This is a genomic window from Wenyingzhuangia gracilariae, from assembly GCF_056387575.1.
On the sequence record NZ_CM150748.1, the window covers coordinates 1268772 to 1384114 of the forward strand.

Annotated in this window: 106 protein-coding genes and 1 tRNA gene (2 of these 107 cut by a window edge); 53 read left to right on the top strand and 54 right to left on the bottom strand. The window is 31.4% G+C overall.

What is annotated here, in order from left to right:
* On the top strand, positions 1-575 hold the 3' end of the coding sequence (locus ACY2IJ_RS05475; RefSeq protein WP_476726145.1) for an efflux RND transporter permease subunit. It extends 1753 nt beyond the left edge of the window; only the last 575 of its 2328 coding nucleotides appear in the window; its start codon lies off the left edge, out of view; it ends in the stop codon at positions 573-575.
* Between the two features lie 66 nt (positions 576-641).
* Here the strand turns inward: ACY2IJ_RS05475 and ACY2IJ_RS05480 are convergent, their stop codons facing one another.
* A complete protein-coding gene (locus tag ACY2IJ_RS05480) occupies positions 642-2294 on the bottom strand; it encodes a SulP family inorganic anion transporter (protein WP_476726146.1) in 1653 nt (550 codons plus the stop codon).
* 72 nt (positions 2295-2366) lie between these two features.
* On the bottom strand, positions 2367-3014 hold the full coding sequence (locus ACY2IJ_RS05485) for a rhomboid family intramembrane serine protease (RefSeq protein WP_476726147.1): 648 nt from the start codon (positions 3012-3014) through the stop codon (positions 2367-2369).
* 61 nt (positions 3015-3075) lie between these two features.
* Here ACY2IJ_RS05485 and ACY2IJ_RS05490 point away from each other — a divergent pair, with 61 nt between their 5' ends.
* The 10 genes from ACY2IJ_RS05490 (at position 3076) to ACY2IJ_RS05535 (ending at position 11613) form a co-directional block, all read left to right on the top strand.
* On the top strand, positions 3076-3990 hold the full coding sequence (locus ACY2IJ_RS05490; RefSeq protein ID WP_476726148.1) for a lysophospholipid acyltransferase family protein: 915 nt from the start codon (positions 3076-3078) through the stop codon (positions 3988-3990).
* 3 nt (positions 3991-3993) lie between these two features.
* A complete protein-coding gene (locus ACY2IJ_RS05495) occupies positions 3994-4842 on the top strand; it encodes a LytR/AlgR family response regulator transcription factor (RefSeq protein WP_476726149.1) in 849 nt (282 codons plus the stop codon).
* 143 nt (positions 4843-4985) lie between these two features.
* A complete protein-coding gene (locus ACY2IJ_RS05500; RefSeq protein ID WP_476726150.1) occupies positions 4986-6443 on the top strand; it encodes a phytoene desaturase family protein in 1458 nt (485 codons plus the stop codon).
* 5 nt (positions 6444-6448) lie between these two features.
* Complete coding sequence (locus tag ACY2IJ_RS05505; RefSeq protein ID WP_476726151.1) at positions 6449-7285, top strand: phytoene/squalene synthase family protein; 837 nt, start codon at positions 6449-6451, stop codon at positions 7283-7285.
* Between the two features lies 1 nt (position 7286).
* Positions 7287-7748: a hypothetical protein gene (locus ACY2IJ_RS05510; protein ID WP_476726152.1), complete on the top strand. Its 462-nt coding sequence runs from the start codon at positions 7287-7289 to the stop codon at positions 7746-7748.
* Positions 7741-8199: a sterol desaturase family protein gene (locus ACY2IJ_RS05515; RefSeq protein WP_476726153.1), complete on the top strand. Its 459-nt coding sequence runs from the start codon at positions 7741-7743 to the stop codon at positions 8197-8199. Before ACY2IJ_RS05510 ends, ACY2IJ_RS05515 begins: the two co-directional genes overlap by 8 nt.
* Positions 8199-8900, top strand: coding sequence for a lycopene cyclase domain-containing protein (locus tag ACY2IJ_RS05520; RefSeq protein ID WP_476726154.1), 702 nt, complete (start codon positions 8199-8201; stop codon positions 8898-8900). The genes ACY2IJ_RS05515 and ACY2IJ_RS05520 overlap by 1 nt, the downstream gene beginning before the upstream one ends.
* The gene (locus ACY2IJ_RS05525) at positions 8887-10173 is read left to right on the top strand and encodes a cryptochrome/photolyase family protein (RefSeq protein ID WP_476726155.1); all 1287 of its coding nucleotides are present in this window, start codon (positions 8887-8889) and stop codon (positions 10171-10173) included. Before ACY2IJ_RS05520 ends, ACY2IJ_RS05525 begins: the two co-directional genes overlap by 14 nt.
* Before the next feature lie 45 nt (positions 10174-10218).
* Positions 10219-10602, top strand: a complete 384-nt coding sequence (locus tag ACY2IJ_RS05530) for an alkyl hydroperoxide reductase (protein ID WP_476726156.1) — start codon at positions 10219-10221, stop codon at positions 10600-10602.
* An 84-nt stretch (positions 10603-10686) separates the two neighbouring features.
* The gene (locus ACY2IJ_RS05535; protein ID WP_476726157.1) at positions 10687-11613 is read left to right on the top strand and encodes an SGNH/GDSL hydrolase family protein; all 927 of its coding nucleotides are present in this window, start codon (positions 10687-10689) and stop codon (positions 11611-11613) included.
* Here ACY2IJ_RS05535 and ACY2IJ_RS05540 read toward each other — a convergent pair whose 3' ends face one another.
* A complete protein-coding gene (locus ACY2IJ_RS05540; RefSeq protein WP_476726158.1) occupies positions 11614-12036 on the bottom strand; it encodes a secondary thiamine-phosphate synthase enzyme YjbQ in 423 nt (140 codons plus the stop codon).
* A 201-nt stretch (positions 12037-12237) separates the two neighbouring features.
* Here ACY2IJ_RS05540 and ACY2IJ_RS05545 point away from each other — a divergent pair, with 201 nt between their 5' ends.
* From ACY2IJ_RS05545 to ACY2IJ_RS05555, 3 genes are all read left to right on the top strand, one after another.
* Positions 12238-14208, top strand: coding sequence for a bifunctional metallophosphatase/5'-nucleotidase (locus ACY2IJ_RS05545; protein ID WP_476726159.1), 1971 nt, complete (start codon positions 12238-12240; stop codon positions 14206-14208).
* 196 nt (positions 14209-14404) lie between these two features.
* Positions 14405-14842, top strand: a complete 438-nt coding sequence (locus ACY2IJ_RS05550; protein WP_476726160.1) for an Hsp20/alpha crystallin family protein — start codon at positions 14405-14407, stop codon at positions 14840-14842.
* 42 nt (positions 14843-14884) lie between these two features.
* On the top strand, positions 14885-15085 hold the full coding sequence (locus tag ACY2IJ_RS05555) for a hypothetical protein (RefSeq protein ID WP_476726161.1): 201 nt from the start codon (positions 14885-14887) through the stop codon (positions 15083-15085).
* A gap of 56 nt (positions 15086-15141) precedes the next feature.
* Here ACY2IJ_RS05555 and ACY2IJ_RS05560 read toward each other — a convergent pair whose 3' ends face one another.
* The 11 genes from ACY2IJ_RS05560 to ACY2IJ_RS05610 all read right to left on the bottom strand — a co-directional run bounded on the left by ACY2IJ_RS05560 (position 15142) and on the right by ACY2IJ_RS05610 (position 27477).
* Positions 15142-16071, bottom strand: a complete 930-nt coding sequence (locus ACY2IJ_RS05560; protein WP_476726162.1) for a hypothetical protein — start codon at positions 16069-16071, stop codon at positions 15142-15144.
* A gap of 54 nt (positions 16072-16125) precedes the next feature.
* A complete protein-coding gene (locus ACY2IJ_RS05565) occupies positions 16126-17322 on the bottom strand; it encodes a cadherin repeat domain-containing protein (RefSeq protein ID WP_476726163.1) in 1197 nt (398 codons plus the stop codon).
* A gap of 24 nt (positions 17323-17346) precedes the next feature.
* Positions 17347-18246 carry a hypothetical protein gene (locus tag ACY2IJ_RS05570; protein ID WP_476726164.1) on the bottom strand — a complete coding sequence of 300 codons (900 nt, stop codon included), beginning with the start codon at positions 18244-18246 and terminating at the stop codon, positions 17347-17349.
* 97 nt (positions 18247-18343) lie between these two features.
* Positions 18344-19081, bottom strand: a complete 738-nt coding sequence (locus tag ACY2IJ_RS05575; protein ID WP_476726165.1) for a LytR/AlgR family response regulator transcription factor — start codon at positions 19079-19081, stop codon at positions 18344-18346.
* Positions 19081-20319 (bottom strand): sensor histidine kinase, encoded by a 1239-nt coding sequence (locus ACY2IJ_RS05580; RefSeq protein WP_476726166.1) that lies wholly within the window; start codon positions 20317-20319, stop codon positions 19081-19083. Before ACY2IJ_RS05580 ends, ACY2IJ_RS05575 begins: the two co-directional genes overlap by 1 nt.
* A 4-nt stretch (positions 20320-20323) precedes the next feature.
* Positions 20324-21550, bottom strand: coding sequence for a sensor histidine kinase (locus ACY2IJ_RS05585; protein WP_476726167.1), 1227 nt, complete (start codon positions 21548-21550; stop codon positions 20324-20326).
* A 3-nt stretch (positions 21551-21553) separates the two neighbouring features.
* Positions 21554-22786 (bottom strand): sensor histidine kinase, encoded by a 1233-nt coding sequence (locus ACY2IJ_RS05590; RefSeq protein ID WP_476726168.1) that lies wholly within the window; start codon positions 22784-22786, stop codon positions 21554-21556.
* A 176-nt stretch (positions 22787-22962) separates the two neighbouring features.
* Entirely contained in the window at positions 22963-24867 is a 1905-nt protein-coding gene (dnaK, locus tag ACY2IJ_RS05595; protein ID WP_476726169.1) for a molecular chaperone DnaK, read from the bottom strand.
* A gap of 185 nt (positions 24868-25052) precedes the next feature.
* Entirely contained in the window at positions 25053-25811 is a 759-nt protein-coding gene (yaaA, locus tag ACY2IJ_RS05600) for a peroxide stress protein YaaA (RefSeq protein WP_476726170.1), read from the bottom strand.
* 95 nt (positions 25812-25906) lie between these two features.
* Positions 25907-26923, bottom strand: coding sequence for an RluA family pseudouridine synthase (locus ACY2IJ_RS05605; protein ID WP_476726171.1), 1017 nt, complete (start codon positions 26921-26923; stop codon positions 25907-25909).
* A gap of 2 nt (positions 26924-26925) precedes the next feature.
* A complete protein-coding gene (locus ACY2IJ_RS05610) occupies positions 26926-27477 on the bottom strand; it encodes a PASTA domain-containing protein (RefSeq protein ID WP_476726172.1) in 552 nt (183 codons plus the stop codon).
* A gap of 90 nt (positions 27478-27567) precedes the next feature.
* Between ACY2IJ_RS05610 and ACY2IJ_RS05615 the strand changes: the two genes are divergently transcribed.
* Together ACY2IJ_RS05615 and coaD are read left to right on the top strand one after the other, a co-directional pair.
* Complete coding sequence (locus ACY2IJ_RS05615; RefSeq protein WP_476726173.1) at positions 27568-28545, top strand: D-alanine--D-alanine ligase; 978 nt, start codon at positions 27568-27570, stop codon at positions 28543-28545.
* Positions 28546-28561: 16 nt separating this feature from the next.
* On the top strand, positions 28562-29029 hold the full coding sequence (gene coaD / locus ACY2IJ_RS05620; RefSeq protein WP_476726174.1) for a pantetheine-phosphate adenylyltransferase: 468 nt from the start codon (positions 28562-28564) through the stop codon (positions 29027-29029).
* Between the two features lie 34 nt (positions 29030-29063).
* Here coaD and ACY2IJ_RS05625 read toward each other — a convergent pair whose 3' ends face one another.
* The gene (locus tag ACY2IJ_RS05625; protein WP_476726175.1) at positions 29064-29315 is read right to left on the bottom strand and encodes a hypothetical protein; all 252 of its coding nucleotides are present in this window, start codon (positions 29313-29315) and stop codon (positions 29064-29066) included.
* 349 nt (positions 29316-29664) lie between these two features.
* On the opposite strand from ACY2IJ_RS05625, the gene ACY2IJ_RS05630 reads away from it, so the two are divergent.
* The 17 genes from ACY2IJ_RS05630 (at position 29665) to rlmD (ending at position 44615) form a co-directional block, all read left to right on the top strand.
* The gene (locus ACY2IJ_RS05630; protein ID WP_476726176.1) at positions 29665-30321 is read left to right on the top strand and encodes a TetR family transcriptional regulator C-terminal domain-containing protein; all 657 of its coding nucleotides are present in this window, start codon (positions 29665-29667) and stop codon (positions 30319-30321) included.
* Positions 30322-30328: 7 nt separating this feature from the next.
* Positions 30329-31639: an ABC1 kinase family protein gene (locus ACY2IJ_RS05635; RefSeq protein WP_476726177.1), complete on the top strand. Its 1311-nt coding sequence runs from the start codon at positions 30329-30331 to the stop codon at positions 31637-31639.
* Positions 31639-32256, top strand: a complete 618-nt coding sequence (locus ACY2IJ_RS05640) for a flavin reductase family protein (RefSeq protein WP_476726178.1) — start codon at positions 31639-31641, stop codon at positions 32254-32256. Before ACY2IJ_RS05635 ends, ACY2IJ_RS05640 begins: the two co-directional genes overlap by 1 nt.
* 35 nt (positions 32257-32291) lie before the next feature.
* On the top strand, positions 32292-33713 hold the full coding sequence (locus ACY2IJ_RS05645) for an SDR family oxidoreductase (protein ID WP_476726179.1): 1422 nt from the start codon (positions 32292-32294) through the stop codon (positions 33711-33713).
* A 5-nt stretch (positions 33714-33718) separates the two neighbouring features.
* Positions 33719-35188 (top strand): cryptochrome/deoxyribodipyrimidine photo-lyase family protein, encoded by a 1470-nt coding sequence (locus ACY2IJ_RS05650; RefSeq protein ID WP_476726180.1) that lies wholly within the window; start codon positions 33719-33721, stop codon positions 35186-35188.
* Positions 35185-35463, top strand: coding sequence for a TIGR03643 family protein (locus tag ACY2IJ_RS05655; RefSeq protein WP_476726181.1), 279 nt, complete (start codon positions 35185-35187; stop codon positions 35461-35463). The genes ACY2IJ_RS05650 and ACY2IJ_RS05655 overlap by 4 nt, the downstream gene beginning before the upstream one ends.
* 4 nt (positions 35464-35467) lie before the next feature.
* A complete protein-coding gene (locus tag ACY2IJ_RS05660) occupies positions 35468-36163 on the top strand; it encodes an SDR family NAD(P)-dependent oxidoreductase (protein ID WP_476726182.1) in 696 nt (231 codons plus the stop codon).
* A gap of 7 nt (positions 36164-36170) precedes the next feature.
* On the top strand, positions 36171-36350 hold the full coding sequence (locus ACY2IJ_RS05665; RefSeq protein ID WP_476726184.1) for a Lacal_2735 family protein: 180 nt from the start codon (positions 36171-36173) through the stop codon (positions 36348-36350).
* A 5-nt stretch (positions 36351-36355) separates the two neighbouring features.
* On the top strand, positions 36356-36523 hold the full coding sequence (locus ACY2IJ_RS05670) for a Lacal_2735 family protein (RefSeq protein ID WP_476726185.1): 168 nt from the start codon (positions 36356-36358) through the stop codon (positions 36521-36523).
* A gap of 5 nt (positions 36524-36528) precedes the next feature.
* A complete protein-coding gene (locus ACY2IJ_RS05675) occupies positions 36529-36993 on the top strand; it encodes an SRPBCC family protein (protein ID WP_476726186.1) in 465 nt (154 codons plus the stop codon).
* Positions 36994-37089: 96 nt separating this feature from the next.
* Positions 37090-37431 (top strand): hypothetical protein, encoded by a 342-nt coding sequence (locus ACY2IJ_RS05680; protein ID WP_476726187.1) that lies wholly within the window; start codon positions 37090-37092, stop codon positions 37429-37431.
* A gap of 254 nt (positions 37432-37685) precedes the next feature.
* Positions 37686-39314, top strand: a complete 1629-nt coding sequence (locus tag ACY2IJ_RS05685) for a peptidase domain-containing ABC transporter (RefSeq protein ID WP_476726188.1) — start codon at positions 37686-37688, stop codon at positions 39312-39314.
* Between the two features lie 4 nt (positions 39315-39318).
* Positions 39319-40707 (top strand): HlyD family secretion protein, encoded by a 1389-nt coding sequence (locus ACY2IJ_RS05690; RefSeq protein ID WP_476726189.1) that lies wholly within the window; start codon positions 39319-39321, stop codon positions 40705-40707.
* The gene (locus ACY2IJ_RS05695; RefSeq protein ID WP_476726190.1) at positions 40707-42092 is read left to right on the top strand and encodes a TolC family protein; all 1386 of its coding nucleotides are present in this window, start codon (positions 40707-40709) and stop codon (positions 42090-42092) included. Before ACY2IJ_RS05690 ends, ACY2IJ_RS05695 begins: the two co-directional genes overlap by 1 nt.
* Positions 42085-42666: a YdeI/OmpD-associated family protein gene (locus ACY2IJ_RS05700; RefSeq protein ID WP_476726191.1), complete on the top strand. Its 582-nt coding sequence runs from the start codon at positions 42085-42087 to the stop codon at positions 42664-42666. The genes ACY2IJ_RS05695 and ACY2IJ_RS05700 overlap by 8 nt, the downstream gene beginning before the upstream one ends.
* Positions 42659-43114 carry a TspO/MBR family protein gene (locus ACY2IJ_RS05705; protein ID WP_476726192.1) on the top strand — a complete coding sequence of 152 codons (456 nt, stop codon included), beginning with the start codon at positions 42659-42661 and terminating at the stop codon, positions 43112-43114. The genes ACY2IJ_RS05700 and ACY2IJ_RS05705 overlap by 8 nt, the downstream gene beginning before the upstream one ends.
* A 49-nt stretch (positions 43115-43163) precedes the next feature.
* A complete protein-coding gene (gene rlmD, locus ACY2IJ_RS05710) occupies positions 43164-44615 on the top strand; it encodes a 23S rRNA (uracil(1939)-C(5))-methyltransferase RlmD (RefSeq protein ID WP_476726193.1) in 1452 nt (483 codons plus the stop codon).
* Positions 44616-44698: 83 nt separating this feature from the next.
* Here rlmD and ACY2IJ_RS05715 read toward each other — a convergent pair whose 3' ends face one another.
* The 10 genes from ACY2IJ_RS05715 to ACY2IJ_RS05760 all read right to left on the bottom strand — a co-directional run bounded on the left by ACY2IJ_RS05715 (position 44699) and on the right by ACY2IJ_RS05760 (position 54606).
* Positions 44699-45277 (bottom strand): pseudouridine synthase, encoded by a 579-nt coding sequence (locus ACY2IJ_RS05715; RefSeq protein ID WP_476726195.1) that lies wholly within the window; start codon positions 45275-45277, stop codon positions 44699-44701.
* A gap of 30 nt (positions 45278-45307) precedes the next feature.
* Positions 45308-45649 carry an arsenate reductase (glutaredoxin) gene (gene arsC, locus ACY2IJ_RS05720; protein WP_476726196.1) on the bottom strand — a complete coding sequence of 114 codons (342 nt, stop codon included), beginning with the start codon at positions 45647-45649 and terminating at the stop codon, positions 45308-45310.
* A 12-nt stretch (positions 45650-45661) separates the two neighbouring features.
* The gene (gene prfB / locus ACY2IJ_RS05725) at positions 45662-46768 is read right to left on the bottom strand and encodes a peptide chain release factor 2 (protein WP_476726197.1); all 1107 of its coding nucleotides are present in this window, start codon (positions 46766-46768) and stop codon (positions 45662-45664) included.
* Positions 46769-46850: 82 nt separating this feature from the next.
* A complete protein-coding gene (locus ACY2IJ_RS05730; protein WP_476726198.1) occupies positions 46851-48998 on the bottom strand; it encodes a peptidylprolyl isomerase in 2148 nt (715 codons plus the stop codon).
* Between the two features lie 90 nt (positions 48999-49088).
* Positions 49089-50345 carry a hemolysin family protein gene (locus ACY2IJ_RS05735; RefSeq protein WP_476726199.1) on the bottom strand — a complete coding sequence of 419 codons (1257 nt, stop codon included), beginning with the start codon at positions 50343-50345 and terminating at the stop codon, positions 49089-49091.
* A gap of 5 nt (positions 50346-50350) precedes the next feature.
* Entirely contained in the window at positions 50351-50536 is a 186-nt protein-coding gene (locus tag ACY2IJ_RS05740) for a hypothetical protein (RefSeq protein WP_476726200.1), read from the bottom strand.
* Entirely contained in the window at positions 50529-51119 is a 591-nt protein-coding gene (gene lptC, locus ACY2IJ_RS05745; RefSeq protein WP_476726201.1) for an LPS export ABC transporter periplasmic protein LptC, read from the bottom strand. The genes ACY2IJ_RS05740 and lptC overlap by 8 nt, the downstream gene beginning before the upstream one ends.
* 124 nt (positions 51120-51243) lie before the next feature.
* On the bottom strand, positions 51244-52602 hold the full coding sequence (locus tag ACY2IJ_RS05750) for a hypothetical protein (RefSeq protein WP_476726202.1): 1359 nt from the start codon (positions 52600-52602) through the stop codon (positions 51244-51246).
* A gap of 11 nt (positions 52603-52613) precedes the next feature.
* Positions 52614-53882, bottom strand: coding sequence for a BamG family beta-barrel-assembly machinery protein (gene bamG, locus ACY2IJ_RS05755; RefSeq protein WP_476726203.1), 1269 nt, complete (start codon positions 53880-53882; stop codon positions 52614-52616).
* A complete protein-coding gene (locus ACY2IJ_RS05760) occupies positions 53863-54606 on the bottom strand; it encodes a type III pantothenate kinase (RefSeq protein ID WP_476726204.1) in 744 nt (247 codons plus the stop codon). Before ACY2IJ_RS05760 ends, bamG begins: the two co-directional genes overlap by 20 nt.
* Before the next feature lie 100 nt (positions 54607-54706).
* On the opposite strand from ACY2IJ_RS05760, the gene ACY2IJ_RS05765 reads away from it, so the two are divergent.
* The 5 genes from ACY2IJ_RS05765 to ACY2IJ_RS05785 all read left to right on the top strand — a co-directional run bounded on the left by ACY2IJ_RS05765 (position 54707) and on the right by ACY2IJ_RS05785 (position 59089).
* A tRNA-Phe gene (locus ACY2IJ_RS05765) sits at positions 54707-54779 on the top strand.
* A gap of 63 nt (positions 54780-54842) precedes the next feature.
* Positions 54843-55124: a GIY-YIG nuclease family protein gene (locus ACY2IJ_RS05770; protein ID WP_476726205.1), complete on the top strand. Its 282-nt coding sequence runs from the start codon at positions 54843-54845 to the stop codon at positions 55122-55124.
* A 158-nt stretch (positions 55125-55282) separates the two neighbouring features.
* Positions 55283-56281: an alpha/beta fold hydrolase gene (locus ACY2IJ_RS05775; protein WP_476726206.1), complete on the top strand. Its 999-nt coding sequence runs from the start codon at positions 55283-55285 to the stop codon at positions 56279-56281.
* A 48-nt stretch (positions 56282-56329) separates the two neighbouring features.
* A complete protein-coding gene (locus ACY2IJ_RS05780; protein ID WP_476726207.1) occupies positions 56330-57301 on the top strand; it encodes a type I phosphomannose isomerase catalytic subunit in 972 nt (323 codons plus the stop codon).
* Between the two features lie 213 nt (positions 57302-57514).
* Positions 57515-59089, top strand: a complete 1575-nt coding sequence (locus tag ACY2IJ_RS05785; RefSeq protein ID WP_476726208.1) for a choice-of-anchor I family protein — start codon at positions 57515-57517, stop codon at positions 59087-59089.
* 351 nt (positions 59090-59440) lie between these two features.
* On the opposite strand, the gene ACY2IJ_RS05790 is transcribed toward ACY2IJ_RS05785, so the two are convergent.
* The 14 genes from ACY2IJ_RS05790 to ACY2IJ_RS05855 form a co-directional block, all read right to left on the bottom strand.
* Positions 59441-60550 carry an acyltransferase family protein gene (locus ACY2IJ_RS05790; RefSeq protein ID WP_476726209.1) on the bottom strand — a complete coding sequence of 370 codons (1110 nt, stop codon included), beginning with the start codon at positions 60548-60550 and terminating at the stop codon, positions 59441-59443.
* A gap of 3 nt (positions 60551-60553) precedes the next feature.
* Positions 60554-60934: a hypothetical protein gene (locus ACY2IJ_RS05795; protein WP_476726210.1), complete on the bottom strand. Its 381-nt coding sequence runs from the start codon at positions 60932-60934 to the stop codon at positions 60554-60556.
* Between the two features lie 63 nt (positions 60935-60997).
* Positions 60998-62932 (bottom strand): hypothetical protein, encoded by a 1935-nt coding sequence (locus ACY2IJ_RS05800; RefSeq protein WP_476726211.1) that lies wholly within the window; start codon positions 62930-62932, stop codon positions 60998-61000.
* A 203-nt stretch (positions 62933-63135) separates the two neighbouring features.
* Positions 63136-64299: an aldose epimerase family protein gene (locus tag ACY2IJ_RS05805; RefSeq protein WP_476726212.1), complete on the bottom strand. Its 1164-nt coding sequence runs from the start codon at positions 64297-64299 to the stop codon at positions 63136-63138.
* Positions 64299-66551 (bottom strand): alpha-N-acetylglucosaminidase, encoded by a 2253-nt coding sequence (locus tag ACY2IJ_RS05810; RefSeq protein ID WP_476726213.1) that lies wholly within the window; start codon positions 66549-66551, stop codon positions 64299-64301. Before ACY2IJ_RS05810 ends, ACY2IJ_RS05805 begins: the two co-directional genes overlap by 1 nt.
* Before the next feature lie 229 nt (positions 66552-66780).
* Complete coding sequence (locus ACY2IJ_RS05815) at positions 66781-68334, bottom strand: LamG-like jellyroll fold domain-containing protein (protein ID WP_476726214.1); 1554 nt, start codon at positions 68332-68334, stop codon at positions 66781-66783.
* Between the two features lie 397 nt (positions 68335-68731).
* On the bottom strand, positions 68732-69580 hold the full coding sequence (locus ACY2IJ_RS05820; RefSeq protein WP_476726215.1) for a transketolase: 849 nt from the start codon (positions 69578-69580) through the stop codon (positions 68732-68734).
* Between the two features lie 98 nt (positions 69581-69678).
* On the bottom strand, positions 69679-70881 hold the full coding sequence (locus tag ACY2IJ_RS05825) for an aspartate aminotransferase family protein (RefSeq protein WP_476726216.1): 1203 nt from the start codon (positions 70879-70881) through the stop codon (positions 69679-69681).
* Positions 70874-72376, bottom strand: coding sequence for an OstA-like protein (locus ACY2IJ_RS05830; protein ID WP_476726217.1), 1503 nt, complete (start codon positions 72374-72376; stop codon positions 70874-70876). Before ACY2IJ_RS05830 ends, ACY2IJ_RS05825 begins: the two co-directional genes overlap by 8 nt.
* A 166-nt stretch (positions 72377-72542) precedes the next feature.
* A complete protein-coding gene (locus ACY2IJ_RS05835; RefSeq protein ID WP_476726218.1) occupies positions 72543-73814 on the bottom strand; it encodes an adenylosuccinate synthase in 1272 nt (423 codons plus the stop codon).
* A 23-nt stretch (positions 73815-73837) separates the two neighbouring features.
* Positions 73838-74278 carry a Fur family transcriptional regulator gene (locus ACY2IJ_RS05840; protein WP_476726219.1) on the bottom strand — a complete coding sequence of 147 codons (441 nt, stop codon included), beginning with the start codon at positions 74276-74278 and terminating at the stop codon, positions 73838-73840.
* Between the two features lie 82 nt (positions 74279-74360).
* Complete coding sequence (locus ACY2IJ_RS05845; protein WP_476726220.1) at positions 74361-76562, bottom strand: RelA/SpoT family protein; 2202 nt, start codon at positions 76560-76562, stop codon at positions 74361-74363.
* Positions 76563-76658: 96 nt separating this feature from the next.
* Complete coding sequence (locus ACY2IJ_RS05850) at positions 76659-77903, bottom strand: M48 family metallopeptidase (protein ID WP_476726221.1); 1245 nt, start codon at positions 77901-77903, stop codon at positions 76659-76661.
* Positions 77904-78701: a TrmH family RNA methyltransferase gene (locus tag ACY2IJ_RS05855; protein ID WP_476726222.1), complete on the bottom strand. Its 798-nt coding sequence runs from the start codon at positions 78699-78701 to the stop codon at positions 77904-77906.
* Between the two features lie 103 nt (positions 78702-78804).
* Between ACY2IJ_RS05855 and ACY2IJ_RS05860 the strand changes: the two genes are divergently transcribed.
* The gene (locus ACY2IJ_RS05860; protein WP_476726223.1) at positions 78805-79449 is read left to right on the top strand and encodes a hypothetical protein; all 645 of its coding nucleotides are present in this window, start codon (positions 78805-78807) and stop codon (positions 79447-79449) included.
* On the opposite strand, the gene ACY2IJ_RS05865 is transcribed toward ACY2IJ_RS05860, so the two are convergent.
* Positions 79446-80249: an HAD family hydrolase gene (locus ACY2IJ_RS05865; protein WP_476726224.1), complete on the bottom strand. Its 804-nt coding sequence runs from the start codon at positions 80247-80249 to the stop codon at positions 79446-79448. The genes ACY2IJ_RS05860 and ACY2IJ_RS05865 overlap by 4 nt on opposite strands.
* A gap of 233 nt (positions 80250-80482) precedes the next feature.
* Between ACY2IJ_RS05865 and dnaB the strand changes: the two genes are divergently transcribed.
* From dnaB to ACY2IJ_RS05880, 3 genes are all read left to right on the top strand, one after another.
* A complete protein-coding gene (gene dnaB, locus ACY2IJ_RS05870; protein ID WP_476726225.1) occupies positions 80483-82003 on the top strand; it encodes a replicative DNA helicase in 1521 nt (506 codons plus the stop codon).
* 185 nt (positions 82004-82188) lie between these two features.
* The gene (locus ACY2IJ_RS05875; RefSeq protein WP_476726226.1) at positions 82189-82740 is read left to right on the top strand and encodes a hypothetical protein; all 552 of its coding nucleotides are present in this window, start codon (positions 82189-82191) and stop codon (positions 82738-82740) included.
* 293 nt (positions 82741-83033) lie between these two features.
* Positions 83034-83573 (top strand): pyridoxamine 5'-phosphate oxidase family protein, encoded by a 540-nt coding sequence (locus ACY2IJ_RS05880; RefSeq protein WP_476726227.1) that lies wholly within the window; start codon positions 83034-83036, stop codon positions 83571-83573.
* Positions 83574-83605: 32 nt separating this feature from the next.
* Here ACY2IJ_RS05880 and ACY2IJ_RS05885 read toward each other — a convergent pair whose 3' ends face one another.
* The 5 genes from ACY2IJ_RS05885 to recG form a co-directional block, all read right to left on the bottom strand.
* Entirely contained in the window at positions 83606-84598 is a 993-nt protein-coding gene (locus ACY2IJ_RS05885) for a ThuA domain-containing protein (RefSeq protein ID WP_476726228.1), read from the bottom strand.
* Positions 84599-84690: 92 nt separating this feature from the next.
* On the bottom strand, positions 84691-85635 hold the full coding sequence (locus tag ACY2IJ_RS05890) for a glycosyltransferase family 2 protein (protein WP_476726229.1): 945 nt from the start codon (positions 85633-85635) through the stop codon (positions 84691-84693).
* A 9-nt stretch (positions 85636-85644) separates the two neighbouring features.
* The gene (locus tag ACY2IJ_RS05895; RefSeq protein WP_476726230.1) at positions 85645-86685 is read right to left on the bottom strand and encodes a quinone-dependent dihydroorotate dehydrogenase; all 1041 of its coding nucleotides are present in this window, start codon (positions 86683-86685) and stop codon (positions 85645-85647) included.
* A gap of 107 nt (positions 86686-86792) precedes the next feature.
* Positions 86793-89219 carry a phenylalanine--tRNA ligase subunit beta gene (pheT, locus tag ACY2IJ_RS05900; protein ID WP_476726231.1) on the bottom strand — a complete coding sequence of 809 codons (2427 nt, stop codon included), beginning with the start codon at positions 89217-89219 and terminating at the stop codon, positions 86793-86795.
* A 1576-nt stretch (positions 89220-90795) separates the two neighbouring features.
* Positions 90796-92895, bottom strand: coding sequence for an ATP-dependent DNA helicase RecG (recG, locus tag ACY2IJ_RS05905; protein WP_476726232.1), 2100 nt, complete (start codon positions 92893-92895; stop codon positions 90796-90798).
* A 384-nt stretch (positions 92896-93279) separates the two neighbouring features.
* Here recG and ACY2IJ_RS05910 point away from each other — a divergent pair, with 384 nt between their 5' ends.
* From ACY2IJ_RS05910 to ACY2IJ_RS05930, 5 genes are all read left to right on the top strand, one after another.
* Positions 93280-94110: a COG1470 family protein gene (locus ACY2IJ_RS05910; protein WP_476726233.1), complete on the top strand. Its 831-nt coding sequence runs from the start codon at positions 93280-93282 to the stop codon at positions 94108-94110.
* A gap of 33 nt (positions 94111-94143) precedes the next feature.
* Complete coding sequence (locus ACY2IJ_RS05915) at positions 94144-94956, top strand: hypothetical protein (protein ID WP_476726234.1); 813 nt, start codon at positions 94144-94146, stop codon at positions 94954-94956.
* Positions 94957-95049: 93 nt separating this feature from the next.
* A complete protein-coding gene (locus ACY2IJ_RS05920) occupies positions 95050-95661 on the top strand; it encodes a hypothetical protein (RefSeq protein ID WP_476726235.1) in 612 nt (203 codons plus the stop codon).
* A 52-nt stretch (positions 95662-95713) separates the two neighbouring features.
* Positions 95714-98668 carry a hypothetical protein gene (locus ACY2IJ_RS05925; protein WP_476726236.1) on the top strand — a complete coding sequence of 985 codons (2955 nt, stop codon included), beginning with the start codon at positions 95714-95716 and terminating at the stop codon, positions 98666-98668.
* 63 nt (positions 98669-98731) lie between these two features.
* Positions 98732-99940: an RsmB/NOP family class I SAM-dependent RNA methyltransferase gene (locus tag ACY2IJ_RS05930; RefSeq protein ID WP_476726237.1), complete on the top strand. Its 1209-nt coding sequence runs from the start codon at positions 98732-98734 to the stop codon at positions 99938-99940.
* Between the two features lie 47 nt (positions 99941-99987).
* Here ACY2IJ_RS05930 and ACY2IJ_RS05935 read toward each other — a convergent pair whose 3' ends face one another.
* The 3 genes from ACY2IJ_RS05935 to ppk2 (ACY2IJ_RS05945) are packed head-to-tail and all read right to left on the bottom strand — an operon-like array spanning position 99988 to position 102715.
* On the bottom strand, positions 99988-101064 hold the full coding sequence (locus tag ACY2IJ_RS05935) for a hypothetical protein (protein ID WP_476726238.1): 1077 nt from the start codon (positions 101062-101064) through the stop codon (positions 99988-99990).
* Positions 101065-101071: 7 nt separating this feature from the next.
* Positions 101072-101854: a polyphosphate kinase 2 gene (gene ppk2 / locus ACY2IJ_RS05940; RefSeq protein ID WP_476726239.1), complete on the bottom strand. Its 783-nt coding sequence runs from the start codon at positions 101852-101854 to the stop codon at positions 101072-101074.
* 3 nt (positions 101855-101857) lie between these two features.
* On the bottom strand, positions 101858-102715 hold the full coding sequence (gene ppk2 / locus ACY2IJ_RS05945; protein WP_476726240.1) for a polyphosphate kinase 2: 858 nt from the start codon (positions 102713-102715) through the stop codon (positions 101858-101860).
* A 114-nt stretch (positions 102716-102829) separates the two neighbouring features.
* On the opposite strand from ppk2 (ACY2IJ_RS05945), the gene ACY2IJ_RS05950 reads away from it, so the two are divergent.
* Entirely contained in the window at positions 102830-103780 is a 951-nt protein-coding gene (locus tag ACY2IJ_RS05950) for a lipid A-modifier LpxR family protein (protein ID WP_476726241.1), read from the top strand.
* Here the strand turns inward: ACY2IJ_RS05950 and ACY2IJ_RS05955 are convergent.
* Entirely contained in the window at positions 103777-105042 is a 1266-nt protein-coding gene (locus ACY2IJ_RS05955) for a glycosyltransferase family 4 protein (RefSeq protein ID WP_476726242.1), read from the bottom strand. The two genes, ACY2IJ_RS05950 and ACY2IJ_RS05955, sit on opposite strands and share 4 nt — an antisense overlap.
* A gap of 20 nt (positions 105043-105062) precedes the next feature.
* Between ACY2IJ_RS05955 and ACY2IJ_RS05960 the strand changes: the two genes are divergently transcribed.
* Genes ACY2IJ_RS05960 through ACY2IJ_RS05970 form a run of 3 tightly spaced genes read left to right on the top strand, consistent with a single transcriptional unit; the run spans position 105063 to position 107496 of the window.
* Positions 105063-106163: a DNA alkylation repair protein gene (locus ACY2IJ_RS05960; protein WP_476726243.1), complete on the top strand. Its 1101-nt coding sequence runs from the start codon at positions 105063-105065 to the stop codon at positions 106161-106163.
* Between the two features lie 26 nt (positions 106164-106189).
* Positions 106190-106690 carry a hypothetical protein gene (locus ACY2IJ_RS05965; protein ID WP_476726244.1) on the top strand — a complete coding sequence of 167 codons (501 nt, stop codon included), beginning with the start codon at positions 106190-106192 and terminating at the stop codon, positions 106688-106690.
* Positions 106691-106749: 59 nt separating this feature from the next.
* Positions 106750-107496, top strand: a complete 747-nt coding sequence (locus ACY2IJ_RS05970; RefSeq protein ID WP_476726245.1) for a hypothetical protein — start codon at positions 106750-106752, stop codon at positions 107494-107496.
* A 380-nt stretch (positions 107497-107876) separates the two neighbouring features.
* Here ACY2IJ_RS05970 and ACY2IJ_RS05975 read toward each other — a convergent pair whose 3' ends face one another.
* On the bottom strand, positions 107877-110186 hold the full coding sequence (locus ACY2IJ_RS05975; protein WP_476726246.1) for a type IA DNA topoisomerase: 2310 nt from the start codon (positions 110184-110186) through the stop codon (positions 107877-107879).
* 151 nt (positions 110187-110337) lie between these two features.
* Between ACY2IJ_RS05975 and ACY2IJ_RS05980 the strand changes: the two genes are divergently transcribed.
* Positions 110338-111492 (top strand): MFS transporter, encoded by a 1155-nt coding sequence (locus ACY2IJ_RS05980; RefSeq protein ID WP_476726247.1) that lies wholly within the window; start codon positions 110338-110340, stop codon positions 111490-111492.
* Here the strand turns inward: ACY2IJ_RS05980 and ACY2IJ_RS05985 are convergent.
* Both ACY2IJ_RS05985 and ACY2IJ_RS05990 read right to left on the bottom strand, forming a co-directional pair.
* Complete coding sequence (locus ACY2IJ_RS05985) at positions 111481-112398, bottom strand: leucine-rich repeat domain-containing protein (protein ID WP_476726248.1); 918 nt, start codon at positions 112396-112398, stop codon at positions 111481-111483. The genes ACY2IJ_RS05980 and ACY2IJ_RS05985 overlap by 12 nt on opposite strands.
* On the bottom strand, positions 112399-113337 hold the full coding sequence (locus tag ACY2IJ_RS05990; protein WP_476726249.1) for a hypothetical protein: 939 nt from the start codon (positions 113335-113337) through the stop codon (positions 112399-112401).
* A 130-nt stretch (positions 113338-113467) separates the two neighbouring features.
* Between ACY2IJ_RS05990 and ACY2IJ_RS05995 the strand changes: the two genes are divergently transcribed.
* Positions 113468-113992: a hypothetical protein gene (locus ACY2IJ_RS05995; protein WP_476726250.1), complete on the top strand. Its 525-nt coding sequence runs from the start codon at positions 113468-113470 to the stop codon at positions 113990-113992.
* 68 nt (positions 113993-114060) lie between these two features.
* Here ACY2IJ_RS05995 and ACY2IJ_RS06000 read toward each other — a convergent pair whose 3' ends face one another.
* Both ACY2IJ_RS06000 and carB read right to left on the bottom strand, forming a co-directional pair.
* Positions 114061-114657 (bottom strand): T9SS type A sorting domain-containing protein, encoded by a 597-nt coding sequence (locus ACY2IJ_RS06000; RefSeq protein WP_476726251.1) that lies wholly within the window; start codon positions 114655-114657, stop codon positions 114061-114063.
* A gap of 148 nt (positions 114658-114805) precedes the next feature.
* A protein-coding gene (gene carB, locus ACY2IJ_RS06005; RefSeq protein WP_476726252.1) for a carbamoyl-phosphate synthase large subunit crosses the window boundary here: on the bottom strand, positions 114806-115343 show its final stretch. Its footprint extends 2318 nt past the window's final position; the window shows 538 of its 2856 coding nt (coding positions 2319-2856); its start codon lies off the right edge, out of view; the stop codon is at positions 114806-114808.

A 115343-nucleotide genomic window follows, 5' to 3' on the forward strand; every position in this document is an offset into this window, starting at 1 on the left:
ATTTTCCAAATAAAAAATATACCGTTACCATGACTGGTAAAGCGCTTGTTTTTGTAAAAGGAACAAACTATTTAATTAACAACCTAACCATTTCTTTAGGTTTGGCCATTTTGCTTATATCTTTATTTATAGGTTCTTTATTTAAAAATTATAAAATGGTTTTAATTTCTTTAGTTCCTAACTTATTTCCTTTATTATTAACTGCAGGATTAATGGGGTATTTAGGAATTCCTTTAAAACCATCGACCATTTTGGTGTTTAGTATTGCTTTTGGTATTTCTGTAGATGATACCATTCATTTTTTAGCAAAATATAGACAAGAATTATTAGCTAGTAATGGAAAAATTAGAAAATCTATATACAAAGCACTTAGAGAAACAGGTATAAGTATGTTCTACACTTCTATTGTTTTATTCTTTGGATTTTTAGTTTTTGTAATATCTAGCTTTGGAGGTACAAAAGCTTTAGGAGGTTTGGTTTCTATTACTCTACTATTTGCTATGATTTCTAATTTAATTATACTTCCATCTTTATTACTTACATTTGAAAGAAACATGAGTAAAAAACAAAAATAAACTGTTTGCAAAACATAGTTAAAGCATTAAAAAAAAGACGTTCATATTAGTTATGAACGTCTTTTTTTATGCCTCATTTAATCCTTTTTTAAATGCTTCAGGATCTTCTACCAAATGATAACGAGGGTCTTCTATATTTTCTATAATCATGTCTGCAAATTTAGGATCTGCTTTCTTTAGTAATATTTTACAATCAGTACTTAAGTGCCTTAATTTTACTTCCTTTCCTAACTCATTGTATTTGTTTACAATGTTTTTTATGGCTTCTAACCCAGAATGATCACTTACTCTAGATTCTATAAAATCTATTTCTACATATTTAGGATCATTTTTAGGATCAAACTTTTCATTAAATACGTTTACCGATCCAAAAAACAAAGGTCCCCAAATTTCATAAGTAGGAATTCCGTCTTTAATTCTTTTTCTAGCTCTAATTCTAATGGCATTTTCCCATGCAAATACCAAGGCAGAAATAATAACTCCAGCAAATACTGCAATGGCCAAATCAAACACTACTGTAATGGCAGATACAGCTATTAACACAAAGGCATCTGCTATAGGTATTTTTCTTAAAATACGAATACTAGACCAAGCAAAAGTTTCTATAACCATTACAAACATTACTCCTACCAATGCTGCAATAGGTACTTGTTCAATATACTTATCTGCAAACAAAATAAACGACAATAATGTCAATGCCATCATTACTCCAGACAAACGTCCTCTACCTTTTGCATTAATGTTTATAACCGTTTGACCAATCATACCACAACCACCAGTACCACCAAGCAAACCACTTGTTATGTTTCCTACTCCTTGTGCAATACACTCTCTATTTCCATCTCCTCTAGTATCTGTCAATTCATCAACTAAATTCATGGTCATTAAAGATTCTATCAGCCCAACAGAAGCTGCTAAAAAAGCATAGGGTAGTAAAAATGAAAACGTATCTAAATTAATGGGTAAGTTTTGCCATAATTCCATATTTGGTGTAGGGAACTCTCCTTTTAACCCTTCTCCTCCACCTTCTCTTATATAAGATCCAACGGTAGAAACATCCATTCCTGAAATTACCACAATAAGTGTAACCACTACAATTGCTGTTAAAGATGCAGGAACTTTTTTGGTTAATTTAGGTAACAAAAATATAATTGCCATTGTTAACAACACCAAACCTAACATTGTATACAATTCTGTTCCAGACATAAATGTGGTAATGTACTGTTTCACTCCATCTGTAGAAACTTGTAATGTTTTATGACTAAACATTTTTACTTGTGCCCAAAAAATTACAATTGCCAAACCGTTTACAAATCCTAACATTACAGGGTGCGGAATTAAACGCACAAAACGTCCTAATTTAAAAACTCCTGCAAAAATCTGAATGATTCCCATTAGAATAACAGCTCCTAATAAATAGAAATATCCCATGTTTTCTATAGGCTGGTCAAACAACATTCCTTTTTGATGTCCTTCTTGAATCATGTGAACAAAAATTACAGCTACAGCACCTGCTGCTCCAGATATTAAACCTGGTCTACCTCCAAAAATTGCCGTAATCAAACCAATGATAAACGCTCCTGAAAGTGCAACTAATGGATCTATTTGTGCTACAAAGGCAAAGGCTACAACTTCGGGAATCATTGCCAAAGAAACGGTCATACCTGCTAAAACATCATCTTTTGGGTTAGCGGTAAACCCTTTAAAAAAATTACGCATGTTTTTATGTTTTTTTTAAGTTGCAAAAATAGGTTTTATAAGCGACCTAAACCAACAAATATATATTTGATGTTATTTAGTAAACAATTCTTTTCTTTGAAGAACTACTAGAACAATAATAGGAATAGCTAAAAGTGCGGTTTGCAAAGGGTGTACTTCTAAAACTTTAGGCATTAGTAACAACGTAAGAACATATCCCATTATGGCACCTCCTAAATGTGCAGTGTGTCCTATGTTTCCAATGTGTTTTTTCATTCCATAAATAGAATAAAACAAATATCCTATTCCAAAAACATAGCCTTTAATAGCAATAGGTAAAGGAAAAATATACAAAGACATATCTGGAAACAACACAATACTGGCATACACAATTCCTGTTACAGCTCCCGAAGCTCCTACTGCTGTGTAATATTGATCGGATTTATGAATTAATAGTGATAAATAATTTCCTGCTAAAAGACTTAATCCATAAATAAATAAGTACTGAATAGTGTTAAAATAATTTAACACTGTATCAGAAAATATGTACAATGCATACATATTAAACCCTAAGTGTAAATAATCGGCATGTAAAAAAGCAGAAGAAAACAATCTATACTTTTCTCCTCTTTGTACAGCTAACACGCTGAATTTATACTTATTAAAAAAAACTAGATCTTTAAATCCTTGTAGACTAAACAAGACATTGGCTGCTATTAAAGCGATTAGTACGAATTTCATTTTGTTTGATTTAATTTTGTCCGATATATATCCGATATTTGTCCTTACCTATTTTTATAAAATGAATAAAGACAAAATAACTTTTTGGATTGTATATCCTATTATTTTTCTAATATCAAAATTACCACTTTGGATATTATATGGAGTATCAAATGTCATCTATTATTTAGTTTACTATGTTATTGGGTATAGAAAATCTGTTGTAAAAAAGAATTTAAGGCTTTGTTTTCCTAACAAATCAGAGCAAGAACTTTTAATCATCGAAAAAAAATCTTACAGACATTTTGTTGATATTTTTATAGAAATGTTAAAAGGTTTTGGTATTCCTCAAAAAGAATTAGATCGTAGATACAAATATGTAAATCCTGAAATTTTTAAAGAACTTGAACGTTTAGATAAAAGTGTTATTTTACTAGGAGCTCATCAGGGAAATTGGGAATGGTTATTTAACATTAATCACCACACTAGTTTAAAGTGTTTTGGTGCATATACAGAGGTAGAAAACCCCTATTTTGATAAATATGTAAAAGAAAACAGAGGCCGATTTGGTTCTACTTTTATTCCAACATACCAAACCATTCCTACCATAATATCTAACCATAAAAAAGGAGTTAAAGCTATGTATGGTTTGCTTAGTGACCAATCTCCAAGACCTAGCAAAACCCATTATTGGGGACCTGTTTTTGGAAACATAGTTCCTATTCACACTGGAGCAGAAATGTTAGCTTCTCGTTTTAATTTTGCCGTAATTTACATGCATGTAGAAATGCCTAAAAGAGGTCATTATGAAATTTCTTTTGAATTATTATCTACCAATCCAGAAAGAACAGACACGTATCCGTTAACAGATTTGTATTGGGAAAAACTTGAAAGAGATATTACTGCCAATCCGGAGATTTATTTTTGGACCCACAACAGGTTTAAACACATGAAAAAAGATGGTAGTACCGAAAAAATTTACATCAAAAAGAAATAAACTATGATAGAACAATTCAAATCTTGGTGTAACAAGCCTTACTTTTTAATTGACAGACTTAACATTAAACTATCAATGGTGTTAGGTGTAGGATTGTTTACCTATTTGTTTTTGTTTATTTTTCAACCCTTTGGCATTACTAAAGTAATACAAGCCAACCCTTTATTAATTATGGGATATGGAATTTTAGTAACACTTAGTTTGTTTGTAAGTTATTTTATTTTACCCGAACTTTTTCCTTTTTATTTTAGTGTTAAAAGTTGGACCGTACAAAAAGAAGCTTTGTTTTTACTTACTTCTTTTTTATTAATTAGCACTAGTAATTACTTTTATCACAACGCTTTTGTTGCACATTATTTACCTAATTTTTCTTTTTTAAGATTTGTATCTGTTGTTTTTTCTATAGGTGTTTTTCCTGTTTTTTTCATCATTTTTTTGGTAGAACGCTATTTGTATAGAGCGTACAATTTAGAGCCTACAAAAATTATAGAAACCATTAGAAAAGAAAAAAAGGAAACCATTACCATTCCTTCTGACAACATTAAAGAAGCTCCGCTAACTTTAGACATAGATGCTATTATTTACGCACAATCTAACAACAACTACACAACTATTTTTTATATAGAGCATCAAAAAATTAAAAAAGAATTGATGAGAATTACCCTAAAAAAAGTAGCTACTATTTTAGAAAAATATCCTCAATTTGTAAGATGCCATCGATCTTATTTGGTAAACAAAAACGAAATTTTAAAAGTGGAAGGAAACGCACGTTCTTTACAAGTTTACCTTAAAGCCATGGACCATGTAGTCCCAATATCTAGGTCTTTTCCAAAAGAGCGATTAGAACACTAGTCCATTAACCACAAATACCCTTGGAGAAATGCCCAATTCTCCCATTGGTCACAAATAAAGCCCAAAAACCACATATTTTACAAGCTAATATTTCTAAATTGTATTATTGTACAAGCTTAACTACTAAGCTTTAAATAAAAAAAATGCAAAAAGAAATTGTAATCATAGGTGCAGGCTTTTCATCTTTAGCCGCAAGTTGTTATTTAGCCAAAGCAGGGTACAAAGTTACTGTTTTAGAAAAAAACAATCACTTTGGAGGAAGAGCACAACAACTACACAAAGATGGATTTGTTTTTGATATGGGGCCTACCTTTTATTGGATGCCTGATGTGTTTGAAAAGTTTTTTTCGGACTTTAACAAACTCCCTTCCGATTATTACCAATTGGAAAGATTAGATCCTGGCTATCATATTTATTCCGACGTAAATAAAGTCATTGAAATAGCAGCCAATTTTGACACTATTGTAAACACTTTTGAAAACATAGAAAAAGGAGCAGGAACAGCATTAAAAAAATTTATTGCCAATGCCGAGAACAATTACAATTTGGCTATTAAAGATTTGGTCTATCAGCCTGGTGAAAACTTAATGGAAATTATTACTCCAAAAACAGCATTAAAAATTGGAGCTTTTTTTGGTACCATTAAATCACAAGTAGCCAAATACATAAAAAATAAAGATTTAAAACAAGTCTTAGAATTTCCTGTTTTATTTTTAGGAGCCAAACCCGAAACCACACCGCAGTTCTACAACTTTATGAATTATGCAGATTTAAAACTAGGAACCTGGCATCCTAAAAAAGGAATGCACCAAGTTGCTATGGGAATGGTTGCTTTGGCTAAAGAACTAGGTGTAACTTTAAAAAACAACGAAAATGTAGAGTGTTTTAATTTAGTATCAAACAATATTGCATCGGTTATTACCAACAACCAAAGTTATGCTTGTGATGTTTTGTTAAGCGGTGCCGATTACCATTTTACAGAAACATTACTGCCTAAAGAATACCGTCAATACTCTGAAAGCTATTGGGACAAAAAAACCTTTGCCCCCTCTGCTCTATTATTTTATGTAGCCTTTGATAAAAAACTAGAAAACGTAGCGCATCATACCTTGTTTTTTGACACGGATTTTGACACTCATGCAACATCTATTTACGACACCAAAGAATGGCCAACTGATCCTTTATTTTATGCAAGTTTTCCTAGCATTACAGATGATTATTTTGCTCCTGAAGGAAAAGAAGCAGCTACTTTTTTAATTCCCATTGCACCAGGACTGGTTGATAGTTTAGATATTCGAGAGCATTATTTTAACATTATTATAAACCGATTAGAAAAAATAACAAACCAAAGTATAGCTCCTTTCGTACGTTTTAAAGAGAGTTATTGTGTTAATGATTTTAAAGAACAGTTTAATTCTTACAAAGGAAATGCCTACGGATTGGCCAATACCTTGTTGCAAACCCATATTCTAAGGCCTAAATTAAAAAGTAAAAAAGTAAACAACCTGTATTTTACAGGTCAGCTAACTGTACCAGGACCCGGAGTTCCACCTGCCATTATTTCTGGAGAAATTGTTAGCAAACTCATTTTAAAAAACTAGTAATTATGAAAGCACTTTTTGACAACACAAGTTACCAATGTAGCCAATTGATTACCAAAAGCTATAGCACCTCTTTCTCTATGGGAATTTTGCTATTTAAACCTTCTATTCGCCCTGCTATTTATGCCATTTATGGTTTTGTTCGTTATGCAGATGAAATTGTAGATACTTTTTCAGAGTATCCACAACAAGAATTGTTAGATGAATTTGAAGCTGATTATTACAAAGCATTAGATCGTAAAATAAGTTTAAACCCAATATTAAATGCTTTTCAAGAGGTTGTTCATTGTTATGATTTACAACCTTTTGTTAAAGACTTTTTAAAAAGTATGAGACGAGATTTGTCTCAAACTACTTACATTTCTCAGCAAGACTACGAAGCCTACATTTATGGTTCTGCCGATGTTGTGGGCTTAATGTGTTTACGAGTTTTTGTAAACAACAACGAACAAAAGTTTCAGGAGCTAAAACCTTATGCCATGAGATTAGGATCGGCATTTCAGAAAGTAAATTTTTTACGTGATTTAAAAGATGATTTGGAAAACCTAGATCGTTCTTACTTTCCTAACTTAACCTCATTACCCATGAGCCCTCAAACCAAACAAGAAATTATTAATGATATTGAAGCTGATTTTGAACAAGCACTTATTGGAATTAAAAAGCTTCCTATAGAAAGTAAAATGGGAGTTTACTTAGCTTACAAATACTATTTAAAACTGCTAAAAAAACTAAAAGCTACTACAAGTGAAGAAATTATGAATCAACGTATTCGTGTTTCTAATTCCACTAAAGTTTTTATTTTAATGAGAGCTTACACAAAATATTCATTAAGATTAGTTTAAGATGAGATTGTTATTTATTTTCTTATTAATGTTCTCTAAATTCTATGCACAAAATTGCAACGAACTAAACAACATTAGAGGCATTTTTCAAAAAGGAGTAAACAAACAAGAATTAGAACAAATGATTGCTATTTGTGAAACCTCAACTTGCCAACAAGTAATTCCTTACCACGCTGCAGCACTCATGAAAAAAGCAGAATTTGTTTGGTCTCCTTTTGAGAAGTTAAGTACCTTTAAAAAAGGAAAAAAAAAGCTGGAAAATTTTATAGCTAAAAACCCTAAAAATATTGAAGCCAAGTACATTCGTTGGTTGACACAAAAAATGGCTCCTAAATTTTTAGGATATAGAGATCATTTAGAAAAAGATTATCAATACATACAGAACAACATCAACAAAAGTAACATACCGCACAGCTATCAAAAAGTGATTTTAAATCATCTAAAAAAAATACAACATGAATAACCTAATTTTGTTCTTCTTAACTACCCTGGGTACGTTTTTATTGATGGAGTGTATTACCTGGTGTACACATAAATTTGTAATGCATGGTTTTTTATGGTATTTGCATGAAGATCATCATCAACCCAAATACCAAGGTGTTTTTGAAAAAAATGATGCTTTTTTTGTCATTTTTGCCATTCCTAGTATTGCATTGTTCTATTACGGAATTCGCCCAGAACTCAACTATTTATTTTTTATAGGTTTGGGAATTTTGTTTTATGGTATTGCCTATTTTTTAGTGCACGATATCATCATTCATCAACGATTTCCTTGGTTTAAAAACATTAAAAATCCATACATAAAATCACTTAGAAAAGCACATAAAGTACATCACAAACATTTAGGAAAACAAGACGGAGAATGTTTTGGTATGTTGTACGTTCCTATTAAATACTTTAAACAATATTTTTAATGCAAGCTTACACATATTTGTTTATTGACCTGGCTTGTATTTCCATTCCTTTGTTGGCTAGTTTTTATCGCAAACATGCTTTTTATAAAGAGTGGAAACCTTTTTTTGTTAGCTGTTTATTAGTGGCTACTTTCTTTTTAATATGGGATGAAATTTTTACCAAACTTGGTTTTTGGGGATTCAATCAAGATTATATTACAGGTATTTATTTAGGACATTTGCCTTTAGAAGAAATTTTATTTTTTGTTTGTATTCCCTACGCGTGTTCTTTCACCTTTTTTGCTTTTATTTATTTACTTCCCAACAAAAAACATAGTAATAAGCTTGTTAAACTAAATTACACATTGGCTTTATTTTACATAGGTTTAAGCATTTTAAATTATCAAAAATGGTATTCTTTTTTAACCTTTTTATGTTTAGGAGTTTTTTTATTATTTCTACATAAAAAAAAGGTAAACCTATTTTATTACTATTTAACTTTTGCAACTATTTTACCATTCTTTTTTGTTAGTAACGGAATTTTAACTGGGAGTTTTATTGCTACTCCTATTGTTTGGTACAACAACACACAAAATTTAGGAATTAGACTATTTACCATTCCTATAGAAGATGCTTTTTATGGAATGTTATTAATTTTTGGAAATATTTATTTTCATCAACTTTTAAAAAAAACTAAAGAAAAAAGAAATGCAAAAAGTTAACGTATTCTGGTTTAGAAGAGATTTGCGTTTGTTTGACAACACAGGGTTAAACAAAGCTTTGGAAGGAGATTTACCCGTACTTCCTATTTTTATTTTTGATGAAAATATTTTAGATGAACTTCCTAAAAATGATGCTCGTGTAGAATTTATTCACTCTACACTTGCAAAAATTTATAGCGAATTAAAAAATCATGACACCAGCCTTTTGGTATTACATGGCGACCCAGTACAAATTTGGGAACAACTTTTTAAAAAATATAAAATTCAACACATATACACCAACAAAGATTACGAACCTTATGCTTTACATAGAGACAGAACTATTTACAAACTAGCAAAAGAACACAATGCCGAATTTTATCGTTTTAAAGATCAAGTAATTTTTGAAGAAAACGAAATTGTAAAAGCCGATGGAACTCCATATACTATATATACTCCCTATAAAAAAAAATGGCTTAACAAATTTCAAAAAACAAAATTAACCACAACTATTTGTACGGTTTCTAACTTTTTAAAATTCAACTCTAAATTTCCTAAACTTGCAGACATTGGTTTTGTTCCCTCTACAATTTCTATTCCCGAATTTTCTTCAAAAAACATTACCAATTACGGAGAATATAGAGATTTTCCAGCCAAAGAACATACTACTCGAATAGGAATTCATCTTCGTTTTGGAACCTTAAGTATTCGAAAAATAATTCTAGATTTTGCTGAACAAAATGAAACTTATTTAAGTGAATTAATTTGGAGAGAGTTTTTTATGCAAATTCTATTTCATTTCCCCAACGTACAGCATCAGAGTTTTAGAGCCAAATACGATGCTATTCCTTGGAGAAATAACGAAGACGAATTTAAAAAATGGTGCGAGGGACAAACAGGTTACCCCATAGTAGATGCAGGTATGAGAGAATTAAACACTACCGGACATATGCACAACCGAGTTCGTATGATTGTGGCAAGTTTTTTATGTAAACACCTGCTTATTGATTGGAAGTGGGGAGAAGCTTATTTTGCTCAAAAACTATTAGATTACGAACTGGCTGCCAACAACGGAAATTGGCAATGGGCTGCTGGAACAGGCTGCGATGCAGCTCCTTATTTTAGAGTGTTTAACCCAACTACACAACTAGAAAAATTTGACAAAAAACATGAATACATACAAAAGTGGATTCCAGAACTAACCGAATTTACTTATCCAAAACCTATGGTAGATCATAAAATGGCTAGAGAAAGAGCTATTAATACTTACAAAAAAGCATTGAATAACAGTTAATAGTTGAAAACACAACGAAACAATTACACACATAAATACATAATCATGAAGGTTACATTAAAAATTGCAGCAATATATAATCTTTTATGGGGTGCCTGGGTGGTCTTATTTCCTAATCATTTTTTTGATTTGGTAGGCATGGATCGTTTAAACCTTCATATGATTTGGCAAGGTGTGGGAATGATTGTGGGGGTGTATGGTATTGGCTACTGGTTAGCCTCTTACAATCCTATGAAACATTGGCCCATTGTAGCCGTTGGTTTTTTAGGTAAAATTTTTGGTCCTATTGGCTTTGTTGGCAATTATATAGAAGGAATTGTTCCTTTTCAGTTTTTTTATACACTTATTTTTAACGACTTAATTTGGTGGATTCCTTTTGGATGTATTTTATGGAAAGTACATAAAGAATACAAATGGAAATTGCAATAAGTAAATTTTGAACTTATCATTTTAATGATTCAATTTTTCTAAAAATAGTTTTGATTACATTTATAACCTTTAAGATCTAATCAAATGAAAAAATTACACATACTAATCCTCTTATTTGTAAGTGCATCTCTAACTGCTCAAACGGTTTACAACCTCCCAGCAACAGCTAAAAAAATTCTGTTTTTAGGAAATAGCATTACCTACCAAGGACATTATATTTCTTATTTAGAAACCATTTTATCATTAGAAAATCCATCTTTCACTAAAGAATATATAAATGTTGGTTTGCCAAGCGAAACTGTTTCAAAACTGTCAGAACCCAACCATGCAAAAGGAGCATTTCCTCGTCCTAAATTGCAAGAACGTTTAGACAGAGTTTTAAACAAAACTCAACCCGATTTTATCATTGCTTGTTACGGTATCAATGATGGAATATATTTGCCTTTCAACGAAAAAAGATTCAAAGCCTTTAAAAAAGGAATGCTATGGTTAAATTATCAAATTACAAAACGTAAAATTCCTGTTATTTATTTTACTCCCACTCCTTATGACAACGTATTAGACCCTGCTTATAGCAATGTTATTGATTTGTATTCCTCTTGGTTAATGAGTTTAAAATACACCGACAATTGGAAAGTAATTGATGTTCATGAAGCAATGAAAAACGAATTGTTAAATCAACGAAAAATAAATCCTGATTTTGTATTTACTCGTGATGGAATTCACCCCACCCCACAAGGTCATTGGGTAATGGCTCAGCAAATTTTAACTAGTTTGGGTTATTCCAACATGTTAGCTTATAAAACTTTTAACCAAGCTATAGCTCCATATTCCAACGGAAAAGCTATTTATCAGCTTATTAATAAAAGACAACAATTAATGAAAGATGCATGGTTAACCCACACAAAACACAAACGACCTAACATGAAAACAGGAATTTCTATGACAAAAGCAAAAGAGAATTATACTGCAATTCAAAAAGAGATTCATCAACTTTTAAACTCTAAATAGTTACTCCCCAAAAGCGGTAATTACAATAGTTCTAGAGCCTCCGTAATTTCTGTGTTCTCCTAAATAAATTCCTTGCCAAATACCTAAATTCAATTTCCCATTGGTAATAGGAATTGTAACCGAGTTTCCTAACATAGATGCTTTAATATGTGCTGGCATATCATCACTTCCTTCATAATTGTGCTTGTAATAAGGCATATCTTCAGGAATCATTTTATTAATATGCGTTTCAAAATCCAAACGAACCGTAGGATCTGCATTCTCATTAATTGTTAAACTTGCCGAAGTGTGTTTGATAAACACTTGTAATTGCCCTATTTTAATATTTAAAATTAGAGGCATCGCTGCTTCTATATCTTCTGTAATTAAATGGTAACCTCTGCTTTTAGCTTGTAACTGTATTTCTTTCTGATAAAATTTCATCTCAATTCATCCTTATAAATCAAATCTACTAATTTCTATTTTTCTGCACACATATACATTTTTTTTAATTAAAGTTTAGGTTCCTAAAACTTTATGGATTTAAGATAAAATATGGATTGTTGACATTTCAATAACCTTCATCTAATACAACCACGTAAAGTGCAAGCTAAATTTACCTTGTTACAAAACTTTAAAAACATTATGAAAAAAATAATCTATACCATGGCTATTGCTTTTGCTTTATATAGCTGTGATGAAGAAATTAGAGAAGTAGAAAAAATTGTAGAAGTAGATGCTTCTGTACAAGCTAAATTAGAAAACAGCGATTTTGTTTTGCAATTATTACACTATGCAGATGTTGATGGTGATGAGGAAATTGCATTAAACAGCATTAATCAATTTGCTACTTTGGTAAAACACTTCCAAAATGATGTTTTATTTGGAGAAAATACTTTAACAGTAAATTCTGGAGATATTATTATTCCTGGACCACGTTACAACACCGCAGAAGAAAGCGTTATTAGAGCAATGACTGGTAGTGACGAGCCTGGACATATAGACATTGCTTTTGCCAACGCTTTTGGAGTAGATGCAGCCGTAGTAGGAAACCACGAGTTAGACCAAGGACCTGGTGAATTGGCAGATGCCATTTCTTCTGAATCTAAAGACGGTGTTACTTTTTCGGGATCTAACTTTCCATACTTAGCAACCAATGTAAATTTTTCTGGAGAATCAGATTTTACAGTGGGTACAGATGGTGCAGAAACAAACACTTTAGGAACTAAAGTAGCTAAATATGCCATTAAAACTATTAAAGGACAAAAAATAGGAATTGTAGGTGCTTGTTCTCCAACATTTCCTAAAATTACTTCTGTAGGTAATTTAACATTTACTCCTGGTATAGATTTTACCAACGAACAATTGGCAGCAGAAATTCAAACCTCTGTAAATGCTTTAAAAGGTATGGGAGTTAACAAAATTGTATTGTTGGCACACATGCAGCAAATTTCTGTCGAAAAAGCTTTGGCTGAATTGTTAACAGATGTTGATATTATTGTTGCCGGAGGTTCTAACACCAGAATGGGTGACGACAATGATGTATTGTTCCAAACAGATACTGCTTTTGACGAAACATATCCTTACACAGCTACCAACCCTAACGACGAACCTGTATTAGTTGTTAATGTAGATGGAGATTACAAATACTTAGGTAGATTGGTTGTTGGTTTTGATGAAAACGGTGTGATTGATACCGAAACTTTAAGTACTATTTACAACGGAGTATATCCATCTAACAACAACGGTGTTTCTGATTTAGAAGATGCTGTAAGCGATTTAATTGAGGAACAATTTTCTAACGTAATTGGGTACTCTAGCGTATTTTTAGACGGAAGAAGAGAACAAGTAAGAACTCAAGAAACCAATTTAGGAAACATGTCTGCCGATGCAAACTTATGGTATGCAAACTTGTTGTCTCCAGAACCTGTAGATATTTCTATTAAAAACGGAGGTGGAATTAGAGCTGCCATGGGACAAATTGTAGTAGCTCCTGATGGAACAACTACTTTATTACCTTCTGCCGATAAAACAATTTCTGAAGGACATTTAAGAGCTGCTTTTAAATTTGACAACGGATTGGTAAGATTAACCGTAACTGCAACCGAATTAAAAGATTTATTAGAACACGGTTTTGCTGCTTCTGCAGATGGAGCTACCCCTGGTCAATTTCCACAAGTTGCAGGAATGGTTGTAGAATACGATACTTCTAAAACGGCTAGAACTACAAAAGGAACAGGAAACAGAGTACAAAAATTATCTATTGGTGAAGATTTAGTGATTGATGGAGGAAACATTCAAGGAGATGCCAATAGAACTTTTAACTTAGTAACCTTAAACTTTTTAGCTAGTGGAGGGGACTTATATCCTTTTGCCGAATTATCTGCTCCAAACAGAATCAACTTTTACGAGGGTGCTGGTTATGGAGAAGACACTGCATATCCTGGAGCAATTTTAACAAACGATCCAAACAACAATTCAACGTTTAGTTATACAGGAGGAGAGCAAGATGCCATTGCTGAATATATGTTAGCGAAACATGCTTCTTTAGAAACAGCATATAGTGCAGAAGAAACTAGTATTGAAAACGATACAAGAATTGTAAAATTAAATTAAACCATTCACCTCTTTTTCTTAAGCCAGTAGAGTTCTCTCTACTGGCTTTTTTATTTAATAAACACATATCAATCAATACATTAACACTGACAATTCTTCTTTCTAAAATGTCATTTTTTCAGACACAAATGCCTTGGTATAAGTTTTGTAATTTATAGTTTAAAAAATAGATTGTTTAACTTAAAATTTTAATATCATGTCATTAGTAAAATTTTCAAATACGTATCCAGACTTGTTTGATCGCTTTTTTAACCATGATGGATTGAACGGTTTAAGCAAGCACTACTCAAAAACAAACACCAGCATTCCTTTGGTAAATATTTTAGAAGACAATGATGGTTTTTCCATTGAAATGGCCATCCCTGGTTTTAAAAAAGAAGATTTAAAAATAGAAGTAAACAATGGGCAATTAACCATTTCATCAGAAAAAGAAACCACTCAAGAAAACAATAAAGATGCACAATACTCTTTAAAAGAATATTGTTATCAATCTTTTAGTAGATCTTTTACATTAACCGATACTATAGAACAAGAAAAAATTGATGCCAAATACGCTGATGGTGTTTTAACCATTTACATCCCTAAAAAGGAAGAAGCAAAACCGAAACCTATAAAATTAATTACGGTCAAGTAATTTAAAAATTTTAAATGTGTGTCTTTCTAAATTTTAATTGTTATGATTGAGTTACAAAAACATGTATTAAGTCAAGTATATCCAAATCAAGATTTGTTTAATAAAGAGTTGTTAAAAGCCAAAAGATGGTTAAACACTTGTGAACTGGAGCAACTAAAAAAATGGTTGCAACAAGATAAATTTAAAAAATATGCACAAATAATAGAAGCTACACTTACAGACAATTATCAGTTAGCATCTTAAACTAAAAAGCTCCCTTAAATTGGGAGCTTTTCTTATTCTATTGATTGCCTTTTAATTTACTTTAACACCTCTAACAAGTTGGCGGTAATATTTAAAGGTATTAGGGGTGATTGGGATATGATTGTATTAGCACTATTCATCATTTCTAAACGAACCCAATATGCACCTGCAGCTATTCCAGTAGTTTTGGCTGTATCCATTACATCATAACTGTAATAATTTGTATTGGCATTGTTATCGTAAATTGTAGACGGATAGGTAACTTCTATTCTCTTTACTAAAGATTTATCGTTTTTATTTAAAAACACTAAATACGGAGTTTCTGTGCTTTTTACATATAATCTTTTTTGATTTCTACCCACAAAGTTTAAATGATAAATTTGACTTTCTGTAATACTGGTTACATAGCCAATATTATTTGGAATTTGTATAGCTATAGAGGTAGCTAATTTTGTACTATTAAGATCTAAAATTCTATAAGGCTGTGTATTGTCTGAGTAATTTCCTACCAAAATTTCATTCTTACTTTCTACTTCTACTAAGGTTACATCATAAAAATCTACATCCATTTTTAAATTAGCAACATCAAACTTAATTACAGTACCATTGTTAGGGCTTGTAGGTTCTGAAACTACTGCCAAAGCCATTCTTTTTGATTTTTTTTCTTCATCTCTAGTGTTTTCTTCTTCCTCTTCTATTAAATTGGCCTGATATTCCTTACCATATTGTTGTCCCGTAAATTTTAATTTATAAGTATAGGCAGCATTGTAATTTTCTATGGTTACTTGTGATGCAGCTGTAATATCGTACGTTTCTGTACTATTGGTATCGTCTGTAACCCTAGGATATCCTTGCCCTGTTTTTTCTTTTAAAACCGCTTTGGTTGCACTTGCTTCTTGTATGGTTACTATAGCATCATCACTACTAGATGAACAAGCAGTTAAAAAGGCCAGACCTAACATTAATATATTTATTTTTTGTAACATCTTTTTTTCTTTGTTTATGATGATTATTTTTTATTTTTCTTTACAATACTCTATTTAATCGTTTTTAAGAGCTGCTAATATATTCCCTGCTTTTTTTACTTGTATTTTTTGAAAAAGTGCATTTTTATACACCTTATTAACTGGATCACTCGCACTTTTACTTTCTTGTAGTCTAAATAAATATTCTCCGTTTTCTGGAATAATATTGTTTATTTTAGAACTTGTAAACCTGTAAGAATACGTTCCTGCACTAGCTCCATTGCTACCACTGTTATTAATTACCCCTAGTAAATTCAAATCCAAATCATACACTCCTAACTGAACTCCTATTCCTTTAATATAATTGGTAATTGTAGGTCTTACTCTAAAATCTGCTACGCTTAAATTTAATTCTGTTAATTTTGCCCAACTAACAGATTCTAATTGAGTTCCACTTAAAAAGCTAGTCGCATCGGTGTCTATAACCACATAATCTAAAGACTCTCCAGTTACATTAATTTCTGCTCCACTTTCTTTTTCTATTAAAACTACGCTGTAGGTATCAGCATCCATGTCTAAGTTTTCAACATCTGCTAGTAAAGTTGTTTTAGCACTAATTATTGGAACAAGTAAACTCGCTTTCATCTCACTAAAGTCTTTGCCTACTCCAGTTATTAATTTGCTTAAATTCACTGTATATTCTTTTTTAAAGTAGTTTCCTATTAATTTTAGTTCGTACGTATAATTCTCATTATAACCTTCTACTTCTATTTGTACAGCATTGCTAGTTGTATGTTTAAAATTGTACTGATTTTCAATTCTACTTACTTTTGAACTTATATTTGCTGCTGTAACACTTACAGAATCTTCTACATCTGATACGTTAATTGTAATTGTTGCAGTGTCTACTAGTTCTCCATCAGATACGCTTACTACAATGGTATGGGTTGTTGCTGTTTCAAAATCTAATTTTTTATTCTCTTGTAATCTTAAAATTACATTTGTTCCATTTTTTGTGATTTTAAACAAATCATTTGAGTTTTGCTTTATGGTGTATGTCAGTTCATCTTCTTCTACATCTGTGGCAAAAAAAGTTAGTATGTTAAAGCTATCAATAATATTTTCTGAAACAGTTATTGTATAATCTTCTAAAACTGGTGCTCCGTTCTTAGGTTCATTTACTTCATCTTCTTTGGAACAGCTGATAACTAATACAGATGCACAAAATATGGTGCATATTAAAAATTTTGATAAATAGTCTAATGTTTTCATAGTTGGTTGGTTTGTAGTATTTGTTTATTGCACTTTAAATTTTTGAAAAGGAGACGTTTTAACAATTCCGCTTCCGTTTTTAAACACTTCCATTCTTACTAAATAATCTCCAGACACAAGTCCAATGTTACTAGGGCTAATAAATTTAAAAGATGTGTAATAGCTTGTACCACCGTTTACAGAACTAGAACTAGACGAAGTTATAGTTGCTGTTTTTTTTACCAAAGTTTGATCAGCTACGGTGTAAAATGCTATTTGATGAATTTCTCCTGGATAATTATATGCTTTGGCTTTGCTTAAAACAGTAGCCTCTAATTTTATGGAATATCCTATAGGATGCCCTGTACTTGCAATAGCTCCATTGGCTTGAGAAGCTCTTATTGTTGTATAAAAATCGGAACTTCCTTGATCTATAAATTGAAAACTACGTGTATCTGTTTCTAAAGTATTTTGTAAAAGCAATTTATTGTTGCTGTCTACTTCTACTAAAACTCCAGTGTAAAAATCCGACTTCATTTCTAAAGAAGCTAAGTCAAAATACATTGTTTTGGCAGTTGCTGATGAGACTGTTGTGCTTAAACGCTCTTCTTGTTTTAAAGTTACTTTATCAACCGTATTTACATTATAAACCTCTTTTGTGTAAACCCCGGTTAATTGCAGCTGATAAGAATAATTTTTGTTATAGTTTTCTAACGCTACATATGTGTTTGCTTGGTTACTTTCATCTAAATCAAAAGTTAAATAAGTAACATTATCATCTGTAGCAACTGTTTTTCCTACAAAAGTAGCTTTGGTAGCTGCTATTGGTTGAATGGTTGGTGTTTCTGGTTTTGTAGGCTCGTTAATTTCTTCTGAATTGCTACTGCATGCCACTAAATTTACAACAATTAGTAAGTGCAAAACATTCATTAATTTTTTTTTCATTTTTTGATCTTATAATTTTTAATCAAAAATGAACAAAAGAAGAATTTAAGCTTTGGTATTGTTTCCCAACAGTATTTTTTTATTTCTAAAGGAATATTTATTTTCCTAAAAACGCATCTACTGTGTTTTTATAGGTTTTACTAACAGGTAATTCTAATGTGTTTAAATGTATTTTTTTTTGAGCTAAAGAATAAGAGCTTACTTTAGATAAATTGGCTATCCAAGACCTGTGTACTCTTTGAAGTTCTGGTGTTTCAAAAAACAATTCTTCGTAATAATTAAGCTTTTTAGATGCGGTGTATTTTTTACCATCAATAGTATAAATGTGACTATACATTCTATCAGCCTCTATACACAAAATACTTTCTATATTCAGAATTACATAATCGCTTTTATAAGGGATGGATATTTTAGAAAGCTTTTTTTTATTTTCGGTAAAAGCCTCCATTCTATCTTGAAAATTGGCAATCATTAATTGATTTTTAAGTTTTGCCACTACCTCTACAAGCCTATCAATATCTATGGGTTTAAGCAAATAATCTAATGCAGAAACTTCAAACGCTTTTATTGCATATTGATCGTAGGCCGTAATAAACACAACCTGAAAATTAAGATCATCACACTCTTTTAGTAATTGAAATCCGTTTTTCTGAGGCATTTCAATGTCTAAAAAAACAACATTGGGTTGTAGTTCTTCAATACTTTTTATGGCCTCGTTTACATTACAACAAGTAGCTACTACGCTTATTTCTTGACAAAAATTATCTATTAAATAGATTAAATTTTCCCTAGCACTTTGCTCATCATCTACTACTATTGCTTTTATCTTACTCATTAATTTAAAGTATAAGGTATTTTTATAATGACTTTGGTTCCTTTAGAAACAGGTATATAATCAAAACCAATGTCTGTTTTGTAATAATCTTTTAGCAACACCAATCTTTCTCTTATGGCATTGGTAGAAAATGATGGATATTCTAATTGGTTTTTATGGTGTATTTCTTTGGCTTTTTGATAACCGATTCCGTTATCGGATATAATGCATTGAAACACTTCTTTTTGCACAAATTCTATTTCTAAACTTTTATTTCCTTTTACTTTGTTTAACAAACCATGTTTGATGGAGTTTTCTACAAAAGGTTGAATAATCATAGAAGGAATTTTGATGTCTTTTATGGTTTCTTCTCCTTTAATTTGATACGTAAAATTGTCTCTAAACCTTAATTTTTCTAACTCTAAATACTTTTTTAATAACGATTTTTCTTCGTCAAAAGACACAAAACTTTTTTCACTCATATTTAAATTTTCTCTTACCATAGATGAAAACTTAGACAAGTATTGATATGCATTGTGCTTGTCTCCTTTTAAAACCAAACTCTGAATAGAATTCATTGCATTGAACATAAAATGAGGATTCATTTGAGCTTTTAGTGATTTTAATTGCAAATGAGCAACTTCACTCTTTTGTGTTTCTTCTAATTTTTGATAAGCCAACTCTAATTGTTCTTCGCTATTTTGATTTAATTTTTTAAAATAATGAAACAAATAAAAACCTGCTATAAAAAGAGAAGTTACAACAGGATCTTTTAACAAAATTAGCACTCTTAAATATTGTATAGGATCTTTAATTTCTAACAACCATAAATCGCTCCAACTATAGGTTAATAAACAAATTGCTAAAAAAAAGTAGGCAGGAGTATTGCTCTTATACAAGCTCATAACCAACAATGGCAAAAAAATAAAATAACAAACTGTATACGGACTAAATGTGATGATAAAAGACAATGTATAAAAAACTACAAAAGCAATAATTAAATAAAGTATTCTACTAATACGGAATTTATTTTTTTTGTTTAACAACAATAAAAAAGACAAAAAAAGGAACGATATAACATGGATAATAATGTCTTTTATTTTGTTGGGCGGATTGAACAAAACATCTAGCGTAATAAAAAAGCAACTTAAATGCATCCAAATAATAATGTATGTGTTTAGCAAAGCTATCTTTTTTTTAAGCAGCCTGTCTGTAGTATGCTCTTGCCCTATTTGAATTATTTTTCTATAAACATTCATTTTTTTATTTTTTATGAGCTATTTTTAACAAACAACTTGTTTGATTGTTTTGAACCACGTGCTCAAAAGTAATATTCACATCATAAAACTCTTTTAAGAGTTTTATATGCTTACGAATGTTTGTTAAAGAAAAAGAAGCCTCTTGTACATTATTCTTTTTTTCTAACATTTCTAGCTCTTTAATAGAAATTCCATCATCTACAATAGTGCAAATGATTTCTACATTATTTTGCGTAAAACAAACGTGTATTTTTTTTGTTGTATCTGTTTTATGAAACAATCTGTGTAACGAATTTTCTATAAAAGGTTGAATAATCATAGAAGGAATTTTAACCGTTTCGTTCACCTCTTTTTTTTCTAAAATATAGCTAAGTGAATCTTTAAACCTTAACTTTTCTAACTCTAAATACTTTTCTAACATAGAAAACTCTTCTTGAAAAAGAATGTATGCTTGTTCACTCATTTTTAAATTATCTCTTATAATAGAAGAAAACTTAGATAGGTAATTATAGGTATCCATCGTGTTTCCTTTTATCACTAAATTTTGTACAGAATTCATGGCATTAAACATAAAATGAGGATTCATACGACCTCTTAATGCTTTTAATTGCAAGTTTGCCAATTCGTTCTTTTTAGTTTCTTCAAGTTTCTTGTAAGTATCATGTAATTTTAACTCATTTTCTATATTTATTTTTTTAAAATAATTAACCAATAAGTACACACAGGTAAACAATCCAAATACCGCAAAAGGATCTAACTTACTAACTACCGATTTTGGATAAACCACAATTACATAATAAGGAATAAAAAAAAGAAACAAACTAAACAGTGTAATTAGTGCCGGAATTTTATTTTTATTAAAAAGAGTTAAAGCAATTCCTGGTACAAACACATAATAATACTCACTATAAGACTGTGGTAGTAATGTGGTTGAAAACATAAAGATGGCAAACATAACAATGGATAACCATAAAAATGTAGCCCAATAGTATTTTTGTTGTTTGTTTAAAATAAGAATTACCATCATAAACAATAACAGCATTGCATAACACATAATTATTTTAGAGGTAATAATACCTGTTATGGTATCTCCAATAGGCATTATAACTACAAAATGAAGTGTAATAAGAACATAAATATTTAGCAGTTTTATTTTCTTATTTTTTTTAGACGAAAATCTTGGTTTCTGCCCTATGTCTAAAATTTTATCGTATAGTTTAAAAATTGCCATACGCTAGTTTTCTTTTACATAAGGAATTTTAACCTCTACCACAGTACCTATTTTGGTAGGTAAATACCTAAAACCAATATCTGTTTTGTAAAAATCGGTTAAAAAAGTTAATCTTTGTTTTATAGCTGTCGTAGAAAAAGACTCTTGTTTATTCTGATTTTGTTTATTTATTTTTTTAGAAGCTTTTACCCCCACCCCATTATCGGTAATTACACAAACCAACACCTCTTTTTCTAACTTAAAAGTAACTTCTAGTTTTTTAATTCCTTCTAATTTATGCAACAATCCATGTTTGATGGAATTTTCTATAAAAGGCTGAATAATCATAGCAGGAATTTTAATATTTTCTAAATCATCTACTCCTGTTAAATGATACTCAAACTTTTCTTTAAACCTTAATTTTTCTAATTCTAAGTATTTTTTTAATAAAGATTTTTCTTCATCAAAAGACACAAAACTTTTTTCACTCATGTTTAAATTTTCTCTAATCATTAAAGAAAATTTAGTCAAGTAGTTATATGCTTCTGTTTTGTCTCCTTTTAATACTAAATTTTGAATAGAATTCATAGCGTTAAACATAAAATGAGGATTCATTTGCGCTTTTAGTGACTTTAATTGCAAATGAGCAACCTCACTTTTCTTAGATTCTTCTAAAAGTTGATAAGCCAAAGACAACTTTTCTTCATTTGCTATGTTAAGTTTTTTAAAATAGCTTACTAAAAAATAAACAGCCAAAAACAGACCTAACATGGCAGGTACCTCTATTCTATCTACATATTCTTGCGGATATACTTTTATAAAGAAATAAGGTGTTATATACCCTATAAAACTTAAAGCTGTACAAAGTATGGGAATTGTTTTTTTATGATAAAGAGATAAGCTGATTCCTGGTAAAATAATAAAATAATATTCCATGTACATTCCTGGAAGTACAAACAAAGAGAAAGCACTAAAGTTTACAAAAGCAATTAACAACCACAGAGGTCTTGCATAATTAAAATAACGAAACTTATTTAAAACAATTACTAAAACAAGTCCTAGAAATGTATAAAAATGTGCCAGCGTTGTTTTTAACACAAAAATTCCAGAGATGTAATCTGCAATAGGAAAAAGCAGTGCAAAATAAATCCAAATTAAAGCGTAGGTATTTAAAAGCTCTATTCTTTTATTTTGTGTATCAGAATATGTGGTACAAACTCCTTGTTTTATAATTCTTTTATGCACTGATTGCATCATAGCAAATAATTAGATTTTACAAAGTATAAAAAAACAAAAGAACATTCTTCTATTATTTCCGAATAACAGATTTTAATTTCCTAATTACTTTTTAATGACTTTTATATATAAAAAAAACCGCTTTAGTTTCCTAAAGCGGTTTTCATATATTTTAGTCTTTGTGTAATTAAATAGTCTTATTTAACTTCTTCAAAGTCTACATCTTCTACATCGTCTCCTCCGTTAGAAGCTGCAGCAGGCTCTTCTTGTTGAGCTCCTGCATTTCCTCCTTGTGCTCCTTGAGCAGCAGCTTGAAATTCAGCAGCAGCACCTTGTAAAGCTGTGTTTAACTTTTCTATAGCAGGATCTATTCCTTCTACATTTTTAGCAGCGTGAGCAGCTTTTAGTTCAGTTAAAGCTTCATCAATAGGCTTTTTCTTTTCTTCTGGTAATTTTCCTTCTACTTCTTTCAATTGCTTTTCTGTTTGGAAAATCATTTGATCAGCAGTATTTAATTTCTCAGCTGTTTCTTTTGCTTTTGCATCTGCCTCTGCATTTGCTTCTGCATCTGCTTTCATTTTAGCAATTTCTTCTTCTGACAATCCTGAAGAAGCTTCAATCTTAATTTCTTGAGATTTGTTAGTTGCTTTATCTACTGCAGAAACTTTGATAATTCCGTTGGCATCAATGTCAAAAGTCACTTCAATTTGAGGTACTCCTCTTTGTGCTGGTGGAATATCTGTTAATTGAAAACGTCCAATAGTTTTGTTATCCGCAGCCATGGCTCTTTCTCCTTGTAATACGTGGATATCAACAGATGGTTGGTTATCTACAGCAGTAGAGAATACTTGAGATTTTTTAGTTGGAATGGTTGTATTTGCTTCAATTAACTTAGTAAATACATTCCCCATAGTCTCAATTCCTAAAGATAAAGGTGTAACGTCTAACAACAATACATCTTTTACATCTCCAGCTAAAACTCCTCCTTGAATAGCTGCTCCAATAGCAACAACCTCATCTGGGTTTACTCCTTTGTTTGGTTCTTTTCCAAAGAATTTTTTAACTTCTTCTTGAATTACAGGAATACGAGTAGATCCTCCTACTAAAATTACTTCATCAATATCAGAAGTATCTAAATCTGCATCTTGTAACGCTTTTTTAACAGGCTCCATAGAACGTACAACTAATTCAGCAGCTAATTGCTCAAATTTAGCACGTGTTAATGTTTGTACCAAGTGCTTAGGTCCGCTAGCAGTTGCCGTAACATATGGTAAGTTAATTTCTGTTTGAGAAGAAGATGACAATTCAACTTTAGCCTTTTCAGCAGCTTCTTTTAAACGTTGTAAAGCCATTGGGTCTTTACGTAAATCTACTTGCTCAGTAGCATTAAATTCATCTGCTAACCAGTCAATAATTACTTCATCAAAGTTGTCTCCTCCTAAGTGAGTATCTCCGTTTGTAGACAATACTTCAAAAACTCCGTCTCCAATTTCTAAGATTGAAATATCAAAAGTACCTCCACCTAAATCGTAAACTGCAATTTTTTGGTCTTGTCCTTTTTTATCAATACCGTAAGCCAATGCCGCAGCAGTTGGTTCGTTAATAATACGTTGTACTTTTAATCCTGCAATTTCTCCAGCTTCTTTAGTCGCTTGACGTTGTGCATCGTTAAAGTAAGCAGGAACTGTAATTACAGCTTCTGTTACTGATTGACCTAAATAGTCTTCAGCTGTTTTTTTCATTTTTTGCAAAGTCATTGCAGAAACTTCTTGAGGTGTATACAAACGACCATCAATGTCGATACGTGGTGTATCATTATCTCCTTTTACAACTTTGTAAGGTGCTCTTGCAATTTCGTCAGCAACTTCAGAAAATTTATTCCCCATAAAACGCTTTACAGAAGCAATTGTTTTGGTTGGGTTGGTTACAGCTTGTCTTTTTGCAGGATCTCCTACTTTACGCTCTCCTCCTTCTACAAATGCAACTATAGAAGGTGTTGTTCTTTTCCCCTCAGCATTAGGAATTACTACTGGATCGTTTCCTTCCATTACAGAAACACATGAGTTGGTAGTTCCTAAGTCAATTCCAATAATTTTACTCATAATTATATTATTTATTAATGTTGTTGATTCTTTTTAACACTTTGTATTAGTCAATATGTATGCCATGGACAGTGACACTTCAAATTGTCAGAAAGTAATGACATGCTGTCAGAAACTTATGTAGTTATAGACAAAAAAGGCAGTTCTATGTGTAGAGAACTGCCTTTTTTATTGTTTTTTAATTTTTACCTGGTAAAAACTAAATTCGTTTCGGTAGACAAACTAGCATCAAAAGCATATCCGTCGTAATTAAACCCTTTTAATCCTTCTATGGTTTCTATATTCTTATCTAAAATATAACGTACCATTAAACCTCTGGCTTTTTTAGCATAAAAAGAAATTACTTTTAAGTTTCCGTTTTTATAATCTTTAAAATCTGGAGTAATTACAGGTACTTTTAATTGTTTAGGTTTAACTACTTTAAAATATTCGTTACTTGCTAAGTTGATGAAAATTTCATCTTCAGCCATTTCATCATTTAAATATTCGGTTACACTGTTTCCCCAAAACTCATATAAATTTTTGTTGGTTTCTACTGCTAACTTCGTTCCCATTTCTAAACGATAGGGTTGCATTAAATCTAACGGTTTTAAAACTCCATATTGTCCTGATAAAATTCTTAGCTTATTTTGTAAATCTTTAATTTGTTTTTCAGTTAAAGAATATGCATCTAATCCAGAATACACATCTCCATTAAAAGCAAATACTGCCTGACGTGCATTTTCTGACGTAAAGGGCAAAGCCCAATTTTGATTACGTTGCCAGTTTAGCTCTCCTAATTTATCAGAAATTTTCATTAAAGCAGATAAATCTTTTGGTGATTTTTGCTTTAACACCTTACTTAACTTTTCTGCTTGATCTAAAAAGACTCCCTGCGTAAATTGGGTTGTAGGAACTTTAGATTCAAAATCTAATGATTTTGCTGGGGATACTACAATTTTCATTTTCTATAATTGTTTTTATTAACATGGTTCTCGACTTCGCTTGAACCTCCTAATTAAAAACTACTCTTTTAGTTTTCTACTTAATTACTTTATTCTTAACTATTTGTTAAGGTATATCCTCTCCATTTTTCTAACACTGCTAACATATCTTCTGGTATATCAGAATCAAAACGCATCATTTCACCTGTTGTTGGATGTTCAAAACCCAATGTTTTTGCGTGTAATGCTTGACGTGGAATTAACTTAAAACAATTGTCTACAAACTGTTTGTATTTTGTATAGGTCGTTCCTTTTAACACAGCATTTCCTCCATAACGTTCATCGTTAAATAAAGTATGCCCAATATGTTTAAAGTGTGCTCTAATTTGGTGAGTTCTACCTGTTTCTAACTTGCATTGCACTAGGGTTACATACGTAAAACGCTCTAATACTTTGTAATGTGTAACTGCTGGTTTTCCTTGGTCTCCTTCTGGAAAAACGTCTTGCTGCAAACGGTTTTTTAAATTTCTACCAATATTTCCTTCAATGGTACCTTCATCATCTGTTATATTTCCCCACACCAATGCATAATACAAACGCTCAGAGGTTTTATCATGAAATTGTTTTGCCAAATGTGCCAAAGCATGATCTGTTTTAGCCACCACTAACAATCCGCTTGTGTCTTTATCTATTCTATGAACCAAACCTGGTCTTCCATCAGCATTTTCTGGTAAATTTTTAAAATGATGCATTAAAGCATTCACCATTGTACCATCGTAATTCCCGTGTCCAGGATGCACCACCATACCTGCAGGTTTGTTAATTACAATTACCGCATCATCTTCATATACAATATTTAAAGGAATGTTTTCGGGTAGTATTTCTGTTTCTCTAGGTGCATATTCAAAAACTACACGTATTACATCTCCTGGTTTTACTTTATGACTGGCTTTTACCACCTCATCATTTACCAATACATTTCCTTCTTTTACAGCTTGCTGTACTTTATTACGAGTTACATTCATAATAAAGTTCATTAAAAACTTATCTACTCTAAGAGGTTGTTGTCCTGGTTCCGCAACAAATTTATAGTGTTCAAAATTTTCTTCTATCTCTGGTCCTATTTCTTCCATATTTATCTTAATTGTCCGTTACCAATAACAACATCTATAATAGACATTTTGGGCAACATATCTCCTGCTTCCAACTCTTGACCTTTAAACTTTAGTCCTCTAACCACAGTTCCTATATCATCTACCTCTTCGTACATTCCTACGTTAAAACCACTGTTAATAATTAGTTGAATAATTTCTTTTCTTGTTTTTCCGTAAAACGGAGGTATTGGAGCTTGTGCGTATCCATTAGGATTAATGGTTACATATATTTTTCGTTTTTCTTTTACAATAGCTCCTACTTGTGGTTCTTGTTCCAACACCGCTTCTTTAGGTATTTCTGGGTTGTAACTTCCAGATTCTAATACTTCATATCTTAAATTTAAATCATCTAAAACAATTTTAACTTCTTCTAAAGTTAAAGCTGTTAAATTGGGAACTTTAATTTTTTGATCCTGATTGGTAATAGAATGTAACGATTTTATAACTCCTACCATTAATAATATACTAATTACTAAAGCTATAAATAAGTTAATAATAAAGGTTTTACTTTTTAAGAACGCTAACAATTTCATTGAAAACTATTTTTGGCAAAGATATAAAACCTAAATGCATGGTTTTGAATTAATATTTAATATTTTTAGCTTTCTAATTTAAGGGCTTTTATGAAACAAAACATTGCTGTAATAATGGGAGGTTATTCTAGTGAATACTCTATTTCTATGATTAGTGGAAATGTGGTTTTTAACCACATAGATACAGCCAAATACAATCCATACAAAGTAATTATTACCAAAGAAAAATGGGTAGTATTGCATACGGACACTAAAGAATATTCTATTGATAAGAATGATTTTTCTGTAACAATTAACCATGAAAAAATAAATTTTGATTGTGTTTTTAATGTAATCCATGGTGCTCCTGGAGAAGATGGAAAAATACTGGCCTATTTTGAAATGTTAAACATTCCTCATACCTCTGCTCCATCTTATCAAATGGCATTAACATTTAACAAACGTGATTGCTTAAGCGTATTGAGAAAACACGGAATTAACACCGCAAAATCTTTGTACTATGACAAAGGGCAAACTATTGATATTGATACTATTATTAACGAACTAGGATTGCCTTGTTTTGTAAAACCCAATAACGCTGGATCTAGTTTTGGTATTTCTAAAGTAAATACTGCTGATGAATTTAAACCTGCCTTTGAAAAAGCATTTGCAGAAGACAGCCAAATATTAATTGAATCATTTTTAGACGGAACCGAGGTGTCTATAGGAGTTATTAATTACCAAGGAAACACCATTCCTTTGCCTGCTACAGAAATTGTTTCTGAAAATGATTTTTTTGATTACGAAGCCAAATACGAAGGAAAGTCTCAAGAAATTACTCCTGCTAGAATTACAGACATACAACTAGAAAATTTACACACAGAGGCTTTAAAAGCCTACAAAGCTTTAAGCATGACTGGCTTTTCTAGGTCAGAATTTATTTTTATTGGTGACATTCCTTACTTTTTAGAAATGAATACTGTTCCAGGAATGACTACCGAAAGTTTGCTCCCTCAGCAAGCAAAAGCTGCAGGAATTCCACTACCTAATTTATTGTCTAACGCTATAGAAATGGCTTTAAAAAAATAAGTATCTTACAAGTATTATGAAAAAAGCTGTTTTCCCTGGTTCTTTTGATCCTATTACTTTAGGTCATGTAGATGTTATCAACCGTGCAATTCCTTTGTTTGATGAGTTGGTCATTGCTATTGGAATTAACGATTCTAAAAAATACAGATTCTCTTTAGAACAAAGACTAAATTTTATCAAAGAAACTTTTAAAAACGTTCCTAACCTAACCGTAGAAACATATACCGGTTTAACAACCCAATTTTGTAAAAATATTAATGCTGATTTTATTCTTAGAGGTTTAAGAAATCCCGCTGATTTTGAATTTGAAAAAGCCATTGCCATTACCAATAGAAAATTAACAGGTATAGATACTGTTTTTTTACTAACAAGTGCAGATACCGCCTTTATAAGTTCTAGTATTGTAAGAGACATTATAAAACATAATGGTGACTTGTCTAAGTTTGCTCCTAAAGCTGTAATTAAAGGCAGTAAAGAACTTTAATATTAAGACAAAAAAAATAGCTTAATTTTATCAATTAAGCTATTGTATATTTTGCTTTAGAAAGTTTCTTTTTAGGAGTTAAAATCCTATCAACTCTCTTTATTTTTAGAAATACATCTTCTACCTCTTTACCATCTACTTTAAAAAGCGTTTCAATTGTACTTTTTGCTTTTGGTAAAATTTCTTTTGCATTATCTAAATTATCTAACCCAGGGTTGTTTGCACTTACTGCTATTGTAAACAGTAAAGCAAATCCTAAAGTAATATTTTTAATAATTGTATGCATTTTTTTGGTAATGTGGTGCAAATATAGAACGAGTATTAAGTTTGTACAAACCGCTACTAGTTAACTAATTGTTAACAAATTGTTATCCCGTTTTTCTTTTTTATATTTTGAGATTTCCCATCTGAAACATCTACTTCCCAGCAATCCCATTTCTAAAAAAACCACTTAAAAAACAGTGTAATTTACGATTCCTATTCGTCACAATAATTTTAAAAACACAGTAAAACAAAAGGATTCTGGCTAATTAAACTTACCATTAGCCACTAAAAAAAATTAACAAAACAAAGCCTTCCATTTTTCAAATTCATTCCATAACCCGCTAACTTTAAGCATATCTTAAGACATAATTATGGAAGCAACAAAAATTAACAAAACAGAAATCATTTCTAAATTCATGGACCATGTATTGGAACATGGTAAAACCCCAGAGTCTATTTACAAATTTTCCAAAGAGCTAAATATTGAAGAACAAGAATTCTATCAGCATTACACTTCTTTTGAACATATAGAAACAGACATCTATTGTGTTTTTTACGATGAAACTATTAAGTTAATGATGTCTGAAATTTCCTATAACGATTTAGATGCTAAAAATGAGCTTTTAGTTTTTTATTATACTTTTTTTGAATTATTAACAAGTAATAGAAGCTATGTTTTGTGCTCACTTAACAAATACAAATACGGATTAAAAAACATAAAAACCTTAATTCCTTTTAAAAAGAAATTTATTGAATTTATAAAAACATTAAACATTAAAACCTTTGATTTAAAACAAGAAAAATTAAACTCTCTAAAAAACAAAAGTATTGAAGAGCTTGCTTGGACTCAATTTTTAATGACACTTAAATTTTGGATGGACGATACCTCTATTAGTTTTGAAAAAACTGATTTGTTCATAGAAAAATCTGTAAATGCCTCTTTTGACTTTATAAACACAGTTCCATTAGAAAGCTTTATAGACTTAGGAAAATTCTTTTTTAAAGAAAAAATTAAACCCAATTTTTAAATAGCTTATGAAAACACTAGACAGCATACCTACCGGAAAAATACAGAGAGCCTCTAAATTAATTAGCACAGGTGCCAAAGTGGGTATTAATTACTTAAAATACAATGTAGAAAAAACAATTGGAGATGCTCAGTTGGCCAAAAACAATTTAGATAAATCTAATGCTGATGATATTTACAATAGTCTTAAAGATTTAAAAGGTAGTGCCTTAAAAGTTGCTCAAATGTTAAGCATGGAAAAAAGTATGCTGCCTAAAGCTTATGTAGAAAAATTTTCCTTATCACAGTTTTCAGTTCCCCCTTTGTCATCTGCATTGGTGCTAAAAACTTTTAGAAAATATTTCAAAAAAAGTCCTAATGAAATTTACGACTCTTTTGATTTAAATTCTGTAAACGCAGCTAGTATTGGACAAGTGCACAAAGCTACCCTCAACGGAAAACAACTGGCTGTAAAAATTCAATATCCAGGAGTTGCACAAAGCATTAGTTCCGATTTAGCGTTGGTAAAACCCATTGCTATTAAAATGTTTAATATTAGAGGAGAAGGATCTGATAAATATTTTAAAGAAGTAGAAAACAAATTAATTGAAGAAACCAACTACGTTTTAGAAGTTTCACAAAGCGTAGCTATTTCTAACGCATGTAAAAACATCCCTAATTTAGAGTTTCCTAATTATTATCCCGAACTATCCACAGATAGAATTATTACGATGGATTGGATGGAGGGTGTCCATTTATCGGAGTATGATATTAATAGTGCTAGCGAAGAGATAAGAACACAAATAGGACAAGCTTTATGGGATTTTTACATGTATCAAATTCACATTCTAAAAAAAGTACATGCAGATCCGCATCCTGGTAATTTTTTAATTTCTAAAAATCATCAATTAATTGCTTTAGATTTTGGATGTATCAAACAAATACCAAACAGCTTTTACATTCCTTATTTTGAATTGGCAGAACCTGCAGTTTTAAACCATCCTAAACTGTTTAAAGACAAATTGTACGAATTAGAAATTTTAATTCCACAAGACGGACCTAAGGAAATTGCTTTTTTTACTCAGCTATTTCACGAATTGTTAAGCCTTTTTACACAACCTTTTCACTTAGAAAGTTTTGATTTTTCTGATGATGTTTTCTTTGGTAAGATAGCCGAATTGGGAGAGCATTTTAACAACGATTCTGAACTAAAAAACATGAATGGAAACAGAGGCTCTAAGCATTTTATCTACATCAATAGAACCTTTTTTGGGCTGTATAATTTAATGCATGATTTAAAAGCGAAAAACATACAAATCAACAATTACAAAAGCATCTAATGAAAACGTTTACAAAACAGGAAATAGCACAACTAGAACACCTTTATAAAATCAATTTAATAAACAGTGTTACAGGATTAAAATCGGCTAATTTGGTGGGTTCTATCTCTAATAGCGGAATTGTAAATGTTTCTGTGTTTAGTTCCATTGTTCATTTTGGATCTGAACCTCCATTATTAGGAATGATTTTTAGACCTACTACCGTGGCAAGAAACACCTATGATAATATTAAAGAGAATGAGTTTTACTCTATCAACCACATTCATCAATCTATTATTAAAGATGCTCACCACACAAGTGCCAAATATCCTTTTGATGTGAATGAGTTTGAACAAACCAATTTAGAAGAAGAGTACAAAACAGATAGTTACATCCCTTTTGTAAAAAACGCTCCCGTACAGTTATTAATGAAATACGTAGGAGAATATAACATACAAGAAAACGGAACCATTTTGGTGTTAGGTGAAATTCAGAAACTATATGCACAAGAATCCCTAATTCACACCGATGGATTTGTAGACTTAGCCAAAGGAAATGTTGTTGGAATTAATGGATTAGATGGTTATGTAAAAACGGAGCTAATAGATCGTTTGCCATATCAAAGACCCAAGCAATAAATACAACAACTAATTATAATATTTAAATAACACACATGAAAATCTTAATTACAGGAACTACAGGATACATAGGCATGAGACTTATTCCCGTATTGTTGCAAAACAATCACGAGCTAGTTTGCTGTGTAAGAGATTTGAATAGGATTCCACAAGAATATGCCAACACAAACAATATTACCTTTATTCAGGTTGATTTTCTGAAACCAGAAACTTTACAAAACATTCCTAAAAACATACAAGTTGCCTATTACTTAATACATTCCATGTCTGCAGATGCAAGCGGTTTTGAAGCCTTAGAAGAAACTTGTGCTATTAATTTTACTTCTCAAATTAATCAAACCGAATGTGAACAAGTAATTTATTTAAGTGGAATTGTTAATGACAAAATACTATCTAAACATTTAAGCTCTAGAAAAAAAGTAGAAGATGTTTTAAGCACAGGGAACTATGCGCTTACCACGTTTAGAGCAGGAATTATTGTAGGTAGCGGAAGTGCTTCTTTTGAAATTATTCGTGATTTGATAGAAAAACTTCCTGTAATGATTACTCCTAAATGGCTAAACACCAAAACACAACCCATTGGAGTAGCCGATGTTATTCAGTTTTTATCCAAAGCTTTAGGAATTAAAAAGTTATACCATAAATCTTATGATATAATGGGGCCAGAAATACTAACTTATAAGCAAATGTTGTTGCAATTTGCCAAAGTTAGACAACTCAAAAGATGGATTGTTACCATTCCTATTATGACTCCTAAACTGTCTTCTTATTGGTTATATTTTGTTACCACTACTACGTATTCCTTGGCCAGTAGCCTGGTAGACAGTATGAAAGTAGAGGTTATTGGAAAACCTTCTAATATTAATCAAATACTAGCTATTCAACCTATTTCATATATAAAAGCTGTTAAAAAAGCCTTTGAAAAAATAGAACAAAATGCGATTGTCTCTAGTTGGAAAGATGCTGTAAACACTCCCATAGACGATCATTTTTTTGGCAAACACATTAACCCACCAAAGTTTGGTTGCTTTAAAGATATTAGATCTGGAGACCTTACAAACGAAGAAGTTACGCTTGCTAAAATTTGGGCAATTGGTGGAGAAACAGGTTGGTATTACGGAAATTTTTTATGGAAACTAAGAGGCTTTTTAGATTTAATTTTTGGCGGAGTAGGTTTAAGAAGAGGTAGAACCCACGACAACAAAATTCAAACAGGAGATGTTATTGATTTTTGGAGAGTATTATACGCTAGTAAAAAAGAAAAAAAGCTATTGCTATATGCCGAAATGAAATTACCTGGAGAAGCTTGGTTAGAATTTAAAATTATTCAAAACAAACTATATCAAAGAGCCATTTTTAGACCTAAAGGATTGTATGGTCGTTTGTATTGGTATGCTGTACTCCCTTTTCACGGATTTATATTTAACGGAATGCTAAAAAATTTATTAAAAACCTAAAAACCATGTATCATAAAGAACCTTTAGCTGTGGTTTGGTTAAAAAGAGACTTAAGACTACAAGATAATGAAGCTATTTACAACGCTATTGCTACTGGCAAAAGAGTATTATTATTGTATGTTTTTGAAGATTTTTTGCTAAAAGATCCACATTACGAAACAAGACATTGGAATTTCATCAAAGAATCTATTACAGATCTTAACCGATTGCTACTTCCCTACAATTCAAAAATTTTAGCTGTACATTCAGAAGTTGCTGCAGTTCTAAATCAATTATTACAGCATTATGACATTCGTGATTTATTTTCACATCAAGAAACAGGATTGCTATGTACCTATCATAGAGATCAAAAAATTACACGTTACTGTCATAACAATTTCATCAGCTGGAAAGAAAATGTTTGGAATGGGGTTTTGCGTGGTTTAAAAAACAGACGTGGTTGGGTAGGAAAATGGAAAGACTACATGAACCAACCTTTGTTTTCATTTCATCCTAAAAACCAATTGCTAACACTTCATGAAATCCAAGAATTAGAAAAACAATTTAGTGTAATAAATTTAACAACTCCTAAACAACATAGCATACAAAAAGGAGGTGTTACCGAAGCGTTAAAATATGAAAAAAGCTTTTTTGAAGAACGTTATTTAAATTACACTCAAGATATTTCCAAACCCAAAACAGCTACAGAATCTTGCAGTAGATTGTCTCCGTATTTGGCATGGGGAAACTTATCTACCAGACAAGTATGGCAAACCCTTAAAGGAATTAGACCCTATAGTAAAAACAAAAAAGAGTTAGATGCCTTTGCTGCAAGATTAAAATGGCAAGCTCATTTTATTCAGAAGTTTGAAATGGAGCACACCATGGAACATGCAAGCATTAACAAAGGCTACAGAATGTTAAAAAAAACCATTTACGAGCACTACCAAACAGCATGGCAAACCGGACAAACAGGAATTCCTATGATTGATGCCTGTATGCGTTGTTTGAATGAAACCGGATATTTAAATTTTAGAATGCGTGCCGTAATTGTTTCCTTTTTTACGCATTTGCTCTGGCAACCATGGCAAGATTGTGCTGTGTATTTATCTAAAATGTTTATAGATTTTGAGCCCGGAATTCTTTTTGCACAAGTACAAATGCAAGCAGGAGAAACCGGAGTGAACACCTTGCGAATTTACAACCCTATAAAAAATGGATACGAACATGATAGTAACGCAGATTTTATTAGAAAATGGGTTCCTGAATTGGCCCACTTGCAAACTAAGCACATACATGAACCTTATTTAATGACTCCTTTAGAACAAGGAATGTACAACTTAAAACTAGGCATAGATTATCCGCTACCTATTATAGACTTGAAACAAAAAAGAAACAAAGCCAGTAAAATTTTATGGGAAATGAAGCACGATCCGTTGGTAATGGATGAGAATACTAGAATTATACAAAAACACACATTAAACCAAGCTGTATGAAAGTAAGATTTACAGATGCAGAAATAGACAGAATTATAGAAATGGCTTGGGAAGATAGAACACCTTTTGAAGCTATTGAGTTTCAATTTAATTTGTCCGAATCTGAAGTTATTCTATTAATGAGATCTGAATTAAAATCTAGCAGTTTTAAACTTTGGCGAAAAAGAGTACAAGGTAGAGCTACCAAACATTTGCACAAAAGACCATTTGTAAAAGGTGCTTTTAAAAGTAAAATGCAACGCATTATTAGCAACAACAAACTATCAAAAAAATAACATTATGAAAACATATGTAATTATAGGAGCTTCTTCTGGAATAGGCTTAGCTACAGCTAAAATTTTAGCGAACAATGGCTATAAAGTTATTGGTACTTACAACACTACAAACCCACCAAATATTGAGGGTGTTGATTTCTATCAACTTAATATTTTAGACAATACGTTAAATTTGCACTTTATTCCAGAAAACATTGATGGGCTTATATATTGCCCAGGGAGTATTAATTTACTACCTTTTAATAGACTAAGTCCTCAAAGTTTTTTAGATGACTATAATTTACAGGTTATTGGTGCTGTTAAAGTAATTCAGCAAAGCCTAAAAAGTTTAAAAAACGGAACAAACCCTAGTATTGTTTTGTTTTCTACCGTAGCTGTACAGCAAGGTTTTAATTTCCATACACAAGTTTCTACATCTAAGGGAGCTATAGAAGGATTGACTAAAAGCTTGGCTGCAGAACTATCACCAACCATCCGTGTAAACTGTATTGCTCCTTCTATTACTCAAACTAATTTGTCAAAAAAATTATTAAGTAGTGGTAGCAAAATAGAAGCTAATGCCCATAGGCATCCTTTAAAAAAAATAGGACAACCTACAGATATTGCACATATGGTAGCTTTTTTACTTTCTAAAAAAGCCAATTGGATTACCGGACAAATTATAGCTGTTGATGGAGGAATTTCAACCTTAAAAACATAAGTATAATATGATTACATTTTTAAAAAACTATTCAATTAAAAAATTACAAGCAAAACACCAAAAGTTAATTAAAGAAGCTCTTAAGTATTTAAAAACCAACAAAAATGCTTCGTATGCTAGAATAGAAGAGGCCGAAAAAATAGCCACTAAAATACAACACATCCGCAACTTTACTCTTATAAACTAAACAATATGTTCTCTCTCTTTAAGAAAAAAAATCCCATTCATCAATTAGAGGTTAAATACAAAAAACTTTTAAAAGAAGCACATCAACTTTCTAACATAAACAGAAGTAAAAGCGATGCTAAAATTGCAGAAGCAGAATTGATTGCTGAAGAAATAGAGAAACTTAAAAACTAAAAATTATGGCATTTTATCAACTTAAAAGAGAGCAATTTATACCTGCTGATTTAGAAACTATTTGGGATTTTATGTCATCACCTAAAAACCTAAAAGACATTACTCCTAAACACATGGGATTCGACATTACATCTGAAAACAAAGATGATAAAATGTATGAGGGAATGATTATTAGTTATATTGTAAAACCTATTTTAGGAATACCAACCAATTGGGTTACAGAAATAACTCATGTGGTAGACAAACACTATTTTGTAGATGAGCAACGAATTGGTCCTTATAAACTTTGGCATCATCAACATATATTAGAAGAAAGAGATGGTGGTGTTTATATGAAAGACATTGTTACGTACCAGCCCCCGTTTGGTTTTTTAGGAGCTATTGCCAACAGTCTTTTTATTAAAAAACAGTTACACAAAATTTTTAAATATAGGTTTGATGTAGTTGATCGTAAATTTCCAAAACATTGAACTTTTACGCATCTTATTTTCATTTTTTTAATGTATTTTTGACGTGTGTTTAAACAGTTTAGAAATAGTATAATTATTAAAATCTTATTTGGGATTATGGGATTGCATCTACTGAATATCAGTATTGATGCACCGAGTTCACTCCCTATAAGTATGCATAAAAGTCTCTCTTTTAACAATCAAGATAGTATTGTTGAAATGATTCTTGAAACCCTTTTGGGGCTTGAAAACGTTATAGAAGAATATGACGATACTAATTCTGAAGATAGCAAACAAAAAAACACTTTAAAAATTCAATTAATTGCTCACGATCCTTCTCTTTTAAAAGCGAAAGACAATAGATTTGAAAAAGAAAAACAGAAATTTTCTACTCCTGTACCCTTAATTACCAATAGGTACAAACAATTAGACATTCCACCTCCCAAAAACTTTAGTTAAACGTGTTTGTGCAACCATATTTATTGGTTACACACAACAAACACCCTAACTACCCACTACAATATATTACTAAAACCCCAAAAGGTTTGTTTTACATATTGTACCCAAATTATTTGTGAAGAAACACATAAAATTTTAACAGATTTTTAAATCTAGATAAACTATCAACATTCATAAAATAGGTATAAATATTGCTAGGAATAGTATTATTTAAAAGCAGTCTATTTATTATTTTTGAATAAACCAAAGAGCACATGACAACATCCCCTTTAGTTCGGTTTTGGAACCTAATTAATCCATATAGAAAACAAATTAGATTAATTTATTATTACGCAATTATTAGTGGACTTGTAAACTTATCTCTTCCTTTAGGAATACAAGCTATTATTAACTATTTACAAACAGGAGAATTAACCACATCATGGGTAGTTTTGGTGGTTTTTGTTTTGATTGGAATTGCAATTTCTGGAGCAATCCAAATAAGTCAGTTAAGAATTGTAGAAGACATACAACAAGACATTTTTGCCAAATCGGCTTTTGAATTTGCTTTCAGAATTCCCAAAATAAAACAAATGAACTTAGATAAAGTTCATGCACCAGAATTGGTCAATCGTTTTTTTGATGTACTAACCATTCAAAAAGGATTGCCTAAAATATTAATAGACTTTTCTTTAGCTGTATTCCAAATTGTTTTCGGATTGATTTTGTTAACCTTTTACAGCTCTTACTTTATTTTACTAGGAGTTACTCTGTTTTTAATTATTTTCTTAATTTTTAAAATAACAGGACCCAAAGGACTAGAAACAAGTATAAAAGAAAGTAAATACAAATACAATTTAGCACACTGGTTAGAAGAAATTGCAAGCAATACCAAATCTTTTAAAATACACAACCAAGGAAACTTACACCTTAAAAAAACAGATGCTATTAACATTCAATATTTAGAAAGTAGAGAAAAGCACTTTACCGTTTTAATTAAACAGTTTATGCTTTTTATTGGTTTTAAAGTATGGGTGGCTGCAGGTTTATTAGTTTTAGGAGGATATTTGGTATTTCAACAAGAAATGAACATTGGACAGTTTGTAGCTTCTGAGATTATTATTATTTTAATTATCAACTCTGTAGAAAAAGTTATTAGAATTATAGAAACTATTTACGATGTATTAACAGCCCTTGATAAAATTGGTTATGTAACCGATTTAGAAATTGACAGAGATGCTGAATTGGGAGAGTTAGATACAGACAAAGGTCTTTCTATTGAGGTAAACAATATGTACTTTAAATATCCTAACGAAGAATTATTTTTATTTGACAATTACTCTTTTAAAATTAACTCTGGAGAAAAAGTATGGTTAAAAGGAAATACAGGTAAAGGAAAATCTACCTTATTAAACATTTTAGCAAGAATACATGGTATAGATAAAGGAGAAGTTCTTATTAACGAAAGACCTTCTACCTACTACTCTCACAATTCATACAACAAACACATTGGTTTTATAACACCTAACACAGGATTATTTGAGGGAACTATTGCAGAAAACATACTAATGAACAGAACTATAGACATCAATCATTTAAACACGGTTCTAGATGTTTTAAACCTATCAAGTTATATTTCTAAACTAAGAAAAGGAATAGAAACCGATATTGATTCCGAAGGGAGAAGAATGCCTAGAAGTATTATTCAAAAAATTATACTGGCCAGAGCTTTGGTTAACAACCCAAAACTTTTGTTACTAGAAGATCCTTTGCAATTTATAGATCAGGAAGAAAAAAGAACCATTATAGATTATATTATGGATCCATCTAAATCATGGACAGTTATTGTAATTGCAGATTATCAATACTGGGCAGAAAAGTCTAACCAAATTATAAAACTATAAGTCTATGTTAAATATATCTGAAAACAGCATCAGGAGTATGATCAAACTTGATAGTTTTAAATCGTACCAATTCTTAAATAAAAAAGACTACTCTCAAAAAAGATTCTACTATGGTATGGGGCTTTTGTTAATTTTAATAATTGTGCTATTTGTACCGTGGACTCAGAACATTAAAGGAAAAGGGTATGTAACTACTTTATTGCCAGAACAAAGACCACAGCCTGTACAATCTATTATTTCTGGAAGATTAGAAAAATGGTATGTAAGAGAAGGGAACTTTGTTCATAAAGGAGATACACTTATCTACATAACAGAAGTTAAAAACGATTATTTTGATCCTAACTTAATTTCTAGAACACAAGAACAAGTAAATGCAAAATCCGAAAGTATTACATCTTACGATGATAAAGTAATTGCACTTAAAGCCCAATTGGCTTCTATAAAAGAAAGTAGATTGTTAAAACTAGAGCAGGTTAGAAATAAAATTATTCAGACCCAAAACAAAATTAATATTGATAGTATTGATTTAAATGCCTATAAAATAAAATACAATATTGCTATCAATCAATACAACAGAACCAAAGAATTGCATTCTCAAGGTTTAAAATCACTATCCGATTTACAAGAAAAGGAACTAAAACAACAAGAGGCTTATGCTAAATTTCTTTCTCAACAAAACAAGTTAGAGAATCAGAAAAACATGTATATCAATTACAAATTAGAATTGGCATCTACAGAGCAAGATTACAATCAAAAAATATCCAAAACCAATTCCGATATTCAAAGTGCCTTATCTGCTAAGTTAGAAGCCACCTCTAACACCTCTAAACTAAAAAATCAATTAAGTAATTACCAGCAAAGACAAAGACTTTACTACATTACTGCTCCTACCAACGGATACATTACCAAAACCATCAAAAAAGGAACAGGACAGTTAATTAAAGAAGGAACAGACATTTTAACCATTATGCCTGCTGATTATGATTTGGCTGTGGAAGTATATGTAAAACCTCAAGACTTACCCTTATTAAAAATTAGCGATCATACCCGATTGCGCTTTGATGGTTGGCCTGCTTTGGTGATTAGCGGATGGCCAGAAAAATCTACCGGAATTTTTTCAGGGAAAATTTTTGCCATCGATCAACACATTAGTGAAAACGGAAAATATAGAGTGTTAATTTCACCCGATGAAACTAGTAAAGAATGGCCAGAAAACTTAAGAGTAGGTACAGGAACTTATACCTTTATTTTATTAAACGATGTACCTATTTGGTATGAATTGTGGAGAAACCTAAACGGATTCCCACCAGATTTTTATAGATCCGGAGAAGAAAAACAAAGCGGAGAGTCTGAAGAAGTAAAAAAGAAAGCTCCAATAAAATCAGTAAAATAATGAAGAAAACCATTTGCCTCCTTATTCTATTGATCTCATACAACTCCTTTGCACAAAGCAACAATGGTATATTGTCTTACAGAGAATATATTTTTAATATTATAAACGAACACCCAATAGCCAAAAGTGCTTTGTTAAAAGAAAAAGTAGCCAAAGCTCAATTGCTAGCTGCCAAAGGAGAATTTGATCCAAGTCTTGTTTCTAAAATTGATCAAAAAGATTTTAAAGACAAAGAATATTACACCATTTTTAAAAACAAAATAACCATTCCCACTCCAATTGGAGTAAATATTACAGGGGGATTTGACAACAATTCTGGTACATACCTAAACCCTGAAAACAAAACAACAGGAAGTGGTTTGTGGAGTGCCGGCTTAGAGGTAGATGTTCTACAAGGTTTGCTTACCAACACCCGAAGAACAGCATTACAACAAGCAAAAGTTTATCAGCAAATTGCCAAAAACCAGCAGCAACAGCTATTAAACCAACTTATTTACAATGCATCTGTAGCCTATGCAGAATGGCAACAGTACACTGGTATTTATAAAATAATGGAACAAAACTTACAATTAAGTCAGTTGTATTTAAACAATACCAAAAGTGCATTGGCCAACGGCGAAAAAACAAGTATAGATACACTAGAAGCAAATGTTTACTTGCAAAACAGCAACATAGACCTTATTAAATACAAACAGTTGTTAATTGAAAAAAGATTAAAAGTTGAAAACAATTTATGGCTAGATAATATGCCTATAGGTTTAAAACCTAGTATAGAACCAGAATCTGCAACAATTGCAACCAAGCAATCATCAATTACTTTAGTTAGCAATCTAGACAGTATTCCTGCTATTGCCGAAAAAATAGGTAAGAAAGAGGTATTGTTATTAAAACAAAAACTAAATAGAGAAAAACTAAAACCCAAATTAAAAGTAAAATACAACCAACTACTTTATACAGACAACACCAACGTAAGCCCTAATTTTGATGTAGATAATTACAAATGGGGAGCTAGTTTAACAGTGCCTTTATTATTTAGAACTCAAAGAGGAAAATACAGAGAAAGCAAATACAAAGTAGAAGAAATTAATTACGAAATAGCTTACAAAAAAACAGAAGTTCAGAATAAAATTATAGCCAATCAACAAAATCAAATTGCATTGTCTAAGCAAATTGGTTTGCTAGAACAAAACATTAACGGTTATAAGAAATTATTAGATGCCGAAAGCACTAGGTTTAATTATGGAGAAAGTTCACTTTTTTTAATTAACAAAAGACAAGAAAAACTAATAGAATCTGAATTAAAATTATTAAGTACTCAAAACAAATTAATTACCAACTATTTAGATTATTTGTTATTAACCAATAATATTATTCCAAATGACTAATGCTAAAGCTACTGAATTTTATCCTGCAAATAAGCAAGAATGGAGACAGTGGCTTGTAGAAAATCACCATGAAAAAGATTTTATTTGGTTAATTTTTCACAAAAAAAGATCTAAAACTCTTAACCTTACATGGAGTGAAGCTGTAGATGAAGCATTGTGTTTTGGTTGGATTGACAGCGTTAAAAAAACAATTGATACCGAAACATATAAGCAATATTTTAGCAAAAGAAAACCAAAAAGTAATTGGTCTAAAGTTAACAAAGACAAAGTTAAAGCACTAACACAACAAGGTTTAATGAAACCCGCAGGTTTTAAAAGTGTTAAAACAGCTAAAGAAAACGGATCTTGGACAATTTTAGATGCTGTAGAAGCGCTTATTATTCCTCCTGATTTAGATGTTGCTTTAAAAAAACATTCCAATGCAAAAGAGTTGTTTTTAAGCCTTAGCAAATCTGCTCGTAAACTTATATTATACAACATTGTATCTGCAAAAAGAGCCGATACAAGACAAAAACGCATTAAAGAATGCGTATACAAACTAACCAACAACCCAAAACAACCAAACAATGATTAAAAGAGTTACCTTGTTTTTAATTATCAATTTTACAGCTTTAGCTCTTGGTGGTTTGTTTACCAAAGCTGGAGTAAATTCTGATTGGTACACTACACTTAACAAAGCACCTTGGACACCACCAGGCTATATGTTTGGTATTGCTTGGTCTTTTATTATGATTTGTTTTGCAATTTATATGGCTTTTTTATACCCTTTGGTTTCCTCTAAAAAAATAGTACGTTGGTATGCTATTCAGTGGATTTTAAACGTAGTATGGAATCCGCTATTTTTCTATTATCATTTAGATCTCTTAGGTTTAATAACCATTACATTATTAACCACAGTAGTTAGCTACTTTTTGTACAACTACCACAAGCAACTACAACTAAAATCGATTTTAATAGCTCCTTACTTTATTTGGCTACTAATAGCTACTTCTTTAAATGCCTACATTGTGTTCATGAATTAATTTTTACAGGCTAGGCTTTATAATCACAATAAAAAAGTAAATTTGCCCCATGCCAAGAAGAGAACGAAACAAATTTGTAAAAAGAGGTGAAATTATCTCTATTACTATAGAAGACTATGCCTTTGGAGGAAAAGGAATTGGAAGAATAAGAAACGAAGAAGGAGAATTTGTAGTATTTGTACCCAATACTTTGCCAGGTCAAACGGTAAAATGTCAAATTAAAAAAACAAGCAAACGATATGCTGAAGCCAAATTGTTTGAAGTTTTATCACCATCGGACCAAGAAGTAGAGGTTCCTTTTCAAGCCATACCAGGTGCTCCCTACATTAAATTACCTATAGACATACAACATCAATACAAAAAGCAAAGCACTTTAGAATTGTTTAAACGTATTGGTAAAGTAGACAATATAGAGAACTTGTTTGATGAATTTATTGCATCGTCAGAAGTATTCCATTACAGAAATAAAATGGAATATGGTTTTTCTGCCATTCGTTATGATTTTGAACAAAAAACAGATGTTGATGAATTTGCTTTGGGGTTTAAAAAAAGAGGAACTTGGTGGTGTGCAGAAAATTTAGATAAAGATTCTGGTTTGTTTGATGCGGAAGTAGAAAACAAACTAAAAGACATTCGTGAATTTTGCATCAATACTGGTTTAGAACCATGGCACGCACCACAAAAAAAAGGCTTTTTCCGTTATTTTGTGATTCGTAAAAGTTACAAGACCAACCAAATTCTATGTAACTTGGTAACCACTTCTCCACAAATATCTCATTTTGATATGGATGGATTTGTTACCTTGTTAAAAGAGTTGTTTGGAAACAGAATTGCAGGACTAATTCACACCACAAACGATGAAATTGGTGACAGAACCTTGGCTGTAACCGGTCAAGAAAAATTGGTGTTTGGGCAAGCTAGCATTGTAGAAAACTTATTGGGATTGAATTTTGAAATTTCTATGAAAAGTTTCTTTCAAACCAATCCAAAATCTGCCGAAAAACTATACAGCAAAGTCATAGATTATGCTTTGGAAAAAGCAGAAACGGTGAACGGAAAAATAGTAATGGACTTGTTTTGTGGAACCGGAACTATTGGTCAAATATTAGCTTCTAAAACTACAGACACTAAAATTATTGGGGTAGATATTGTTGAAGAAGCAATTATAGATGCTAGAAAAAATGCAGAAAGAAATAACATAACAGGTGTTGATTTTTACGCTGCAGATGTGGGTAAGTTTTTAGTAGAATATCCACAATACAAAGGAAAAATAGAAACTATTGTTTTAGATCCGCCACGTGCTGGTATTGCTCCTAAAACATTAGACAAAGTAATTAAAATTGGAGCTAGTAGAATGGTTTATGTATCTTGTAACCCAGCCACACAAGCTAGAGATACAGAAATTTTGAGACAAGCTGGTTATAAAATTAGCAAAATGAGTTTGGTCGATCAATTTCCACACACTGCTCATATAGAAAGCATTGTGCTTTTTGAAAAATAAAAGCACATAGAACCTCCCAGTTCGGAAAGCCTCACAATTTGTGAGGCTTTTTTTATTTGATATTTACGCGAATTTAGTAGAATCTATTTGTCTAAACAGAACTCTTTTACTTCTAAAATTCCATCTTTTGGTATTTGATGCAAATGCATGTTTCCAATTCGTACACGAATCAATCTTAGAACAGGAAACCCAACAGCAGAAAACATTTTTCTTACTTGTCTAAACTTTCCTTCTGTAATAACAATACTTGCCCAGCTTGTAGGTCCATGCCGATCATCTCTTACTTTTTTTCTTCTATAAGGTAGATTTAAGGGAATATTTATACAATTAGCAGCACATGGTAAAGTTTGGTATTTTTTTCCGTCTACTCCTATTTCTACTCCTTTTCTAAGTATCTCAATAGCTGCTTGATCAATAATACCATCTAGCTGTACATAATATTCTTTTTCTACACTTTTAGAACGTACTCTTTCACTTTCTTTACCATCAGTTGTTAAAAGCAACAAACCTTCACTAGGTTCATCTAACCGACCAATTGCCATTGTTTGATTAGGTACTGTATATAAATGACCTAAAAACTTTTTTTTATGAGCATTTTTTTCGGCACTTGTAAATTGAGAAATGTATCCGTATGGTTTGTGTATTAAAAAATGTCTGTGCATTTAGATGTAAATTATTTAGACAAGGATTTTTTACAAAACCTCTTCTATTTTATCTGTAGGTCTTGCTATTACCGCTTTATTATGATGAACAACAATTGGTCTCTCAATTAATTTTGGGTTTTGTACCATTGCTGTTATTATTTCAGTGTCAGTTAACTCTTTTCCTTTGAATTCTGTTTTCCAAACAGCTTCTGTTTTTCGAACCAATTCTATAGGTTTAATTCCTAATTGACTTATAACTTCTGTTAACGTTTCAACAGTAAAGTTATCTTCTAAATATTTTACCACTTCAAAATCTAGATGTTTAGCTTCTAAAAAAGCAACTCCTTGTCTGCTTTTTGTACAACGTGGATTGTGATATATTTTGATCATTTTACTTTTGTATTACAATTCATTTTTAGTTTCTGGTTGTCCTGCCTTCATTAAATATGATTTTAAGAAACCGTCAATATCTCCATTCATAACTGCATCTACATTTCCTGTTTCGTAAGCAGTTCTAACATCTTTTACCAACTTATAAGGATGCATTACATAGTTGCGTATTTGAGATCCAAAATCTATTTTCATTTTATTGGCTTCAATTTCAGTACGAGCGGCCATTTTCTTTTGCAATTCTAATTCATACAATTGAGATTTTAACAATTGCATCGCTTTGGTTTTATTGTCTAACTGAGAACGTGTTTCTGAATTTTCAATAATAATTCCCGTAGGGTGGTGACGTAAACGAACCGCTGTTTCTACCTTGTTTACATTTTGTCCACCTGCACCACTAGCCCTCATAGTTTCAAATGTATATTCTGATGGGTCTATTTTAATTTCAATTGAATCATCTACCAAAGGATAAACATATACAGAAGCAAATGATGTATGTCTTTTTGCATTGCTATCAAACGGAGAAATTCTTACCAATCTATGTACTCCGTTTTCACCTTTTAAATATCCAAAAGCAAACTCTCCTTCTATCTCAATTGTTACGGTTTTAATTCCGGCTGTATCACCATCTTGTAAGTTTAGTTCTTTAATTTTAAAACCTTGTTTGTTACACCACATGGTGTACATACGTAATAGCATAGAAGCCCAATCGCAACTTTCTGTTCCTCCTGCTCCTGCAGTAATTTGCAATACAGCACTCATTTCGTCTCCCTCTTCAGAAAGCATATTTCTAAATTCTATGTCTTCTATTATGCTTAAGGTTTGTTCTTCAAGTTCATTTACTTCCTCTTCTGTTGCTTCGCCTTCTTTATAAAACTCTAACGTAACACCTAAATCATCTACAAGAGTTTGAGCATTTTTATAATCTGCTACCCATTTTTTTAAACCTCTTAAAACTTTCATGTGTGCTTCTGCTTCTTTTGGATTATTCCAAAAATCAGGAGCTAAAGATTTTTCTTCTTGATTGGCAATTTCAATCAGTTTTTTATCAATCTCTAAATATTCTTTTAACTTGGCCACTCTATTAGCCAATTTGTGTAGTTGTTCTTGAGTAATCATATAACAAAGGTATGAAAGCTTGATTATGGGTACAAAAAAAGAGGCTCTAAAGCCTCTTTTTTTGATTTTATTTTTTCAACTATTAATAACGAGAAGCTCTGTAATCTTTAATTTCTACGTTTTCTTTTAACGCTGTAAACAATTGTCTAGACACTACTGATTTTAACTGATCAGAAGCACCTTCTACATTTGCTTTTGCTTCTTCTTTAGTTGGTTGGTTTACAGATTTAGTTACTACTGCAAATACTCCTTTATTTCCTACTATTTCTTTTACCAAACTATTTGATGCTGTTACAGAAGCTGTACTTACAACGGCTGGTTCTATTCCTACAGATGGAATTGTAGGAGCTCCTACAGTTACATTGCTAAAAGAACTTACTTCTACATTGTTTGCTTTTGCTATAGCTTCTAAACTATTCGCTTCCATTTTTGCTTTTAAAATAGCGGCTTTCTTTTCTTTTATTAAAATAGGTTCTACTTGACTAAATGCTGTTGTAGCAGATTTTAATCCTTTCTTTTGTTTTCCTGATAAGCTAACTACAGCATATCCTTTTTCATCTAAATCAAAACGTTTGGTTGCATTTAATTCTGTTTCTTCATCAAAAGCCCACTTTACAATTCTTCTGTTTTCTCCTACAGATCCAACATATACATCCATGGCTTTTAATCCGTTTACAGGACTAATAGCATATCCTTTTTCTTTTGCCAAAGTTTCAAAATCTTCTCCGTTTCTTAATGCATTTGCAAACAATTCAGCTTGTTCAAAAGTTTTGTTTTCTGTAGTTTCAGAGGCTTCTATTTTTCTTGAAATAGTAGCTAACTTATAAGCTTGATTGAAGTCTTTTTGATTTTCTATTTTAATAATGTGGTATCCAAAATTAGTTCTAACAACCCCCATGTCACCTTTATTGTTCTCAAAACAAAAATCTCTAAATTCTGGAACCATACTTCTGTATGCAAACCATCCTAAATCTCCTCCTTTAGATGCAGAACCTGGGTCTACAGAGTAGTTTTCTGCTAAGGTTGCAAATTTTCTTGGAGATTTTTTTACTACGTTTAAAATACTGTCTGCCAATTTTTGAGCATCAGCCATAGTTCTTGTAGTATTTTGTTGTGCACTTTGAGCTCCAACAAAACTGATTAAAATATGACTTGCTTTTACAGAATCAGGTAATTTTTGGGTATCTATAATTTTAGTCAATTTGTAATACTTGGAAAACTTGTAAGGACCTACAATTGTTCCTGATTGTCCGTTTTTAATTTCTTCTTTAATTACCGTTGGAATTTCACTTTCTTTTTGAAATCTATTCTCTACAGGTAAATCAGACCCTACCTCATCAGCAAATAAATAAGCATCTTTTGTGTTCTTAAATCCTTTTACAACTTCTGTTGATTTAGAAATTTTATTATACTCTTCTTTATCTTCTATTAACTTGGCTAAGTTCTGCTTAATTTCTTCCTCATCTTCTTTAGAAGCTTGAAAAGAAAACTTTACCAATTTAACATCTCTTGTTTCTTCTGTTTCATATAGACTAGCATGTTCTTTAATGTAGTTTGATACTTCATCTTTAGTTACTTTAACCTCTGTATTTGCTACAGATTCAAAAGGAAGATATACATAGTCTGCTGTTACTTTTGTGTTATTCAACACATAATCATTTACTGCTTCTTGTTCTTGAACAGTAACACCTACATTTATTAATTCGTTATATGCTTGAGTTAATAAATTTTGCTTTACAGCTTTTTCATAATTCAACCATCCTTGTAAGCTAGTTCTACCGTTTTCAGACTTATCTGCTTCTAAATTAGCAATGTATTCTTTTAGTAAATCTTCATCAAAAACACCTTGAGCATTTTTAAATTGAGGAGAGTTTGTTACTTGTGGGCTTGTAATAATAGATTGCCATATTTCGCCTTCTCCTACAATAACCCCTGCTTCTTCTAGTTTAGATTCGTAAATTTTTTCACTTACTAGTTGATTCCAAACCATATTTTCTATAGTTAAAGCACCATAAGATGATTGCCCTCCTTGAGCTTTAGCATTTTCTACTCTAGTTGCAAATTCTTTGTAAGTAATTTCTTTACCATTTACTTCTCCTATAATATCGCTATTCTTATTGCTAAAAAAGTCGATAATATCTTTTGGACTTACTACGAACGAAAACATCGCTAAACCAATAACGATGATTAAAAATCCTGAACGATCTCTGATTTTTGATAATATTGCCATTTATTATGTGTAATTATTTTTGATTGTCCGCTAAAATACAATTTCAATTGATATCAGAAAACAAAAAGAAAGGAATTAAAAGAAAAAAACTTACTCTGTTCCGTAATTAGATTTTAGATACACTTCTTCTATATGAGTATTGCTTACTTTTATAATTTTAATGTATAAATTATTCATTACAAACTCTTCTCCTAATTGAGGAATATCTTCTATGCTTTCTATAATATACCCTCCTAAAGTTTCGTAAGATTCCGATTTTGGAATATTTAATTCGTAAGCTTCATTTAAATAGTTTACCTCTAATCTTGCAGATAAATGATATTCATTTTCACTAATTTTTTCATCTGTTAAGGCTATTTTATCGTGCTCATCTTCTATTTCACCAAACAATTCTTCTATTATATCTTCTACTGTAATTACTCCCGATGTTCCTCCGTACTCATCTATAACGACAGCAATACTTCTTCGTTTTTTGGTCATTACATTTAAAACATCATTAATCAGCATAGATTCTGGTATGTATTCTACAGGCAACAGTACCGATTTTATGTTTTTGGGTAATTTAAACATTTCAAAAGCATGTACATATCCAACAATATCATCTAACGATGTTTTGTAGATTAAAATTTTAGAAAAACCAGTGTCGCCAAATCTTTGTTTTAGTTTACTTACTCTTTCATGAATTTCAACTGCTTCAATATCGGTTCTTGGCACCATAATTTCTCTGGCTTTTACCGAATTAAAGCTCAATGCGTTTTGAAAAATCTGAATTTCAGAATCTATAACATCATCACTTTTACCTGTTTCTAATTGTTTATCTATATAATGTCCTAATTCCTCTTTACTAAAGTCCGATTCTTCTTCATCGTCTTTGGTGTTAAAAAATAATTTTAACAATCCGTCTGATATGTTTTTTATAACTCCAGAAATAGGATAAAAAAACAGATAAAAAATATAGGCTGGAAATGCAAAAAAGCGCAAGGTTTCGTTGGCATACACTCTAAAAATGGCTTTGGGTAAAAACTCTGCCGTTACTAAAATTACCAACGTTGATATAATTGTTTGTACCAATAAAGAACTATTAAATGGTTCTGGCAAAGCAGCCACTAATTTAATTCCCATATAATAACTATAAATAACCAACGCTATATTGTTACCTACCAACATAGTGGTAATAAAACGTGATGATTTTTGTGTTAATCTACTTAACAATCTAGAGGCTAATCCTTCCTTTTTCTTTTCTAAAGCAACTTGCAATTTATTAGAAGATACGAAAGCAATTTCTAACCCAGAAAAAAAGGCAGATAGTAATATTGAAATGATAATAATGAGAAATTCTATATCCATTGAGTTTATTTTTCCATTCGCCTATTTCTAAATTTACGTTTAAAAATAAACATAAAAAAAGCCAAAGCAGCCATAAATAAAGAAACATAAGATTTTTGTCTATCGGTATTCCAATTGGTAAACACTTCTACCACAAACACAATTCCTACCACTAAATATGCCCACGCAATAATTTTTGAAAATTTATTCATTTTTTTCTTTTTGATTATCTACAATAAAGTTACCGTTTGTATTATTTAAAATCCAATTATTTAAATTCCCATCAGATTCAAAACCAACTCCATGCAAAGTGTCTTTTTCTGTAAACAAAGTAAACGGAGTACTTGTAAAAAAATACTGTTCTTTTTGATCCCAATACATTTGCTCTGAATTTAGCGTAGCGTTTTTCTGATGATTGATAACAACAACATTTCCTATAATTTCTGAAAAATGGGTTGCATCATAACTAATTGCATAATCTCCTGTAACAGTTACAGAATCTCTAGTAATCCTATCTATGGTAACTATTTTTACTCCCTTAGGAAATTCAGAATAAGGGTTTAGTTTTCTATTGGTATAATCCCACAGTACAGGTGCTATTAACCTGCTTGTTACCCTACCTGAATCTTTATATACATGGTGTATATTTTCTGCAACTCCAATAGGTAAGTTTTGATCTGCTAAAAAATCGTTTATTTCTTTTGATGAGTTTTTACAACTCAAAAAAAAGATCATTATAAACACATATAACAATGGATACTTTAAATATAATGTACAATTCTTTTTTAGTTGCATGCTCTATAAAATGTAGTACAAATATATAATTATAAATTCTAATGGTTTCTATTCTTTTACAAACTAGCTCATAAAAAAAGCCAAAGAAATATCTTTGGCTTTTATCTATTGTAAAGTGTACTTATTATGGTACTCTAACTGTTTCATTAATCCAACATTTAACCGTATAGTTATCTCCAGATTTTAATCCTAACTCGTTGTTAAACACTAATTTTTTACTTGGTTGATTTGCTTTATAAGATCTTGCTAAGTTTGCTGCATACACCCCAATACTTGGATCTACTCTACCTGCTTTTAAAGCATAACTTTCTGCAACTACATAAGTCATACGTTTTTCAAACTCATCTTTACCACAGTTATTTGCTGCTCCTGCATAAGATGTTGCTATTAACGTGTAAGCTCTACCTAAGTTAGGCTTAACAGCAATGGCTTTTTTAGCATATGTTACTGCTTTGGCTGTTTGTCCTCTCTTTTTAAAGATATTGGCTACTTTTAATAAGTTTTTACCTTTTTTAGTAGGATCTGTTTCTTGAGCAATTGCTTTTTCAAAAAACTCAATAGCTTTCACTGTTTCTCCTTTATCCATTAAAATACCAGCATACAATACTGATGCTTCTGGTGATGGATTTACTTCTTGATATTGACCAACCAACTCTGCATACAACGGATCTTGTGTACAGTCTTTTTTAAACATACGGTTAATAGCTCTTGTTAACCATTGCACATCTGTTTTGTGTCCTTCGTACTCTTGTTTGTATAAAGGTATTAAATAATCACATGTAGAAATTTCTTCTATTTTTTTATCTAAAATTCCTTCTACTTGCCCTAATGCTTTAGAGTTTTGACTACTAATTTTTAATTTTCTTTTTTCTGATGATATTAATGTTTGACCAGCATCTTCTTTAGCTTGTAATTCTTGTACAATTTCTAAATATCCTTCTACTTTTTTATTAATTGCCTCTACAGTAACATCATATGTATTAAATACCAACTGTAAGTTATGGTCTTTATTTTTTTCTACAACTGCATTAAAGAAATAAATAATAGAACCCACACCTAACTTTGTAGGATCTATTTTAAAAGCCTGCTCATAGTGGCTGTAGATTTCTTGTTTATCTCCTTCTGTATCTACTAAAAAATCTGCATAATCACTATGTGCCTTAGCTGGGTCTACATTAGGGTAGAATTCAAAACGTTTTTTAAACAATTTGTTTCCTAAAGCAATCACTTTTGTTTTTTGCTCTCCTGTAGCTGTTTTTAACATTGTGTTAATTAAACCTCCACCATATTTATAAATATTGGCTGTTAAATTGGCACAGTTGTCTAAACTGTATTCTAAATTTTTTAACGCCGATTCGTAATTTTTTGTTTTAATGTCTGTTTTTAACATGTTGTACTTTAACGCACAATCATCTTGTGCCTGTACCGTTAAAATAAAAACCGAAAATAAGGTTGTAATTAGTGTGATTAGTTTTGTTTTCATTATGATTATTATTAGTCAATTACTCGTTTGTTAAACCATTTATCCGAAAGTGAGAAATCTATTCCCACATTAAAGTATTCTTCTTGATAGTTGTTTTTAGAAACATCTCCTACTCTACCCAATTCAAAAGATAAATTTAAGTAGGATATTCTTTTTCCTACAGGTAAACCAAATCCAAAAGACATGCCAAGATTTTTTACACTGTTGTTGTTCAATACCAAACCTGTATTTTCATATTTTAAACCAGCTCTATAAGCCACTCTGTTAAAATAGTTTTTAAGAGCATATTTTTTAGGAATGATGTAACCTCCTAAACTTATTTTGTTTGATGCTTCATAAGAAACAGAATTTCCTTGAGATGGTGATAATGTTTGACTAAACACTTTACCTGAGTAAGATATTGCACTCTGATTTTGATAAGAACCTCCTAAAAACCAGTGATTCTTTTCACCCAAACCTACTCCAAATACCGACGTAAAAGGATTGCTTTTAGATCCGCTTATTTGTTGTTGTTGAGTTGTATTACTTATAGCTCCAAAAATATTTTTTTCTCCCTCAACTGCTTCATAAAACTTTGTATCTCCAGTTGCTGTAATATCATATGCTAAAACACCTGTAGCTCCTATTGTTGCCTCTAACTTTTCGGAAACTTTATAAGTATACTCCGCTCCTAACTTTACAGAAGTTCCAGAAACATTGTAATTTTGGTCATAGACTGTTGCTTGACTTACATCTTTAAAAGCTTGTTTTTTTTCTGTCTTTCCAAAATATTTACTTAGTTGTCCTCCTAATGATAATCCTTCAATAACTTCGTATCCCAAAGATATATATACCTGATTTACTCCTCCATTGCTATAATCGTAAGACGTTTTATTATCTACTTCAAAACCAACTGCAGAATTTGCTCTTAACCCTACAAGTAAACCTCCTTTTCTACCTAAAGGAATTCCCAAAGATAGGTTTGATAATGAAATACTACTTGAAGAAAAATTACTCTTGTTGGTTTCTACATTTGCTCCTAATACATCTAACGAAACAGAAAAAGAAGTCAATTGTAAATGACTTAACAATGCTGGGTTGGCTATAGAAACTACCTCTTGTGTATTGTTATTAATCACAGACAAATCTCCTTGTGCTTTTTCGGCAACGGTTGCTTCTGAAAATACGGTTCCTAAACCATAATTAGAAAGTAAAGAAGATACTTGTTTTTCTTGCGCGTATAGACAAGATAAAAAAATGGATATAAAATATATTAAGACACTATTTTTGCTTTGCTTCATCTGTATTTTGATATGTTAGAACCTCATTTAATCCTTCTAACAGAAAATTTGGGTTGACAAATATGCTATTTTTTAATTGCTTATACAAGAATTTCGCATCTCCTCCTGTTAATATTATATTAACAATCCCGTATTTTTGTTTATAAGAGTTAATCGCTCCTTCTATCTCAAACACTATACCATTTAAAACACCACTATACATAGAGTCTTCTGTAGTTGTTCCTTCTAACGCCACAACATCTTGTTTTACAAATAATTGAGGTAATTTTTTAGTAAACACATGCATACTTTTAAACCTCATTTGTATTCCTGGAGAAATAGCACCTCCTAAGTAGTTTCCTTGTTTATCTATAAAATCGTAGGTAAGACAGGTTCCGGCATCTATCACCAAACAGTTTTTTTTAGGGTACTGATTATATGCAGCCATAACCAAAGCAATTCTATCTACTCCTAACGTGTTGGGTGTTTTATATAAATTGTTAAAAGGAACTGGAGTTTTATATGTTAAAACGACTTTGTTTTGAATGGGTAAAGAATTAAAAAGATCTAAAATTTTATCGGTTACAGAAGAAACAATAACAGACTTAAAAGTATAAACTTTACACCAATCTTTTAGGTGAATTGCACAAACCTCAAAACTAACTTGCTTATAATCAACAAGCTTATTTTGATTATATACAGCAAGCTTTACAAGCGAATTTCCTTCATCAATAATTAAATGCATACCCTGATTAATTTCTTTCTCAAAGATAACAACATTTTTTATTCAAAAAGTTTGCAAAACATTAAAAAGGTTATATATTTGCAACCGCTAAGTTAAGCATGGTGCCTTAGCTCAGTTGGTAGAGCAAAGGACTGAAAATCCTTGTGTCCCTGGTTCGATTCCTGGAGGCACCACATTAAAAACCACAACTTAATTGTTGTGGTTTTTCTGTTTTTATAGTATCTTGTTATATAAAAATGCACTTTTTATACATACTTCAAAGCAAACAACTCAACAGGTTTTATATTGATGAAACTTCTGACATCAATTTTAGATTACAATTACACCTAAATAAAAAGTTCCCAAAAGCATTTACAGCCAAAGCTAATGACTGGCAAATAGCTCTAACTTTTAAAACAAAGGACAAAACTGAAGCTATATATCTTGAAAATTTTATAAAACGAATGAAGAGTAAAAAATTTATCTATAAAATTATTGACAATCAACATATCTTGCCTGATATTCTAAATAAAAAATAGTCCTGGTTCTCCCGATGCTTCGGGACTGGAGGCACCACATTAAAAACCACAACTTAATTGTTGTGGTTTTTCTGTTTTATATATATCAATAACAAAAGATATAAATCAATACGTTTTTGGTGCAGATTTTGATAAATAAATACTATCAAAATAATATTATGAAATTTCAATTACTACTAGCCTTACTACTCTCCTCTTTACTAAGTTTTTCTCAAGAAAACCAACCTCAATGGTTAGATATAATGCTCAAAAATTATGAATATCCTTACAAAGTTAAACACCTACCTGTAAAAACACAACAACAAGAATTACAGATGGCTTACATGGATATTCATCCACAAAAAGAAAACGGAAAAACCATTGTGCTTTTACATGGTAAAAATTTTAACGGTGCTTATTGGCAAACTACTATTGAATCTTTAACAACCGAAGGATACCGAGTAATTGTTCCAGATCAAATTGGATTTGGAAAATCTTCTAAGCCAAATACTTTTCAATATTCTTTTCAAGAATTGGCCAAAAACACAAAATTACTATTAGATCACCTTAATATTTCTAAAACAGCAGTTTTAGGACACTCCATGGGAGGAATGCTGGCCACCAGATTTGCATTAATGTACCCTAAGGTTACCGAAAAATTAATTTTAGAAAACCCTATTGGTTTAGAAGATTGGAAACTAGTTGTTCCTTATAAAACCGTAGATTGGTGGTATCAACTAGAGTTAAAAAAAACAGCTGACAAAATAAAATCATACCAACTAGAAAATTATTACGATGGTAAATGGAAACAAGAATACAACCAATGGGTACATCTTTTAGCGGGCTGGACCTTAAATTCTGAATATCCTAAAATAGCATGGAACGCTGCCCTAACCTATGATATGATTTTTACACAACCTGTGCTATACGAATTTAAAAACATAAAATGCCCTACGCTATTAATTATCGGTACTAGAGATAGAACTGCTTTGGGAAAACCATTAGTTTCAGAAAAAACTAGAAGTAAAATGGGACTTTACAACAAGCTAGGCAAACAAACTCAACAAAAAATTCCGAACTGCGAATTGGTAGAAATAAAAAACATTGGTCATTTACCACATATAGAAAGTTTTCCTAAATTTATAAAACCTTTAAAATTGTTTTTAGAAAAAGAATAAATAGCTAGAAATATTATATTTGCTCCACTCCATAAAAACAAATAAGAAATGAAAGCATATCCTATTAAATTCACCCCTATTTTAAAAGAACGTATTTGGGGAGGAACAAAACTAATTGATGCTTTTAAAAAACAATCTAATAAAAATAATATTGGTGAAAGTTGGGAAATTTCAGATGTAAAAGGAGATGTATCTGTAGTTGCTAATGGTCCTTTGCAAGGAAAATCTTTAAAAGATTTAATAAAAACATATAAAGAAGATTTTGTAGGGAATAAAGTATACAAACAATTTGGAAACGATTTTCCTATTCTTATCAAATTTATTGATGCCAAAACTCCACTTTCTATACAAATACACCCTAGTAATGAATTGGCCAAAGAACGTCATAATTCTTTTGGAAAAAATGAAATGTGGTATGTTATGGATGTTGACAATGATGGAGAATTAATTGTAGGTTTTAACAAATTAGTAACCCAACAAGAATACATAGAACACGTAAATAACGGAACTGTTTTAGATATTTTAAATACCGAAAAAGTTGAACCTGGAGACACTTTTTACATTCCAACAGGTAGAGTCCATGCTATTGGTGCTGGAACGGTAATTGCAGAAATTCAACAAACATCAGACATTACCTACAGAATTTATGATTACGAACGTGTAGATACCACCACAGGAAAGCAACGCGAACTGCACACAGATTTGGCCGTAGATGCTATTGATTATAATGTTGCAGATCATTATAAAACATCATACAACTTAATAGAAAACAAATCTACAACTTTAGTACACTCTCCTTACTTTAACACTAATATTATTAAATTAACAGATAAAGTAACCAAAGACTATTCTCTATTAGATTCTTTTGTAATATATATGTGTGTAGAAGGTAGCTTTACTATAGAATGTAATCAAAATGATAGTCTTGTAAACAAAGGCGAAACAATTTTGCTACCAGCTACAACTCAAAAAATTAATCTTATTTCTAAAAATGCCACAGTACTAGAAGTAAGTTTATAAAACACTTACTTAAATAAACTCTATACACCTTAGCGTTTGTTTTTCTCATTTCCCTTCTTTAAAACAACAATTAGCCATAAATACACATTTACATAATGTTATACTAACAAAAACATTGTTTTTACCAAACAATGTTAATAATACAGTGTTCTACAGTTAACTTTTTTTAAACAGCAATCCTTTTTATTTGCAGCAAACAAAATTTAACTTAAAATGAACAAATTTTTCAAACTATTTACTTTAGGTCTTTTAGGGACTTTTACATTCATCTCTTGTGGAGAGGACGGTTTAGATGGTATTAATGGAACAGACGGAGCTAATGGTGCTGATGGTACCAATGGTAAAGACGGAAAAGATGCTGAAAACGTAAAAACAATTGCTCAAATGAGCTTTAACAAAGTAGGTACTTTTACCAATGGAAACGATGAAGCTTATGCTGAAATTTCTGCTTTTGACCCTACCACCAACAAATTATTTATTGTAAACCCAGAAGAAGATGAAATTTCTGTTTTAGATTTATCGAACGTAACAAACCCTGTAAAAGGAACTTCTATTTCTTTAACAGGTAGTCCAAACTCTGTAGCTGTTCATAGCGGTATTTTAGCAGTAGCTGTAGAAAACACAAACAAACAAGCTAACGGAACTATAGAAACATACAATACAAGCACACAAGCTTCTATTCAATCATATGCTGCAGGTGCTTTACCTGATATGGTTACTTTTTCTCCTGATGGAAAATATATTATTTCTGCAAACGAAGGAGAACCTAACGATGATTATGATGTAGATCCTGAAGGTTCTATTACGATTGTAGAAGTTGCTAACGGTAATGTTACACAAATATCATTTGCTGGTTTAACAAACCCTGGAAACGACTTTAGAGTATTTGGTCCTGGTGCTACATTACAACAAGACGTAGAACCTGAATACGTTGCTGTTTCTGATGATTCTAAAACCGCTTATGTTGCCTTACAAAAAAACAACGGAATGGCAATAGTAGATTTAGACTCTAAAACAATTACCAAGTTAGTTGGTTTAGGTGTTAAAGATTTTAATCTTTCAGGAAACGAAATAGATGCTTCTAATAAAGATGGTATTGCTGGTAACTTAAAAAACTGGAACGTATTAAGCTACTACATGCCAGATGCAATCGACTATTTTACATCAAACGGAAACGGATACATTGTTTCTGCTAACGAAGGTGATTCTAGAGATTATGATGGTTACTCAGAAGAAGAAAGAGTAAAAGATATAGAATTAGATCCTAATGCATATCCAAACGCAGAGTGGTTACAAGAAGACGAAAACTTAGGTCGTTTAAAAATAACAACTGCTAATGGAAAAAATGAGGATGATAAATACGAACAAATTTACGGATATGGAGCTCGTTCTTTTTCTATTTGGAACACTAACGGAGAAAGAGTATACGATTCTGGTTCTGAAATTGCTAGAAAAACTTTAACTCTTGCTCCTTCTATATTTAACCAAGATGAAGGAAAAGCAGATGGAAGATCTGACGATAAAGGAGCAGAACCTGAAGCTGTAAAAACGCTAAAAATAGGTGATGAAACAATTTTATTTGTAGGACTAGAAAGAACTAGTGGTGTTTTGGTTTACAACGTAACCAATGCTTTAAACCCACAATTTGTAACATGGTTATACGATGCTAACGACATTTCTCCTGAAGGAATTACAGTTGTAGACAAGGCAGATAGCCCTACAGGAAATTATTTAATGATAGCAACGCACGAAGTATCTAGTACAATTGCTATTTACGAAATTGAATAGGTTATTTCCCTATATACTTCTTAAAAAAGGCTTTAGAATATATTTCTAAAGCCTTTTGTTTCTATTCTAAATTACTCCATCTTTTTACCATACCTCTCTAAATAAAATCCTCTAATGTCCTACAAAAAAATTAAAAACATATGCGTGGTTCAACTTATCATCTTTTAGCATTTTTAGTTGGCTTTCTATTTGAGTTAAACCATTAAGGAGTCATTCCATCACTTACTAACCAAGGTGTATCTTGATCATTTTCACCCCTCTATTTTTCAATTCTCCTATTAAATTTTAATTATTATAAATTTTTGTTACGAACGATTATTATTCAGAATAACTAATCTTATCACTAAGGTATTAAACCTTTAAAAAAACGTTCTTTTTATATAAAAAACAAAGCAAATACCACTCCAAAACAATAACACCAATTATAATTACAACAGGCTTTAAATCTCCAAATAAATTAGCAAAGCCTCCAAACACAAAATTTGAAGTTGTTTCAAAATCTATCATTTTATTCGCCATATAAATAGTTATGGAGTTTAAGCCTATAACACGGAAGAAAAAAGTCCATTTCTGATATTTCCAAACATCAATTACCAGATAAAATAAAGCTATTAGTATAAAACTGATTCCTCCTGTTAACAGATTAAAGGTTGATGTCCATAGTGATTTAATTATAGGATACCATGGTTTTAAAATTAAAGCAATCGCAATTAATATGAACCCTGAGACCACCATAATAATCACTTTCTTATTTGGTAAATATTTTTCCGTACGTAAAACATATCCAGCTATCACCCCCATAAGTGTTGTTGCCACAGCTGAAATTATACAAAGTATGCCTTCTGGATCTCCATATTTACCTAATAATTTACCTGGAAGCATTAAACGGTCTATGTAACCATTCCAACCTTGCTGATGACTAAAAAAACCTGCTCCATACCCGGGAACAGGCACAAATAATTGTAATATTCCATAACCTATTACAATTCCTAAGACCCAATAAATTACTCCCTTTAATGAGCGATAGTTTATCGCAATAATTGCAGCTATTAAATAAGCTAAACCTATTTGACCTAATACACTTGCAATTCTTAAAGAACCAAATTCAAATTGCAATGCTCCGTTGTAAATAGTTCCTAAAATCACTAGAACAAAGGCTCTTTTAAAAATTTTCAAATACAAAGATCTCTTTGGAATACCTTTTTCCAATTTACTTAATAAAGCATAAGGAATAGCTACCCCAGAGATGAACATAAACAAAGGAAATATTAAATCGAAAAAATGAAACCCATTCCACTTGTGATGCATTTGCTTAGACATAACATCTGCCCAAGCCCATTCTGTATTTTTTGCCAAAGCGTGAAAAAACAAATCTCCACCAACAATCCAAAGCATATCAAAGCCTCTAAGCGTATCTAATGATAGTAAACGTTGTTTCTTAGTATTTTTATGTTCTTGCATGGTTTAATTCTTTTTGTTGTTTTGGTATGTAAGGTCATCTGGTGCCAATTCTCCTGCTTCAAAAGGGGTTTTAAATTTTTCTTTTGGATAGTTAAAATTAGCTTCTTTTAATACTTTTGGAAATAAATCTATGTTATCACCTAGTCTTTTTCGTTCTTCTTCCAATAAAACAAATAGCTTGTTTTTTACATTTGAATATTCAGCTTCGTTAATAAGATTATTTATTTCGTCTGGATCTTCTTTTAAATCAAATATGATCTCTGTATTATCTAAAGTATTTATAGTGTTTTGTTTTTGGTCATCAGTAAAAACTAATAGAATATTTGGTTTTTCATGTAAAGAGACATTGGTTGACTGGTTACCACACGCAATACACAACAACAAATAAAAGTTTATACGTTTTGTTACCTTCTTACTGAATTAGCTTTTTTATAGTATGCTACGCTGTCATCTTCTTTTTAAAAACTTTTCGGCACTCCCCTTACTTAACAGCTGCCATAAGGAAGCAACGGTCCAACCTGGAGCAAAATGCGTGTTATAAAATCCTTTACCGTTTTTACCATAATCCCAATTGGTGTGCTGCACCACCTCTGGGTAATATCCTATTTTTGAAATGCCACACATATTTCCTGAGTAAGGTAAAAGCTGTGTCATACTTGATTTTATAACATCTGCAAATTCTGAAAAACGTGGTTCATTTTCCATTTCTGCCAATCCGTATAAAACATCGGCAAATTCAAAAATAAATACATCTATATGATTGTTTTCGGTAGATACATTTCCCCACCCTCTAGATTTAAATCCTAAATCTCCTAACATTTGTCCTTGAGCAAATGGCACATCCCAAGTGTAATACCAAGACAAAGCAAAATAGGCTGCTTTTTTAGCTAAAGCTGTGTATTTTGCTTTCTCTTTTCCTTTGGAAATTAAAGCCAGATAATACATAGCGGTTGATGCATAAAGAGACGCTTCTTTATCTTCACAATTAGCATCTAGTGTAGACGAAAAGTAATCTGATTGTGAAATAATTTCAGTTTCAAGATAAACACCTGTTTTCTTTGCACTCTTTAAATATGTCTTATCTTTAAAATATTTAGAAGCCATTACCAGTGGAAGTGTTGCCGAAGGTGTGCTCCCACCACTTGCATCTTTAATATTGTTGTTATCATCAAATTTTCTTGGAAAACTACCATCTTCATTTTGAAGTGTGATTAAATTAGACAATAGATCTTTTATACGTTTTTCCCATTCAGGATGCTTTCTTCCTTGCTTCTTTTCATACTTCAAGTAATGTAGCAAAGCATAGATACCCTCTGATTGTCTACGAATACTATAAATATCACTTTGTGTTACATTTTTGTATTTTATAGATTCTCTTAAATATCCGTTAGAAGTAAATCCATTTTTTAAATAAGAATCGAAAATACTATTGGCATTGACTTTTAACATCTCATTCTTATTTTGCTCTGCATATTCTAAAGCAAAAAAAGCATTTAGCAGTACTCTACCCAAAAAACCTATTTCGGCACGGTCATTTTTTGCACCTTTTTCGGTAAGTAAATGCACTCCAGAGTAATAATTTAAATCGTCTGTTTGGGTATAACTTTCTTTATAAAAATTAGAAAGTGTACTTTTTACAAAATCTATGGAATGACTTGTATTCATTTCTTTAGGAGCGTAAGTATCATATGCGTATTCCCAAACTTGTTTTGTGAAGTCGGCAAAATCTTTGGCTTTCCCCTCTTTCACTTCCCAAGTCAATATTTTTATTTGTCCTTTTTCTAATTTTTCAAAAGCATGAATTGACGGTGCCAATGTACTTTTTCTGATGTACGATTTTGGTGTTTCAACATAAGGAAAACCAACCGATATACTCGTTTTTCCATCTACATTTTCAAATCCAGTAAATCCTAAATCATTCGCTCCAGATAGGATGACTTCTCCTTGGTTTAATTGACTATATGCATATTTTTTTATATCATCTCGTCTTGCCACAAAGCAATAGGTCTTATTTGCTTCACTAAAAACTCCTGTTAATGGCGAACTCAATCTATCTTCTCTAACCAACCAACTGTCAGAGGTATGAAATGAAGGTGCTTTTTTAGGCGAACGTAAATTTTGACGATACCAAAACCCTGGCATTAAAAACAAATTATCTTTATGCTTAGTATTACCTACCAATATACTTTGTTTATAATTGAAGAAAATGGTTTCCTTTGCTTCTATTTTAATGGTATAAATAGATGAATTACCTTGCTTTTTTATCTTTCCAGAAATGAGTAGCGGCAATTTAGTTTCGGAATTAAACTCTATCGTTTCTTTATTCTTTATTTCTGTTATTAAAAGATAAGATTGTGCGGAATTCCCAGGTTTCTTCAACATTAAGAATACCTCAAGCTCATGTAAGCTATTTACAGCTTTTATGTTTTTACTATATGTTGATACCGTTTTATAAGATGAAGAAAAGTTTGTCTGTGCCTTCAAACTTAATAATGGCATTACTAAAACAAGTACCCCGAAAAATTGTTTTATATGTTTTACTTTCATTTCTATTTTAAGCTTATTAATGTTTAAATAATTTTAAACTAATTTACTGAAAACTTATATACGCAAACCGAATGATACTCTTCATTTGGTTTTAATAATGTTGACGGAAAGTTTTCATGATTTGGACTATCGGGAAAATGTTGCGTTTCTAAACAAAATGCACCACGATGTTTATAAGCTTTACCATACTTTCCTATATCACTTCCATCTAAAAAATTACCACCATAAAACTGTAACCCTGGTTCGTTAGTATAAACTTCTATGGTTCTTCCCGAATTTGGTTCATTAATTTTCGCAGCAAATGTTAAACCTGATGTTACTTTGTTTAGTACCCAATTATGGTCATAACCCTGTCCAAATTTTAATTGTTCAAAATTCGCATCTACACGTTTTCCAATTGGTGTTGCGTTTACAAAATCCATAGGTGTATTTTTAACTTTTTTTATTTCCCCTGTTGGAATAAGTCCTTCGTCTACTGGTGTATAATGGCTTGCATTAATTGTTAAAATATGGTTATTAATACTTCCGTTCCCTGCACCATGCAAGTTAAAAAAACTATGGTGAGTTAGGCTTAAATGTGTGGGCGTATCAGTAGTTGCCCAATATTCAACTTTTAACTCATTCTTATTAGTTAACGTATATATCACCTTTGTTTGTACATTTCCGGGGTAACCTTCTTCCATATCTTTTGAAAAATAGGTTAACTCTAAAGTATGGTCATCAATTTGCTTAGAATCCCAAACTACATTATGAAACCCTTTGGTCCCACCATGCAAATGATTTTCTCCATTATTCTTGACGAAGTTATAAGTTGTTTTATTTAGCATAAACCTTCCCTTATTTATTCGATTACCATATCTACCAATCAAGGCACCGTAATAAATTTCGTTACTATTTAGGTATCCATCAATGGTTTCATATCCAAGTACAATATCTTCCATTTCACCTTCTCTGTCTGGTGTCCAAAGTGTTACAACTCGTCCACCATAATTGGTAATTTGCGCTATTAAACCATTACTATTTTTAAGTGTAAATAACTTTACCTCTTTACCATCTAATATTTTTTTGAAATTACTGTTAGGAAATAAAGTAATAGACTTTTTCTGTTGATTACATGCAAAAAGTAACAAACAAAACACTCCTGCTAAAACTTGCTCTCTTACAACAATCTTAAATGTTTTTTTATAAAATAGACCTTTCATTATTTTAAATGTAGCTTTTCTGTTTTGTAATAATTACTAATTATAGGTTTGTATTTTTTAAACAAACCTTTCACAACCTCTACTTCATCACCCTCTGTATTAGGGTTTAAATTCTTTTTTGAGTTTATCCAATCTGTTTCCCAATCTGCTAGCTTGCTATAAAATTCATTTGCCCTTAAAGCTTCTCTTCTATAAGATTGAGGCAAACCTTCTTCTGAATAATTAGTGCCATTCTTAAGGTGGTTTTCTAAAAAATCAAACCACTTTTCCCAACGCGGTTTGTAGTAGCCTTTTATTAATCCACTCCATTCTCTCCAGGAATAATCGTAAATCATCATTATTTCATCTCCTCCCCATTGTGTAACTAACATAGAAGCGTTCTTTTCATACAAAGCTTTTTCCGCCTCTGTTGTACCCCATTTTCTTGCATCTGCAACCCATGTATCAAAAATCAGTTCAGGTCTGGTTCTAAGCAACATATCTACATCATCTAATAATTCAAAAAAGGCTCCACTGTGTTTTTGAAAATCTTCAAGATTCTTTTCTTTAAATGCTTTAGATGATTGTTTTTGCATTTCTTGACTTAAATTGGATAAAATTTGCCTCTGAATATCTACTACATCAAAACGATAAGGATCTGATTTCTGCAATATTTCGGCATCCTTAAGCAAATAATCTAAAGTATTTACAAGCTGCAAGGAGTCATAAGGTATTTTAAATCCGTTATTAGGTCCAGAACGTTTCACATCAATGGCAGGACGTGCTGCTATCATTGAACTAAATTCTAAATGATTGGTGCCCTCTTTGTATGGGTTTTTCCATAGTAAATCTATTGCCTTATTAGCATTATCTGATGGAGCCCCGTAGCGTCTTAGAGCATAGTTTTTAAGCCAACCTTCTACATCAATTTCTTTTTGATGAAATGTCATTTCAAAAGCTAAGTCATAGAATAATGGGTTTTGCCCAATACCCTCCATAAATAATCCTGAACCAACAGCATTTGGTGCTTTTTTCTTGGCTTTAGCAAATTGATTTCCTCCCACATGTGATAAATCGCCATGTAGATTATTTCTACCTCCAAAATTATGAAGATAGCCTACAACAAAATCATACCCCCAATCCTTAAACTTATTCCACTTCCAACCTGCTAAATCTAATATTAATAATTTATCTTTAGGTACAGCTTTAGCAATATCTTCTCTTATAGACCAAGATTGCATAGCCCAAACTGCAGATGAATCAAAATCATTAATTAGATCATGAATAGCGACACCCACTTTATTCAGATATTCTTTGGTTTCTTTTGGCGGTTTTCCTTCATGAAAAGGATCCGCTGCATACACCCCATGAGCACCAAAAAGTTGTTTTTCGGTTTCTAAGAATGTAGTTCCAAACTTTTTGAACAATGGGTCTAACGGATCTAATTGTGCAGTACCAGAGAAACCGCACCATCCCTCTTCTATTTGTATGGCAGCTTCTGGATACTTTTCTATTAATTTACGAGGCACATAACCCGAAAATCCTTCTTGTATGGGCTGCATGCCTAATTCTAATTGACGATCTATGATTTTTTTACCTAAAACTATATGAGTATCTATCCAATTTTTTGGTAAGGGACCTTCATGACTTTGAATATTAGCCATCCATTGCCATGCAAAAAATGCAGGACCTACTAAAAACTCACGCGCTTCTTCGTCTGAAAAACCAAATTTTAATAAAGTATAATACCATGTGCCTTCTAACCCAACTACCGCAAGCGGCATGTTAATACCATTCATTGCCATATAATCTATTTCACGCTCCCAACGTTTCCAATCCCACCACGACGCACTGTAATTAAATGTGCAATAATTCATATATACACGGTATTCTGCATCAATTACCTTTCTGATTGATGTTTCTGGTAAAGGCAACTTCTTGGGAAGATCTAATTGATTACCATTCCAAGATAAATGAGCATTGCAAGTGTATTTTAAATACCAATGGTAGGCCGAAGCAAGTGCAATGGTATTGTTTCCTTTTAATAATACTTGGCCACTTTTCTTTGTAACTTCAAAAACATCTTTTCCTTCTTGGGAAGGAATTATTTCAAAAGAAAACTGATTTCCATATCCAGGTGTTACACGTTCTATAAGATTATAAGAAGGTTGAAATTGTTCTGGAACAACTACCTTTTGTTCTGTACAACTTGTTAATAAAACAATAAGATAAAAACAAGATAAAATAGAATACTTAAATGATTTTTCACACATCTATTACAAATAATTATTTGATCAAAAAGAAACCTTATAATTAAACAGAACACTCTGTTCTTTAATTAATTTAATTATAAATAGGTTTGTTTTAAAATTTAAAAAATGAACCTATTCCGAAATTCTATTTTTTAGATTAAATAGTAGTACTCAAATAATTATTTGTTGCACTCAAACGTACAAAACACTGTTTATCAAACAAATAAAAACAAGAAATTCTCTGTGCTTTTTAAGAAGTTTTCACTTTTCTGTATTCTGAAGGTGTACAGTTAAACCTATTTTTAAAGCATTTATTAAAATAGGCACGACTTTCAAACCCAGATAAAAAAATGACCTCGGAGATATTTTTGGAAGATGTACGGATTAGATTAGCTGCGTTATCAAGTCTTGTTTCACGAATAAATTCTTTTGGAGAATTTTTGTATTCTCTATTCATATTTTTATAGAGAGATGTTCTACTCATCCCCATAGCTTGAGCAAATTTTTGGATATCAAAACTTGAATCTGTAATATGATCCGCTACAACTTGTTCTACTTTTAATTTAAATGGGCTTTTTTCAATTTCCGTTTCTATTTTAGGTAGGTATTCTTTTGATTTCTTTTTTCTTAAAAAATAAACTAATCCTAAAACAAAAAAAACAGCTCCCAAAATGTATAATACATACCAATTGAACGGTTGTTTGGGTTTTGGCATTTCAGCCTTTAGACTATTTGAGCTCATTTTACTTAATTGAACCAATTCATCAGGGCTTAAAATGCGTTTCCAAATGATAAGATCATCCATATATCCAACAAAATGGTCATTCCAAATGTTATTCCCTATTCTTATCTTTTTACTAGCTTCTTGATGTGTATTTAAAGGAATTTCTTTTATTATTTTACCATCCACATAAAAACATATAGCCTTATCTTCATAATATGTTACCGCTACATGTTGCCAGTTATTAAGAAACGTTTCATTAGATTTAGCAAAATAATCTTCTACTTGCGGAACCGTAAACAATAATGATTCCGACCCAAAAATTCTAAAAGCAAAAGCATGACCAGAACTAACTAATGCAAGCCTTCCAGAAACTGTTGGTTTTACCCATACAGCAATAGTAATGGTATTATCAATCTTAACCTCTCCTAAATCAATATAACTTAAAGAATTAAACAAAGCTACCTTACCACGTTCTTCATCTTCTATAAAATTTATAGAGTTATGCTCGGGCTTGGTTAAAGTATTTCCTATTATTTTTTCACCGTCCATTGGTAAGTAAGCTAACACTTTCTCTGATAGCTTACATTTAGTTTTTGACTTACTATATAAGACACCTACATCACTACCGTCTAAAACAGTATCATAAAATTGAAAACCAGCTACCCTACCCTTAAAAAACTCTCTCCAATTATTTCGTCCAAGAACTACGTTTCCATGATTAGCTCTAACATTTCCTTTTAACTTAAAAGATTTTATTAAGCTTCCATTTAAATACATTTTAGCTATTGGAAAATCTACAACAGTAACCAGATAATACCATGTATCCTCACTTAATTCTAAGCCTTCTGTATTTGCCTGAAATTTATTAGGTTGTTCTATTTGAAGTTCTCTACCTGTTGTAGTCCTAACCCAATATTCACCACCAACATCTAATAATGTAGCATAACCAGATTTTAAATCAAAACTATTAAACCATACTGCTATTGAAAATTTAGAATCTAAATGATGAACCCCAACCTCAACTGCATTCTTTTCACCATCTATTAATACCGAAGTATTTCGTATTTGAATATTAGGCATATAACATTCTTCTTGTCCGTAAACAACAAAAAAAAAATTACAAATTAGAAAGATAAAGCAAGATATATAATACCTCATGATTTAGTTAAATAAGTAAATAAATCTAGTGATGTAAATTTATAACATAATTTTCTTTATTCTATTTATATACAAACCTTTTCTATAATTAGCATTCTACAAACTCTATCTCTCTATATTTTTTTTACAGTTTAACTACTATAAAGACTTCTTTTCTTTTTTGAACATAGCTCTAAGTTTCATTAACAAATCTTTATCCTAACCAATTCAAAAAACTATTATGCACTACTAAGTGTAATACACATCAAAATTTATTTCAAAAAAAAGACCTAGTTTTAATAAACTAGGTCTTCTATATAATTTGTAAAATTATTTTCTTTTAATAATCTCCTAAAGTTACAGGGTTTTGAGCCAATGCATTTTCTAATTGCTCATCATTAGGAGCTTTACCATGCCAAGCATGTGTATGCATCATATAATCAATTCCGTTCCCCATTTCTGTATATAATAAAATACAAACTGGTTTTCCTTTTCCTGTTAAAGATTGTGCTTGCTTAATGCTTGCTATAATCACCTCTAAATCATTTCCTTCTTTAACCTCTAAAACTTCCCATCCAAAAGATTCAAATTTAGCCTTTAAAGATCCCATTGGCATTACTTCATCTGTAGTACCATCAATTTGCTTTAAATTTACGTCTATTGCAGCAATGTAGTTGTCTACCTTTTTACCAGCAGCATACATAATTGCTTCCCAATTTTGACCTTCCTGTAATTCTCCATCACCGTGTAAACTATATACCAAACGATTATCACCGTTTAATTTTTTAGCTTGGGCAGCACCTAAAGCAACACTCATACCTTGACCTAAAGAACCTGAAGCTATTCTAATACCTGGCAAACCTTCGTGTGTTGTTGGGTGACCTTGCAATCTTGAATCTAACAAACGGAATGTTGCTAATTCTGATACTGGAAAATATCCGCTACGAGCTAATACACTATAAAATACTGGCGAAATGTGTCCGTTTGATAAAAAGAATAAATCCTCTCCTTTTCCATCCATTTCAAAATTAGAAGCATCGTACTTCATAATTTCTTGATACAAAGCAGTTATATACTCTGCACATCCTAAAGACCCTCCTGGGTGTCCAGAATTTACAGCATGTACCATACGTACAATATCTCTTCTAACTTGTTGTGTAAAATCTTTTAGCTCTTGAATAGTTGCCATTTATAAATTATTTAGTGTCGCAAAAATACAGTTTTATTTATGTAGCGCAAATTATTTCTAATTAGATATCATCATTATTGTTATAAAAAAAAGATTTTTTATCTATTTTCTTTCGTAGCAATTGTATCTATAACATTTAAAATTATTTGACAGCCTTTTTTTATTTCCTCATCGGAGATGGTTAGTGGTGGACTAATTCTTACCGCTCTTTTTTCATACAACAAGAAAAACAACAATAAACCTTGATTCATACACTCCATAACAACTTGAGTTGCTATATTTTCGGTTTCCATAATTAAAGCCAACATTAGTCCTTTACCTCTAATTTCCTTAATCGCTTTGTGTTGCAAACAATTTCTAAACAATTGCTCTTTTCTTAAAGCTTCTTGCATTAGGTTGGTTTCTGTTATTTCTTTTAATGTAGCTAAAGCCGCTGCTGCAATTACAGGATGACCACCAAAAGTAGTTATGTGACCTAGTTTAGGATGTTCTTGTAACTTTTGCATATTTTTAAAACTACTAATAAAAGCACCAATAGGCATTCCACCTCCTAACCCTTTCCCAGTAATTAAAATATCGGGAATACAGTTGTACTGTTCAAAACCAAACAACGTTCCTGTTCTTCCTACTCCTGATTGAATTTCATCAAGAATTAACATTGCCCCCACTTGATTGCAACGTTTTCTAACTTTTGCTAAATAGTTGTTTTTAGAAACAATAAAACCTGCTCCTCCTTGTATTGTTTCTAAAATAACTGCAGCTGTTTCTTCTGTAATTTTTTCTAAATCTTTTTCATCATTAAAAGTGATGAATTTTGTTCCTGGAATTAAAGGTCTAAACGCACTGTTTTGTTCTTCTGCTCCACAAACACTCATAGCTCCTTGCGTGTTTCCGTGATAAGCATTTTTTGCAGCCACTACTTCTGCCCTACCTGTTACCCTTTTAGCTAATTTTAAAGCTCCTTCTGTAGCTTCGGTTCCTGAATTTACTAAGTACACAGTATTTAAATTTTCAGGTAGCAAATCACTTAACAGTTTGCACAAATCTGTTTGTGGTTGCTGTATAAACTCTCCATACACCATTACATGTGTGTAAGCATCTACTTGATTTTTTATAGCTTCGGACACCCTGGGATGATTGTGTCCTAAACTATTGGCAGATACTCCTGCTATAAAATCTAAATATTCTTTTCCGTTTGCATCATACACAAAAGATCCGCTTGCACTAGCAATTTCAATAGCCAAAGCATGAGGTGTTGTTTGAGCTTGATGCTTAAAAAAATGTTCTCTTAAATTAGTCATGAATAAAAATATCTTCTTTTTTTAGCGGCCTTTCTGCTCCTCTCCAAATAAATCCTTTGATTATTTTTCTGTCCTCTGGAAATTTACTAGGCGGATACGTTTTTCCATCTGGCTTTTTTAAAAACATAATGTCTTGAATTTTGTTCTCTTTTAAATTGAACAAAATATTACTACATTCCATATCCATAATAGCTGTTAGTTCCGATTTTTCATTTCTAGCATAATTTACAACCGCTCCGTTTCCTTTTGCCAACAAAGTAGTAAGTTTTTGATTTTCGAACTTACCATACATGTTTCTTCCTTTTATCTGGTTGTATCCAATGCTATCTTTTTGAACAATGAATGCATTTTTTATAATATTTAAAGAATCTAGCTTATTGGTTTCTAAATTGTTAATCAACCGAATACTATCTCCTGTAATTTGATTGGCTCCTGACCATAATACAGGATTTGAGAATAATTCTGTAATTCCTTTTCCTTGATGTGTAACCAAAGAATCACACTTACCACTTAAATCTGATTTAAAAATTTTTACGTGATGAAAAACCTTCATCAACTTGTTTTTTTCTGGACCTGTTATAGAAAGTGTGTCTCCGTGAATAAACATAGAATCTTTTTCTACGGTTGAAATTGCCAAAGGTTTTTTGGTTACTATTATAGAATCTTTCGCTCTATACACCTCTCCATAATCTCCAGTTACTATAATTTTGTTTACTGTATCAGTAATCACCAAATTACCTGTTCCAGATGCAAAGGCTTTTAACTTGTTGTAGTACAAACTATCTCCTTCAATCTCATTTGTTTCATGATAAATAACTGAGTTTTTTAACAAGTAACCCAAAGACAATCGAGTATCATAAATTCCTTTTTCGGTATACAGTTCACTTTCTTTATTTACAATAGTAGAGGGTCCATACAAATAGGTTCTTCCAGTTTCTGTATAATAATCCATATGACCTGTTTTTAAGTTCATATCTGGATTTACCACTGTTACATTCTGTCTTGCCGTTAACTTTTTATCATTGGCAAAGTACTCTCCTATTTGGCTCGTTAACGTGTTTTGCTGATTTACAATGGTTCCAAAACAATCGTAACTTAACACTTGTGTAGCTCTGTTAAACTTTAACGTGTCTGTGGTTAACGTAATGTCTTTATCTTTTACCACTACTTTTCCCCAAGAAAGTGCTTTTTGACTGTCTCCATCGTACTGTAAGTGATCGCTTTTTTGTGTTAAGGTATCTGCCTGATTTACAAACACATCGCCATAAGCATACAGTCTGTTTTCTAACTGATAGAACAACGCTTTTTTACAGGTTAACAAAGCTCCTTTGTGCTCTACCTGTACATCTCCATTTAACACCATAGCCCCTGGGTATTGTTTTGGGTTTCTATAGGTTTGATTGGAATGTAATATTTTTATTTTACTGGTTTGTGAAACTCCTAAGAAAGGAATTAAACAAAGCAAAAGTGTTTTAATTTGGGCTGTTAATTTCATACGCTGACAAAGATACTTTATTCCCCGTATTTTGGAAATCTTTGTTTCATTATTGCTTTACAAGCTTAATGCCAAGCTTCCATTCTATTTTTATAAAAAAGCTATCCATAAAAAAATCCCTCATTATAATAATGAGGGATTTTTCTATTTGTTAACTATGCTGATATTATCTTTCAATAGTTTGTTTTCTATCTGGTCCTACAGAAACAATGGTAATCTTAATACCTGTTTCTTTTTCTATAAAATCAATATAGTTATTTAACGCTGCTGGTAATTGATCTTCAGAAGTCATCCCTGTTAAATCTTCTTTCCATCCAGGGATTTCAGTATAAATAGGTTTTACGTTTTCTGGCTCAATATTGTAAGGGAAATGTTTGATTACTTCTCCTTTGTATTCGTAAGCAGTACACACTTTTAACGTTTCAAAACCAGATAAAACATCTGCTTTCATCATATTTAATTGTGTAACTCCGTTTACTTGACAAGCATATTTTAAAGCAACCATATCTAGCCATCCACATCTACGTGCACGACCTGTAGTTGCTCCAAATTCATGTCCAACTTTAGCCATTGTTGCTCCATCTTCATCAAACAATTCTGTTGGGAATGGTCCAGAACCTACACGCGTGGTGTATGCTTTAAAAATTCCATATACTTCTCCTATTTGATTTGGTGCTACTCCTAAACCAGTACAAGCTCCTGCTGCAGTAGTATTAGATGATGTTACAAATGGATACGTTCCAAAATCTACATCTAACAAAGAACCTTGAGCTCCTTCTGCTAAAATCTTTTTATTCGCTTTTATGGCTTGATGCAAGTACTCCTCACTATCAATAAAAGTTAACTCTTTTAATTTTTCTACACTGTTAAAGAAACATTCTCTTAACTCATCTAAATTATAATCTAATTCAACTCCATAAAAATCAATCATTTTTATGTGTTTCTGAGTTAATTTTTCAAAAATTTCTTTCCAGTTATCTAATTCTAAATCCCCTACACGCATTCCGTTACGCCCTGTCTTATCCATGTAAGTTGGACCAATACCTTTTAATGTAGAACCAATTTTATCTTTCCCTTTTGCTTTTTCAGATGCAGCATCTAACAAGCGGTGGGTTGGTAAAATTAAATGTGCTTTTCTAGAAATTAATAGTACTTTTTTAAAGTCTACATCAAACTTAGATAAGTTTTCTATTTCTTTGTTAAAAATCACAGGATCTATTACGACTCCGTTTCCTACAACATTAACAGCTTCTTTGTGAAAAATTCCGGAAGGAATTGTATGTAATACGTGTTTGTGTCCATCAAAGATTAAAGTGTGTCCTGCGTTAGGACCTCCTTGAAAACGAGATATTAAATTATAGTTTTGTGTTAACACATCCACTATTTTTCCTTTACCTTCATCTCCCCACTGTAATCCTAATAATAAATCTACTGCCATTTTAGTTTTATAAATGTAAAATTCTATTTTTCTTTTTTAGTACCGTAAAAATATAGCGAGTGCTTGTTTATTTCTACGTTAAAGACCTCTTCTATTGTTTTCTTAATTGTTTGTATTCTAGGATCACAAAATTCTATAACCTCTCCATTGTCTAAAATTAAATGATCGTGCTGTTTGTCAAAAAAACTTTTTTCGTAATGTGCCTGGTTTTGACCAAATTGGTGTCTTCTTACCAAACCACACTCTAACAACAATTCTATAGTATTGTATAGCGTTGCTCTACTTACACGATACTTTTTATTCTTCATATTTATATATAAAGACTCTATATCAAAATGTTCTTCCAAGTCGTATATTTCTTGTAAAATAGCAAAACGCTCAGGGGTTTTACGATGTTTGTTAGTTTCTAAAAACTTAACAAACACATTTTTAACGACTTCTTGATTTTTCTGTTTAGTATCCATAACTAGATTGTTGTTTAAAAACAGCAAGATGCAAATTTATACTTTTATTTCTTTTACCCATAAGAAAAGAAATGCTTTTTTTCTAAATTATACGTTTTACTCGCTTTACTCCTTTAATTCCTTGTAATTGGCTTATTATTTTTCTCAATTTGGTTCGGTTAGGAACTGTAACGGTAAATTTACCTTCAAACAAACTTCCATCACCAGCAATGTTTAAATTGTTAATGTTTACGTTGTTATTAGAAATAATACGTGTAATGTTTCCTAACATTCCCGATCCGTCTTCTCCTGTAATACTTAAAGTAACTTTAAATATTTGCTTGGTAGAATCTACCCAAGTTGCCTTCATAATTCTGTACGCATAGTTAGACTGCATACTTATGGCATTAGGACAGTTGTTTTTATGAACTTTAATTCCTTCGTTTACTGTTAAAAAGGCAAACACTTTATCTCCTGGAATTGGATTACAGCATTTTGAAAGTGTGTATTCTAATTTTTCGTTATCGTTTCCAAACAACAACATATCATAATTAGTACTAATTTCTTCTTTTTTAACTGCTTTAGAAGTGTCTGATTTAGTTCTTCTAAAAAGCTTTGCAAACGTACTTGATTGTTGATTTGCAAAATTTCTAATTTGAGTATTATCAATAGTTCCTACTCCAATTCTATAGAACAAATCGAACGTGGTTTTTAGTTTAAAAAAGGTAACCATAGCCCCTAAATTTTTGTCGGTCGGTTCTATTTTTAGGTGACGTAATTTTCTTTTTAAAACTTCTCTACCATATTCTGCTACTTTTCTTTCTTCTTCTTTTAAGGCTTGACGAATTTTGGCTCTTGCTCTAGCTGTAACTACAAACGTCAACCATCTTTCTGAAGGTTTTTGATTTTCTGAGGTAATTACTTCAACCTGATCTCCACTATTTAAAACCCTATCTAAAGGAGTTAATTTTCCATTTACTTTTACTCCTCTACATTTTAAACCAATATCTGTATGAATACTAAAAGCAAAATCTAAAGCAGAAGAACCTTTTGGCAACGATTTAATGTCTCCTTTGGGTGTAAATATGAAAATTTCTTTGGCATACAAATTCAGCTTAAAATCTTCTACAAAATCTACCGCATTTCCTGCCTGATTTTCTAACGTATCTTTTAACCTGTTTAACCAACCTTCTAAACCACTTTCGTTTACCTCTCCTTGTTTGTATTTAAAATGAGCTGCATATCCTTTTTCGGCAATTTCGTTCATACGTTTAGAACGAATTTGCACTTCTACCCATCTACCCTCGGGTCCCATTACCGTAATATGCAAAGCCTCGTAACCTGTCGTTTTAGGCTGAGAAATCCAATCTCTTAACCTACTCGGGTTCGGACGGTAATTATCCGTTACGATGGAATATATTTTCCATGCATCAAACTTTTCATTTTCAGTATCCGATTCGTAAATAATACGAATGGCAAATTTATCGTACACCTCTTCGTAGCGTACTCCTTGAGAACGCATTTTTTTACGAATCGAAAAAATAGATTTGGTTCTTCCTTTTATTTCAAAATTAAATCCTTGTTTTTCTAAATTGGCACTAATTTTAGATGAAAAATTATCTATATAATCTATTTGATTGTCTTTGTTTGCAATTATTTTTGCCTCAATATCTTTATAAACTTCGGGCTCTGTATATTTTAGACCTAAGTCTTCTAACTCCGTTTTAATGTTAAACAATCCTAAACGATGTGCTAGTGGAGCATAGATATATAAGGTTTCTGATGATATTTTAATCTGCTTATGTGCAGGCATAGAATCCATCGTTTGCATATTGTGTAAACGATCTGCTATTTTTATTAAAATTACACGAACATCATCATTTAAGGTCAATAGCATTTTACGGAAGTTTTCCGCCTGAATAGAGGCCATTTGATCTTTACTCATTCTAGAAATCTTGGTCAAACCATTTACGATTTTTGCTATTTTTTCTCCAAACAAGCGTTCCATATCTTCTATGGTGTAATCTGTATCTTCTACCACATCGTGCAACAAAGCAGCTGCAATAGACACAGCTCCCAATCCAATTTCTGAAGCTACAATTTTAGCCACTGCAATAGGATGATATATATAGGGTTCTCCTGTTTTTCTACGTTGATCACTATGTGCCTCTACAGCAATATCAAAAGCGCTACGAATCAACTTTTTATCTTCATCGGATAAATGCTGATAACTGTCTTTTAATAAGTCTTTATACCTACGTGTAATTTCTTTATTCTCCAATTCTGGATCAATAACATACCCCATAAACTCCAAGTTTTATAAACAAAAATTACTGAAAACATTGAAACAATGTCGTCAGTAAATTTTTAAGTTCTTATGTATTAAATATAGTGATTTTCTCTAAGATGTACGAGTCTTTTTTAAATTCAATATGCGTTGTAATAATGTAGGGTGTGAGTAGTGAAAAAACACATTCCATTTGTGAGGTGTTAAATTGCTTAAACTGTTTTTAGACAATTTTTTAAGTGATGATATTAAATACTTACTCTCAAATGTTTCTTTGGCAAAATTATCTGCTTGGTATTCAAATTTTCTTGACAACACATTCATTAACAATCCTGTAATTTCGGAAATTGGACTGTACAAAACTCCAAAAGCAATTAACCCTATGTGAAAACTACTATTTTCAACATTAAACGCATCTGCCAATAATGTGTTACCTAACAATAACCCCAAAACATACAAAGTAGCACCTGTTAACAGTAAAGACAATAACAAATTGTAAATGGTATGTTTTCTTTTGTAATGCCCTACTTCGTGCGCAAATACAGCTACAATTTCTTCTTCACTTAAATCATTGATTAAAGTATCGTACAACACAATTCTTTTTTTAGGTCCAAAACCTGTAAAATAAGCATTGGCTTTAGTAGAACGTTTGGAACCATCAATTACATAAATATCATCTAATTTAAAACCTTGCTTACTCGTATATGCAATCAACTTCTCTTTTAAAGTTCCCGCTTCTAAAGGTGTTTGTTTGTTAAACAACGGAACAATAATACTTGAATAAAACAAGGTTAAAAACAAAGTAAACGCTGCAAATACCAACCAAGCATACCACCAAAAATTAGCTCCAGTTTTTAAATACAACCAAGTAATTACAAACAACAATCCACCTCCTAAAACCAAGGTCATTAACAAACCTTTTAGTTTGTCTACAAAAAATAGCTTTTTAGTGCTTTTGTTAAAACCAAATTTTTCTTCAATCACAAAGGTTTGATAATATGCAAAAGGAATTTGAATAAGTGAACTTGCCAAACCTATTATTCCAAAAAAGACCAATGTTTGTAAAATTTGATTTTGAGTAATTTCTGTAGCAATTCCTTCTACAAAAGCAACACCATTTAACAAAAAGAACAAAAGCGTAATGGCAAAAGATACCATTCCAGAAAATGTAGCAAATCTGTAATTGGTTAGTTTGTATGCCTGAGATTTTTTATACGCTTCCTCATCATACACATCTGCCAATTCCAAAGGAACCTCATCATTAAAATGTTTGGCATTTACATAACTAATAATTTCTTCTTTAATAAAATTTACAATCAACACCGCTATAATGATGATAAACAATATATTTCCTGTCATTTATTTAAAATTACGTTGTCTCTTTGCTTCGTATACCAAAATTCCTGCCGCAACAGACACATTCATAGAATCTATTTTTCCCAACATAGGGATTATTATTTTTTTAGTGGCTTTGTTCAACCATTCTTCTGACAAACCTACGGCTTCTGTTCCCACTACCAATGCAGTTCCTTGCGTATAATCTTGTTCGTGATAATTTTCCGAATCTTCTTTTAATGCGGCAGCATATGTATTAATATTTTGAGATTCTAAATAGTCTAAAATTTCCTGAGTAGTTCCGGTAGCAATTTGCGTGGTAAACAAACATCCTACGCTAGAACGAATAATATTGGGATTAAACAGATCTGTTTTAGGATTTGCAATTAAAACAGCATCTACATTGGCAGCATCTGCTGTACGCAACATAGCACCAATATTCCCTGGTTTTTCTGGAGCTTCTGCTACTAAAACTAAAGGTTTTTTAGTCTTAAAAGTTAAATTAGACAACAACATAGATTTGTCTTTTACAACTGCCAAGACCCCTTCTGTGGTAGCTCTATAGGCTACTTTTTCGTAAACTTCTTTGCTTACTTCTATGTATTCATCTGCATTAAATTTGCTTACATCAAAATTGGCTGGTAACAAATCTTTATAATAAAACAATTGTTTTACTGAATAACCACCTTGCAAAGCCAACGATATTTCTCTTCTACCTTCTACCAAAAAGGTTCCAGATTGTTTTCTAGCTTTAGATTTGTCTCCTAAAACCACTAAAGATTTGATCAAACTATTTTGCGAACTACTTATTTGCTTGTGCATAGACATTTTCTATATTGAATAGCGAAAATACTATTTTTATATAGTATCTATATTATTGGTTTACTTTTTGATTGTTATTTTTTAGAGCCTAGACATCAATATTATGAAACAAACATTACTTCTATTATTTATACTAATTGGTACGTACAGTTTTTCACAAAACGTTAAAATCGATATATTTAACAACCTTGAGCACAAATCTCAAAACGGAGATTACAAAGCCTTTTTAAAAAAAGATATTTTTGATGATTATGAGTTTACAGATACTCATAAAAACAAATTACATTTTAATAAAAAATACATATTAGCAAACTACCCTTTAATAGACAAAGAAGTAAAAACTAAAATTTCTTTTTTTAAATCGTTAATTAGACAACACAAACGAAAATACAATCTTGCAGTATTCCATGAAATTGATATTTTTGGAAACGAAATTGTTCGTGACAACAGAGATAACGAAACCGAAATATCTACCGATATTTTTGACAATAAAATCTATACTCGTAAATCAAAAGGCCGTACATCAACCTTTAAAAAAGGAACTGATGGAAATATTGAATATACCCTAGGAAATTTTACAGCAACTTTAGAAAAAGGCTTTAGAAACGAATGGCTTTATGAAGACAGTACTAACAACGAATTTAGTTTTAGTAAAAAAACTTGGAGCAAGTTAATGAGCATACACAGAACTACAGAAAACATTTTTATGTTTTTGCTTGATGAATTTACAGACCAAACAAAACACTAAAACTCCTCTATTAGCTTATTTATTACTGTTTCTACTCCCAAATTATCGTTAGACAACGTTTTATAGTTTGCAATTTTATGTACATCTTTATGCGCATTTTCCATCGCAAAACTATAATGAGCTCTTTTTAGCATTTCAATATCATTTTGATAATCTCCAAAAGCCATAGTTTCAGCTTCGGTTATCCCCAATTCTTTTTGAATTCTAGCCACTGCATTTCCTTTATGGTTGGTCTGCAATGCAATATCTACCCAAAACTCTCCAGAAACTTTTATTTGTAAATCTTTAGACAAATGTTTTAAATGTGGATAAATATTAGCTTCCGATCCGTTAGGATGATACAAAGCCAGTTTTAAAATTTCATCTTTGGGCAACACCTCAAAGCTAGCAACCAACTCATATTCGCTATAATATTCTTTAACTATATTTTCTAAAGTTGAGTTTCCTTCTAAAAAATAAGCTCTTTTTTTTCCTGCCAACACAAGAAATACACCTGGTATTTTTTGTGCTATTTTTACCAAACTCTCAGCTTGCTGTGCTTCAAAGCTATTCACAAACAATTCTTTTCCATTTGCTACCACATAGGCTCCGTTTTCTGCCACAATGGTAATGTCTTCTTTTATTTTTTCTAATTTTTCTAAAATACTATAGTATTGTCTACCACTTGCAGCCACAAATTTTATGTTTTTAGACTTTAAAACAGCAAACTGCTCAAAAAACAAATCACTTACTTGATGTTTAGAGTTTAATAAAGTACCATCCATATCGGTAACAATCATCTCTACTTTAGACAAATCCATATTTTAGCTTCTATATTATTGCCACAAAGGTACATTTTGTCTTTTGTTCTTTAACTTGCTTTTAATTGGTATTTTACAAATTATTTTCTTTGTTGTTTGTTGTTTAAAGCGTGTGGATAATGAACTTTCAAACTAGTTATCAACAAAATAAAAGTTATCAACAGATTTTGTCAAGAAATTAATCTAAGATTTTCTACTAAAAAATCAGAATATCGATTAAATTTGTATTCCCTATGGAACAAACTAAAAGCTTTTCTGGAAAAAAAATTGACAAGAGTAAAGTTGTCAATTTAGCACATGGTAAAATACCTCCACAAGCAGTAGATATGGAGACTGCTGTGCTAGGTGCAATGATGATTGACAAGAAAGGAATTGATGCAGTTATTGATATTTTGCATCCTGAAGCTTTTTACAAAGAACAGCACCAAGCTATATACGCTGCCATACATACGTTGTTTCAAAACTCAGAACCTACAGACTTATTAACAGTTTCTAATCAATTAAAAAAAGATGGAAAACTAAACATGGTTGGAGGAGATTATTACCTAATTGAATTAACTCAAAAAGTATCCTCTTCTGCACATATAGAATTCCACGCTCGTATTATTTTACAAAAATACATTCAGCGACAGTTGATTAGCATTTCTAGCGAAATTATAGAACAATCTTACGATGAAACCGCGGATGTTTTTGATTTATTAGACATGGCAGAAACCAAGTTTTTTGAGGTAACTCAAGGAAACTTAAAAAAGAGTTCCGAAAAATCGGATTCCTTAGTTAGACAAGCTTTAAAAAAGATTGAAGAAATTGGAGGAAGAGAAGGAATGTCTGGTTTTGCCACAGGATTTACCAAATTAGATGCCTTAACATCGGGTTGGCAACCGTCTGATTTAATTATTATTGCAGCCCGTCCGGGTATGGGAAAAACCGCCTTTGTAATTTCTATGGCCAAAAACATGGCTATTGATTTTGGACATGGAGTCGCAGTTTTCTCTTTAGAAATGTCATCCGTACAGTTGATTACTCGTATGATTTCTTCTGAAACAGGATTGTCATCAGAAAAATTAAGAAAAGGAACTTTAGAGCCTCATGAATGGGAACAATTAAATGTAAAGGTTAAAAACTTATCTGAAGCTCCTATTTTTATAGACGATACACCATCGCTTTCTATTTTTGATTTACGTGCCAAAGCCAGACGTTTAAAATCTCAATACGACATCAAAGTTATTGTTATTGACTATTTACAGTTAATGACCGCAGGTGGTGCAGCTGGAGGAAACCGTGAACAAGAAATATCTATGATTTCTCGTAACTTAAAAGCCTTGGCAAAAGAATTGTACATTCCTGTAATTGCCTTGTCTCAGTTATCTCGTTCGGTAGAAACACGTGGAGGTAGTAAAAGACCTTTATTATCAGATTTACGTGAATCTGGAGCCATTGAACAAGATGCCGATATTGTATCTTTTATATTCCGTCCAGAATATTATGGTATGACAGAATGGGATGATGATGATCATACTCCATGTGAAGGACAAGGAGAATTTATTGTTGCCAAACATCGTAACGGTGGATTGGATAATATTAGATTAAAGTTTACAGGGCACTTGGCTAAATTCTCGGATTTAGAAGATGATTTTGGCGGACAACTAGAATCTTCTATGAACAGTTTTAATGAAATTTCTAGCAGTATTAACCCTGCCGATGCCTTTGATGCTCCTGTACAACCAGACACTGATGATGATGTTCCTTTTTAAACATCAATTTTTATTATAAACCTACCAAAACCCTCACGGAACTGTGAGGGTTTTGTTTTTATACAATTTTATCTCAAAAAATAACTTATGTTAAATTTTATTAACATAAAAACTAAATTACAATATTGTTTCTATTTTTTTAATCTAGTATTTTCGCCAAAAAATCACTAATAAATATAAATTTTATGAAAAAGAAACTTACACTATTAGCAACTATTGCAACAATTATTTTAAGCTTTACATCTTGCCAAAAAGACGACTATATAAAGTATGATGATGTAATAACAACTAATGGTTATATAAAAGGTACTATTACTGGAACAACTACTGATGGTACCGTGGTTAATGAGTCTATTAATCTTACAGGATCATATCCTGGTGCAAACAACATCACTACTTTTGTAAGCTCAGGAACAATTAACTATAACTTTAACGTAAGAAATAGCAACGCTAAACTTAACCCTAACTATTCTTCTGATATTTATTTAAATATTTCTTACTCTAACTCCATAGCTCGCTTAAGTGATTTTGAAATTAACTTCTCTAAAACTTTATCTGGAAACAGAATATTAGAGATTGATGTATACTCTTCTAATAACGTTGGAGTTACCGACTTTGTTTATGATAGCAATACAAATAAAATATCGGGAAAAATTATAGGAGAAATTATAGATGGTAACAATACTTATGATGTAGATTTAAGCTTTGACACAACTGTTTGGGAAAAAGTACAATAAACACACTTAAAAAAAATCACAAAGCCCTTTTTACCAATTGATAAAAAGGGCTTTTGTTTTAAGTTATTTAAGTTTTAATCAAAAAAAAACGAATACGAATCTATTTTTTTACCAAAAGAGAAACCTTTCCATTAATGGTTGAATAGATATTATAATCTAAGCCCCAACCACATTATATAAAACTGTATTACAAATAGTCTTTAAAAAAAACTCTCGTTAACTAACAAAACTCAACTAAAACAACCGCCATAATTCTTATTTTTTCGTAATATTAACGTTGTAAAGAAAACACAATGGGTAAAAAATTAGAATCAATTACTAGCGAACTAAAAGAGTTTATAGCACAGCAAAAAATATTTTTTGTGGGTACTGCAGCTGCCGAAGGAAACGTAAATGTTTCTCCTAAAGGAATGGATTCTTTTAGAGTACTAAACAGCAACAAAATTGCTTGGATGAATTTAACAGGAAGCGGAAATGAAACAGCTGCTCATTTGTTAAAAAACAATAGAATGACCATTATGTTCTGTGCTTTTGAAGGAAAACCTTTGATTTTAAGATTGTATGGTACTGCCAAAATTTATCACCCTAGAGATGTTGAATACAAAAATCTTGTTGATTTGTTTCCTAAAACTCCTGGAACCAGACAAGTCATAGAAATGGAAGTAGATCTCGTACAAACTTCATGTGGTTTTGCAGTTCCTTTTATGGATTATAAAGAAGACAGAAGCGTTTTAAGAGATTGGGCTCAAAAACAAGGTGATCAAAAAATTAAAGAATATTGGTTAGAAAAAAACACCAAAAGTATTGATGGCTTTGAAACAAAAATCAGTTGATGTATTATCCATCAACTGATTTTTATGGGTAACTATTTAAGTTCAAATTTTCTTCTTGATGAGTTATTTTCTGTTGGAAAATCTTCTGGAATAACTTGCGTTACCTTACCGGTAGCTACCCATTCTACTCCACGTGTAAAAGAAACTATAAATCCTACACTTTCAAAAGATACTGTATCGTGCCCTAAAATAGTATTAAACACACGTCCTTTCCCATATTTTGTAACAATAAAAATTGGCTCATGTCTATTGGTAGGGGCTTTTTTGTTCTGATCTTTTCCCGTTGCTAAAATAGTCATATTTTCTGCCGGACCTCTTAACTTAGCATAACACTCATCAGCAGTTGTTAACCAAACTTTTGGCATTCCCTTAGTTATTGGATGATTTGCCTCTCTTATTGTAACTGGAAATTCATGTCTTTTTCCATGTGCCCCAGCATTACCTGGTGAATTGTCTTTAACCAATTCTCCTTGATTGTTGTAATACACATAAGGTCCATCTTTTTGATTTCTACCTCCCCAACCTCCTAGGCCAATCATTTTGTTATAATTTAACCATTTAGGAAACGAATTGTTAGCTGCGTGAACAGATACAAATCCTCCTCCTTTTTTTACAAACTTATCAAAAGCTTTTTGTGCTTTTTCTGGCCAATCTGCAGCTTTCCATCCAAAATTAGAAACCACTACATCGTATTTTTTAAACTTAGGACAAAAATCAGGATCTACTTTTGGTTGTTTTAAAAATTCTGAATCTCCTTTTGTATTTGCCAAGGCTAAAAACTCTTTTTCTCCTTCACCTTTCCATAAATATTTAGTTCTTTCAATAGTTACCACAAACAAGTTTGTTTCTTCTAAATATTGCTTCATCATAATAGTTGACTTAGGCCAAACTCCATGATTGTTTTGCCCATCTACAATTAATACTTTTATTTTTTTAGGTGGTTTAACATCATTGCTATAGGCTGTTGATGAAAGAATTAATAAGGCTAAAAATACACTTACAGAAAAAAGCTTTTTAAAATTCATGATAGATGTTATTACTGTTATAACATTACAATATAATAAGCTTTTCTGTTTTTGGTGTTTAAATAAACACATTGAAAAAAATTGGACATTTTTTAAGTTCTATAAAACATAGATTTTAAAAACCCCAAACCATACCCAGTCATTTGTACCAAGGTGGTAATAATAGATAAAAAAGCTACTGTTATGTTTTTATTTACAACCAAAGAGGTCATAAATAAGAGCATAAAATAAAAATAATACAACGTAATTAACTCCCAAGAACCAAAAACAAAAAAAACAGATGCCCATAAAAAACCTATAATAAACAAACTAGGAAACCAATAGGTAAGCTTAGCTGTTCCTGGATATTTTTGATTCAACACCGGTCTTGCTTGACCAAACTTAAAGGTTTGTGTAAAAAAAGAATCTATGGTGTTTCTACGTTTGTGATATACGTAAGCTTCTGGAATCAATTGGGTTTCGAAACCGTTGTTCCACAATCGGAAAGACAAATCTATATCTTCTCCTATTTTCATTGCAGAAAACCCACCTGTGGTTTGAAAAGCTTTTTTAGAAATTCCTAAATTAAAACTACGGGGCTGAAATTTACCTACAGCTTTCTTTTTTCCTCTTATTCCTCCTGTGGTTAACAAAGAAGTCATAGAAAAATTAATGGCTTTTTGCAAAGGAGTGAAGGATGGATGTGCAGCATCTGGACCACCAAAAGCATCTGTATACTTTGCTTTTAAGGCTTTATCTACAGATTTTAAATAGTTTGTAGGTACCAACACATCAGAATCTAACACAATAAAATAATCTCCTTTTGCGTGAGACATTCCATAATTACGAGCCATTCCTGCTCCTTGATTCTCTGTTAAAAAATATTGGATATTTAAGCTATTGTTGTAACCATCTACAATTTTAGTTGCATTGTTTTCAGAACCATCTTCCACTACAACTACCTCAAAAGGCTGATGAAAATTTTGTTTGGTTAAACTGTATAGCAGTTCATCAATTTCATCGGGTCTATTGTATAGTGGAATGATAAATGAATACATAAAAGTAATTTACAATGTCTTTAAAATAGCCTTGTTTATGTTTTTAACCAACGCAGGTCCTTCGTATATAAATCCGGTATAAACCTGAACTAAATCTGCTCCTGCTTGTATTTTTTCCAAAGCATCTTGAGCTGAATGAATTCCTCCTACTCCAATAATTGGAAAAGCTTTGTTAGATTTTTCTGCCAAATACTTAATTGTAGCAGTACTTCTATCTTTAATAGGCAAACCACTTAAACCTCCGTTACCAATAGCTGTTAATTGTTCTTCTGTAGCTTTTAACCCCTCTCTATTCACAGAGGTGTTAGATGCAATCACTCCATCAATCTTTGTTTCTGCAACCAACTCCACAATTTCATCAAGTTGATGATTGTTTAAGTCTGGAGCAATTTTTAACAAAATAGGTCTTTGTTCTTTTTCTGCATTGTTTAATTTCTGAACTGCAGCAATCAACTCTAACAAATAATCTTTATCTCCCAATTTAGCATGACTGCTTACATTAGGACAACTTACGTTTAATACAAAATAATCTACATAAGGATGTAATGCTTTAAACACGTCACAATAATCTTGCGTATATTGTTCTGTAGGAATGTTGGTGTTTTTTCCAATATTTCCCCCTACAATTACTTTTCCTTTGTTCTTTTTTAAATTCTCTATAGCAGCTTCAACACCATTGTTGTTAAACCCCATTCTATTAATAATTCCTTGATCGTCTTTTAAACGAAATAACCTTTTCTTAGGGTTTCCTTCTTGACCTTTAGGAGTTACTGTACCAATTTCTATAAATCCAAAACCATAATCTGCCAATTCATTAAACAACACTGCGTTTTTATCAAAACCAGCAGCCAACCCCACAGGGTTTTCAAATGTAATTCCAAACAGTTCTTTGTGTAATTTAACATCTTCTACTTTAAACATACTTCTGATGAAAGCTGGAACACCAGGAATTTTAGACATTATTTTAATCATGTCAAATGTAAAATAATGTACTTTTTCAGGATCAAATTGAAAAAAGATAGGTCGTATAATAGTCTTGTATAAACTCATACTTGGGGTTTGGTTAAATTGGTCGCAAATTTACGAACTTTATTTCATTCGTATTCTTTAATTGGTAGTCAAAAAAAAGCCTTTGAACAAAATCAAAGGCTTTTCTATTATCTTAAGGTTGCTTCAAACTGTTTTTCAAACGATTTTTGAAGTTTACTCATAATTTTTTCTATTTGTTTTTCTTCCAACGTTTTGTTTTCATCTCTTAAAACAAAACTTAAAGCATAAGACTTTTTACCCTCCGGAAGCTTATCCCCTTCATATACATCAAACAAATCAACTTCTTTTAACAAGCTCTTTTCTGATTGGAATGCGGTATTGTACAAATCTTTAAAAGCTATATTTTTATCAAGCAACAAAGCCAAATCTCTTTTTACCGATGGATATTTTGGCAAAGGAGTTACTTTTAATTTATTGTTTTGAGACACTTTTAAAACAGTATCCCAATTAAAATCTGCATAAAACACCTCTTGTTTGATTCCAAATTCTTTTAAAATTTTTGGAGTTACAATTCCCATGTCTACCAACTTCATTTTTCCTAAACTTAAAGTAATCCCTTCTGAGAATACATCATTTTTAGTTGGAGTAATTTTTACATTAGAGTGACCTAATCTTTGTAAAACCCCCATCACTACTGCTTTGGTGTAGTAAAAATCCGAATTCTTTTTAGGTGCATTCCAAGTTTCTTTGTCTCTACTTCCAGAAACAAATAAGGTTAAATGTTTATCTTCCTGATATTTATCGTTGTATTTATGATATGTTTTTCCAAACTCATAAAACTTAATATCGTTGTTTTTTCTATTAATGTTATAAGCTACAGATTCCAATCCGCTAAACAACAAAGATTGTCTCATTACTCCCAAATCACTACTCAAAGGATTTAACATTTCAACATTGTTTTCTGGATTTAAATTCTCAGACAACGCTACATAAGAAGCTTTGGTTAAAGAGTTGGCCATGGTTTCGTTAAAACCTTGTACTCTCAATTGTTCTGCAACTACGTTTTCTGTTTTAACACCATCAAACTTAGAAGGCTCTATAGAGGTATTTAACTTGTGAGAAAACTCAATATTGTTGTATCCGTATACACGTAAAATTTCTTCAACAATATCAGCCTCTCTTTGCACATCTACTCTATATGCAGGTACTACCAAACCTAAACCACCTTCGGTTTCGCTATTAATTTTAATTTCTAAAGAAGCTAAAATATTCTTAATGGTATCGTTTGGCAATTTTTGACCAATAATTCTCGCTACGTTTTCATAAGACATAAAAACTTCAAAATCCTCTATTTTGTTCGGATACACCACATCTACATCAGACACCGTTTTACCTCCCGCAATTTCTTCAATTAACAAAGCTGCTCTAATTAAAGCATATTTGGTAATGTTAGGATCTATTCCTCTTTCAAACCTAAAAGAAGCATCGGTATTTAATCCATGTCTTTTTGCCGTTTTACGAACAGATACTGGATTAAAGTAAGCCGCTTCTAAAAAAATAGAAGTTGTGTGTTCTGTTACACCAGAATCTAAACCACCCAAAACACCAGCAATACACATTGGAGTTTCGTTGGCATCACAAATCATTAAATCTTCTGCGCTTAACTCACGCTCAACACCATCCAAAGTTGTAAACTTAGTACCTTCTTCTAACGTTGTTACAATTACTTTGTTTCCTGTAATTTTATTCGCATCAAACGCATGCAATGGTTGTCCTAACTCATGCAAAACATAGTTGGTAATATCTACCACATTGTTCAATGGTTTTACACCAATAGCTTTTAACTTATTTTGTAACCACTCTGGTGATTCTGCAATTTTCACATCCTTAATAGCCACTCCTGCATATTTAGGTGCCAATTCAAAATCCTTTACATGAATATCAAACTTTAACACTCTTTCATATACATGAAAATCACTCACAGAAGGAGAAATTAATTCTTTCTGAATTCCTTGCTGCATCAACCCAGCGCGCAAATCTCTAGCCACACCTAAGTGACTCATAGCATCAGCACGGTTCGGAGTCAATCCTATTTCAAAAACCTCATCTACCTCAATATTAAAAACATCGGCAACAGGAGTTCCAGGAACCAACTCAGCATCTAAAACCATAATTCCATCATGCCCTTTTCCTAGTCCCAATTCATCTTCGGCACAAATCATCCCAAAGCTTTCCTCTCCTCTAATTTTACCTTTTTTAATTTTAAACCCTTCTCCTTTTTCATCATACAAAACAGTTCCTACCGTTGCAACAGGCACTTTTTGACCCGCTGCTACATTTGGAGCTCCACAAACTACCTGAATTGGAGCTTCTCCCCCTACATTTACAGTAGTTACACTTAATTTATCTGCATTCGGATGTTTTTCACAAGTTAAAACCTCACCAACAACAACACCTGCCAAGCTTCCTTTTATAGATTCTACTTTTTCTATTCCTTCAACTTCTAAACCAAGATCAGTTAACAATTCACCAGTTTTTTCTGCATCCCAGTCAATCTTAATAAATTGCTTTAACCAATTATATGATATTTTCATCTGTTTAAAATTCTGTTTTAAGTGCGCAAATTTACGATTTCAATTGCCATTGTGCAATTTACTATGCGCAATAATTTTTATTGTTCTTCAGAAACTGTTTTTTTCTGTAAAATCTTTTCTTCTAGGGTGTTTCCCTGAATAAACTCAGGGTCGCGCTTTCAGTACTCGCTTTTTACTGCTAAAACGAGTTTAGCAGAAAAAGAGCTCAAACAAGCCCTTCAATCGCTAACACGTACAATACTCATTAAAACAAAAAAACACACAAGGCGTTCGAGCGGAGTCGAGAACTAAAGTATTTCAACAACTAAAAAACTCCCATTACTTAATCTCATCTCGACTCCGCTCGATGAACTATTTAAAAGATAAATACTTTCTAAAAAAACTCATTACTTAAAATCATCTCGACTCCGCTCGATGAACTATTTAAAACATAAATGCTTTGTAAAAAAAAACATGATGCCCGAACAAAGTAGGGTACAAAACTCTACTAAAATCAAAAAATACACAAGGCGTTCGAGCGGAGTCGAGAACAAAATCTTACAAAAATCAAAAACACACAAGGTATTCGAGCGGAGTCGAGAACTAAAATATTTCAACAACCAAAAAACTCCCATTACTTAAAATCATCTCGACTCCGCTCGATGAACTATTTAAAACATAAATACTTTGTAAAAAAAACAAGATGCCCGAACAAAGTAGAATACAAAACTCTACTTAAATCAAAAACACACAAGGCGTTCGAGCGGAGTCGAGAACAGAACCTTACAAAAATCAAAAAATACACAAGGCGTTCGAGCGGAGTCGAGAACAGAATCTTTCAACAACTAAAAAACCCGTTACTTAAAATCATCTCGACTCCGCTCGATGAACTATTTAAAACATAAATACTTTGTAAAAAAAACATGATGCCCGAACAAAGTAGAATACAAAACTCTACTTAAATCTAAAATACACAAGGTGTTCGAGCGGAGTCGAGAACAAAAATATTTCAACAACTAAAAAACTCCCATTACTTAAAATCATCTCGACTCCGCTCGATGAACTATTTAAAACATAAATACTTTGTAAAAAAAACATGATGCCCGAACAAAGTAGAATACAAAACTCTACTTAAATCAGAAATACACTAGGTATTCGAGCGGAGTCGAGAACTAAAATATTTCAACAACTAAAAAACTCCCATTACTTAAAATCATCTCGACTCCGCTCGATGAACTATTTAAAACATAAATACTTTGTAAAAAAAACAAGATGCCCGAACAAAGTAGAATACAAAACTCTACTAAAATCAAAAACACACAAGGTGTTCGGGCGGAGTCGAGAACAGAACCTTGCAAAATTCAAAAAAACTCATTACTTAAAATCATCTCGACTCCGCTCGATGAACTATTTAAAACATAAATACTTTGTAAAAAAAACATGATGCCCGAACAAAGTAGAATACAAAACTCTACTTAAATCAAAAACATACAAGGTATTCGAGCGGAGTCGAGAACAGAACCTTACAAAAATCAAAAAAACTCATTACTTAATCTCATCTCGACTCCGCTCGATGAACTTTTGAAAAAGACAACTCCTAACTAATATTTGCCCAAATACTAGTTCTTTTATGAATTTGTTGATAGGTTCTTTTGATCGCTTTATTTTCATCCAAGACCAAATTAGGATCCTCTTCCAATACTTCAATCGCTTTGTTTCTTGCCAAATGCAACTCTTTGCTATCTTTTACCAAATCTGCTATTTTTAAATTTAAAACTCCACTTTGTTGCGTACCCATTAAATTTCCTGGACCACGTAATTTTAAATCTACCTCAGCAATTTCAAAACCATCACTGGTTCTTACCATGGTTTCCAATCTAGTTTTAGAATCGTTAGAAAGCTTTACACCAGACATTAAAATACAATAGCTCTGGTCGGCTCCACGACCAACTCTACCTCTTAACTGATGCAGTTGTGACAAACCAAAACGTTCTGCACTTTCAATAATCATAACCGATGCATTGGGAACATTTACTCCTACTTCTATTACCGTAGTAGCTACCATTATTTGAGTTTCTCCTTTTACAAAACGTTGCATTTCAAACTCCTTATCAGCAGGTTTCATTTTTCCATGCACAATACTAATTCTATAATCAGGCAAGGGAAATTCTCTTTGAATACTTTCATATCCGTCTTGTAAATCTTTATAATCCATCGCCTCGGATTCTTCTATTAACGGATACACAACATACACTTGTCTTCCTTTAGCTATTTCATCTCTCATAAATTTAAAAACACGCAAGCGAGCGCTGTCAAATCTATGAACAGTTTGTATGGCCTTTCTTCCTGGAGGTAGCTCATCAATAACAGACACATCTAAATCTCCATAAGCACTCATGGCTAAAGTTCTTGGAATAGGAGTTGCTGTCATAATTAAAACGTGGGGTGGCAATGTGTTTTTCATCCACATTTTAGATCGTTGCGCTACTCCAAACCTATGCTGCTCATCAATAACTGCTAAACCTAAATTTTTAAATCTCACTTTATCTTCTAATATAGCATGGGTTCCTATTAAAATTTGCAAAGTTCCGTTTTCTAAATTTTCATGAATTTCTCTTCGTTCTTTTGTACGTGTAGAACCGGTTAATAATTTTACCGTAATATGAAATGGAGCTACCAATTCTGTTACAGCCTGATAATGCTGTGTTGCCAAAATTTCTGTGGGTGCAAGCATGGCTGCCTGAAAATTATTATCCAAAGCAATTAGTATGGTTAACAAGGCTACTATGGTTTTACCCGCTCCTACATCCCCTTGCAACAACCTATTCATATGTGCACCTGTAGACATATCGGCTCTAATTTCTTTTAACACTCTTTTTTGAGCATTGGTCAAATCAAACTTTAAACCTGTTTTGTAAAAAGAATTAAAATAATCACCTACTTGCTCAAAAACAAACCCTTTAATTTTGTCTTTTCTAACCAACTTATTTCTGATAAGTTGCATTTGAATAAAAAAGAATTCTTCAAACTTTAATCTCTTTTGGGCTCTTATTAAATATTCTTGATTTTTTGGAAAGTGAATATGCAGTAAAGCTTCTCTTTTACTTAACAAATTAAGTTCCTTTAACAAAACTGGAGACAGGGTTTCTTCTATATACGGATAAGCTTCTTTTAACAAATGCTGAATTGCCTTAGACATTACTTTGTTGTTAAACCCCTTGGCACTCATTTTTTCAGTTGATGGATAAACTGCTTGCAAACCAGAAATTATGTTTTTTTTATAATTGACCTCTAACTCCATATCTGGATGAGGCATGCTATAAGCTCCATTAAAAAAATTAATTTTTCCGTATATTATATAAGGCTCGTTTATTTTTATACTTGATTTTAACCATTTGGTAACTTTAAACCAAATCAACTCCATAGAGCCTGTTTCATCTTTAAAATTAGCTACCAACCTAGAACCTCTTTTTTGTTTTACTTCTCTTACATCTGTAACAATTCCTTTTAATTGCACTTCTGTATTACTAGGTTGCAGCTCTTTAACTTTAAATATTTTTGATTTATCTACATATTTATTGGGAAAAAAGTTTAATAATTGATTGGCAGATGTAATTCCAAATTCTTTTTGAAGCACAGCTGCTTTTGCAGGACCAATTCCTGTTAAATAACTTATAGAAACATCTAAATCAAACATTTATACTTTTTTTTTAAAACAACATCTATTTTTAAAAATACTATGCAAACACAACAAACAATGTTTTATGCTCCTTTTTATTCTATTCAAACAAAACTTAAAACACCACTAAACTAAACACTTAGCTCTTTTGTATTAAATAATCTTTAACAAAACCTTTCAATAACAGTTAAAAACATAATATTTATCATTTTTTGTTAATTTTTTATCATTTCTTTATTTTTTTTAAAAAACTATCTAGTTCATTATGAGAGTTTTATTTATGCGAACATAACATTTGTTATTCATATTAACCTACACCCCTTATTTTTATTGGGTTTTGCATTAAAAAATTAGCTAGTTTTGGAATAAACTAAAACTAATCTATATCTATTTTTAACAAAAATGAGAATATTTAAAATACTTCCTCTAATCATTTTATGTTTTTTTACTTCTTATAACTACTCACAAATAGCCTTAGATAAAAAAGGAACTGGAGTTTCTGTTTCCCCAGCACATTTACATTTAAAACAAGCTCCTGGAACAACTAAAAGTTACAAAATAACAATTAATAACGATACGCCAAGACCTACAAGTTTTAAAATTGGAATGAAAGATTTTAACATGAATGGTTTAGGTAAAAGTCAGTTTTTGTTAGCAGGACAAGGAAAATATTCGTTATCTAAGTGGACTGCTTTGTCTCCTACCTTTGTAGATTTAAAACCTTTTGAAAAGAAAGAAGTTGCTATTACTGTTAACATTCCTTTTAATGATCCTAATGCCAACAAAGCAGCATGGAATATTATTATGATTGAACAACAAGAAGCCAGAAAAAATTTAAGCATTACCAAAAAACAAAGTTCTACAATTGGATTGGGTGTAGTGCCTACTTTTGCTTTTGGTGTTTTTGTATATCAAAATCCTCCTACAGTTAACAACAACAATGTAGAACTTATCAATTTTGTACACAAAGACGATCAAATTATTATTCAAGCACAGAATAAAGGAGATGGTATTGCATATTGTACCTCATACATTGATCTTACAAATATTAGCACTGGTGAACAAGAACGCTTGTCTGTAAAAAAATTCACCATCGTACCAGAATTGATCAGAAACTTTACGTTTAAAATTCCTTCCAAATTTAAGCAAGGAAAATACTTAGCCATTGGTGTATTAGACTACGAAGATGCACCTGAAATACAAGCAGCTAAGCTAGAATTTGAAATTAATTAACCCTATATAACCCTAATTATTAATTATTTTTTTATGAAAAATTTCTCAAAAATCACGAAAAGTGTCTTAGCTACAGCTATGTTAGCAGGATTAACAACACAAGCGCAGTTAATCGATGAAAAGGATGTAACCGTTACTATGGATTTACAACCTGTATTACAGTTAGAAATGACAACTCCTAACCAAATTGAGTTTATTTTTGACGATGTTGTAGAATATCAAGCAGGAATTACTCAGTACGCAGCAACTACCTTAAAAATTAGTTCTACTGTAAACTGGGATTTGTATGCAATTGCTAGATCTCAAGGAAACATTGGAGCCAACTTTTGGGATCAAGAGGTAAGCTACGGAAACACAAACCCTAACGCTGTTAACGAATTACCATTAAGTTTGTTAGAATTAAAACAATCTAGAGCTAACCCAGCTAGTGGTGCAGCAACAGGAACTTATGTTGATTACAGTGGAGCATTTACTAGCTACAGTGATGGTTCTGGTACAAGTGGACAAAATAGTATTTATGTAGACCCTACAGGTACTGGAACTCCTCCAGGATTAGACCACAAATACATTGCTGGACACTCTGGAACTACAGGTGTTGTTGGTGATGACTTTATGCCAGGTGGTAGTTACTTAACACAAACAGGAGCTGCTTCTGACTTTTATTACAACATTGACTATAGAATTTTACCAGGTTTACCTGCAACATTCCCAATGGCATACAATGCAGATGCATCTACTTCTGAAGAGTTAAATGTAGCTGGAGGATTGGCAGCAAACTCATCAGCATTTGCTGAACCAGGTGTTTACACAATGTATGTTCAATACGTTTTATTAGAAGATCAATAAAATTTCATCAATTATACATATTTACCCCTATAAAAGGATAGATGTTTACCATCTATCCTTTTATATATTGTTGTTAATAAGTGTAAAAATTCAATGCTAAAACTACTCACTTTTTGTGCAATTTTTGCTAACATCTTTACTTCTACGGCTCAAGTTCATTGCGGAAGAGTAGAATTGATAGACAAAGATCCCATCAATCAATCATTTACTTTTGATACTTTTACCAAGTACCAAGCCGGACAAACATATAATAATGTAGCTCAGCTTAAAGTGGTTGTAGAAGACAAATCTGTGGTAGATCCATTATGTCAATGGTTTTTAAACATACAAGTCGATAATAATTCTGCTGCAGGAACACCTGTAAACGAATGGGAAGAATTGACACAATATGGTAGCGGAACTGCTTCTAACCCTTTAATGAACGTTTTACAAATTAGAGTTAGAAATGCTTGTGAAACATCTGACATTAATGGCGTTTTTGTTTCTTTTAACAACACAACTGATGTTATTGAAATTATTTCTGAATTAATTTCTAAAACCGCCGAAACGGCAGGTTGTGATAACAATGCTAATTTTCCGGGTAGTTATGCAACTAATTATAATGAATTTAATTTTATTATTGATTTTAGAATAAAGCCAAACTTTTCTTACAACCCTGGTGTTTATCAACTAAACTTTAAGTTTCATCTAGAGGAAAAAATCTAATTTGAAAGTTCCCAATCCTACTTTTTACAAAAGCAATAACACATGTGTTTTTTTGCTTTTATTCTTCTTGTTTTCTTACTGTACAACCTACAGTCAAGAACGGGAAAACCATGCTTATAAATCTTTTAAATACCTTGACGAAACTTCGGATATTGGTACCCGATTAAAGAAAGAGGTAATTCACGTAAAAGATGGTGAAATCATTACCAATGTGTTACAAGTATACAACAGAACATCTTTATCTCCTATAAAATTTAGACTAGAGCTATTAACACCTAAAGGGTGGACTCCTATTGTAAATCCAAAAGACATTCATAGAGTCTTAATTAAAGACACTATATCTATTCCTATTGTATACATTCCTAGTAAAAAATTACAATCTATTAACGAAATCAACATCAATGTTTTTGTTATTGATTTGGATGGACGACAATTAGCAGACAACTATTTTACCGTGGTAAGTCATCATAAAAAAGGATGGACGGTAAATGTTGAAAAAAACACAGAGTATATTAAAAACGGAGAAACTACTGCTGAATTAGATTACAACATACAAAACACAGGTAATTACGATCAAGATATATACATACAACACCTTGTTCCTAAAAAAAATATAATTGTTACCGACACACTTGGAAAACCTATAGAAAACAACACCATTACATTAAAACCTAAAGAGGAGTTTAATCAGAAAATAAATTTAGAATTTGTAAAAAAGGAAGAAAGAAACAAAAGAAGAATTTCTACCAATAGTTATGATCCGTACAAAAAAGAAGAAAAAGTAGTTCACGACATTCTTATACAATCTACAGAGCCTAAATATACAACTGGTAGAAGTGCATCTAGAAACTCTAAAATTTCTTATGTAAAACTACCTCACGAAATTATTTCTGACAAGTATGGCTACACAACCCTTCCGTTAACTGTAGATTTTACGGTTCAAAATTTAATGGGTGATTATTCTTTTGCTTCTCTAAATATTAGAGGTTACAAAGAATTAAGTCAAAACTCACAATTGATATATTCTACTCAGTTCAACTATTCTAGCTCTGTTTTAAATAATAATGTTTTTAAAAATGCTCCTTGGTATGTTGGATATTTTGACACGAAAAAATCTTTAGAATTAGGGTTGGTTAGTGGAAATTTAATTGGAATACAATCTTCTGGTTACGGAATTAAAGGAGGCTACCAAATTAATGAAAGCCACAGAGTAAATGCTTTTTATATTAGACCCGATAGTTTTTTTAATCAGTTAGATAAAAACGAAACATATGGTGCTGAATACAATTTTAACTACAGAGGTCTGTTAGGTGCCAAGTTAGGTGCTGGTAGAAATGTAAATTTTGGCTTAGATAGAATTACCAATGCTGTTAACGTACAACCAACAGTGTCTTTATTTAACCAACACAGAATAAGTTTATATGCTGCCTACACACAATTAACAGACAGTTCGGGTAACACTCAATTGGACGAAGGATATGCGGCTGGTTTGGGATATTCCTCTAGTTTTTTTAACAAACTTTGGAGACCTGTAATTAGTGTAAGAACCAACACAAAAGGATATGGTAACGGAAACTACATTCGTGAACTAGTAAACCACCGTTCTATATTTACAATTAATAAAAGGTTAGATTTATTGGCGACCAACTCTTTTCAAACCTATGAAAATTATAGCACCATTTCTGATGATCTTATCAATGCTCAAAAAATAAACACCAATACATTATTAATATCTACCCACAAACAAAGAAACACGCTACAATACGGGGGTTATTATCATTTTTACGACACACAAAACACTCCAAGAGTAGAAAGAGGATTGATTGTTAGACAATCTAGCTCTAATTTTTTCAACAACTTTTTATCTTCTTTGTACCTAAGAGCTGGTTACAACAAGGCTACGCAAGCTGGATCTAAAGACTTTTTTAATTTAGAAATTTCATCATACATAAAATACAGAACCTATACTTTTAGTAACCGATATTTTTACGGTTCTAATTCTTTAGACACATCTTTATACGGAATAAATGCAGCCGAAAAAACACCACAAAATTTCAGAAGCTCATTAAGTCATCAATACCAATTTAAAAACAAGCATTTAATTTTAGAAAACAATGTTATTTTTAACTATTTAAACACATCTAAAAAAGTAGGTTTAGGTTTGTATAGTTACTTGTATTATTTTGGAAAATACGGAATTAGATACGGAATACAATCTAACCTAAGCTACTCTTCTAGCTCTATATTGCTAAATGCTTTTAATGCCAACACAGGAACGGTTGATCTAAATCAGACCGCACAAAACATAAATGATTTAAACTTTAACTTAAACTTTAGCATTCGTAAAGACTTTGCACTGCCTATTCCTTTTGTAAAAGATAAAAAAACAGACTTAAACTTTATTGCCTTTATGGACCTTAATGGTGATGGTAAAAAGGATTTTAACGAAGCTCCTATAAACAATGTGGTAATTAAAGTAGGAAACGATGAAGTAATTACAAACCATGATGGAAAAGCAAGTATAAAACAAAAATTTAAAGGCTTTTACAAAACAGACATTATTCCTTTAGAAAAAATTAATGGGTGGTTTCCAAACATTAACACCAGTACTCCAATGGAGTTTAAAGAAAAACTAGTATACATTCCGTTCTCTAGAGGTGTTAAAATTGTGGGTGATGTTATTTTAGACCGACAAGAAATAGCCAATGCAAACAATCAAAGAACCGATTTGTCTAACATTAAAATTGTAGCTACAGGTAAAACCGCCGAAGGTAGAGACAGAACAAGTGAAGCACTAACAGACGTTAACGGTCATTTTGAATTATTTATTTCTAACGGGAGCTATATATTAACCATGGATGAAAGTATTTTAGACTCTAACTTAAAATTGTCTAGAAACAATATTCCAATCACTTTAAAAAACACACAAGAAAGCGTTTATACTGCTTTTTATATTCGTGAAATTAGACGTGAAGTAAAAATTAAAGACTTTACAATAAGAAATTAATTTTCTTTAATCTACTTAAGGCAAAAAAACACGTAACTTTGCCATCAAATAGTTACACAAAGTATGAGACTTCATAGAAATTTAGTATTTACCGTTATAGATTCTTTAGACAGTGTTTTTAACGAGCAAGAATACGCTGATAAAGTTGTACAAAAAGCTTTAAAAAAAGATCCTCGTTGGGGAGCCAGAGATAGAAAATTTGTTGCTGAAACTTTTTACGAAATTGTAAGATGGAAACGTTTGTATAATGAAATTGCAGGTACAAAAAATCATTACTCTAGAGAAAATATATGGAAAATATTTGCAGTATGGGCTGTTCTTAGAGGAATAGAATTACCAGACTGGAAATATTTTGCAGACACACCTGTAAGAAGAATTAAAGGTAAATTTGATGAATTACAAAGCCATAGAGCCATTGCTCAATCTATTCCTGATTGGATGGATGAATTATGTGCTAAAGAATTGGGAGAAAAAAAATGGAATGCTGAACTTAAAGCGCAAAACATTCCTGCTGCTGCCATTTTAAGAGTAAACACCTTAAGAGGTACTAAAAAACAGTTACAAGATTTACTTGCTAAAGACGATATTATTACCAAACCTATTAAAGGATATCCGTATGCTTTAGAATTAGAAGAACGTAAAAATGTTTTTGTAACTCCTGCATTTAAAAGTGGATTGTTTGAAATGCAAGATGCATCATCACAATTAGTAGCTGAGTTTTTAGAAGTAGAACCAGGTATGCGTGTGGTAGATACTTGTGCAGGTGCTGGTGGTAAGACATTACACATTGCTGCCTTAATGGAAAACAAAGGTTCTATTATAGCTACCGATATTTATGGTGGTAAATTAGTAGAATTAAAAAAACGTGCAAAACGTGCAGGTGCTTTTAACATTACTACCAAAAAAATAGAATCTACTAAAACCATTAAAAAACTTTACAATACAGCAGACAGAGTTTTAATAGATGCTCCTTGTTCTGGATTGGGAGTTTTAAAACGTAATCCTGATAGTAAATGGAAACTACAACCTGAATTTATCAATAACATTAAAGATATTCAAAAAGATATTTTAAGTCGTTATTCTAAAATTGTTAAAGTTGGTGGTAAAGTAGTATATGCTACTTGCTCTATTTTACCATCCGAAAACCAAGAACAAGTTGCTAGGTTTTTAGGATTAAATCCTAATTTTAAATTGATTAAAGACAAAAAAATATTAGCTTCAGAATCTGGCTACGATGGGTTTTATATGGCCTTGCTAGAAAGAATAGAATAGTTTTAAAAATACAACTAAAAAAACCGAGAAAAAATTCTCGGTTTTTTTTATGTTCTATCTACTTTAAACCCGTTTACATCTTGATAGTGTTTAACCACATAATCAAATGCTGTTTCTAATATTTCACCCATAGAATTACATTGTTCAAATCTTGCATCTTTTGTGTAATCAAATAAGTCTTTTTTTAATTGGGTTATTTTTTCATTAGAAGAAATTTTGTCTTGCAACATACAATTTAACAACTCTCTAATTCTTTTTTTGCCTAACAAAATACGTTTTGCAATAGTAGAGCGTTCTTCTTGTTTGTATTGTTCTATAGATTCGGCTCGTAAATTATTGTGAACCATTTCTACATATTGGTTGTTTTCTTTTAAAAACTGAGGCATGTATACTTTTAATCTTCCCTCGTAACATTGCTGATCAAAATCTATAGCTCTAATTCTATAGCGTACTTGATCAAAATCATGTGTAGGTACTATTACATAATTATAAGACCTCATATCTCCTAACAAACGAACAATACAACGTTCATTAAACTTTACATATTCTTTGGCTATTTGCTTTTGAGTTCTTACAGAATAAGACTCTAAACCTCCTTCTATAAATGTATCTCCAGGAATTCCAGAAATATGATCTTCTATTAAGGTTTCTTTGTAAACTAAAAAGTTAATTCTATTAGGAGAAAGCAAATGCTCTAATTCTAGTCCATAAATTCTAGAAGCATCTGCCTTTTTTATATACATATAAGTATAATTATCGTTTAGTACATTTCTTACTTTAATTCTAAACGGTTTAGAATTTCCGAATGTGCAATAATCTACAGCATCAATGTTTAAAAAGGGAACAGAAGTATCAGAACCATCTCCATGCAATATAGAGTATACTTTTTTTAAATCTTTATCTATATGAGTTCTTTCGTGTTCCGGATAATATACTCGAATCCACAATGTATCATCTCCATTTTCATCAAAAACTTCTATACCTCCAGAAAACCTAAGTAAATCTTCATAAAACACAGGTATTAAGGCGTTTCTATTATAATTAGAAAGGTATTTGTTAAAAAAAGGCTGAACTGGGTAAGTAGGCTTTTTTTTAGATATTTTTTGATAGTCGGAATCCCTCATAATTGTGTTATACTTTTCTTTTGGTATCGTATGGAATTCTAGACAACAAATATTTAATTGCGTTTACACGTGCCAATGTTTTTTTATTTGCTTTTATTATTTTCCAGGGAGCATAATCTGTATTGGTATTGGTAAACATTACGTTTTTATACTTTGTATATTCATCCCACAACTCTTGTGCTCTTTCATCTACAGGAGTTATTTTCCATTGTTTTAAAGGATTGGTTTTTATTTCTTCAAACCTTTTAGCTTGTTCGTCTTTAGTAATAGACATGTAAATTTTCACCAATTTTATTCCTGATGATGTAATCATACGTTCAAAATCGTTTACGTTGTTCATAAACCTTACGTATTCTTCTTGCGTACAAAAACCATTTACGGGCTCTACAACAGCTCTGTTGTACCAACTTCTATCAAAAAAAACAATTTCTCCTGCTTTTGGAAACTTATTTATATAACGCTGAAAATACCACTGTGTTCTTTCTTCATCTGTAGGTTTAGGTAGGGCTACAATTCTAAAATGACGTGGGTTAATTCTTTCTGTAATTCTACGTATAGCTCCTCCTTTTCCTGCTGCATCTCTTCCTTCAAAAACTACAATTACACGTTGATTTTTTTCAATCACTTCCTCGTGCATTTTAATCAACTCTTTTTGTAATCTTTTTAAGTTTTTTATATAATTAACACTTTTTAGTGCCTTTTGTATATTTACTTCATCATCTGATAGTAAAGCTTGTAAACCTTTTTTACTGTTAAGGTTGTTGATATCTCTTTCTGTTAAATTTTCCATGCTCTAGTCTATTTGGTATGATGATCTAAAATAATGCATAACTACGTTTGGATCTGGAAACAAATTTACCGATGCCGTTTGTTTTCCTTCATAATCAAACTTAGAAAGTACATAACGTATACTTTCTAACCTAGCTTCTTGTTTGTCGTTTGTTTTTACAATAACCCATGGACTATAGGTAGTGTGCGTTTTACTAAACATGTGTTCTTTGTACAACGTATATCTGTCCCATAATTCTTGTCCTTTTTTATCTACCGGACTAAATTTCCATCTTTTTAATGGGTTTTCTTGTCTAGAATCAAACCTGGTTAACTGTTCTCTTTTTGATATAGACAACCAAAATTTAATAATAATCATATCATCTTCATACAACATATGTTCAAATTCTGGAACCTGAGCCATAAAAATTTTGTATTGCTCTTCTGAACAAAAGCCCATTACAGGTTCTACAACAGCTCGGTTGTACCAACTTCTGTCAAAAAAAACAATTTCTCCAGGATTTGGTAATTCTTTTATGTACCTCATAAAATACCACTGACCTCTTTCTATGTCTGTTGGTTTGTTTAAGGCTACCAATCTTGTAGATCTTGGATTTAAGTGCTCCATAAATCTACGAATAGAACCTCCTTTTCCTGCTGCATCTCTTCCTTCAAAAATAATGGCAACACGTTTGTTTGTTTTTTTAACCCATTGCTGAAGTTTTACCAACTCTATTTGCAATAGCTTTAGTTCTTCTTCGTATTTTATTTTATTTAAAATGACAGAAACGTCAATATTTTTTTGTTCTAATTTCTCTATCAGTTCTGGCTTAGATGTAACGGAAGCTAAATCTTCTATTGTTAACCTTTCTTTTTCATTCATTTTATAAGAATTATATCATTTTAGCGACAAAGTAAATATACATATTCCACATGTTTTAGCATAGCTTTACTAGGTTAATAATTGTACTTTTGAAACTTTTAAGTTTCTATATTTATGAAATTACCAAGAGTTAGTCTCTTCTTATTTTTTATTATTTGTTTTTATAACTCAGTAGCACAGAGCAATAAAAACCATGAGTTTGGTTTTGTTTCTGACAATGACTTGTATGTTTCTTTTTTTTTAGATGAGTATTACACCAACGGAATAGAATTGTTTTATAAAAAAGCAACTACAACACAATACGGATCTTTTTACAAAAAAATTAAAGAATTTAAATTGGGTCAAAAAATGTACAATCCGTATGATAGTGATGTTCCTAATATTTACAAACAAGATAGACCTTATGCAGGTTACGTATATGCTCGTTACTCTGAACAATTTGTTAATGACAAAAATCTACTAACCATTGGTATAAACGCAGGTTATACTGGAAAAAAAACAGGTGTTAAAGAAGCCCAAAACTTTATTCATCAGTTTTACAACATTCCAGAATCTGACGGTTGGAATACGCAAGTAAAACAAATTATAAGTGTAGGTATACATTTAGATTATGTTTACAATTTGTATTACAAACCTGAACGAACTACTCAAGTTTCGCTTATTAACCAAACTACGTTAAACACAATTTTTGCGAATTTTTCGTCAGGATTGGCTTTTAAATTTCATTCAAAACTTTACAAACCCACCTCTATTGCAAATTCTACTTTTTTTGGTACCGGACTGCAAACCTCATCAGAAGAATGGATAAGAGAATGTTATTTAGGAATAAAATCTTACATTACTTACCAACTAAGTGACAAAACCATAACAGGAGAATTATGGAACAATTCTATTCAAAAAGAGTTTTATATAGAGCCTTGGGTTTGGTACAATGATATTGGTTATTACTGGAATTTAGAGCGATGGAATATTAGTTATCATCAAGTTTTTCACACTAAAAAAACGGAAGGAATTTCTATAAAATGGATTCGATACGGAACCATTAAAGTTTCTTATAAATTTTAAGTTTTATTTTTTTCTTCTATCCATTTAGACATATACATAGAACTTTTTAAACTGTGGTGTTGCAACATAGAACCTATAAAATTCTGTTGTCTATAAACCTTTATATTTTTATGTAAATCTTCTAGTTTAAATTTTATTTTTTTCTCAAAACTATGTTTATCAAACCTAGTTTTTAATGTTTTTTCACCTTTACTACTTTCTCTATTCCAAAGCTCTTTATTAGTATACAAAGCAACTGCCTTGTGCACAAAATCTTTAGAATTATTTGCTATACAATTAGAAAAATCTACCTCTCCAAACATACCTTCTGCTCCTACAGCAGTGGTTACAAATGGTGTTTTATTCTGCATTGCATCTATCAGTTTTCCTTTTAAACCAGCACCAAACCTAATGGGTGCCAAATTAACTTTTGAATATTGCATTACATCATTTACACTATTAGCTCTACCCTGTACTAAAAATCCTGTTTTGCTATTGTGTAACTGAAAAACCTTATCGGTTGGATAACTTCCGTAAATATGCAAATTTGCTTTAGGCAATTCTTTTTTTATTTGTGGCCAAAGTTCTTGTTTTAATTGCAACACAGCATCCCAATTAGGAGCATGCATAAAGTTTCCTATAAAAAGAAAATCTTTTCTTTCTTCAAAACTTGGTTTAATAGTTACATCTACATCAACCAAAAAAGGAAAATACCACAGTAAATAAGCAGGAATATTGTAAACTGTTTGCAAATAATTCATTTCAAATTCAGAAATTGTTAAGGTTACGTCGCACCTATACATACTTGCTATTTCTCTTTTTGCTTCATCACTATGAATAATATCTGTTGGCAATTTCTCTCCTTTTTTTACTGCCTGTTGCCTAGCCTTTCTTAAAAAATGTACATCTTCTGAATCTAACATTTTAATGGCTTTTGGGCAATTTTCTGCTATTCGCCAACCAAATTGTTCCTCCATCATAAACCGATCAAACAAAACAACCGAGGGATTTAAAGCACGTACAAAATCATCAAAAGAAGAATGGTTTATTTCCACCATTTGTGTAGCTACATTGATCAGTGACAAATCATAAGCTAAATTGGGTTTTTGGGCAGGACTTACAAAAGTAACTTGGTAACCTAACAACTGGAATTGTTCAATAATTTGAAGCATTCTATACCCCGCAGCAGTTGCAGTAGGCTCTGGCCAAACATAACCAATAATTAATAGTGATTGCATTTTACAAAAATATAGAATTGTTTTGATAGGAATTTGATTTTCCATTTTTTAAATTTATCCTATCTATGGAGCCATTAAAAAACGCATACAATCACTCTTTTTTTCATACATTTTTAAATGCCTTTAAAGAAATACAGCCTACTGTAAATTCTAAAAAATTCTTATCGTTAATTTTTACTACAGAGTGGGAACAATATGAGTTAAAAAACAGAATGCACCACATTGCTAATACATTGCATTGTTTTCTTAATCCTGATTTTAGAGTTGCTGTAGAACAAATAAAACAACTAATTCCTATATTACAAAAACATAAAATTCCTGGAGGTTTTGAATACTTATTCTTACCTGATTATATAGAAATTTATGGGCAAAATTATTTGGTAGAAAGCATTGCGAGTTTTGAAACAATTACTCCCTATATAAGTTGTGAGTTTGCCATTAGACCTTTTATAAAAGCGCATACAAATTATGTAATGGCTAAAATGACCGAATGGAGTTTTCATCCAAATTTTCATGTAAGAAGATTGGCTAGTGAAGGCTGTAGACCAAGATTACCTTGGGCAATGGCTTTGCCTGATTTTAAAAAAGACCCAAATAAAATAATCCCTATTTTAACAAATTTATTGAATGATTCTGAGCTGTATGTTAGAAAAAGTGTGGCCAATAATTTAAATGATATTTCTAAAGACCATAAAGACATTTTAATAAAATTTACCGAAAAACACTACGGAGAAACAGAACACACCGATTGGATTTTAAAACATGCCAATAGAAACTTATTAAAACAAGCAGAACCTAAAATAATGACCATTTTTGGTTTTGGAAACACCACACAAATTGATGTTCAAAACTTTAAACTGAGTACTACTAAAATTACTTTAGGAGACCGTTTGCATTTTTCTTTTAACATTGTTAATAATGCCAAAAAACACATTTTAATTCGCTTAGAATATGCCGTTTATTACATAAAAAACAACGGTACTCTTTCTAAAAAAATATTTCAAATTAGTCAAAAAGAATATGCTCCTTACAGCATAAACAAAATACAAAAACAACAACATTTTAAACCCATAACCACAAGAAAACACTATTCTGGAACTCATAAAATAGCCATTATAGCCAATGGGAAAGAATTTGATGTATTGGATTTTGAACTGACAACATAACACATTACAATAGGCTGATTTTACAAATGAATTTAGACTTTATACTAGACAAAAGAATTGACAAAGACTTTTTAGTACAAACTTTTCAAGAACAACAAGAGGTGCATGCTGCAGCCATTCAAGTTGCACTAAGCAACAAACAACCTCATTCTTGGAGAGCTACATGGATTCTTACACATTGTACCCAAAAAAACGATGCTAGAATAGCACCTTATATAGATGAATTTATTAACAGTATCCATCAAAAAAAAGACGGGCATCAACGAGAGATTTTAAAAATTTTAGATAAAATGACTCTGAATGACGAACAAGAAGGAAAACTTTTTGACTTGTGCATGACCATTTGGGAAAACATTAACAAAGCTTCTGCAGTAAGATATATTGCTTTTAAACAAATTTTTAAAACTTGCGAAAAATACCCAGAACTAAACGAAGAACTTAAATTTATTTGTCAGCAACAATATATTGAACCCTTATCTCCTGGAATAAAAAAAATAATCTATAGAATTATTAAGACGGGAAAATAAACACCCCTTTCATTCGTTTTTTAGTATATTGATACCTATAACAAGTTTACACCATTTTTATGAAATACCTTTTTTTTACCCTGCTATTTAGCGGTCTATTTTCCATACAAGCCCAAAAAAAATTAAACGAATATAAATATGTACTTATTCCCGAAAAATTTTCTTTTCAAACAGAGGCTAACGAATACAACTTAAACAGAATATTAGTAGCCAGTTTAAACAAATATCACTTTCAGGCATTTTTAAAAGGAAATCAAAAATTAAAGAATATAAAACCTTGTGACATACTACATTTAGATGTTGATAAATCTGGATTTATGATGACCAAAATGAATTTAATTTTTAACAACTGCTATGGAGAAAAAATTTACACCAGCATTCAAGGAAAAAGCAGGATTAAAGAATTTCAGTCTAGTTATTACGAAGCTCTTAAAGAAACACTAAAAGATGTAAACATATTAGAGCATCAATACACTCCTACAAAAACTATTGTACAAACCACCACACAACCAACCATTGCAAACAAAGCAACTACAACAAACTCTTCTACTAATGTTGATTTTATTTTAGAATTTAAAAACAAAAAATATGAGTTTTTAAAACAAAAAGACCACCAATACAACATACGTTTGAACGATACAATAGTGGGGATTTTAAAGCAAAAAAACAATACAGACACTTATCTTATAGAAACTAAAAACCTAAAAGGTTGGGGTACATTTGACGATTTCGGAAACTTCATCTTAACACGTGTTAACCCAGTAAACAATGTAGAAATAAAAGATATAATGGCTAGAACAAACTAAAAAGCAAACAGTTACCTTTCCTAAACAAACAGAAAAACGAGCATTGTAAGTGCTCGTTTTTTTATGTATATAATTTACTATATTTAAGATACCCTAATAATTAACTTAACAAAATGCGAAAGAAACGTAATTGGTTAAAACGCCCCACAAAAAAATATATTGTGAACAGTACCACTATTTGGTTTTTACTTGTTTTCTCTTTTTATTACACAGTTAACGACATACTGAACGAAAGTTTTATACAACCTAAATTCTCCTTTATTTATTTTATTATTATTAGTTCGGGAATTTTAAATTATAAGCTTTTTATGAACTACTATCATAAAACAAGATTTTCACGTTTGTATTACAGAAGATAGGTTTAAAAACACAAATCTTATTTAAGAATTTAACAATTGCCACACCAAGGCTTTTGTTAGTTCTTTGCCTGCAGCTTTGTATTTAATGGTCGCAAAATCCATTTTAAAATCACAACCAGATTTGTAATTAGAACAACCATAAGCAGAACTCCCTTTTAAAATTGTTCCTTGTTTACACTTAGGACAGGTTAACACATTGGGAACTGTTAAGGGTTTGGTCTGCTTAATTTCTTTTGTTTTTAACATTAATTTAAAAACATCGTTAAAAACTACACTCCCATCTTTTTTTCCTTCAGAAGTTGTAAAACCTTTTAAGTTTACAGTACTCCCTTTGGTTAACAACCTTGTTAATTGATTGTCTGATATTTTTTTTCCTTGAAATTCAAAAGGAAGTATAAAATCACAATTCTCGTTATATTTACTACACCCATAAGCCTTAGAACCCTTTAGCAAACTACCTTGTTTGCACTTAGGACATTCCATACCTACAATTCCTTTGGTTTGTTTTTTTGTAGGTTTTACCGTTGTTTTGGTTACAGCATCAATAACAATAGGTTTATGATTGGATAAACGAACTTCTACCACCAAATCGTCTACCATTTTTTTCATGTTATTGATAAAGGTTCCTGCATTGTAAGTTCCTTTTTCTATATCTTTTAACTGCTTTTCCCACTCACCCGTTAATCTTGCTGATTTTAATAATTTATTCTGAATGGTAGCTATTAATTGAATTCCTGTAGAAGTAGGTAGTATTTGTTTTTTATTTCTTTCTATATAATTTCTCTTGAATAAGGTTTCTATAATACTTGCTCGAGTAGATGGTCTTCCAATACCGTTTTCCTTCATTAAATCTCTAAGCTCATCATCTTTTACTTGTTTTCCGGCAGTTTCCATAGCACGTAACAAAGTTGCTTCTGTATATTGTTTGGGTGGTTTGGTTTCTTTTTCTAAAAATGAGGGTTCGTGCTCTCCAGATTCTCCTTTTACAAAAGTGGGCATAATCACTTCTTCTTCTGTTTTTTTTGCTGTAGCCTCTTTTTGCTCAGGAGTTTTAAAAACAACCCTCCATCCTTCAGACAATATTTCTTTCCCCGTAGTTTTAAAACCTATTTTTTCTACCTCTGCCAATACTGTGGTATTAGACACATCACTATCTGGATAAAACACAGCTATAAACCTACGTGTAATAATATCGTACACTTTTTGAGCATTAGTATGCAAAGGCTCTTCTACTCCTGTTGGAATAATAGCATGGTGGTCTGTTACCTTTTTATCGTTAAAAACTTTGGTTGATTTTTTAATTTTTGCCTCTGCCAACACAGGAGCTGTTAAGCTTGCGTATTTTGTTAATTTTGATAAAATTCCTCGTACTTTAGGATATACATCATTTGGTAAAAACGTGGTATCTACACGTGGATAGGTAACTACTTTTTTCTCATACAAACCTTGAGTAATTTTTAAGGTTTCATCGGCAGTAAATCCAAATTTGTTATTGCAATACACTTGCAAACCTGTTAAATCAAATAATTTAGGAGCGTATTCTTTTCCTTTCTTTTTTTCTACAGATATAATTTCTAAAGGTTTCCCTTTAATCAATTCCATAGTCTGCTCTCCATCTTCCTTTTTTAAATAACGTCCTTGTTCGTTATTAAAAACAGTATTTCTGTAGAGAGTTTGAATTTCCCAATACGGTTGTGGTTTAAAATTTTGTATTTCTAAAAAACGCTTAACCACCATGGCCAATGTAGGGGTTTGTACTCTACCAATAGACAACACTTGCCTGTCTCTACCATATTTTAAAGTATACAACCGAGTTGCATTCATTCCCAACAACCAATCTCCTATGGCTCTGGAACTTCCTGCGTAATATAAATTATCGTATTTTTCTGCTGGAATTAATTTTTCAAAACCTTCTTTAATTGCTTCTGTTGTTAAAGAAGAAATCCACAAACGTTCTACCTTTCCTTTGTAACCTGCTTGGTTAATAACCCATCTTTGAATCAACTCTCCTTCTTGTCCTGCATCGCCACAATTAATGACTACATCTGCCTTGTCAAACAAAAATTTAATGGTTCTAAATTGTTTTTGCACTCCTTTGTCTTCCATCACCTTAACTTCAAATCTTTCTGGCAACATAGGAAGTGTGTCTAAATTCCAACTTTTCCAATGAGGTTTGTACTCATGTGGAGCGTACAATCCGCACAAATGTCCGAAAGTCCAAGTAACCTGATATCCATTTCCTTCAAAATAACCATCGCATCTTACGTTTGCTCCTAGAACAGTAGCAATTTCTTTAGCAACACTTGGTTTTTCTGCAATACAAACTTTCATTTAAATGATTTAATTAATTTAACAACTTCTTAAAACAGGTTTCAATTCATTTCAAGGTAATTATCAAAGAAAACAAAAATAACAGAAACTTTAAATGGTTTAAAAGAAAGATATTCACAGTTTATCGACTGTTTTATTATAATTTTATGTGATGAACAAAACACTTCTTTTAACAATTATTGTTGTTAGTCAATTTTTTGGTACTTCTTTGTGGTTTAGTAGCAATGCTGTTTTAAACGAAATTGCTACAGCCCATCATTTAGAAAACACCAACCTCCTAACCTCTTTAACTATAGCAACACAGTTAGGTTTTATTTTAGGAAGCCTGTGTTATGCTATTTTTAATTTGGCCGATAGGTTTAAAGCCAACATTGTTTTTAGCATTAGTATCTGTTTAGGAGCTATTGCCAACGCAAGTATCTTAGTTCCTAATTTAAATTTTGAACAACTTTTTATTTTCCGATTTTTAACAGGAGTATTTTTAGCAGGAGTTTATCCTGTGGGAATGAAAATTGCCGCTTATTTTTTTCCACAAACCATTAGCAATGCCTTAGGTGTTTTGGTAGGTGCTTTGGTATTAGGAACCGCTTTCCCTCACTTTATTGCCAGCTTTAAAATTAATATCAACTGGACTTTTGTAATACTAACCAGTTCTCTACTCGCTACCTTAGGAGGTATTATTATGTTATTTTTAAACACTCCTGCCAAAAAGGAAATGCAAAAAATAAACTTTTCAATCATCCCGCAATTATTTCAAAAGAAAGAATTTAGAAAAGCTTCTTTTGGGTACTTTGGTCACATGTGGGAACTCTATACTTTTTGGGCTTTTACTCCTTTGCTTATTACGCACTACAATTCCATCAACAATTTAAACTACAATGTAGCTTTGTGGAGTTTTATAGTTATTAGTATAGGTAGTTTGGGTTGTGTGGTAGCAGGAAAATTATCAAAAATAAAAACAGATTTAACAGTAGCCAAATGGGCCATGACCATTTCTGCAATTTGCTGTATGTTAAGCCCTATAACCATTCATTTACCTCAATATCTATTTTTTCCATTTTTAACAGTGTGGGGAATTACGGTAGTAGCAGACTCTCCACTATTGTCAACATTAATCAATGCAGCTAGTTTAAAAAACTACAACGGTACAGCCTTAACTATATCCACAAGTATAGGTTTTACGCTTACTATTATTAGTATTTATGCTTTTAAAGAATTGTTAAACCATACTTCTATTGCCAATGCTTTGCCTCTATTAGCCATAGGTCCCATTTTTGGAATCTATCAATTAAGATTAAAAAATTAAAAGAAAGTTATTCTTAAAAACAGACTTCCATTTTTTAATATCTTCAGAGGATAGTGCATTATCATTTATAACCAACCCTTTAATAGAGATTGTTTTAGCATTAAATGTTTTAGGAATGGTTTGTATATAACAGTGGTCTATGTGCAATAAAATTAGTTTAGGAATGTGCTGTAAATTCTCCGGAAGCTGTTCAAACTTATTAAAAGATAAATGCAAAACTCTTAAAGATTTTAGTCCTTTTAAATTGTTTGGTAGCTCTTTTAGTTGATTGTGTTCTAGATACAAACGAACCAATTGAGACAGTTTATTCAAACTAGTATTTAAAATTGTAATTTCATTATTTCGTAACCATAAGGATTGTAATTTGGGGAGTTCTGCTAAATCATCAAAAAAATTAGTTTCAAACAAATTGTTGTGGGATAGGTTGATTTCTTTTAAGGTTGTTAACAAACCAATCTCTTTAGGAATTTCTGTTAGGTGATTGTATTGCAAACTTAAAAACTCTAGTTTTAGCGAAGATAAGTCTGTAAAAGCCGCTTTTAAATCTAAATTAGGATTGTTGTGTAAAGACAGTTGTTTTAGCTCTTTAAATCTAAGTAAACTGTTGGGTAATGTTTTTAATTGATTGTTATTTAAAATGAGAACTTTTAATTCTGTAGGATTCGGTATTGTTTTTAGAATAGCATCAAGCTGCTCTACATCTTTAACATTAGAAAGGTTTAGCATTCTTAATTCCATAAATTCGGATAAATCAATTTCTTTTTGATAGCTACTTAAATCTAATCGATATACATTTTTAGTGACTGCTAAATTTGAGTAAGTAATACCATAAAATATTTTGGATGTTTGACAAGACATCAAAAGCAAAAGCATTAAAAAACTACTTATAAATGGATGTTTTTTCATTTACAGACTATTTACAAACGTTTGTACTTCTCCTTGCAAATACACAGCGTTTTTTTGTGTTACATTCCATGGATATCTAGGATTCAAACCAAAACCATCGTGCAATTTGTTTTGTATGTAAGCTCCTAACTTATGACTTTCAATACCAGTATTTAATAGATAAACTATAGAATTTTGTTGAAGTTTGTAGCTTAAATAACTATTGGCATAAAAAGTGTTTTTATGCAAACCGGTTGTGTGCCATACATTTTTTCTACCATCATCTGAATTTACCTTATTGTTGGCTATCTTACCATAATCTGGTTGTGGTGTAAACAATTCTAACGCAAAACCTACTTGATGTATTTCTTCTACACTTTTAGCATTAGAATACGTTAGATACAAACTCCCTGTTGTTCCAAAATCTGTAGCATCGCCAAAAAATAAATTACCTATTTTAAAATCGTTTTTAAAACTAAAACCTAAAGATTGATTGTTTTTAGCAAAACGCATCATAAATCTACCTACACGCTGTTCAAACTCATCTAAGTAGGTCAGAAAAAATTGTTTTTCAAAACCAAACCCTATTCCATAAAAAGCATTCCTATGCTGATGATCGTACAATATCACTTTGTTGTATTGACTTAATGAAGAACCTAGCAAATTGTTGTTTTGGCCATAGCCTGCTAAGTAAAACACATCATAACCACTTGTAAAACCATTACTCTTAATAGTGTATTTTTTAAAAAGATAACCTGTGTATACAGAAATACCACCTTCTAACGCTACTTTATTGTAACTAGAAATTCCAAATGCAGATATTCCTAATTGGCACAATTTATTTTGATTCCCAATAATCAGTTTAACATCTAAGGTAAGAGCTCCATTGTAATACAGCTTTTGAGCAGATACGTTGTTAACAATTATGAAAAATAGAATTTTTAGGAATTGATTTCGCATAGATCAATTTTAGAAACAAAATTAGAAAGTCTTTGTATGCTATTGGCATTCGTCATATTATTTTTTAGAATTATTTTAATTGTTGCATTAAATTTGCTAAGTTAAATAGATACTTATATTTAAAACACCTGTGATCAAACAAACCTTTATACTTCTTTTATTTTCTACCTATGGCTACTGCCAAGAAATTCCTATTGATAGTAATAAAGTAGCATTGCAAGCTTTACAAAACATTCAAATTCAATCTAAAAAGCAAAAAAACAACCAATTAAATGATTTAGAGTATTTAAGAAAATCTTTAACAGCTTCTCCGCTTATTCAAGGTTATAGATATAAAATAGACTTTAAACAATTTGATAATTTTATTCCTGTGCAACAACTTAACGATTTTGTTAAAAATCAAAACAAATCTTTTTTTAACGGTAACCTTTTTCTAAACACCAATACCGATGTTAATGTAAAAGGAAGTGTAAGCGTAAACGGAATTACTCAGGTAGTAACACTCAAAGGAAAACTAAACGATTACAATGGTAACTTTACGTTACAAATTAGCTATCGTATAGGAACAAATGACTTGGATTATCTTTCTAAAATTTTAAACGATCAATATCAAAACGGATTGGCTTTAAAGTTAAAGATAAACTTAGAAAAATAAAAAACCACCTATTTGTTATTAAATAGGTGATTTTCTAGAAATTGAGGTTCTATTTCTTTTTTGTTTATTTATCCTTTGATAAATTTTTTAGTAATTCTAGAGGCATTTAACTCAACAACCAATACATATACTCCACTAGCTACAGAATTTAAATTTATTGATTTTACAGAATCTTTAGAAGTATATACAGTGCTACCTAAGGAATTTAACACTGTAACACTTTTAATCTCATCAGCATCTAAGTTGTTTATTGTTAACGTTTCTGAATTTGAATTATAAGATACCGTAACCTCCGTTTCTTTTTTCACCGTATTTGAACTTAATGTAGTCGACTCAACAGTCATTGTAAAATTATTATTCGTAATTCCAATATTATAATTAAAAATATAATCTCCAGCTACTGTAACTGTTTTGTTGTAAAAAATAGTTTCACCTACTTCTATATTAGCCGTAAAATTAGTTGTAACTACACCATCTGGTGCAGATGTACATGTTAACGTAGCAAGAGCTCCTAAAACACTTCCTACTTCGAATTTAATGTTATCTCCTTCATCTATTGTAAAGCTACCTGTAAGAGATGGATCTTTAGTAATTGTTGACTGTGCATAAGTTATTGTTATTGAACTAACTGTTAACAACAATAGTAATAGTAATTTTTTTTTCATAATTTTTTTATTTTTCGATTTCATCTTAAATTTAATCAAAAAACAAACACAAGTATCTGATTTACAACTGTGTAAACACACAGGCAACAACAAAAAGCCGATAAGTAAAACTTATCGGCTTTTAAAAAATTATAAAAATCTAATTCTATTATTTATTCAAATACATTTTTCTTCTTGAATACAATTCATAAAATGCATCGTCTTTTAAGCTATCTATAAATAAAATTGCTTCTCCTGTAGATTTCATTTCTGGTCCTAATGTTTTATCTACATTTGGAAACTTGTTGAAAGAGAACACAGGTTGCTTAATAGCAAAACCGTCTAGCTTAGGATTAAACGTAAAGTCTGTTACTTTGTTAACTCCTAACATAACTTTAGTTGCATAGTTAACGTATGGCTCTCCATAAGCTTTCGCAATAAAAGGAACTGTACGAGAAGCTCTAGGGTTTGCTTCAATAATGTAAACAATATCATCTTTAATTGCAAACTGAATGTTAATTAAACCAACTGTTTTTAAGGCTACAGCAATTTTCTTAGTATGCTCTTTAATTTGAGCCATTACAAACTCTCCTAAATTAAATGGAGGTAAGGTTGCATTAGAATCTCCAGAGTGCACTCCACAAGGTTCTATGTGCTCCATAATTCCAATAATGTATACATTTCCATCTGCATCACAAATTGCATCT

Excerpts from the sequence above, each read along its gene's own strand:
- ACY2IJ_RS05480 (WP_476726146.1), bottom strand. The coding sequence starts at position 2,294 with ATGCGTAATTTTTTTAAAGGGTTTACCGCTAACCCAAAAGATGATGTT.
- ACY2IJ_RS05485 (WP_476726147.1), bottom strand. The coding sequence starts at position 3,014 with ATGAAATTCGTACTAATCGCTTTAATAGCAGCCAATGTCTTGTTTAGT.
- ACY2IJ_RS05490 (WP_476726148.1), top strand. The coding sequence starts at position 3,076 with ATGAATAAAGACAAAATAACTTTTTGGATTGTATATCCTATTATTTTT.
- ACY2IJ_RS05495 (WP_476726149.1), top strand. The coding sequence starts at position 3,994 with ATGATAGAACAATTCAAATCTTGGTGTAACAAGCCTTACTTTTTAATT.
- ACY2IJ_RS05500 (WP_476726150.1), top strand. The coding sequence starts at position 4,986 with ATGCAAAAAGAAATTGTAATCATAGGTGCAGGCTTTTCATCTTTAGCC.
- ACY2IJ_RS05505 (WP_476726151.1), top strand. The coding sequence starts at position 6,449 with ATGAAAGCACTTTTTGACAACACAAGTTACCAATGTAGCCAATTGATT.
- ACY2IJ_RS05510 (WP_476726152.1), top strand. The coding sequence starts at position 7,287 with ATGAGATTGTTATTTATTTTCTTATTAATGTTCTCTAAATTCTATGCA.
- ACY2IJ_RS05515 (WP_476726153.1), top strand. The coding sequence starts at position 7,741 with ATGAATAACCTAATTTTGTTCTTCTTAACTACCCTGGGTACGTTTTTA.
- ACY2IJ_RS05520 (WP_476726154.1), top strand. The coding sequence starts at position 8,199 with ATGCAAGCTTACACATATTTGTTTATTGACCTGGCTTGTATTTCCATT.
- ACY2IJ_RS05525 (WP_476726155.1), top strand. The coding sequence starts at position 8,887 with ATGCAAAAAGTTAACGTATTCTGGTTTAGAAGAGATTTGCGTTTGTTT.
- ACY2IJ_RS05530 (WP_476726156.1), top strand. The coding sequence starts at position 10,219 with ATGAAGGTTACATTAAAAATTGCAGCAATATATAATCTTTTATGGGGT.
- ACY2IJ_RS05535 (WP_476726157.1), top strand. The coding sequence starts at position 10,687 with ATGAAAAAATTACACATACTAATCCTCTTATTTGTAAGTGCATCTCTA.
- ACY2IJ_RS05540 (WP_476726158.1), bottom strand. The coding sequence starts at position 12,036 with ATGAAATTTTATCAGAAAGAAATACAGTTACAAGCTAAAAGCAGAGGT.
- ACY2IJ_RS05545 (WP_476726159.1), top strand. The coding sequence starts at position 12,238 with ATGAAAAAAATAATCTATACCATGGCTATTGCTTTTGCTTTATATAGC.
- ACY2IJ_RS05550 (WP_476726160.1), top strand. The coding sequence starts at position 14,405 with ATGTCATTAGTAAAATTTTCAAATACGTATCCAGACTTGTTTGATCGC.
- ACY2IJ_RS05555 (WP_476726161.1), top strand. The coding sequence starts at position 14,885 with ATGATTGAGTTACAAAAACATGTATTAAGTCAAGTATATCCAAATCAA.
- ACY2IJ_RS05560 (WP_476726162.1), bottom strand. The coding sequence starts at position 16,071 with ATGTTACAAAAAATAAATATATTAATGTTAGGTCTGGCCTTTTTAACT.
- ACY2IJ_RS05565 (WP_476726163.1), bottom strand. The coding sequence starts at position 17,322 with ATGAAAACATTAGACTATTTATCAAAATTTTTAATATGCACCATATTT.
- ACY2IJ_RS05570 (WP_476726164.1), bottom strand. The coding sequence starts at position 18,246 with ATGAAAAAAAAATTAATGAATGTTTTGCACTTACTAATTGTTGTAAAT.
- ACY2IJ_RS05575 (WP_476726165.1), bottom strand. The coding sequence starts at position 19,081 with ATGAGTAAGATAAAAGCAATAGTAGTAGATGATGAGCAAAGTGCTAGG.
- ACY2IJ_RS05580 (WP_476726166.1), bottom strand. The coding sequence starts at position 20,319 with ATGAATGTTTATAGAAAAATAATTCAAATAGGGCAAGAGCATACTACA.
- ACY2IJ_RS05585 (WP_476726167.1), bottom strand. The coding sequence starts at position 21,550 with ATGGCAATTTTTAAACTATACGATAAAATTTTAGACATAGGGCAGAAA.
- ACY2IJ_RS05590 (WP_476726168.1), bottom strand. The coding sequence starts at position 22,786 with ATGATGCAATCAGTGCATAAAAGAATTATAAAACAAGGAGTTTGTACC.
- dnaK (WP_476726169.1), bottom strand. The coding sequence starts at position 24,867 with ATGAGTAAAATTATTGGAATTGACTTAGGAACTACCAACTCATGTGTT.
- yaaA (WP_476726170.1), bottom strand. The coding sequence starts at position 25,811 with ATGAAAATTGTAGTATCCCCAGCAAAATCATTAGATTTTGAATCTAAA.
- ACY2IJ_RS05605 (WP_476726171.1), bottom strand. The coding sequence starts at position 26,923 with ATGGAAGAAATAGGACCAGAGATAGAAGAAAATTTTGAACACTATAAA.
- ACY2IJ_RS05610 (WP_476726172.1), bottom strand. The coding sequence starts at position 27,477 with ATGAAATTGTTAGCGTTCTTAAAAAGTAAAACCTTTATTATTAACTTA.
- ACY2IJ_RS05615 (WP_476726173.1), top strand. The coding sequence starts at position 27,568 with ATGAAACAAAACATTGCTGTAATAATGGGAGGTTATTCTAGTGAATAC.
- coaD (WP_476726174.1), top strand. The coding sequence starts at position 28,562 with ATGAAAAAAGCTGTTTTCCCTGGTTCTTTTGATCCTATTACTTTAGGT.
- ACY2IJ_RS05625 (WP_476726175.1), bottom strand. The coding sequence starts at position 29,315 with ATGCATACAATTATTAAAAATATTACTTTAGGATTTGCTTTACTGTTT.
- ACY2IJ_RS05630 (WP_476726176.1), top strand. The coding sequence starts at position 29,665 with ATGGAAGCAACAAAAATTAACAAAACAGAAATCATTTCTAAATTCATG.
- ACY2IJ_RS05635 (WP_476726177.1), top strand. The coding sequence starts at position 30,329 with ATGAAAACACTAGACAGCATACCTACCGGAAAAATACAGAGAGCCTCT.
- ACY2IJ_RS05640 (WP_476726178.1), top strand. The coding sequence starts at position 31,639 with ATGAAAACGTTTACAAAACAGGAAATAGCACAACTAGAACACCTTTAT.
- ACY2IJ_RS05645 (WP_476726179.1), top strand. The coding sequence starts at position 32,292 with ATGAAAATCTTAATTACAGGAACTACAGGATACATAGGCATGAGACTT.
- ACY2IJ_RS05650 (WP_476726180.1), top strand. The coding sequence starts at position 33,719 with ATGTATCATAAAGAACCTTTAGCTGTGGTTTGGTTAAAAAGAGACTTA.
- ACY2IJ_RS05655 (WP_476726181.1), top strand. The coding sequence starts at position 35,185 with ATGAAAGTAAGATTTACAGATGCAGAAATAGACAGAATTATAGAAATG.
- ACY2IJ_RS05660 (WP_476726182.1), top strand. The coding sequence starts at position 35,468 with ATGAAAACATATGTAATTATAGGAGCTTCTTCTGGAATAGGCTTAGCT.
- ACY2IJ_RS05665 (WP_476726184.1), top strand. The coding sequence starts at position 36,171 with ATGATTACATTTTTAAAAAACTATTCAATTAAAAAATTACAAGCAAAA.
- ACY2IJ_RS05670 (WP_476726185.1), top strand. The coding sequence starts at position 36,356 with ATGTTCTCTCTCTTTAAGAAAAAAAATCCCATTCATCAATTAGAGGTT.
- ACY2IJ_RS05675 (WP_476726186.1), top strand. The coding sequence starts at position 36,529 with ATGGCATTTTATCAACTTAAAAGAGAGCAATTTATACCTGCTGATTTA.
- ACY2IJ_RS05680 (WP_476726187.1), top strand. The coding sequence starts at position 37,090 with ATGGGATTGCATCTACTGAATATCAGTATTGATGCACCGAGTTCACTC.
- ACY2IJ_RS05685 (WP_476726188.1), top strand. The coding sequence starts at position 37,686 with ATGACAACATCCCCTTTAGTTCGGTTTTGGAACCTAATTAATCCATAT.
- ACY2IJ_RS05690 (WP_476726189.1), top strand. The coding sequence starts at position 39,319 with ATGTTAAATATATCTGAAAACAGCATCAGGAGTATGATCAAACTTGAT.
- ACY2IJ_RS05695 (WP_476726190.1), top strand. The coding sequence starts at position 40,707 with ATGAAGAAAACCATTTGCCTCCTTATTCTATTGATCTCATACAACTCC.
- ACY2IJ_RS05700 (WP_476726191.1), top strand. The coding sequence starts at position 42,085 with ATGACTAATGCTAAAGCTACTGAATTTTATCCTGCAAATAAGCAAGAA.
- ACY2IJ_RS05705 (WP_476726192.1), top strand. The coding sequence starts at position 42,659 with ATGATTAAAAGAGTTACCTTGTTTTTAATTATCAATTTTACAGCTTTA.
- rlmD (WP_476726193.1), top strand. The coding sequence starts at position 43,164 with ATGCCAAGAAGAGAACGAAACAAATTTGTAAAAAGAGGTGAAATTATC.
- ACY2IJ_RS05715 (WP_476726195.1), bottom strand. The coding sequence starts at position 45,277 with ATGCACAGACATTTTTTAATACACAAACCATACGGATACATTTCTCAA.
- arsC (WP_476726196.1), bottom strand. The coding sequence starts at position 45,649 with ATGATCAAAATATATCACAATCCACGTTGTACAAAAAGCAGACAAGGA.
- prfB (WP_476726197.1), bottom strand. The coding sequence starts at position 46,768 with ATGATTACTCAAGAACAACTACACAAATTGGCTAATAGAGTGGCCAAG.
- ACY2IJ_RS05730 (WP_476726198.1), bottom strand. The coding sequence starts at position 48,998 with ATGGCAATATTATCAAAAATCAGAGATCGTTCAGGATTTTTAATCATC.
- ACY2IJ_RS05735 (WP_476726199.1), bottom strand. The coding sequence starts at position 50,345 with ATGGATATAGAATTTCTCATTATTATCATTTCAATATTACTATCTGCC.
- ACY2IJ_RS05740 (WP_476726200.1), bottom strand. The coding sequence starts at position 50,536 with ATGAATAAATTTTCAAAAATTATTGCGTGGGCATATTTAGTGGTAGGA.
- lptC (WP_476726201.1), bottom strand. The coding sequence starts at position 51,119 with ATGCAACTAAAAAAGAATTGTACATTATATTTAAAGTATCCATTGTTA.
- ACY2IJ_RS05750 (WP_476726202.1), bottom strand. The coding sequence starts at position 52,602 with ATGAAAACAAAACTAATCACACTAATTACAACCTTATTTTCGGTTTTT.
- bamG (WP_476726203.1), bottom strand. The coding sequence starts at position 53,882 with ATGAAGCAAAGCAAAAATAGTGTCTTAATATATTTTATATCCATTTTT.
- ACY2IJ_RS05760 (WP_476726204.1), bottom strand. The coding sequence starts at position 54,606 with ATGCATTTAATTATTGATGAAGGAAATTCGCTTGTAAAGCTTGCTGTA.
- ACY2IJ_RS05770 (WP_476726205.1), top strand. The coding sequence starts at position 54,843 with ATGCACTTTTTATACATACTTCAAAGCAAACAACTCAACAGGTTTTAT.
- ACY2IJ_RS05775 (WP_476726206.1), top strand. The coding sequence starts at position 55,283 with ATGAAATTTCAATTACTACTAGCCTTACTACTCTCCTCTTTACTAAGT.
- ACY2IJ_RS05780 (WP_476726207.1), top strand. The coding sequence starts at position 56,330 with ATGAAAGCATATCCTATTAAATTCACCCCTATTTTAAAAGAACGTATT.
- ACY2IJ_RS05785 (WP_476726208.1), top strand. The coding sequence starts at position 57,515 with ATGAACAAATTTTTCAAACTATTTACTTTAGGTCTTTTAGGGACTTTT.
- ACY2IJ_RS05790 (WP_476726209.1), bottom strand. The coding sequence starts at position 60,550 with ATGCAAGAACATAAAAATACTAAGAAACAACGTTTACTATCATTAGAT.
- ACY2IJ_RS05800 (WP_476726211.1), bottom strand. The coding sequence starts at position 62,932 with ATGTTGAAGAAACCTGGGAATTCCGCACAATCTTATCTTTTAATAACA.
- ACY2IJ_RS05805 (WP_476726212.1), bottom strand. The coding sequence starts at position 64,299 with ATGAAAGGTCTATTTTATAAAAAAACATTTAAGATTGTTGTAAGAGAG.
- ACY2IJ_RS05810 (WP_476726213.1), bottom strand. The coding sequence starts at position 66,551 with ATGTGTGAAAAATCATTTAAGTATTCTATTTTATCTTGTTTTTATCTT.
- ACY2IJ_RS05815 (WP_476726214.1), bottom strand. The coding sequence starts at position 68,334 with ATGCCTAATATTCAAATACGAAATACTTCGGTATTAATAGATGGTGAA.
- ACY2IJ_RS05820 (WP_476726215.1), bottom strand. The coding sequence starts at position 69,580 with ATGGCAACTATTCAAGAGCTAAAAGATTTTACACAACAAGTTAGAAGA.
- ACY2IJ_RS05825 (WP_476726216.1), bottom strand. The coding sequence starts at position 70,881 with ATGACTAATTTAAGAGAACATTTTTTTAAGCATCAAGCTCAAACAACA.
- ACY2IJ_RS05830 (WP_476726217.1), bottom strand. The coding sequence starts at position 72,376 with ATGAAATTAACAGCCCAAATTAAAACACTTTTGCTTTGTTTAATTCCT.
- ACY2IJ_RS05835 (WP_476726218.1), bottom strand. The coding sequence starts at position 73,814 with ATGGCAGTAGATTTATTATTAGGATTACAGTGGGGAGATGAAGGTAAA.
- ACY2IJ_RS05840 (WP_476726219.1), bottom strand. The coding sequence starts at position 74,278 with ATGGATACTAAACAGAAAAATCAAGAAGTCGTTAAAAATGTGTTTGTT.
- ACY2IJ_RS05845 (WP_476726220.1), bottom strand. The coding sequence starts at position 76,562 with ATGGGGTATGTTATTGATCCAGAATTGGAGAATAAAGAAATTACACGT.
- ACY2IJ_RS05850 (WP_476726221.1), bottom strand. The coding sequence starts at position 77,903 with ATGACAGGAAATATATTGTTTATCATCATTATAGCGGTGTTGATTGTA.
- ACY2IJ_RS05855 (WP_476726222.1), bottom strand. The coding sequence starts at position 78,701 with ATGCACAAGCAAATAAGTAGTTCGCAAAATAGTTTGATCAAATCTTTA.
- ACY2IJ_RS05860 (WP_476726223.1), top strand. The coding sequence starts at position 78,805 with ATGAAACAAACATTACTTCTATTATTTATACTAATTGGTACGTACAGT.
- ACY2IJ_RS05865 (WP_476726224.1), bottom strand. The coding sequence starts at position 80,249 with ATGGATTTGTCTAAAGTAGAGATGATTGTTACCGATATGGATGGTACT.
- dnaB (WP_476726225.1), top strand. The coding sequence starts at position 80,483 with ATGGAACAAACTAAAAGCTTTTCTGGAAAAAAAATTGACAAGAGTAAA.
- ACY2IJ_RS05875 (WP_476726226.1), top strand. The coding sequence starts at position 82,189 with ATGAAAAAGAAACTTACACTATTAGCAACTATTGCAACAATTATTTTA.
- ACY2IJ_RS05880 (WP_476726227.1), top strand. The coding sequence starts at position 83,034 with ATGGGTAAAAAATTAGAATCAATTACTAGCGAACTAAAAGAGTTTATA.
- ACY2IJ_RS05885 (WP_476726228.1), bottom strand. The coding sequence starts at position 84,598 with ATGAATTTTAAAAAGCTTTTTTCTGTAAGTGTATTTTTAGCCTTATTA.
- ACY2IJ_RS05890 (WP_476726229.1), bottom strand. The coding sequence starts at position 85,635 with ATGTATTCATTTATCATTCCACTATACAATAGACCCGATGAAATTGAT.
- ACY2IJ_RS05895 (WP_476726230.1), bottom strand. The coding sequence starts at position 86,685 with ATGAGTTTATACAAGACTATTATACGACCTATCTTTTTTCAATTTGAT.
- pheT (WP_476726231.1), bottom strand. The coding sequence starts at position 89,219 with ATGAAAATATCATATAATTGGTTAAAGCAATTTATTAAGATTGACTGG.
- recG (WP_476726232.1), bottom strand. The coding sequence starts at position 92,895 with ATGTTTGATTTAGATGTTTCTATAAGTTATTTAACAGGAATTGGTCCT.
- ACY2IJ_RS05910 (WP_476726233.1), top strand. The coding sequence starts at position 93,280 with ATGAGAATATTTAAAATACTTCCTCTAATCATTTTATGTTTTTTTACT.
- ACY2IJ_RS05915 (WP_476726234.1), top strand. The coding sequence starts at position 94,144 with ATGAAAAATTTCTCAAAAATCACGAAAAGTGTCTTAGCTACAGCTATG.
- ACY2IJ_RS05920 (WP_476726235.1), top strand. The coding sequence starts at position 95,050 with ATGCTAAAACTACTCACTTTTTGTGCAATTTTTGCTAACATCTTTACT.
- ACY2IJ_RS05930 (WP_476726237.1), top strand. The coding sequence starts at position 98,732 with ATGAGACTTCATAGAAATTTAGTATTTACCGTTATAGATTCTTTAGAC.
- ACY2IJ_RS05935 (WP_476726238.1), bottom strand. The coding sequence starts at position 101,064 with ATGAGGGATTCCGACTATCAAAAAATATCTAAAAAAAAGCCTACTTAC.
- ppk2 (WP_476726239.1), bottom strand. The coding sequence starts at position 101,854 with ATGGAAAATTTAACAGAAAGAGATATCAACAACCTTAACAGTAAAAAA.
- ppk2 (WP_476726240.1), bottom strand. The coding sequence starts at position 102,715 with ATGAATGAAAAAGAAAGGTTAACAATAGAAGATTTAGCTTCCGTTACA.
- ACY2IJ_RS05950 (WP_476726241.1), top strand. The coding sequence starts at position 102,830 with ATGAAATTACCAAGAGTTAGTCTCTTCTTATTTTTTATTATTTGTTTT.
- ACY2IJ_RS05955 (WP_476726242.1), bottom strand. The coding sequence starts at position 105,042 with ATGGAAAATCAAATTCCTATCAAAACAATTCTATATTTTTGTAAAATG.
- ACY2IJ_RS05960 (WP_476726243.1), top strand. The coding sequence starts at position 105,063 with ATGGAGCCATTAAAAAACGCATACAATCACTCTTTTTTTCATACATTT.
- ACY2IJ_RS05965 (WP_476726244.1), top strand. The coding sequence starts at position 106,190 with ATGAATTTAGACTTTATACTAGACAAAAGAATTGACAAAGACTTTTTA.
- ACY2IJ_RS05970 (WP_476726245.1), top strand. The coding sequence starts at position 106,750 with ATGAAATACCTTTTTTTTACCCTGCTATTTAGCGGTCTATTTTCCATA.
- ACY2IJ_RS05975 (WP_476726246.1), bottom strand. The coding sequence starts at position 110,186 with ATGAAAGTTTGTATTGCAGAAAAACCAAGTGTTGCTAAAGAAATTGCT.
- ACY2IJ_RS05980 (WP_476726247.1), top strand. The coding sequence starts at position 110,338 with ATGAACAAAACACTTCTTTTAACAATTATTGTTGTTAGTCAATTTTTT.
- ACY2IJ_RS05985 (WP_476726248.1), bottom strand. The coding sequence starts at position 112,398 with ATGAAAAAACATCCATTTATAAGTAGTTTTTTAATGCTTTTGCTTTTG.
- ACY2IJ_RS05990 (WP_476726249.1), bottom strand. The coding sequence starts at position 113,337 with ATGCGAAATCAATTCCTAAAAATTCTATTTTTCATAATTGTTAACAAC.
- ACY2IJ_RS06000 (WP_476726251.1), bottom strand. The coding sequence starts at position 114,657 with ATGAAAAAAAAATTACTATTACTATTGTTGTTAACAGTTAGTTCAATA.